This window comes from Pseudomonas migulae NBRC 103157, from assembly GCF_002091715.1.
Taxonomy (GTDB): domain Bacteria; phylum Pseudomonadota; class Gammaproteobacteria; order Pseudomonadales; family Pseudomonadaceae; genus Aquipseudomonas; species Aquipseudomonas migulae_A.
Map to the genome: position 1 here is coordinate 1 of NZ_BDAG01000006.1, position 115,343 is coordinate 115,343.

Below are 115,343 nucleotides of genomic sequence, written 5' to 3' on the forward strand. Positions count from 1 at the left end.
TCTACGGCTTTTACGCCACGGCCATCGCCAAAACCTTCTTCCCTGCCGACAGCGCTTTCGCTTCGTTGATGCTATCGCTGGCCACGTTTGGTGCCGGGTTCCTCATGCGTCCGCTGGGTGCGATTTTCCTCGGCGCCTACATCGACCGTCATGGTCGTCGCAAAGGGCTGATCATCACCCTCGCGATGATGGCTGCCGGTACGGTGTTGATTGCCTGTGTGCCGGGTTACGCCACGCTGGGCGTGGCCGCGCCGCTAATCGTGCTGTTCGGCCGACTGTTGCAAGGTTTCTCGGCCGGCGTGGAGCTTGGCGGTGTATCGGTGTATCTCGCGGAGATTTCCACACCGGGTCGCAAAGGCTTCTTCGTCAGCTGGCAGTCCGCCAGCCAGCAAGCGGCGGTGGTTTTCGCCGGCCTGCTGGGGGTTGCCTTGAATCACTGGCTCAGCCCGGAAGAAATGGGTGACTGGGGCTGGCGCGTACCCTTCCTGATCGGATGCATGATCGTGCCGGTGATCTTCGTGATTCGTCGTTCGCTGGAAGAAACGCCTGAGTTCCAGGCGCGTAAACACCGCCCTACCCTGCGGGAAATCGTCCGCTCGATCGGTCAGAACTTTGGCATTGTCATCGCCGGTATGGCGCTGGTGGTGATGACGACCGTTTCGTTTTACCTGATCACCGCCTACACCCCGACCTTTGGCAAAGCCGAACTGCATTTGTCGGATCTGGATGCGTTGCTGGTGACGGTGTGTATCGGTCTGTCGAACTTCTTCTGGTTGCCAGTGATGGGCGCTGTGTCCGACAAGATCGGGCGAAAACCCCTGCTTCTCGCTGCGACCATTCTGGCGATTCTCACCGCCTACCCTGCCCTGTCGTGGCTGGTGGCGAACCCGAGTTTCAGCCATTTGCTGATTGTCGAATTGTGGCTGTCGTTCCTGTATGGCTCATACAACGGTGCCATGGTCGTGGCGCTGACCGAGATCATGCCGGTGGAAGTTCGCACGACCGGCTTCTCTTTGGCCTACAGCCTGGCGACGGCGACCTTCGGTGGATTTACACCGGCAGCCTGTACGTACCTGATTCATGTGCTGGACAACAAGGCTGCGCCGGGGATCTGGCTCAGTGGTGCAGCAGTGCTGGGGTTGATTGCGACGCTGGTGCTGTTCAAAGGCAATCGGCATGAACTGAGGACGGCGCAAGCAGCCGTTGTCGGCGGCGCCTGACAGATCGCTTTCGCGAGCGACCCCGCTCCACAGGGTTCTTTGGTGCTCACACCATTGTGATCACGCAGAGGCCCACTGTGTGCGGGCTTACTCGCGAAGAGGCCAGCACAAGCAACACATCTGCAACTGACTAAACCCGCACAAACAAAAACGCCCCGACCAAAGTCGGGGCGTTTTCATTGTCAGCTAAGGCTTAGCGCGGGAACGCTGGCGGGTTTACACCGGCCATGTCTTCCATCACGCGAACCACCTGGCAGCTGTAACCGAACTCGTTGTCGTACCAAACGTACAGAACAACGCGGTTGTCTTGGGTGATGGTTGCTTCAGCATCCACAACACCTGCGTGGCGCGAGCCAACGAAGTCGGTGGAAACCACTTCCTGCGAATTGACGAAGTCGATTTGCTTGTGCAGATCGGAGTGCAGCGCCATGTAACGCAGGTAGTCGTTCATCTCTTCGCGGGTTGCGGCTTTCTCAAGGTTCAGATTGAGAATGGCCATCGACACGTTTGGCGTCGGAACACGGATCGCGTTACCGGTCAGCTTGCCGGCCAGCTCAGGCAGGGCCTTGGCAGCAGCGGTGGCAGCACCGGTCTCGGTGATCACCATGTTCAGCGCGGCGCTACGGCCACGGCGATCGCCCTTGTGGAAGTTGTCGATCAGGTTCTGGTCGTTGGTGTACGAGTGAACGGTTTCGACGTGACCGTTGATGATGCCGAACTTGTCATTCACAGCCTTGAGCACCGGCACGATGGCGTTGGTGGTGCAGGAGGCGGCGGACACGATCTTGTCTTCAGCGGTGATTTCACCGTGGTTGATGCCGTGAACGATGTTCTTCAGTTTGCCTTTGCCAGGCGCGGTCAGAACAACGCGGTCGATACCCGGGCACGCCAGGTGCTGACCCAGGCCATCGGCGTCACGCCATACACCGGTGTTGTCCACCAGCAGCGCGTCTTTGATGCCGTACTGGGTGTAATCCACCTCGGTCGGGTTCTTCGCGTAGATCACCTGGATCAGGTTACCGTTGGCGGTAATGGTGTTGTTTTCTTCGTCGATGACGATGGTGCCGTTGAACGGACCGTGTACCGAATCGCGACGCAACAGGCTGGCGCGCTTGACCAGGTCGTTCTCGGCGCCTTTACGCACCACGATGGCACGCAGGCGCAGGCCGTCGCCGCCACCGGTTTTTTCGATCAGGATGCGCGCCAGCAGACGGCCGATACGACCGAAGCCGTACAAGACAACGTCGGTGCCTTTGCGAGCGGAGGCGTTTTGCTGGCCAACTACGTCCGCCAGTTCTTCACGGACAAACTGCTCGGCAGTGCGGCCATTGCCTTCGACGCGGAATTTGAACGCCAACTTGCCCAGGTCTACCGAAGCCGCGCCGAGCTTGAGCTCGCTCATGGCTTTAAGCAGAGGGAATGTTTCGTGGACGGAGAGTTCGCTATCGTCGGAAGAACGATGGCGAGCAAAGCGGTGAGCTTTGAGAATCGCGATGACAGACTGGTTGATCAGGCTGCGGCCATAGATCGAGCTCACCACGTTATTATTGCGGTAGAGCTGACCGATAAGCGGAATCATCGCTTCTGCGAGTGCTTCACGGTCGATCCATTCACCAAGACACTGGTCGGGCTTCTGAGTCACGGGAACCTTCCACATGTAGGGGCAGAAAAAAGGGGCTACATTATGCCGCCGAGTGCTCCCCGTAGCAATGCGCGCCTGTCGTGCGAGCCGTAACAAATTTCCGTTCAAAAAAATCACGCGCCGCTAAAGCCCAGTAAAACCGCGGCTTTCAGCGCAGTCAATTTTTTGGAGACAGCGCCGTCTTATCCGTAACCCTCCGTAACACTCGACCGTTTTGCCACTACATAATCAGTGATTCCCAGTAAAAAACTGCCCGGATTTTGTCTTTACCACTACATTTCGCCGAACCTGCGTAATAGACACAGTCAGCAACTGACAGGCGGCACTCGGGGCCGCTACAATTACCGACTTTGTCGCAACGCTTGGAGCTCAACCTTCCGTGCCCGTTCTGCGTCTACCGCTTCTCCCTGCCGCGGCAGGTAAACAGCACTGGGGCAACCTGCCCGGTGCCGCCCTGAGCCTGGCTATCGCCGAGGCTGCCAGCGCTGCCAAGCGCTTTACCCTGCTGCTGACCGCCGACAGCCAAAGTGCCGAACGGCTGGAACAGGAGCTGAGTTTCTTCGCCCCGGATTTGCCGGTGCTGCATTTCCCGGACTGGGAAACCCTGCCCTACGATCTGTTCTCGCCGCACCAGGACATCATTTCCCAGCGCATCGCTGCCCTTTACCGGTTGCCGGAGCTGAGCCATGGCGTGCTGGTGGTGCCGATCACCACAGCCCTGCATCGCCTGGCACCGACCAAGTTCCTGCTCGGCAGCAGCCTTGTGCTGGACGTCGGCCAGAAGCTCGATGTCGAGCAGATGCGCACCCGGCTCGAGGCCAGCGGTTATCGCTACGTCGACACCGTGTACGAGCACGGCGAATTCACCGTCCGCGGCTCATTGATCGATCTGTTCCCGATGGGCAGCAAACTGCCCTTCCGGATCGACCTGTTCGACGACGAAATCGAAACGTTGCGTACATTCGATCCGGAAAACCAGCGCTCCATCGACAAGGTGGACACGGTTCGTCTGTTGCCGGCTCGCGAGTTTCCACTGCAAAAAGACGCGGTCACCCGTTTCAAGGCACGCTTTCGCGAGCGCTTCGATGTCGACTTCCGTCGCTGCCCGATCTTCCAGGATCTGAGCAGCGGGATTACGCCGGCGGGTATCGAGTACTACCTGCCGCTGTTCTTCGACGAAACCTCGACGCTGTTCGATTACCTGCCCCAGGACACGCAGGTGTTTTCCCTGCCGGGCATCGAGCAGGCGGCGGAGAATTTCTGGAACGACGTGCGCAATCGGTATGAAGAGCGCCGCGTCGATCCCTCTCGTCCTTTATTACCACCGGCCGAGTTATTCCTGCCGGTGGAAGATTGCTTTGCCCGCCTGAAGAACTGGCCGCGTGTGGTGGCCAGTCAGCAGGATGTTGAAACCGGTGTCGGCCGCGAGCGCTTCCCGGCGCGGGAGCTGCCGAACCTGGCCATCGAGGCCAAGGCAACGCAACCACTGGCGGCGCTGGCGGGTTTCCTCGACGAGTTCCCCGGTCGCGTGCTGTTCACCGCCGAGTCCGCGGGCCGTCGTGAAGTGCTGCTGGAACTGCTGGAGCGCCTGAAGCTGCGACCGAAAACCGTCGACAGCTGGCCGGACTTCGTCGCGAGCAAGGAACGCCTGGCGATTACCATTGCGCCGCTCGACGAAGGCTTGGTGCTTGACGATCCGGCCTTGGCGCTGGTGGCTGAAAGCCCGCTGTTCGGTCAGCGCGTCATGCAGCGCCGTCGCCGCGAAAAACGCGCCGACGCCAACAACGACGCCGTGATCAAAAACCTCACCGAGCTGCGTGAAGGCGCGCCGGTGGTACACATCGATCACGGCGTCGGCCGCTACCTCGGGTTGGCGACGCTGGAAATCGACGATCAGGCCGCTGAGTTCCTGACCCTGCAATACGCCGAAGGCGCCAAGCTTTACGTGCCGGTCGCCAACCTGCATCTGATCGCCCGGTATACCGGCAGCGACGATGCCTTGGCTCCGCTGCACCGTCTCGGCTCGGAAACCTGGCAAAAAGCCAAACGCAAGGCCGCCGAACAGGTGCGCGACGTGGCGGCCGAATTGCTCGACATTTATGCCCGCCGCGCCGCTCGCGAAGGTTATGCCTTCGAAGATCCGAAAGCCGATTACGCCACCTTCAGCGCCGGTTTCCCGTTCGAAGAAACCCCGGACCAGCAAACCACCATCGACGCAGTGCGCGCCGACATGCTCGCGCCGAAACCGATGGACCGACTGGTCTGCGGCGACGTCGGTTTCGGCAAGACCGAAGTGGCGATGCGCGCAGCGTTCATTGCCGTGCACGGCGGTCGCCAAGTGGCGATCCTGGTGCCGACCACCCTGCTCGCCCAGCAGCACTACAACAGTTTCCGCGACCGCTTCGCCGACTGGCCGGTGACCGTGGAAGTGATGAGCCGTTTCAAGTCGACCAAGGAAGTGAACGCCGCCGTGGCGGACCTCGCCGAAGGCAAGATCGACATCGTCATCGGCACGCACAAACTGCTGCAAGATGATGTGAAGATCAAAAACCTCGGGCTGGTGATCATCGACGAAGAGCACCGCTTCGGCGTCCGTCAGAAAGAACAGCTCAAGGCGCTGCGCAGCGAAGTCGACATCCTCACCCTGACCGCCACGCCGATTCCGCGCACGCTGAACATGGCGGTGTCGGGCATGCGCGACCTGTCGATCATCGCCACGCCGCCGGCCCGTCGCCTGTCGGTGCGGACCTTCGTCATGGAGCAGAACAAGAGCACGGTCAAAGAGGCCCTGCTGCGTGAACTGCTGCGTGGCGGTCAGGTTTACTACCTGCACAATGACGTGAAAACCATCGAGAAATGCGCCGCCGACCTCGCCGAACTGGTGCCGGAAGCACGGATCGGCATCGGCCACGGGCAAATGCGCGAACGCGAACTCGAACAAGTGATGAGCGACTTCTACCACAAGCGCTTCAACGTGCTGATCGCCTCGACCATCATCGAGACCGGCATCGACGTGCCGAGTGCCAACACCATCATCATCGAGCGTGCCGACAAATTCGGCCTGGCGCAGCTGCACCAGTTGCGCGGCCGCGTCGGTCGCAGTCACCACCAGGCTTACGCGTACCTGCTGACACCGCCGCGTCAGCAAATCACTCCGGATGCAGAAAAGCGCCTGGAAGCAATTGCCAATACCCAGGACCTCGGCGCGGGCTTCGTGCTCGCCACCAACGACCTGGAAATCCGTGGCGCCGGCGAACTGCTCGGCGACGGTCAGAGCGGGCAGATCCAGGCCGTCGGTTTCACCCTGTACATGGAGATGCTCGAGCGCGCGGTGAAGTCGATCCGCAAGGGTGAACAGCCGAATCTCGATCAACCGCTGGGCGGGGGTCCGGAAGTCAATTTGCGCGTACCGGCGCTGATTCCCGAAAGCTACTTGCCGGACGTGCATGCCCGACTGATTCTGTACAAACGCATTGCCTCGGCCACTGATGAGGAAGGCCTCAAGGACTTGCAAGTCGAGATGATCGATCGTTTCGGTCTGCTGCCGGAGCCGACCAAGAACCTGATGCGCATCACGGCGCTAAAGTTGCAGGCCGAAGTGCTGGGCATCAAGAAAGTCGACGGCGGCCCGCAAGGTGGTCGAATCGAGTTCGCGGCGCAGACACCGGTCGATCCGCTGACACTGATCAAACTGATTCAGGGCCAGCCTAAACGCTACAAATTCGAGGGCGCCACGATGTTTAAATTCATGGTCCCGATGGAGCGCCCGGAAGAGCGCTTTAATACTGTAGAGGCACTGCTTGAATGCCTCATTCCGAAAACTGCTTGAAGGACGCCGCATGCGCCTGTTTCGCTCACTGACTTTGCTGATGACCCTGGCCGTCCCCACGGCGTTTGCCGATGACCTGTATCAGATTGAAATGATTCTGGTCCGGCAGAACGCTGTGCCCGCCATTGTCAGCAAAGCCGCGCCGGAAGACTGGGCTGCCGGTGCCCAACCCATCAGCAAGGACAGCCTGCGCACGCCGAGCCTGAATAGCGAAGTGGAAAAACTCACCGCCAGCAACGAATACACGGTGTTGCTGCACAAAGCCTGGCAACAGAACCTCGGCGAAGAAGCCAGTAAGATTGCAATCAGCGATGGCAAGGAACAGTTCGGCCAGTTCCCGATCGAGGGCACGCTGAATCTGAAACTGGGGCGCTTCACCGACGTTGACGCCGACTTCTGGGTCAACCAGATCGACGCCAACGGCATGGTCACCGCCAGCGAACGCCTCAAACAGGAAAGCCACACCAAGAACGGCCAGTTGAACTTCCTCGACAACGGTCACCTCGGCCTGCTGATCAAGATCACCTCGCTCACCGCCCCTGCGCCTCGGCCAGTCCCCGATGAAATACCGGACTGATTGAAGTCCTTATGCCTGCGACCCTGAGCAAACCCCTGGCACCTTCATGGGTCAGCCGATTCAAGGAACAAAGCCTGGAGCGTGGCCGCCGCTACGCCCTGGAAAACCGCGTCAGGATCGTCGAGGTCGGCGACGCCACGATCACAGCAGCTTGCGAAGGCTCTGGCGGTAACGTTTACCGTCAGACCATTCGCCTGCGAGAGTCGGCTAAATCCACTTTGCTGATGGTCGATGCCACGTGTACCTGCCCGGTCCACAGCAACTGCAAACATTGCGCAGCGGTGCTGCTGAAGGTGCAGGAAACCCTCGCCTACCCCGCCGCCGCGCAAGACGCCGAACTGCTGGAAAAACTGCAGGCGGTACTGGAAAACCGCAGCCCGAAAGCGCCGCCGCAAGTGCTGGTGGACAATGTGCAGCCGGTGCCGCGCCTGTGGCTGGCGAGCATCGAGTTCAGCGCCTTCGAACCGCGTAACGGCAAAATGCAGCGCTACATCCAGCATCGTGCGGCGCTGTCCTTCAGTTATCTCGATGAATACGTTTCCGGGCAGAAGAACGCCGACGTCCTGATTCGTCAGGAGACGCAGACATTACGGATTAAACGCCACCCGGAAGTCGAACAGGCCTACAGGGAACAACTGCGAATCCTCGGCTTCAAGGTCGCCACTCGTCAAAGTAAAGCCCTGCCGGAAAGTGCCGGTGAACTCTACGAGATGGTCAACGACAGCGCCTGGCTGACCTTCACCCTCAATGAGCTGCCGAAGCTGCGCACTCAAGGCTGGGAACTGCAGATCGACGAAGATTTCGGCTTCGACCTGACCGCCGTGGACGACTGGTACGCCACCGTCGAGCAGGCGCCGGAGCGCGACTGGTTCGATCTGGAGCTGGGAATCATCGTCAACGGCGAGCGCCTGAGCCTGCTGCCCATCCTGCTGAACCTGATGCGCTCCCACACCGAAATCCTCAACCCGGAACGCCTCGCCCGACGTCGCGACGACGAATTGATTTTGGTGAACATCCCCAACCGCCCGAACTCCGAGCATGGGCCGTTGCAAGTCGCCCTGCCGTTTGGCCGCTTGAAACCGGTACTGGCGACCCTCGGCGAGTTCTACCTGCAAGAACCCGGCGAGACTACACTGCGCCTGAGCAAGGCCGACGCCACGCGCCTGAATCCGCTGGAAGACCTGCCGTTGCTCTGGGAAGGTGGCGAGCAGATCCGCACGTTTGCCCAGCGCCTGCGGGACATCAAGGATTACACCGCGACCGCACCGGAAGGCTTGAACGCTACATTGCGCCCGTATCAGCTGGAAGGTTTGAGCTGGATGCAATCGCTGCGGCAACTCGAAGTCGGCGGGATTCTCGCGGACGACATGGGGCTGGGCAAAACCCTACAGACCCTGGCGCACGTTCTCAGCGAGAAAAACGCTGGTCGCCTTGATCGACCTTGCATGGTGGTGATGCCCACCAGCCTGATCCCGAACTGGCTCGACGAAGCAGCTCACTTCACGCCACAACTCAAAGTGCTGGCACTGTATGGCGCCAGTCGAAAGAAACATTTCGACACGCTGACCGATTACGACCTGATCCTGACCACCTATGCACTGCTGCCCAAAGACGTCGATCGCCTGGCCGCACAGCCGTTGCACGTCCTGGTGCTGGACGAAGCGCAGTACATAAAAAACCCCAACAGCAAGGCCGCCCAGGCTGCGCGCGAGCTGAATGCGCGCCAGCGCCTTTGCCTGAGTGGCACGCCGCTGGAAAACCACCTGGGCGAACTGTGGTCGCTGTTTCACTTCCTGCTGCCCGGCTGGCTCGGCGATGTGAAGAGCTTCAACCGCGATTACCGCGTGCCGATTGAAAAGCGCGCCAGCGAGGTGCGACTTCAGCACTTGAATGGTCGGATCAAACCGTTTCTGTTGCGCAGGACCAAAGAGCAGGTGGCGACGGAGTTGCCGCCGAAGACCGAGATCATCCACTGGGTCGAGCTTAACGAAGCCCAACGCGATGTGTACGAGACCATGCGCCTGGCCATGGACAAGAAGGTGCGCGACGAAATCACCCGCAAGGGCGTGGCGCGCAGCCAGATCATCATTCTTGAGGCGCTGCTGAAGCTGCGTCAGGTGTGCTGCGATTTGCGCCTGGTCAACGACGCCGCGCTGCCGGCTCGCGGAAGCACCTCGGGCAAGCTCGATAGCCTCATGGAAATGCTGGAGGAGTTGTTCGAGGAAGGTCGACGGATTCTGCTGTTTTCGCAGTTCACTTCGATGCTGGCGTTAATCGAGGTCGAGTTGAAAAAACGCGGTGTTGAATATGCGTTGTTGACTGGGCAAACCCGTGACCGACGTTCTCCGGTGAAAGAATTCCAGAGCGGAAAGCGTCAGATCTTTCTGATCAGTTTGAAGGCAGGTGGTGTTGGCCTGAACCTGACCGAGGCGGACACGGTGATCCACTACGACCCGTGGTGGAACCCGGCGACGGAAAACCAGGCAACTGACCGTGCGTACCGCATTGGCCAGGAGAAACCGGTGTTCGTCTACAAGATGATTGCCCGAGGCACGGTGGAAGAGAAAATTCAGCACCTGCAGAAGGAAAAATCCGACCTGGCGGCAGGCGTGCTGGATGGGCGCAAGACCGGGGACTGGAAGTTGCAGAGTGACGATATTGAGGCGTTGTTTGCGCCGCTGCCGGAAAAGCTTGAGAAACGTTGAGATCCTCGGTGCCTGATCGGCCGCTTTCGCGAGCAAGCCCTCTCCCATATTAGATTTATGTTGTTCCCTTTAACGTGGGAAAACACAGATCCAATGTGGGAGCGGGCTTGCTCGCGAAGGGGTCAACCCGATGCAACTGATGTTCAGCCCTTCAACACCCGCGCCAACGTCGACTTGACCTTCCCCATCCCGTCATGCAAAGCCTGCTCGATCTCAGCCATGGTGATTACCGCCGTCGACTTGCCCGCCGCCGGGTTCACCACTAGCGCCAGGCAGGCATAATCCAGCTCCAGCTCACGCGCCAATGCTGCCTCCGGCATGCCGGTCATGCCGACGATGTCGCAGCCGTCACGCTCCAGGCGCGCAATCTCCGCCACCGTTTCCAGTCGTGGCCCCTGCGTGCAGGCATACACGCCATGACTGCTGTAGCCAACGCCTTCAGCCGCCAGCGCCGCGATCAATTGCTGGCGCAGCGCTTCGCTGTAGGGATAGCTGAAGTCGATGTGGGTGACGTGCTCCAGGTCATCGGCAAAATAGGTGTGTTCGCGGCCGCTGGTGTAGTCGATCAGCTGATGGGGCACGCAAAAATGTCCGGTGCCCATGGCGGCATGAATCCCGCCTACCGCATTGACCGCCAGGATCGCTTCGGCCCCGGCCTGTTTCAACGCCCAGAGGTTGGCGCGGTAGTTCACCTGATGCGGCGGAAAACGGTGCGGGTGCCCGTGACGTGCGAGGAACAACACTTCCTTGCCGGCGTATTCACCGATCTGCACGTCGGCCGAAGGTGCGCCATAAGGAGTGTCCACCGCCAATGATTGACGAATGCTCAGGCCTTCGAGTTGAGTCAGGCCGGTGCCACCAATAATCGCGTAAACCGTCATAACGTGAAGTCCTTATTCAATCAGTTGAGCGTCTTTGAGCGCGCCAATGGCTGTCAGCCAGCGCGGATCCTGGCGGTATTCAGTGCTGGCGTACGACTGGCCGCGCATGCGCGCAATGCGCTCGGACGGCTTGACCTTCAGACGCTGGGCGGCACTCAAGGCGAGTTCCGCAGCGGCGCGGTCGTTGCACACCAGCCCCATGTCACACCCGGCAGACAACGCGGCTTCGATACGGCTGGCGGCATCACCGACCACATGGGCGCCGGCCATCGACAGGTCGTCGCTGAAGATGACGCCATCGAACTGCAATTCGCCGCGCAGAATGTCCTGCAACCAGCGACGGGAGAAGCCGGCGGGCTGGGAGTCGACTTGCGGGTAAATGACGTGGGCCGGCATGACAGCGGCCAATTGCTTGCTCAAGCGGGCGAACGGCACCAGATCGTTGGCGCGGATCTCGTCGAGGCTGCGTTCGTCATTCGGGATCGCGACGTGGGAATCCGCCTCGGCCCAGCCGTGGCCGGGGAAATGCTTGCCGGTGGCAGCCATTCCCGCGCTGTTCATCCCACGGATAAATGCACCCGCCAGCAGCGCCGCGCGTTCCGGATCACCCTCGAACGAACGGGTGCCGACCACCGCGCTGCGCTGGTAATCCAGGTCCAGTACCGGGGCAAAGCTCAGGTCGAGACCGACGGCCAACACTTCGGTGGCCATGATCCAGCCGCACTGTTCGGCAAGGTATTCGGCATTCGGATTGTCAGCGATGGCACGCATGGCCGGCAGCCGTACAAAACCCTGACGCAAGCGCTGCACGCGACCGCCCTCCTGATCCACTGCCAGCAGCAGATCGGGGCGAATGGCGCGAATCGAGGCACTCAGTTCGCGCACCTGACGCGGGTGCTCGATGTTACGGGCAAAAATGATCAGGCCGCCCACTTCGGGCTGGCGCAACAATTGGCGATCCTCGGCCGTCAGCCAGGTACCGGCGACGTCCACCATCAACGAGCCTTGCAGGCCAGCAGTCATAGAGATTCCTTGATAACGATAAACCCGGCTCGCACGCATTCGCCGCCCTGGGCTGTGCCCGGCAGGTCGGCGATAAATATGGGGAGCGGGTTCAGAACGAGAGTCGGCATGGGCGGCTAGCTTAGCGGATGTCAGCTGCCGCGCCCACCCGTGTGCGGCTAAACCTTGGCGGCAACCTGTGTCGACTTGCTGCGCGGACGCAACTGCGCGGTGGCCATGGCCGTGTCGGTCACGCCGGTTTCGGCACGCATGCCAGCCGCCAGGAACGGCACCATCAGGCGCATTACTTGCTCGATGGAGGTGTTGACGCCGAAATCGGTTTCGGCAATCGCGCGCAAAGCCTTGATACCGGACATGCTGAACGCCGCAGCACCCAGCATGAAGTGCACACGCCAGAACAGCTCGATCGGCGGAATGCGCGGCGCGGCTTCGTTGACCAGCATCATGTAGCGGCGGAATACCTTGCCGTACATGTCTTCGAGATACCGACGCAGGTGACCCTGGCTCTGGCTGAATGCCAGCCCCAGTAATCGCATGAAGATGGAGAGATCGTTGCCGCTGCGTGGCTGCACCACGAGGGCCTGTTCGACGAGGATTTCCAGCAGCTCTTCAAGTGTCGGCTTGTTCTCGGGCTTGGCCTGGCGCCGCTCCAGCTCTTTATCGAGGCTCAGGCAGAACGGTCCGAGAAAACGCGAGAAGACGGCTTGAATCAGCGCCTTCTTCGAGCCGAAGTGATAGTTCACAGCCGCCAGGTTGACCCCGGCTTTGCTGGTAATCAAACGCAGTGAGGTTTCAGCAAAACCTTTTTCCGCGAACAACTGCTCTGCAGCATCGAGAATGCGTTCAACGGTTTCCGACTGGGCCATGGCTACTCCGCCTGACAAACACTTGTTTGAAACATACGTTTCAACCTTGGCCTTGTCAAGCCTGCCGGTTCGTTTCGGGAATGGTCAGTCAGCTATTTAACCATACATCTGCGCGGTGTTAATCAGCACGCGGATTGACCGTCCGGCGGCCGGTAAAAAAAGGGGCATTGCCAAGACGCTTTCACTGTATATAATCCCAGTCACTGTATAAAAAGACAGAGCGATCAATATGCTAAAGCTGACGCCACGCCAAGCCGAGATTCTGGCCTTCATCAAACGCTGCCTGGAAGATAACGGCTACCCGCCGACCCGCGCGGAAATCGCTCAGGAACTGGGTTTCAAGTCGCCCAACGCGGCAGAAGAGCATCTCAAGGCGCTGGCCCGCAAAGGCGCGATCGAGATGACGCCAGGCGCCTCCCGGGGCATCCGCATCCCTGGCTTCGAAGCCAAGGCAGACGAGTCCACCCTGCCAATCATTGGCCGGGTCGCTGCCGGTGCGCCAATCCTTGCCCAGCAGCACATCGAAGAGTCCTGCAACATCAATCCTGCGTTCTTCCACCCTCGCGCCGACTATTTACTGCGCGTTCACGGCATGAGCATGAAGGATGTCGGGATTTTCGATGGCGACCTGCTGGCCGTCCATACCACCCGCGAAGCCCGCAACGGCCAGATCGTGGTGGCGCGTATTGGCGACGAAGTGACAGTCAAACGCTTCAAGCGTGACGGCAGCAAAGTCTGGCTGATTGCCGAAAACCCTGAATTCGCCCCTATCGAAGTGAACCTGAAAGATCAGGAACTGGTGATCGAAGGCTTGAGTGTCGGCGTCATTCGCCGCTAAAGGAGGCTTTATGCAGTTCCCACACACATCACAGCAAGCCCAACTGCCGTTGTTCGAAGCTTTCATGGTGCAGCCGATGGCACCGATTCTGAAAGACGTGGTCGAGTCGCCCTGGAGCGCCGAACCTGAAGTTTTCAGCGAACTGTCACTGCGTGGTGCGGCCGGGAATTGCCTGAGTCTTCTGGCACCGATCCTCAGGGAGTTGAGCGAGGATCAGGATGCGCGCTGGCTGACACTGATCGCCCCGCCCGCCAGCCTGACACAAACCTGGCTGCGAGAAGCAGGCCTGAATCGTGAACGTATTCTGCTGCTGCAACCACGCGGCACCCAGAGTGCACAACAGCTGACTTGCGAAGCCTTGCGCCTGGGCCGTAGCCACACTGTAGTCAGCTGGCTCAACCCATTGAACACCGCTTCACGGCAACAGTTGATCAGCGCCGCCCGGACCGGGGATGCGCAAAGCCTGAATATTCGACTGGGCTGAACGAGGAGCGCGCTGAGCAACGCGGGGCTTCTCCAGGGATAGAGAAGCCGATCAAAAGCGGTATCCGCTAAATGCGACGAACGGGGATCAATGAAGGACCCGAGCACTCTCATCGGTATTGAAATCGCCCTCAACCAGGCGACCGGCCATCTGAACACCCACGCTCAACATCGCCTTGGCGACTTCCACGTGCTGGCCTTGCAGGAACACCTTGGCATCCTCGGAGAAATCCAAAGTAACCAGAGAACCCTCGTCCTCAGCCCTGCGCAGCTCGATTCGGCCGTCTGGTAACTCGACAATTTCTAGAAAGGACGTTGGCATAAAGGTCTGTTCTCCACGAAAGGCGGGGATTATATAGGCATCGGCCTGGCTTCGCTCGGGATCTTGACCAGATGCCACTACGAAGAGAAATTTCTGACAGCATGCTGATCCCGGAACGAACAGTCTCACGACCGTCCGTCGGACACTCAATACTTCAGCACTCGTTCAAGCCTTCGCGAAACCGAATCGCCAGACCTTTGAGGTTCTGACGCCAACTCTCCAGTTCTTCCCGGCTCAACTCTTCGGGCGCGTCTTCTTCATCCAGGTTAACGGCCTGGATCAACGGCTGTGTTACGTCGCCCTTGGGTTTGTGCGGTGCGCGAGGCGGCTGAAACAGCGCCGCATGCGCTGACAATAGCTTGGCCAGCCAGGTTTCGGGGTTCTGTGCCAGCTCGACCATCTCGGCCATTTCAGGAATGGCGATGGCCTCAAGCACTTCCCGGGTCAGCAGCATTTCCGCGCGAGGTGCGTTGGCCTGCGGCAAGCGATAGAAACCAGCGATTTCGTGGCACAGCCCCAGCAACGCACCGTACAGGTGAAACAACGCTGATTCACGCCCGGCTTGAATCAGCGCGAGGGAATTCATCGCCCGCCCCTCTTCGGCCTTCGCGAGCGCCTCAAGCGACAGGCCGGCGAAATAAATCTTCTGGTTGGTACGGGTATAGAGTTCGTGGGCCATGACGGCAGCCTCCACAACGAAATAATTGCTTCACGCAGGTCAGACAGTGTCGTGGATCACCTGAGCTCACCGCAAGCCCAAAACAAAAAGGCCGCATGAAAACCCGAGGGTTGTCATGCGGCCTTTGAGTGTCAGCGCCTTTTAAGCCTTGGCTGCCGGACGCTTGTCTTCAACTGTCCACTTGCCACCGTCGTAGTACGCCTTCCACCCGGTCGGCTTACCATCGACTTCGGTCTGAACGTACTGCTCTTTGGTTTTTCGGCTGTAACGGATCACCGCCGGGAGGCCGTCCGGGTCTTTCTTCGGCGCTTCACAGAGGAAATGATACTTCGGATCGATCTCATCCTTGTGCGGCACGATTTCCATGACCAGCGGAGCGCGTGTCTCGCGGTTTTTCGGGAACTGGCTCGCCGCCAGGAACAGGCCGGAAGCACCATCGCGCAGGATGTAGGTGTCGTTGACCTTTTCGCATTTCAGCTCAGGCATCTTCACCGGGTCCATCTTCGGTGGCGCCGCGTCACCGCTCTTCAGCAGTTTGCGGGTGTTCTTGCACGTCGCGTTGGTGCAACCGAAGAACTTGCCGAAACGGCCAGTCTTGAGTTGCATCTCGCTGCCACACTTGTCGCATTCCAGGCTCGGACCTTCATAGCCCTTGATGCGATAGGTGCCCTCTTCGATTTCGTAGCCATTGCAATCCGGGTTGTTGCCGCAGATGTGCAACTTGCGCTTCTCGTCGAGCAGGTAAGCGTCCATCGCGGTGTTGCAGATCGGGCAACGATGCTTGCCGCGCAGAACCAGCGACTCCGACTCACCCTCGTCGTCCGCCGCGATTTCATCGCCCGGCACCAGGTTGACGGTGGCCTTGCAGCGCTCTTTTGGCGGCAGGCTGTAACCCGAGCAACCGAGGAATACGCCGGTCGATGCAGTACGAATCTGCATCGGGCGGCCGCACGTGGTGCATGGAATGTCCGTCATGACCGGCTGATTGGCACGCATGCCACTTTCCGGGCTTTCGGCTACTTCGAGCTTCTTCTTGAAGTCGCCGTAGAACTCGTCCAGCACGTTTTTCCAGTCGCGTTCGCCCTGAGCCACATCATCGAGGTTCTCTTCCATGCCGGCGGTGAAGCCATAGTCCATGAGATTGGAGAAGCTCTCGGACAGACGCTCGGTGACGATGTCACCCATCTTTTCCGAATAGAAGCGACGGTTGTGCAGCGCCACGTAGCCGCGGTCCTGGATGGTCGAAATGATCGCAGCGTAGGTCGAAGGACGACCGATACCGCGTTTTTCCATTTCCTTGACCAGGCTCGCTTCCGAATAACGCGCCGGCGGCTTGGTGAAGTGCTGGGTCGGATCAAGCTTGATCAGCTTCATCGCGTCGCCCTGGGCCATGTCCGGCAGTACGTCGTCATCGCCTGGCTTGGTGATTTGCGGCATGACGCGGGTGTAGCCGTCGAACTTCAGGATGCGGCCCTTGGCGCGCAGCTCGAAATCGCCGGCACCGACGGTGACCGTGGTCGACAGGTATTGGGCCGGCAGCATCTGGCAAGCGAGGAACTGGCGCCAGATCAGCTCGTAGAGCCGCTCTGCATCACGCTCCATGCCCGACAGCTTGCTTGGCTCGGTGTTGGCGTCGGACGGACGAATCGCTTCGTGAGCCTCTTGTGCGCCTTCCTTGCTGCTGTAGACGTTCGGGGTTTCCGGCAGGTACTTCTTGCCGAATTCGCCTTCAATATAAGTACGCGCCATCGTCACGGCATCGGCCGAGAGGTTGGTGGAGTCGGTACGCATATAAGTGATGTAGCCGGCTTCGTACAAACGCTGGGCCATCATCATGGTTTTCTTCACACCGAAGCCCAGGCGGTTGCTCGCAGCCTGTTGCAGGGTGGATGTGATGAACGGCGCCGACGGTTTGCTGCTGGTCGGCTTGTCTTCGCGCTTGACGATGCTGTAGCTGGAAGCCTTGAGCTTCTCCAGCGCAGCCATGGCCTGGGCTTCGTTCAGCGGCTTGAAGGCCTCGCCCTTCTCGCGAGCCACGTCGAAGCGCACGGTGGCGCCCTTCGCGGTGCCGAGGTCAGCGTGGACTTCCCAGTACTCTTCCGGGTTGAACGCACGGATTTCGCGTTCACGCTCGACCACCAGCTTCACGGCAACCGATTGCACACGACCGGCGGACAGACCACGGGCGATCTTGGCCCACAGCAGCGGCGAAACCATGTAACCCACCACGCGGTCGAGGAAACGACGCGCCTGTTGAGCGTTGACGCGATCGATGTCCAGCTCGCCCGGCTTGGAGAAGGCTTCCTGAATCGCCTTCTTGGTGATTTCGTTGAACACCACGCGCTTGTAGCGGCTGTCGTCACCACCGATGGCTTCGCGCAGGTGCCAGGCAATGGCTTCCCCCTCGCGATCCAAGTCGGTTGCGAGATAGATGGTGTCAGCATCCTTGGCGAGCCGGCGCAGCTCTTCGATGACCTTTTCCTTGCCCGGGAGGATCTCGTACTTGGCTTTCCAGCCATGATCGGGATCGACACCCATGCGCGAGACCAGCTGCTTGCGCGCTTTCTCTTTTGGCGTGAGCACCGGACCTTCACCCGCGGCGGCCTTGCCGCGCTTGGCGGCTGGCTCTTTGCTGGCGCTAGCCGAACCGCTGGTGGGCAGGTCTCGGATATGGCCGATACTCGACTTCACCACGTATTGGTTACCCAGATACTTGTTGATGGTCTTGGCCTTAGCCGGGGATTCCACAATGACCAGCGATTTGCCCATGGATCAGAAAATTCCTGAATTCTAGAAGTGAAAGGCGGTTGGCGCCTGACGCGGCACCGCTATATATAGTGGCTACAAGGTGAGGTCAAGCGCAGGGTTTTGCGCGCACTCAGCTTATGGCTTCGAAAAAAGGCTCGGTTCGGCCTGCACCAAAGCAAAGCGTGGCACCTGTTCGCCGTCAACCTCGACCGACTCCAGGAACATGCTCAAGGGACGCACCCAAAAGCCGTAATCGCCATACAGGGCTTGGTAGAAGACTACTTCTTCTTCGGTTTCCGAATGCCGCGCAATACTGAAAACGCGGTACTGCGGACCTTTGTAATGTTGGTAGAGCCCAGGTTGTATCGGCATGGTTTGGCCCTCACTCAAATCTTTTCAAAATAAAAACAAAAATAAATCCGGAAAAACAAAAACCGGGGCACTTGGCCCCGGCTTCCATCAACGAAACGCTTAGACGCGTTCGAAGACGGTGGAGATGCCTTGGCCGAGACCAATGCACATGGTGGCTACCCCGAAGGTGCCGCCATTTTGCTTCATCACGTTCAGCAGGGTGCCGGAGATACGCGCACCGGAGCAACCGAACGGGTGACCCAAGGCAATCGCGCCGCCGTGCAGGTTAACCTTCTCGTTCATCTTGTCGAGCACTTTCAGATCTTTCAGCACTGGCAGGGCCTGTGCGGCGAAAGCTTCGTTGAGCTCGAAGAAGTCGATATCGTTAATGCCAAGGCCCGCGCGCTTCAGTGCTTTCTGTGTTGCCGGTACTGGACCATAGCCCATGATCGCCGGATCCACACCTGCCACTGCCATCGAGCGAATCACCGCCAGAGGCTGAATACCCAGATCTTGTGCACGCTGCGCCGACATCACGATCATGCACGAAGCACCATCAGTGATCTGCGACGAAGTACCGGCTGTCACGGTGCCGCCCTTCGGGTTGAACGCTGGCTTCAATGCCGCCAGGCTTTCCAGGGTGGTTTCCGGACGAATGGTTTCGTCGTAGTCGAACAGTTTCAGGAAACCGTTCTCGTCGTAACCCTGCATCGGGATGATTTCGCCCTTGAACTTGCCTTCCACGGTCGCCTTGTGGGCGAGTTGGTGGGAGCGCACGCCGAAAGCGTCCTGTTGTTCGCGAGTGATGCCGTGCATTTTGCCCAGCATTTCAGCAGTCAGGCCCATCATGCCCGAGGCTTTCGCCGCGTACAGCGACATGTGCGGGTTCGGATCGACACCGTGCATCATGCTCACGTGGCCCATGTGCTCGACGCCACCCACCACGAACACGTCACCGTTACCGGTCATGATCGCTTGCGCAGCCGTGTGCAGTGCACTCATCGACGAGCCGCACAGACGGCTGACAGTCTGACCGGCAGCGGTGTGCGGGATCTGAGTCATCAGCGACGCCATGCGGGCGATGTTCCAGCCCTGCTCCAGGGTCTGGTTCACACAGCCCCAGATCACGTCTTCGACTTCGTTCGGGTCGACCTTGACGTTGCGTTCCAGCAATTTGCTGATCAGGTGCGCCGACATGTCTTCGGCGCGGGTGTTGCGGTGCATGCCGCCCTTGGAGCGGCCCATCGGAGTACGACCGAAGTCGACAATCACGACGTCTCTAGGATTCAAGCTCATATATTCACTCTCACTCTAGTTGGGGGCGCTTAACCGAAGAAGCTCTGGCCGTTTTTGGCCATTTCACGCAGCTTCGCGGTCGGGTGGTACAGCGCGCCCAAATCAGCGTACTGGTCAGCCAGGGCAACGAACTCTGCCACACCGATCGAATCGATGTAACGCAGCGCACCGCCACGGAATGGAGGGAAACCAATACCGTAGACCAGACCCATGTCGGCTTCGGCAGCGGTTTCGACGATGCCGTCTTCCAGGCAGCGCACGGTTTCCAGGCACAGCGGGATCATCATCCAGTTGATGATGTCTTCGTCAGTGACTTCACGCTGTTCGAAAACGATCGGCTTGAGCACTTCCAGCACCGACGGATCGGCGACTTTCTTCTGCTTGCCCTTCTTGTCGGTCTCGTAGGCGTAGAAGCCCTTGCCATTCTTCTGGCCCAGGCGCTTGGCTTCGTAGAGCACATCGACAGCCGAACGACGGTCGTCTTTCATGCGGTCCGGGAAGCCTTCAGCCATCACGTCACGACCGTGGTGGCCGGTGTCGATGCCGACCACGTCCATCAGGTACGCCGGGCCCATCGGCCAGCCGAATTTCTCCATGACCTTGTCGATACGGACGAAGTCCACACCGGCGCTGACCAGCTTGGCGAAACCGCCGAAGTACGGGAACAGTACGCGGTTGACCAGGAAGCCCGGGCAGTCGTTGACGACGATCGGGTTCTTGCCCATTTTCTTGGCGTAGGCAACGGTGGTGGCAACGGCCAGCTCGCTGGACTTCTCGCCACGAATCACTTCCACCAGCGGCATCATGTGCACCGGGTTGAAGAAGTGCATGCCGACGAAATTTTCCGGACGCTTGAGGGCCTTGGCCAGCAAGGTGATGGAAATGGTCGAGGTGTTGGACGCGAGGATGGTGTCCTCTTTGACCTTGTCTTCGACTTCGGCCAGAACAGCTTGCTTGACCTTCGGGTTCTCGACGACTGCTTCAACCACCAGATCCACGTGACCGAAGTCGCCGTAGGACAGGGTTGGACGAATGCCATTGAGCACTTCAGCCATTTTCGCCGCGGTCATGCGACCTTTGTCAACGCGACCGACCAGCAGCTTGGCGGCTTCAGCCAGGCCTTGCTCGATGCCGTGCTCGTTGATGTCCTTCATCAGGATCGGCGTACCTTTGGAGGCCGACTGATAGGCGATACCGCCACCCATGATGCCGGCGCCCAATACGGCAGCCTGCTTCACGTCCTTGGCGATTTCGTCGTAGGCCTTGGCCTTTTTCTTCAGTTCCTGATCGTTCAGGAACAGACCGATCAAGCTCTGCGCGGCAGAGGTCTTGGCCAGTTTGACGAAACCGGCGGCTTCGACTTCCAGCGCTTTGTCGCGACCGAAGTTCGCGGCTTTCTGGATGGTCTTGATCGCTTCAACCGGTGCCGGGTAGTTCGGCCCGGCCTGACCGGCCACGAAACCTTTGGCGGTTTCGAAAGCCATCATTTGTTCGATGGCGTTCAGTTTCAGCTTTTCCAGCTTCGGCTGACGCTTGGCCTTGTAATCAAACTCGCCGGAAATGGCGCGTTTGAGCAGTTCCAGAGCGGCTTCCTGCAGTTTCTCAGGAGCAACCACCGCATCGACGGCGCCCACTTTCAGCGCGTCTTCAGGACGGTTTTCCTTACCGGCGGCAATCCACTCGATCGCGTTGTCGGCACCGATGAGGCGCGGCAGGCGCACGGTACCGCCGAAGCCCGGGTAGATGCCCAGCTTGACTTCCGGCAGACCGATCTTGGCCTTGGTGGACATGACGCGGTAGTCCGCCGCCAGGCACATTTCCAGACCGCCACCCAGGGCGATGCCGTTGATCGCGGCGACAGTCGGGACGTTGAGGTCTTCGAAATCGCTGAAAATCCTGTTGGCTTCGAGGTTGCCTGCAACAAGCTCTGCATCCGGCAGCTTGAAGTTCTCGACAAATTCGGTGATGTCGGCACCGACGATGAACACGTCCTTGCCGCTGCTGACGATCACACCCTTGATCGAAGCATCTGCCTTGATGGTGTCTACGGCCTGACGCAGTTCGTTCAGGGTTAGACGGTTGAACTTGTTGACGGACTCACCCTTGAGGTCGAATTTCAATTCGACGATGCCACTTTCAAGAGCCTTAACCGTGATGGCTTTACCTTCGTAAATCATCAACTGATCTCCACGATATGGAAGCTGAACAGTACACGTCGGACGCAGGCGAATGGCTCGGCAGGGACGTTTATCGTCGATGCTACGCCAATCCACCCGGCACACCCGCCAACGCGATAGTCGGGATTCTGTAGGAGCGATCTGAAATACAAACGCTCAATTCATACGCCCGTTTGATTTGGGTACGCCACCTTCACGGAATTTCCGGCAATTGTCAATCGCCCAAAATAGGGGTTGAAACGCGACTTTCCGGTCATTTCCGTACCACGAGTCCCTGCAACACACAGATGCATGTGAGGTCATTCATAGAATCAATAGTTAGAAAAGTCGCCCTAATTCGCGGCAGCCTTTGTTTAACGGGCTACGCTGGGCGGGTGAATGAGGAAAAAATTTGAACGCGTCGGCGAATGCCCGGCGTAAGATCAGCCCACAACGAATTACCGGCCTGCCTGGCCAACTCCAGCCCGATGATGAATGTCGGGCTTTTTATTGCCTGCGAATCGACCAACGTCCTGTATGAGCCGGCTTGCTGGCGATGAACGACACGCGGTTTACCTCGTTAACCGCGTGCCTGGATCGCCAGCAAGCCGGCTCCTGCAGGATCGGGTTCAAGCGAGTGCTTTGAGGGTGGCATCGATTTGTTGCAAAACCGTCGCTTCGCCCTTCTCGCCCCAATACAACGTGATCATCTGCTTGTCCGCTTCGACCTTGTAGACGTTGGCCGGCAATTTTTCGAAATGATTGAGCAGCGTTTGATCCTCGCAGACCTCCTGCCACTGATTCACCCACACACCTGGCGACTTCTGCCAATAACTCCAGCACGCCGGCTGATTGCCGCGACGTGGTCGATGGTATTGCGCGCAGGGGCTCGGTGGCTCCTGGCTGAGCCAGTGCGGCCACTCCTGAGGCGCCAGTTGCATGGCCAGCCCGATACGCCGCGCCTCCATGCGCAGGGCCATGCGCCCACTCTGACCACGGGACGGTCGCAGCCATGCCAGCGGGCTCAGCACCACCAACAGGATTGACACCACTATCCAGACCGTCATATCTGTACTCCCGATTCTTGATGAGCGCTTTGGGTCACTTTGAAAACAATGCGCTTGAAACCAGCCATACTTACCAATATTGCATCCTCAGGAGGAGCACCTCATGCCCTACAACCACATTCTGGTCGCTGTAGACCTGACCGAAGAGTGCGACCCTGTCATCCACCGTGCTCGCGAGTTGTCAGTGAGCAATGGCGCGAAGTTGTCCCTGGTGCACATTGTCGAGCCCATGGCCATGGCTTTCGGCGGCGACGTTCCGATGGACCTGTCACAACTGCAACAACAGCAGTTCGATCAGGCCAAGGAGCGACTGGACCGATTGATCGTGAAATACCCCGAGCTCTCCAAGGAATACAGCCACCTGACCTACGGCCAGCCGCGCCAGGAGATTCATCACCTGGCCAAAGAGCAGACCTGCGACCTGATCGTGGTGGGCAGCCATGGCCGGCATGGCCTGGCATTGCTGCTGGGCTCCACCGCTAATGACGTACTGCACGGCGCACCTTGCGACGTACTTGCCGTGCGCCTGCAAAACAAAAGCTGATAACCGATCCTTGTAGGAGTCGGCTTGCTGGCGATCACGGTGCATCAGTCGACATCAATGCCAGCTGACAAACCGCGATCGCCAGCAAGCCGGCTCCTACAAGGGATCGCATACGAAAAGCCCGGCGCTCATCACTGAGCGCCGGGCTTTTTTATTGCAGGATCAATCAGGCATCCAGCTCCGCCCAACGCTCGACCATGACGTCGAGCTCAGCCTGCAACTGCTCCAACTGAGCGATCACCGCAGCGGTCTCGGCGGCTGGACGCTGATAGAAGCCGGCATCGGCCATCTGGGCCTCAACGACTGCAATCTGCTGTTCCATGGCCTCGATCTGAGCCGGCAACATTTCCAGCTCACGCTGCAATTTGTAGCTGAGTTTTTTCTTCGCCACCGGCGCTTCGACCACTGCCGCCACTGCCGCTACGGGCGCAGCCTCAGCCGTCACGACCGCCGACGTCAGGTCGGCCTTGCCGGACTTGCTCTCGGTCACGCCCAGCAGGCGCGGCGAGCCGCCTTGACGCAGCCAGTCCTGGTAACCACCGACGTATTCGCGAACCTTGCCTTCACCTTCGAAAACCAGGGTGCTGGTCACCACGTTGTCGAGGAATGCCCGGTCGTGGCTGACCATCAGCACGGTGCCGTTGAAGGTCAGCAGGACCTCTTCCAGCAGCTCGAGTGTTTCCACGTCGAGGTCGTTGGTCGGTTCGTCGAGGACCAGCAGGTTCGCGGGTTTGCTGAACAGTTTCGCCAGCAACAGACGCGCACGCTCACCACCCGACAGCGCCTTGACCGGCGTGCGGGCACGCTGCGGGCTGAACAGGAAGTCGCCGAGATAGCTCAGCACGTGACGGCTCTGACCGTCGATATCGATGAAGTCGCGACCTTCGGCCACGTTGTCGATCACGGTCTTTTCCAGGTCCAGCTGATGGCGCAACTGGTCGAAGTACGCCACGTCGATGCGTGTGCCCTCTTCCACTTTGCCGCTGGTAGGTTGCAGGCCGCTCAGCATCAGTTTCAGCAGCGTAGTCTTGCCGGTACCGTTGGCGCCGAGCAGACCGATGCGGTCGCCACGCGTCAGGACCATCGAGAAATCCTTGATCAGGAACGGACCGCCCGGGTGAGCGAAACTCACGTTCTCGAGGACCATCACCTGCTTGCCGGACTTGTCAGCGGTGTCCAGCTGAATGTTGGCCTTGCCGGTGCGCTCACGACGTTCGCTGCGCTCGACGCGCAACGCTTTCAAGGCACGCACGCGACCTTCGTTACGGGTCCGACGGGCTTTGATGCCCTGACGGATCCAGACTTCTTCCTGGGCCAGTTTTTTGTCGAACAGCGCGTTGGCGGTTTCTTCAGCGGCCAGCGAGGCTTCCTTGTGCACGAGGAAACTGGCGTAGTCGCCATTCCAGTCGATCAGGCCGCCGCGATCCAGTTCGAGGATGCGGGTCGCGAGGTTCTGCAGGAAGGAACGGTCGTGCGTGATGAACAGCACGGCGCCCTGGAAATCCTTCAGCGCTTCTTCGAGCCAGGCAATGGCGCCGATGTCCAGGTGGTTGGTCGGTTCGTCGAGCAGCAGCAGATCCGGTTCGGACACCAGCGCCTGCGCCAGCAGGACGCGGCGACGCCAGCCGCCGGACAATTCGGCGAGGGTCTTGTCGGCCGGCAACTGCAGGCGGCTCAACGTGCTGTCGACCAGTTGCTGCAAGCGCCAGCCGTCACGGGCTTCGAGGTCGTGCTGGACGTGCATCAGTTTGTCCAGGTCGGCATCGGTGACGATGTTCTGGCTCAGGTGGTGATACTGCGCGAGCAGCTCGCCGACACCGTCCAGGCCCTCAGCCACCACGTCGAACACGGTCCGCTCGTCGGCTACCGGCAATTCTTGCGGCAATTCGCCAATTTTGAGGCCGGGGGCGCGCCAAACGGAGCCCTCATCGGGCTTCTGGTCGCCCTTGACGAGCTTCATCATGCTGGACTTGCCAGTGCCGTTGCGGCCGATGATGCACACCCGCTCACCACGGGCGATCTGCCAGGACACCTTGTCCAACAACGGCATAGCGCCGAAAGCAAGGGACACATCGCTGAATTTGAGCAGGGTCATGAGCTTCTCCAAAAACCGGGCGCGCATTCTACCTGACTTGAGGCTTCAGAAGGCCGGCAATTTCACCTTCGTGGCACTCTGCATGACAAATGTTGCGAACTGATGCTGACAGCCCCGCAAAGCTTTCACCCGCTGCTGGCAAAAGGCTAAGCTACAATTAATTCTGTGTTGGCATCGTCAACGCTTGTCATGATTTCTCTGTTCGGACGTCTCATGCGCAGTCGCCTTTTTGGTCTTTTATCCTGTTTTCTTCTTACTGCCACAGCCATCCAAACAGCACAGGCGGTAGACCTGTCTACCCAGCGTCAATACTACGATGAAGCCAAGCGTGCCTTGGCCAAGGGTGATACGGGTCCTTACTTCCGTTACAGCCAGGCCCTTAGTGATTACCCGTTGGAGCCTTATCTTGCGTATGACGAACTGACCGCACGTCTTAAAACCGCTAGCAATGCCGAAATCGAGAAATTCCTCGCCGAACACGGTGACCTGCCGCAAGCCAACTGGATGAAGCTTCGCTGGTTGCGCTGGCTGGCCGATCGCGGCGACTGGGCGACCTTCGTCAAGTACTACGACCCCAAGCTCAATTTCACCGAACTGGACTGCCTGAACGCGCAGAATCAGATCGCGCGCAACCAGAAGACCGAAGGTTATGCCAACGCCGAAAAACTCTGGCTAACGGGTAAATCGCTTCCAGGGGCGTGTGATGGCTTGTTCGGGATCTGGGCCGCCGAAGGTCAACTGACCGAACAGAAACGCTGGGAGCGCGCGAAACTTGCCGCCCAGTCGCGCAACTATCCGTTGGCCAACAGCCTGGTCAACGGCCTCACCACCCTCGCCCCGCGCGGTCGCTTGTTGGTGGATGTGGCGCAGAAGCCAGAACTGCTCAATCAGCCATCGCGCTTCACCCCGGCCGATGAGCCGATGTCCGACATCGTCAGCCTCGGTTTGCGCCGCCTGGCCAAGCAAGACCCGGACAAGGCGATGGAATTGCTCGACGGTTATGCCAGCAGCATGCATTTCTCCCGAGATGAAAAAGTCGCGATCGCCCGGGAAATCGGTCTGACCCTCGCTCGCCGCTTTGATAGCCGGGCGCTGGACGTGATGACCAAGTACGACCCGGAATTGCGCGACAACACCGTGTCCGAATGGCGCTTGCGCCTGCTGTTGCGCCTGGCCCGCTGGGACGATGCCTATCAGTTGACCCGCCGCCTGCCTCAGGACCTGGCGACCACCAACCGCTGGCGCTACTGGCAGGCCCGTAGCCTGGAACTGGCGCAGCCACAGAACCCCGAGGCGCAGACGCTTTACAAAGGCCTCGCCCGTGAGCGTGATTTCTACGGTTTCCTCGCCGCCGACCGTTCGCAGCTGCCCTACTCGCTGAACAATAAACCGCTGGTGCTCAGCCAGGCGCTGATCAACAAGGTTCGCAACACACCAGGCGTGCGTCGCGCCCTGGAATTCCACGCACGCGGGCAGATCGTTGATGGTCGTCGCGAGTGGTATCACGTCAGCCGCCATTTCAACCGTGACGAAATGGTCGCCCAGGCAAAACTGGCTTATGACCTGAAATGGTATTTCCCGGCGATCCGCACCATCAGCCAGGCTCAGTACTGGGACGACCTCGACATCCGCTTCCCGATGGCTCACCGCGAAACCCTCGTGCGTGAAGCCAAGACCCGTGGCTTGCATTCGAGCTGGGTGTTTGCCATCACCCGCCAGGAAAGCGCGTTCATGGCCGACGCCCGCTCCGGAGTGGGCGCCAGCGGCCTGATGCAACTGATGCCGGGCACCGCCAAGGAAACCGCACGCAAGTTCAGCATTCCATTGGCCTCGCCACAGCAAGTGTTCGATCCGGACAAGAATATCCAGCTCGGCGCCGCGTACCTCAGCCAGGTACACAGCCAGTTCAACGGCAACCGCGTTCTCGCCTCCGCCGCCTACAACGCCGGCCCGGGACGCGTGCGTCAGTGGCTGCGCGGCGCAGATCACCTGAGCTTCGACGTCTGGGTGGAAAGCATCCCGTTCGACGAAACCCGCCAGTACGTGCAGAACGTATTGTCGTACTCGGTGATCTACGGCCAGAAACTCAACTCGCCACAGCCGTTGGTGGATTGGCATGAGCGGTATTTTGATGATCAATAAGCCTGTCTGAGGCGAAAACGAAAATGCCCGCATTGAGAAATGCGGGCATTTTTTTTGGGGGCCACTTCATTTTCAGCGTCGACACGACCCACTGTAGGAGCCGGCTTGCTGGCGATCGCGGTGCATCAGTCGACCCAATGCCAACTGACAATCCGCGATCGCCAGCAAGCCGGCTCCTACAGGTTCGGTGCGATCTCACCGACTGGGGCATCGTGCCCATCATTGAACTGCAACGCCGCCAGCCGCGCGTACAGCGCATTGCTCGCAATCAACTCCTGATGCGTGCCCACCGCCACCAGTTTCCCCTGATCCATCACCGCAATCCGGTCGGCGTTTTTCACCGTGGCCAGCCGGTGAGCGATGACCAGGGTGGTGCGGTTTTTCATCAGGCTGGGCAGGGCTTGCTGGATCAGGTGTTCGCTTTGGGCATCGAGGGCGCTGGTGGCTTCGTCGAGCAGCAGGATGGGTGCGTCCACCAGCAGCGCACGGGCGATGGCCAGGCGTTGGCGCTGGCCACCGGACAAACCGAGGCCTGCGTCCCCCAGATGAGTCTGATAACCGTGGGGCATCGCCTCGATAAAGTCGTGGGCGTAGGCGATTTTCGCCGCTTCCTGAACCTGTTCCAGCGTCGCCGTCGGGTTGCCGTAGCGGATGTTCTCTTCGATGCTGCCGAAGAACAGCGCCGGGGTTTGGGAGACCAGGGCGAAACAGCGGCGCAAGTCCAATGGATCGAGCTGAGTCAGCGGCACACCGTCGAGCAGAATGCGGCCTTCGGCCGGGTCGTAAAAACGCAGCAACAAGTCATATACCGTCGACTTGCCCGCACCGGAAGGCCCGACCAGCGCCAGGGTTTCGCCGGCCTTGATGGTCAGATTCAAGCCATCGATGGCATAGCTTTCAGGACGCGACGGGTAGGAAAAACGTACGTCTTGCAGCACCAGGTTCCCCGCCACCCGCTCCGGCAATGTCACCAGCCCCGTCGTCGGTGACTGGATGATGTTTTCCGAGCGCAGTAACTCGGCAATCCGCTCGGCGGCCCCCGCAGCGCGTTGCAACTCGCCGATCACTTCGCTCAACGTGCCGAACGCGCTGCCGACGATCAGGCTGTAGAACACAAACGCGGCCAGTTCCCCTGCGGATATCCGTCCGGCCATCACATCCATGCCGCCGACCCACAGCATCACGCCGACCGCGCCCAGCACCAGCACGATCACCAGGGTAATCAGCCAGGCACGCTGGAAAATCCGTTTACGGGCGGTGTTGAACGCCTGCTCCACGGTCACGGCAAATCGCTGTTCATCCTGGACCTGATGGTTATAGGCCTGCACGGTTTTGATCTGGCCGAGGGTTTCCGACACGTAGCTGCCGATATCGGCAATCCGGTCCTGGCTCAGGCGCGACAGGCTGCGCACCCGCCGGCCGAAAATCAGGATCGGTGCAATCACCAGCGGCAATGCCACAACGACGATGCTGGTGAGTTTGGGATTGGTGATAAACAGCAACACAATCCCGCCGATCACCATCAGCAGATTGCGCAGAAACAGCGACAGCGACGAGCCGATCACCGATTGCAACAAGGTGGTGTCGGCGGTCAGGCGCGACTGGATTTCGGAGCTGCGGTTGTCTTCGTAAAACCCCGGATGCAGGTAAACCAGATGGTTGAACACCTGGCGGCGGATGTCGGCCACCACCCGCTCGCCGATCCACGACACCAGGTAAAAACGCGCAAACGTGCCGAGCGCCAGGCCCAGCACCAACAGCATGAACAGACCGATAGTCTGGTTGAGCAAGTGCGGTGACTGGGTCATGAACCCTTGATCCACCAACAGCCGAATCCCCTGCCCCATGGACAAGGTGATGCCCGCTGTGACAATCAGTGCGAGCAACGCACCCAAGGCCTGCCAGCGATAGGGCACGAGAAAACGACTGGCCAGGCGAATCGCACGACGGTGACGGGCAGATAGCATCGGGGGTTTCCAATTCACGTTAAGGGACCGGCTATACCGCTCAATGGGGGGGAACTCTGTAAATCACAATGAGTCAGGTTAATTATGTCCGCAACGTCCAGCCCCTAGACGCTATTGGTCTAAAGTCCGGGTGGCAACGTTACGGTATTTCTGGTGGACTGGTGTTGCCGCTTTGAAAAGATCGCAGGGAGTTGTCACAGCCCGGTCACCTGGCGGTTCTACAGTAAGCACACAACCTGATGAGGAGACAGGCCATGTCCTTGCAACACAGCAGCGATGACAAGATTCAAGTGATCCGTACACAGCCAGATCAGTCTCTGGGTTGCTCAATCATTGACGAAAAAGGCCGCGAAGTACCGATCACTGAAAACATGATCCAGGACGCCTGCCGCGAACTGGAGAAGCGATTGGTCAAGCCTGCCAAACAAGATTGATATAGCCACCGTCTTCTTGACCCGGCCCCTGATGGCCGGGTTTTTTGTGGGTGCTGATCCAGAATTGTGGTGCGGCGATTCGCGGGCAAGCCCGCTCCCACATTGGATCTCCGGTGAATACAGTTGCTGTTTCCAACGGAGATCTAACGTGGGAGCGGGCTTGCTCGCGATTGGGCCAACCGGTTTTTCAGACAGCCGAAGCGCCCAACGCCGCCACGATCTTCAGCAACTCAGGCGAATCCCCCTCGACCCGCACCTGCAGCCCATCAATCTCCCGCCGCGATGGATAGTGCTTACGCAGCGCATCAAACGCCGCACGCTGTTCACTCACACTGCCTACAAGACTGCGACGGAAATCCGCGTCGTCTCGGCGCGGGTCGTACACGCCCCGGCACAGCATCGCCAACGCCCAGGCCGGATCGCTGTCAGCGTGCAAGGTCACTTGCGACAACCAGGGCGCCGGCAGCAAGTCACTCAGACTGATCTGCGCCGGTTGCCCGAGAAAATCGCAATACGCCTGATAGATCTGCGCCGTTCCACGCTGTTTGCCGTCGAGGCTGTAACCGGCAATATGCGGTGTCGCCAGCACGCAGAGTTCGGCCAGTGCCACGTCGACTTCGGGCTCGCCTTCCCAGACATCCAGCACCGCTTGCAGGTCTTCGCGTTGCAGCAGCACTTCGCACAGGGCGGCGTTATCCACAACAGGGCCACGGCTGGCATTGATCACCCAGGTGCCAGGCTTGAGCTGGTTCAAACGGTTTTTGTCGAACAGATGCCAGGTCGTTCCGGCGCCGTGTTTCTTCAGCGGTGTGTGCAGGCTGATGACATCACACTGCTCGATGATCTGCTCGAGGCTGACGAAATCCCCGCCTTCGGCGGCTTGCCGAGGCGGATCGCAGACCAGCACGTTCCAGCCCAGCCCTTGCAGGACCTTGACCAGTCGACCGCCCACTTCCCCTGCCCCCACCACGCCGTAAGTGCGCCGGGTGAGGTCGGCGCCTTCAATTTCGGCGAGGGTCAGCAAACTGCCCAGCACATAATCGACCACGCCACGGGCATTGCAGCCGGGGGCGCTGGACCAGGTGATACCGGCCTGCTGGAAGTAATCGAGGTCCAGGTGATCCGTGCCGATGGTGCAGGTGCCGACGAACCGCACCTTGCTGCCTTCGAGCAGCGAGCGATTGACGTTGGTCACCGAACGCACCAGCAGCACATCGGCCTGTTCGACGGTGGCGCGGTCGATGGAACGTCCCGGTACCCGGCGGATTTCGCCGAAACCTTCGAAGAAGGCATCGAGCAGCGGAATATTTTCGTCGGCAACAATCAGCATGGGCAGGCTCCTTTGGCGGATCGGCAGTGTAGGCGGAGATGACGTCCAGCGCCTAGCATCTATCCCGCGTAGGAGCTGCCGAAGGCTGCGATCCTTTGACTTTGTTTTAAAAGCAAAGTCAAAGGACCGCAGCCTTCGGCAGCTCCTGCACGGTAACTGTGGATTTGAGCTTACAAAACGCTAACACAGGACTTTTCCTGACCACTGCGTCAAGGCGTAGAATGCGCCGCCTCGCGCCTCAAAATCTCTGGACGTTTCGCCCTTGAATTCCGTAACTGACCGCCCCGCCGCCATTTCCCTCAACCGCCCGGCCCGGGTTCGCCTGGAGCTGAAAAACCTGCTCGGTCTGGCGCTGCCGATCATGATCGCGCAGCTTGCCACCACCGCAATGGGCTTCGTCGATGCGGTGATGGCCGGCCGCGTCGGGCCACGGGATCTGGCGGCGGTGGCATTGGGCAACTCGATCTGGGTCCCGGTGTTCCTGCTGATGACCGGCACCCTGCTGGCCACCACGCCAAAAGTCGCCCAGCGCTTTGGTGCCGGCACGCACAGCGAGATCGGCCCGATTGTCCGTCAGGCGCTGTGGCTGGCGTTGGTGGTGGGTTTGATGGCGACGGGCATGCTGTTCAGCGCCGAGCCGATCTTGCACATCATGAAGGTCGACCCCGAACTGATCGGCCCGTGCATGCAGTACCTGCACGGGATCGCCAGCGGCTTGCCCGCCGTCGCGCTCTACCATGTGCTGCGCTGTTTCAGTGATGGACTGGGGCGCACACGCCCGGCCATGGTGCTGGGGCTGTGCGGTCTGGCGCTGAACATTCCACTCAACTACGTCTTCATTTATGGCCACTTCGGTGTGCCGGCCATGGGCGGTGTCGGTTGCGGCTGGGCCACGGCGATTGTGATGTGGGTGATGGCGCTGGGCATGGCCGGCTGGGAACGCTGGGCGCCGGCGTATCAGTCGAGCCAGTTGTTCAGCCGTTTCGACTGGCCGCAATGGTCGGTGATCAAACGCCTGCTGGGCATTGGCCTGCCGATCGGCATCGCAGTGTTCGCCGAGTCGAGCATCTTTGCTGTGATCGCTTTGCTGATCGGGAGCCTCGGCGCCACGGTGGTGGCCGGGCATCAGATCGCACTGAATTTCAGCTCGCTGGTGTTCATGATCCCCTACTCCCTGGGCATGGCCGTGACGGTGCGCGTCGGTCAGGCGCTCGGTCGTCAGGAACCCCGTGAAGCACGCTTCGCCGCCGGTGTCGGCATGGGCACGGCGCTGGCTTATGCGTGTATTTCGGCGAGCATGATGTTGTTGCTGCGCGAGCCCATCGCAACGATCTACACCGCTGATCCGACGGTCATTCGCGTAGCCGCGATGCTGATCGTGTACTCGGCGCTGTTCCAGTTTTCCGACGCGATCCAGGTCACCGCGGCCGGCGCGTTGCGTGGCTATCAGGACACGCGGGTGACGATGATCCTGACGCTCTTCGCGTACTGGGGCATTGGTTTGCCGGTGGGTTACGCGCTGGGCCTGACCGACTTGTTCGGCGCACCGAGCGGCCCGAGCGGGTTGTGGCAAGGTTTGATCGTGGGCCTGAGTTGCGCCGCGCTGATGCTGTCGATCCGCCTGACGCGCAGTGCACGCAAGCGGATCCGCAACGGGCTGAGTTAACCCTGTGGGAGCCAGCCTGCTGGCTACCACAGTGGTTTTTTGGGTCAATCGGACTTCTTGCGGATCCAGTAGAGGTAGGTGCCTGCCTCTTCGTGCTGCGCGACCAGTTCGTGGTCAAGGAACACACAGAACTTGGGAATGTCACGACGGGTCGACGGATCGGTGGCAATCACCTTGAGCAGGCCGCCGGGCGTCAGGTCACGGATGTGCTGGTGCAACATCATCACTGGTTCCGGGCAGTTGAGGCCGGTGGCGTCGAGGGTGCCGTCTACCGGCGTATCAAGCATTTCACTCATGATTCACTCCTGAAACTGGCCGGCATTGTCGCGCATTGCCGGGTGAACAGTCATCTGTGGCATCACGCAATCCCTGTAGGAGCCGGCTTGCTGGCGATCCAGACGTCGCGGTGATTCAGATACACCGCGTAACGCGCTATCGCCAGCAAGCCGGCTCCTACAAAATTGCGGGGCGTCAGCGGGATTTCGGTTTCTTCACATCGAGACGGCGCAGGTGGCACGTCACTTCTTCCCGGTCGTGATACAGCTGCTTGCAGCCAATCTCGACCCGGATCCCGCGCTCCTTGAAACCCTCGGCAATGCGCTCCAGCAAGCGCTTCACTTCAGCGTAACGCTGTTTCATCGGCAGTTTGAGGTTGACCACCGCTTCGCGGCAATGGCCCTCGCCGATCCACTCTTCGAGCATCGCGGCGTTGCGCGCCGGCTTCTCGACGATGTCGCAGACCATCCAGTCCACCGGCTGGCGGGGCTTGTAGGTGAAACCGTCGGCCATCAAATGCTGCACCAGGCCAGTGTCCATCAGGCTTTCCGCCATCGGGCCGTTGTCGATGGCGGTCACCAGCATGCCGCGATTGACCAGTTGCCAGGTCCAGCCGCCAGGTGCCGCGCCGAGGTCGACGCCAGTCATGTCGCTGTGCAGGCGCTCGTCCCACTGGTCGCGCGGGATGAAGTGGTGCCACGCCTCTTCCAGTTTCAGGGTCGAACGGCTCGGTGCCTCGCGGGGAAACTTCAGGCGCGGAATACCCATCGGCCACATGGCCGAGTTGTTCGACTCGGCCAGGCCCATGAACACTTCGCGACCGCTTTTGAACGTCAGCAACAGGCGCGGCTTGTTCGCGTCTTCCACCAGTTTGCCGGCCGCCATCAGTGCCTTGCGCAGGTGCACTTCGAACTTCTTGCAGAAGTTCGACAGTTCCTTGCCATCATTGGTATCGACCATTTCCAGCCACAGGCTGCCGCACAGCGGGAAGTCCACCATGTGCGCGAGGATCACGCTGATACGGTCGGTTTCCGGCAGGTCGATGAAAATTCCTCGCGCCCACTGACGCGGAAAGATCAGATCGGCAAAACGCTGACCGCGCATCAGGCGCTCGGCACCGTCTTCTTCGGTGCAGATGAATTCGGCGCAGGCGCTGGCGGTTTTGGCCTTGGCATAACCGGCAACGTTCAGCCGCGCAGCGTGTTCGGAAATCTCGGAACAAACTTCGCCTTCGAAGCCCGGCCGGCAATGCATAAAGAGGGTGTTCATTCTTACTCCTGGGCAGTTGGCGAAGAATTCAGCCACTGCGCGATGCCCAGGCTTGCGATGAAGCAAAGCCTGTCACGAAAACCGGCGCATGATAGCCGAGTTCGGAACCCTGGACCTTGCCATAGAGTCCAGTTATTAGCTTTAACGTTCAAACGGGGCTAGGTTGAAAGCTCTGTCCGTCCCCTCAGTCCGTAGCCGTGCGGACTCAAAGGAGTGATCGCAATGCCGTCCCTCGATAGCCTGAAAACCCTTAAAACCCTGCAAGTCGACGACAAGACCTACCATTATTTCAGTCTGCCCGACGCCGCCCAAAGCCTCGGTGATCTCGACCAACTGCCGATGTCATTGAAAGTGCTGCTGGAAAACCTGCTGCGCTGGGAAGACGAAAAAACCGTCACCGGCGCCGACCTCAGGGCGATTGCCGCCTGGCTCAAGGAGCGCCGCTCCGATCGCGAAATCCAGTACCGCCCTGCCCGGGTATTGATGCAAGACTTTACCGGCGTGCCCGCCGTGGTCGACCTGGCCGCCATGCGCGCCGCCATGGCCAAGGCTGGCGGCGACCCGCAGCGGATCAATCCGCTGTCGCCGGTGGATCTGGTGATCGATCACTCGGTGATGGTCGACAAGTTCGGCAGCGCAAGCGCCTTCGGACAAAACGTCGACATCGAAATGCAGCGCAACGGCGAACGTTATGCCTTTCTGCGCTGGGGCCAGAGTGCCTTCGACAACTTCAGCGTCGTGCCCCCGGGCACCGGGATTTGCCACCAGGTCAACCTCGAATACCTCGGCCGCACCGTCTGGACCAAAGATGAAGACGGCCGCACATACGCCTTCCCCGACACGCTGGTCGGCACCGATTCCCACACCACCATGATCAACGGCCTCGGCGTGCTCGGCTGGGGCGTCGGCGGGATCGAAGCGGAAGCGGCGATGCTCGGCCAACCGGTGTCGATGCTGATTCCGGAGGTGATCGGCTTCAAACTCACCGGCAAGTTGAAAGAAGGCATCACTGCCACCGACCTGGTGCTGACCGTCACACAGATGCTGCGCAAGAAAGGCGTGGTCGGCAAATTCGTCGAGTTCTATGGCGACGGTCTTGCCGACCTGCCGCTGGCTGACCGCGCGACCATCGCCAACATGGCCCCGGAATATGGCGCCACCTGCGGCTTCTTCCCTGTGGATGACGTGACGCTGGAATACCTGCGCCTGTCCGGCCGGCCGCTGGAAACCGTGAAACTGGTCGAGGCCTACAGCAAGGCGCAAGGTCTGTGGCGTCTGCCGGGCAAGGAGCCGGTGTTCACCGACAGCCTGGCGTTGGACATGGGCAGCGTCGAAGCCAGCCTCGCCGGACCGAAGCGCCCACAGGACCGGGTGTCGCTACCCAATGTCGCGCAAGCGTTCAGTGATTTCCTCGGACTGCAGTTCAAGCCCACCAGCAAGGAAGAAGGTCGCCTGGAAAGTGAGGGCGGTGGCGGCGTCGCGGTGGGTAACGCGGATTTGGTCGGTGAAACGGACTACGAGTACGACGGCCAGACCTATCGCTTGAAAAATGGCGCGGTGGTGATCGCCGCCATCACCTCGTGCACCAACACCTCCAACCCGAGCGTGATGATGGCCGCAGGGCTGGTGGCGAAGAAAGCCGTGGAGAAAGGCCTCACGCGCAAACCATGGGTCAAGAGTTCGCTGGCCCCAGGCTCGAAAGTGGTCACCGACTACTACAAGGCCGCAGGTCTGACTCAGTATCTGGATCAACTCGGTTTCGACCTTGTCGGTTATGGCTGCACCACCTGCATCGGCAACTCAGGGCCATTGCCGGAGCCGATCGAAAAAGCCATCCAGAAAGCCGACCTGACGGTGGCCTCGGTACTGTCGGGCAATCGCAACTTCGAAGGTCGTGTACATCCGCTGGTGAAAACCAACTGGCTGGCATCACCACCGCTGGTGGTCGCTTATGCATTGGCCGGGACTGTGCGCATTGATATCAGCAGCGAACCGCTGGGTAACGACAAGGACGGCAATCCGGTTTATCTCCGGGACATCTGGCCAAGCACCCAAGAAATCGCCGATGCGGTGAATCAGGTCAACACTGCGATGTTCCACAAGGAATACGCCGAAGTGTTTGCCGGCGACGAGCAATGGCAGGCAATTGAAGTGCCGCAAGCGGCGACGTATGTCTGGCAAGACGATTCGACTTACATCCAGCATCCGCCGTTTTTCGACGACATCGACGGCCCGCCGCCCGAAGTCAAGGATGTCGCGGGTGCCCGGGTCCTCGCGCTGCTCGGCGACTCGGTGACCACTGACCATATCTCCCCGGCCGGCAACATCAAGTCCGACAGCCCGGCGGGCAATTACCTGCGCGAGAAAGGCGTGGAACCCCGGGACTTCAACTCCTACGGCTCCCGTCGCGGCAACCATGAGGTGATGATGCGCGGCACCTTCGCCAACATCCGCATACGTAACGAAATGCTCGGCGGCGAGGAAGGCGGGAATACGATTTACATTCCCACCGGTGAAAGAATGGCGATCTACGATGCGGCCATGCGTTATCAAGCGTCGGGCACGCCGCTGGTGGTAATCGCCGGGCAGGAATACGGCACCGGTTCGAGCCGTGACTGGGCCGCCAAGGGCACCAATCTCTTGGGTGTGAAAGCGGTCATCGCCGAAAGCTTCGAGCGGATTCACCGTTCCAACCTGGTGGGCATGGGCGTGTTGCCGCTGCAGTTCAAACTGGATCAAAACCGCAAGAGCCTGAACCTGACGGGCAAGGAAACGCTGGATATTCTGGGTTTGACGGGTGTGGCGTTGACGCCGCGGATGAACCTGACGCTCATCATCACCCGCGAGAACGGCAGCCGCGAGAAAGTCGAGGTGTTGTGCCGGATCGATACGCTCAATGAAGTGGAGTACTTCAAGTCGGGAGGGATTTTGCATTACGTGTTGCGGCAGTTGATTGCGTCGTGACTGCCTGCTGACAAAAGACACCGCCTTCGGGCGGTGTTTTTGTTTGTGGGGTGTTCGTCTCTATAATCGCCGCGCTTTAAATCCCTTGCAGGAGCAAGCTTGCTCGCGATGAGGCCGACATCTCCAACATAAATGTTGCCAGACACTCCGCTATCGCGAGCAAGCCCGCTCCCACATAGACCGAGCAACTCGCAAAATCCGACTCAAGGACTTCAGATGCTTGCTTTGCCATGGACCTTGCTGGTCCTGCTCTCTCTCGGTTACGGCCTGGCATTGACCTACGGCCGCCTCGGCTGGCTGGCGCTGATCTCGGTCGCATTGCTATTGACCGCCGGTTTCGCCGCACGCCAACAGCACATCCGCATCGGCCGCTACCTCGGCCACGCGCTGTTCATTTTCATGGCCCTCGCACTGGCCATGCACTGGCTCCCCGGTTTCTACAACGGCCGCGGCATCAATCCGCAACGCTTCACCGACGATGCCGTGATGTTTTCCATGTACCTGAATCTGGACAAACCGCTGATCGGCTTCTGGCTATTGCTGTTCTGCCCGTGGATTGTCGGCCGACGTTCGCTGCGGCTTGGCATTTATGCCACCGCGCAGGGGCTGACACTGAGCAGCGTGTTGGCATTGGGCGGCGCGCTGTTGTTGGGCGTGATCGTTTGGGCCCCCAAATGGCCTGATCAGGCCTGGTTGTGGCTATTCAACAACCTGTTACTGGTGACCCTCGTGGAAGAAGCGCTGTTTCGCGGCTACATCCAGGGCGGTCTGAGCCGACACTTCAAACACCTGCCTTATGGCGAAAACCTCGCACTGCTGCTCGCCTCGCTGTTGTTTGGACTGGTGCATCTGGGTGCCGGCTGGCAATGGGTGTTGCTGGCGAGCCTGGCGGGTGTCGGCTATGGACTTGCCTACCGTTTCGGCGGGTTGGGGGCGGCCATCGCCACGCATTTCGGCTTGAACCTGCTGCATTTTGGACTGTTCACGTATCCAATGCTGGCGGGCTGACGCAACGGTCATTTTGCGACACACCGCCGATTATTGAAAAATAATTTCAATAAATTCCTGACAGTGCCGACAACCTCTCAAAGCCTTGCGGATTGAAAAAGCCATGCGTAACAACCAGCCTATTACACAACGCGAACGGACCTTCCCGGCTCAGCAACGGTTGATTTCCACCACCGATGCCAAGGGCGTGATCACTTACTGCAACGACGCGTTCGTCGACATCAGTGGGTATTCCCGCGAGGAACTGATCCGTGCACCGCACAACCTGGTCCGTCACCCCGACGTACCGGCCGCGGTGTTCGCGCACATGTGGGGCACACTGAAACAAGGCTTGCCATGGATGGGCATTGTCAAGAATCGCTGCAAGACCGGTGACCACTACTGGGTCAACGCCTACGTCACACCGGTTTTCGAAGGCAACCAGGTCGTCGGTTACGAGTCGGTGCGGGTCAAGCCCACCGCCGAACAGATCCAGCGTGCCGAAGCGCTCTATCAACGCATCAACCAGGGCAAGTCAGCGATTCCTTCCTCCGATAAATGGCTGCCGGTGCTTCAGGACTGGCTGCCGTTCATCCTGGTCAGCCAGCTGAGCTTCATGATCGGTGCCACGCTCAACTCTCAGTGGGGCTTCGCCCTGGCCGCGGGCCTTTCGGTGCCGTTGGGCCTGCTGGGGTTGAGCTGGCAACAGCGCGGTCTCAAGCGCTTGCTGCGCCTGGCCGAGCAGACCACGTCCGACCCTCTGATCGCGCAGATGTATACCGACAGCCGTGGCGCTCAAGCACGTCTGGAGATGTCGATCCTCAGTCAGGAAGCTCGTCTGAAAACCTGCCTGACCCGTCTGCAGGATACCGCCGAACATTTGAGCGACCAGGCGAAACAGTCCGACACCCTGGCTCACAGCAGCTCCACCGGCCTGGAACGCCAACGCGTCGAAACCGAACAAGTGGCCACCGCCGTCAACCAGATGGCCGCTACCACACAGGAAGTTGCCAGCCACGTACAACGCACCGCTGACGCGACTCAGGAAGCCAATCGCCTGACCGGTCGCGGTCGTGACATCGCCGGGGAAACCCGCGAAGCCATCCAGCGTTTGTCGGAGGTGGTCGGTGAAACCGGGCTGACCGTGACCCAACTGGCCAAGGACAGCGACGAAATCGGCGGCGTGGTCGACGTGATCAAAGGCATCGCCGACCAGACCAACCTGCTGGCGTTGAACGCGGCCATCGAAGCGGCCCGCGCCGGTGAGATGGGTCGTGGTTTTGCGGTGGTGGCGGACGAAGTTCGTCAACTGGCGCAACGCACCAGCGAATCCACCGGGCAGATTCACGCCCTGATCGCCAAGCTCCAGCAAACCGCGAGCACGGCGGTGCAAACCATGGAAGCCGGGCATCGCCAGGCCGAAGAAGGTGTGGCGCGGGTCCTGGAAGCGGATCAGGCGTTGGTGGGGATCAGCGAAGCGGTGGCCAACATCACCGACATGACCACCCAGATCGCGGCCGCGACCGAAGAGCAAAGCTCGGTGGCCGAAGAAATCAGCCGCAACATCAGCAACATCTCGCAACTGGCTGACCAGACGTCGGAACAGGCACAGCACTCGGCGTTGTTGAGTGAAGAGCTGACGAAGACGGCGAATACTCAGTATTCGCTGGTGGAGCGGTTTAATCGCTGATTGATGCTGGAAAGACAAAAAACCCGGACGGCGAAAGCTTCCGGGTTTTTTATTGCCAATCTGAAAGTGATGGTATCTGGCAGACCGTTATCGCGAGCAAGCCCGCTCCCACACTTGATCGTTGTCGGACACAAAACGTGTGTCCACTGAAGATTTAATGTAGGAGCGGGCTTGCTCGCGAAGAGGCCCTGACTGCCACCACACATCTCACTGAAGAAACGCAGCAACCTTCCCCGCCGCAGCCGCCAAATGCTGCTCATGCGTAAACCCCGAAGCCTTCAACGGCTTCAAATCATGATCCCCCGCCGCCAGCCAAAACACCTCAATGTTCGCTGACAACGTGTAAGCCTCGACCGCCTCACGATTCCCCAGCGCGTCCCGCTCGCCTTGCACAATCAGCGTCCGCGTTTTCAACCCGGCCAGATGCTCGACCCGAGGCTTTTCCGGTTTACCCACGGCGTAAAACGGATACCCCAGACACACCAATGCATCCGCCCCCAACTCATCAGCCAGCAAACTCGCCATCCGCCCACCCATGGACTTGCCGCCAATAGCCAAACGCCCAGTGACATGGCGTCGCACCAAGGCATACACCTCACGCCAGCATTCCAGCAGTTTCGGCGCCGGGTTCGGGGGACGCTTGCCACCATCGACACGCCGTTGCGCCATGTACGGAAACTCGAAGCGCAACACGTTGACGCCCAGCGCAGCAAGGCGCGCGGCCATGTCGTTCATCCAGGCGCTGTCCATCGGCGCCCCGGCGCCATGGGCAAGGATCAACGTCGCCGATGCTGGCCCTGCAGCGGCATTCCACATCCATCCATGATCCTGCACACACCGCGCCCATTGATCCCCGTCAATACTGGCCTTGTGCTCTTTGTCCATGCTTGCCTCGCTTTTAGTCTGCCTATAACTCCAGGCGAAGGGAGCGCCAGTCTTTCGCGGCTAACTCGCAAAGACGGGCCTTCACTTCGGCTGAACCGTGGATGGGGAACCATGAACACTTCTATCAGTACCGCCTACAACTACAAGGTGGTCCGCCAATTCGCCATTATGACGGTGGTGTGGGGCATCGTCGGCATGGGGCTCGGGGTTTTTCTCGCGGCCCAATTGGTCTGGCCTGAACTCAACTTCGATTTGCCGTGGACCAGTTTCGGCCGGTTGCGCCCACTGCACACCAACGCGGTGATCTTCGCGTTCGGCGGTTGCGCCCTGTTCGCCAGTTCGTTCTATTCGGTGCAACGCACCTGCCAGACACAGCTGTTTGCGCCGAAAATCGCCGCGTTCTGCTTCTGGGGCTGGCAACTGGTGATCCTGTTGGCGGCGATCAGCCTGCCGCTGGGTTACACCAGCTCCAAGGAATACGCCGAACTGGAATGGCCGATCGATATCCTGATCACCATCGTCTGGGTCGCCTACGCCGTGGTGTTCTTCGGCACGATCATGCAACGCAAGACCAAGCACATCTACGTCGGCAACTGGTTCTTCGGTGCGTTCATTATCACCGTGGCAATCCTGCACATCGTCAACAACCTTGAACTGCCGGTGAGTTTCACCAAGTCCTACTCGGTGTACGCCGGTGCGACCGATGCCATGGTTCAGTGGTGGTACGGGCACAACGCCGTAGGCTTTTTCCTCACCGCCGGTTTCCTCGGGATGATGTACTACTTCGTGCCGAAACAGGCCGAGCGCCCGGTGTATTCCTATCGCTTGTCGATCGTGCACTTCTGGGCGCTGATCACCCTGTACATCTGGGCCGGCCCGCACCACTTGCACTACACCGCGCTGCCGGACTGGGCGCAGTCGCTGGGCATGGTGATGTCGCTGATCCTGCTGGCGCCAAGCTGGGGCGGGATGATCAACGGCATGATGACGCTCTCGGGCGCCTGGCATAAGTTGCGCAGCGACCCGATCCTGCGCTTCCTCGTGGTCTCCCTGGCCTTCTACGGCATGTCGACTTTCGAAGGTCCGATGATGGCGATCAAGACCGTCAACGCCCTCTCCCACTACACCGACTGGACCATCGGCCACGTACACGCCGGCGCTCTGGGCTGGGTGGCGATGATTTCCATCGGCGCGCTGTACCACATGATCCCGAAAATCTTCGGTCGTGCGCAGATGCACAGCATCGGCCTGATCAACGCGCACTTCTGGCTCGCGACCATTGGCACCGTGTTGTACATCGCGTCGATGTGGGTCAACGGCATCGCCCAGGGCCTCATGTGGCGTGCAGTCAACGAAGACGGCACGCTGACCTACTCCTTCGTCGAAACCCTGGTGGCCAGCCACCCAGGCTTCGTCGTGCGACTGGTGGGCGGTGCGATCTTCCTCAGCGGCATGTTCCTGATGGCTTACAACACCTGGCGCACCGTGCGGGCCTCGCAGCCTGCCGAAGTCGCCGCTGCCGCGCAGATCGCCTGAGGAGTCCGCCATGAAACACGAAACAATCGAAAAAAACGTCGGCCTGCTGATGCTGCTGATGGTTCTGGCCGTGAGCATCGGTGGCCTGACCCAGATCGTCCCGCTGTTCTTCCAGGACGTGACCAATAAACCGGTGGAAGGCATGAAGCCCTACACCGCGCTGCAACTGGAAGGTCGCGACATTTACATCCGCGAAGGCTGCGTTGGCTGTCACTCGCAGATGATCCGTCCGTTTCGCGCCGAGACCGAGCGTTACGGTCACTACTCGGTGGCCGGGGAAAGTGTCTGGGATCACCCGTTCCTGTGGGGCTCGAAACGTACCGGGCCGGACCTGGCCCGTGTCGGCGGCCGCTACTCCGAAGACTGGCACCGCGCGCACTTGTACAACCCGCGCAACGTGGTGCCGGAATCGAAGATGCCGGCCTATCCATGGCTGGTGGCCAATCAGCTCGACAGCAGCCACACCGAAACCAAGATCAAGGCGATGCGCACCCTCGGCGTGCCGTACACCGATGCCGACATCGCCGGCTCGGTCGAATCGCTCAAGGGCAAGACCGAAATGGACGCGCTGGTCGCCTACCTGCAAGTGCTCGGCACTGCCATCAAGAGCAAGAGGTGAGCCATGCCCTTTGAAATAATGAGCGTAATGAGCAGTGGATTGATTCGCGGCCTGGGCACGGTCGTGGTGTTCGTGGCCTTCGTCGGCCTGACGCTGTGGGTGTTCAACGGCAAGCGCAATCCGGAATTTGCCGAAGCGCGCCTGCTGCCGTTCGCCGATGAGCCACAACCCGATAGCACCCAAGAATCTGAAGCAAGGAGTACCCGGTCATGACCACTTTCTGGAGTACGTGGATCTGCGTACTGACCATCGGCAGCCTGATCGGCCTGACCTGGCTGCTGATCGGCACCCGCAAGGGCGAAACCAAGGGCAGCGTCGACCAGACCATGGGCCACAGCTTCGACGGCATCGAGGAGTACGACAATCCGCTGCCACAGTGGTGGTTCATGCTGTTCGCCGGCACGCTGGTGTTTGCCGTGGGTTACCTGATTCTCTATCCGGGCCTGGGCAACTGGAAAGGCGTCCTGCCGGGGTACGAGGACGGCTGGACCGGCGTTCACGAATGGGAAAAGGAGATGAACAAGGCTGACGCGAAGTTCGGACCGATCTTCGCCAAATTCGCCGCCATGCCGGTGGAAGAAGTGGCCAAGGACCCGCAAGCGCTGAAAATGGGCGGTCGCCTGTTCGCCTCCAACTGCTCGGTGTGCCACGGCTCGGATGCCAAGGGCGCTTTCGGCTTCCCGAACCTGGCCGACAGCAACTGGCGCTGGGGCGGCGACGCCGAGATGATCAAGACCACGATCATGGGTGGACGCATGGCGGCGATGCCGGCCTGGGGTGAAATCCTCGGTGAAGCCGGCGTGAAAAACGTTGCAGCGTTTGTGCGTCATGAACTGGCCGGCCTGCCATTGCCGGCTGGCGACACCGCCGACCTGCAAGCCGGACAGCAAGCGTTCAGCACCACTTGCGTAGCCTGTCATGGGGCAAACGGCAAGGGCACTGAAGCCATGGGTGCGCCGAATCTGACGCAACCGGCCGGGTTCATTTACGGTACAAGCCTGGCGCAACTGCAACAAACCATTCGTCATGGCCGCCAGGGCCATATGCCGGCGCAGAATGAACTGCTCGGCAACGATAAGGTGCAACTGCTGGCCGCTTATGTGTACAGCTTGTCTCACGGTGTGAATACAGAGCGTTTGCAGGCGCAAGGCAAAAGCGAATAGTTCTTGACCCCTCTACTGCCGCATTCTCCCCGGATGCGGCAGTTCCCTACCCCTTTGCGACCCATTGTCGCACCCTCCGTTAGTCCTCCTTTCGATTCCCCGGATTCGGGTCTAAGCTTGCTCCGATGCGGACTGGCATGAGCCGGTTCCAGGTCGACCCAACCCGATGTGTTCGACGAATCTGCTCGATGACAAGCCGCAAAGGCTGGTAGATACCGGCTGTCGTGCCAATTGCCATCGGTCACCCGCTCGTTGCGTTTGAACACACCCCGTTACATCTGACCTGACCCTCTCACCATTTTCGTTCACTGCGACATTTTGTCCGAGGGCGATTTTGTCCTTACGCGGCGCATGGAAAGGCCGCAGAATCAGCTTTTGAAAGCATTGACCCAGGTCATGGCGCGTTGCAATGACCCCCTGCTTTCTCCATACTTGCGGCCGATTTTTACTCCTAATAAAACACCCAAACCGTGGAACCTTAGAATGAGCACAGCAATCAGTCCGACTGCTTATAACTATAAGGTAGTCCGCCAGTTCGCCATCATGACGGTGGTCTGGGGGATCCTTGGCATGGGGCTCGGTGTCTTCATCGCCTCGCAACTGGTCTGGCCGGAGTTGAACTTCGGCCTGCCGTGGACGAGCTTTGGACGCCTGCGCCCGCTGCACACAAACCTGGTGATTTTCGCCTTCGGTGGTTGTGCACTGTTTGCCACTTCTTATTATGTCGTGCAGCGAACCTGCCAAACGCGACTGATTTCCGACAGCCTCGCGGCCTTCACCTTCTGGGGTTGGCAAGCGGTAATCGTCGGCGCCATCGTTACCTTGCCGCTGGGTTACACCACCACCAAGGAATACGCTGAGCTGGAATGGCCCCTGGCTATTCTGCTGGCCATCGTCTGGGTTACTTACGGTCTGGTGTTCTTCGGCACCATCACCAAGCGCAAAACCAAGCATATCTATGTGGGTAACTGGTTCTACGGTGCCTTCATCGTTGTGACTGCGATGCTGCACATCGTCAACCACGCCTCCCTGCCAGTCAGCTTCTTCAAGTCCTACTCGGCCTACTCGGGTGCGACGGACGCGATGATCCAGTGGTGGTACGGCCACAACGCGGTCGGTTTCTTCCTGACCACCGGTTTCCTGGGGATGATGTACTACTTCGTTCCGAAGCAGGCCGAGCGTCCGATCTACTCCTATCGCCTGTCGATCGTGCACTTCTGGGCGCTGATCACCCTGTACATCTGGGCCGGTCCGCACCACTTGCACTACACCGCACTGCCGGACTGGGCTCAGTCCCTGGGCATGGCGATGTCGATCATCCTGCTGGCTCCGAGCTGGGGCGGCATGATCAACGGCATGATGACCCTGTCGGGCGCCTGGCATAAGCTGCGCACCGACCCGATCCTGCGCTTCCTGGTGGTATCGCTGGCGTTCTACGGCATGTCGACCTTTGAAGGTCCGATGATGGCGATCAAGACCGTCAACTCGCTGTCGCACTACACCGACTGGACCATCGGCCACGTACACGCCGGCGCTCTCGGCTGGGTAGCAATGATCTCGATCGGCGCGATCTACCACATGATCCCGAAACTGTTCGGTCGCGCGCAGATGCACAGCATCGGCCTGATCAACGCGCACTTCTGGCTCGCGACCATAGGTACCGTTCTGTACATCGCTTCGATGTGGGTCAACGGCATCACCCAGGGTCTGATGTGGCGTGCAATCAACGACGACGGCACCCTCACCTACTCGTTCGTTGAAGCGCTGCAAGCCAGCCACCCTGGTTTCATCGTTCGCGCCCTGGGCGGTGCGTTCTTCGCCAGCGGCATGCTGTTCATGGCCTACAACGTATGGCGTACCGTACGTGCCTCGAACCCGGCTGAAGCCAAAGCTGCTGAACAGATCGCTGTAGTTGGAGCTCACTGATGAAGCATGAAGCAGTCGAGAAGAATATTGGCCTGCTGGCCTTCTTCATGGTTATCGCCGTCAGCGTCGGCGGCCTGACCCAGATCGTTCCGCTGTTTTTCCAGGACGTCACCAACAAGCCGGTGGAAGGCATGAAGCCGCGCACCGCCCTTGAACTGGAAGGCCGCGACATCTACATCGCCAACGGTTGTGTCGGCTGCCACTCGCAGATGATCCGCCCGTTCCGTGCTGAAACCGAACGTTACGGCCACTACTCGGTCGCCGGTGAAAGCGTCTGGGACCACCCGTTCCTGTGGGGTTCCAAGCGTACCGGTCCGGACCTGGCCCGTGTCGGCGGTCGTTACTCCGATGACTGGCAGCGTGCGCATTTGTACAACCCGCGCAACGTCGTGCCCGAGTCGAAAATGCCGGCCTACCCGTTCCTCGTGGAAAACAAGCTCGACGGCAAAGACACCGCCAAGAAAATGGAAGTCTTGCGCACGCTCGGCGTCCCTTACACCGACGAAGACATCGCCGGCGCCAAGGATGCTGTGAAGGGCAAAACCGAAATGGACGCGCTGGTGGCCTATCTGCAAGGCCTGGGCACCATCATCAAAAGCAAACGGTGATTTAGATGGATATCGGGATGATTCGTGGCCTGGGCACCGTTGTCGTGATGGTGGCCTTCATCGGTCTTGCTTTGTGGGTATTCAGCCCCAAGCGCAAGTCGGAGTTTGAAGACGCGACCTTGCTGCCTTTCGCGGATGATCCCGAAGCCATCAAGCACGTCGAGCAAGCTTCTAGGAGTAACAAAGAATGACTACGTTCTGGAGTCTGTACGTCACAGTCCTCAGTCTCGGCACCATCTTCGCCCTGACCTGGCTGCTGCTGTCCACCCGCAAGGGCCAGCGCAGCGAAGCCACCGAAGAGACGGTTGGCCACTCCTTCGACGGGATCGAGGAGTACGACAACCCACTGCCGAAATGGTGGTTCATGTTGTTCGTGGGCACCATCATCTTCGCCCTGGGCTACCTGGTGCTGTACCCGGGCCTGGGCAACTGGAAAGGCCTGCTGCCAGGTTACAACTACCTGGATAACGAGAAGCAGACCGCGTTCGCCAACGGCCAGAGCGGCTGGACCGGCGTTCACGAATGGGAAAAGGAAATGGCCAAGTCGGACGCCAAGTTCGGTCCGATCTTTGCCAAGTTCGCTTCCATGCCGATTGAAGAAGTCGCCAAGGACCCGCAAGCCCTGAAGATGGGTGGCCGCCTGTTCGCCTCCAACTGCTCGGTCTGCCACGGCTCCGACGCCAAGGGCGCTTATGGCTTCCCTAACCTGACCGACGCCGACTGGCGCTGGGGCGGCGAAGCGGAAACCATCAAGACCACCATCATGGGTGGCCGTCATGCGGTCATGCCGGCGTGGGCTGAAGTGATCGGCGAGCAAGGCGTGGCGGACGTTGCTGCGTTCGTCCTGACCAACCTCGATGGCCGCAAGCTGCCGGAAGGCACCAAAGCCGACCCGGCTGCCGGGCAGAAACTGTTCGCTGCCAACTGCGTGGCCTGCCACGGTCCGGCCGGCAAAGGGACGCCAGCAATGGGCGCACCTGACCTGACCCACCCGGCGGCGTTCATCTACGGTTCGAGCTTCGCTCAACTGCAGCAGACCATCCGTTACGGCCGTCAGGGCCAGATGCCTGCGCAAGAGCAGCTGCAAGGCAACGACAAGGTTCACCTGCTGGCCGCTTACGTCTACAGCCTGTCTCACGGTGAGAAAGCTCCGGCGCAAGATGCTCAGTAAGCTGATCGCCTGATACAAAAAACGGCCCCGCCAATGAGAATTGGCGGGGCTTTTTTTATGGTTTTTTCCTATAGGAGCCGGCTTGCTGCGGACGGCGTTCCGACGATGGATTTAAACGCGCCGCGTTAATCCAGACAGCACGCGTAATCGTTAACGTCCATCGCCAGCAAGCCGGCTCCTACAGTTTCGAATTGGGTGAACCCGATCCCATGTAGGAGCCGGCTTGCTGGCGATGGCGGTGGGTCAGGCAACGATGTGTTGACGGGACGGACGCTATCGCCAGCAAGCCGGCTCCTACACGGGGTCGGTGGACAAATCCGGAATGAGGTAACGGGGTCACCTAAGAGCCAGGTGCTTTAAGGCCGCCTCGGCGGCTCTGGCTGTGGTCGCCCCCTCGAGAGGCCGAGTGGAGGTTCTGCTCAGTGGGCAACCCGGCATGGATGGCCGATGGCGGCGGGCCCACGGAGCAGGACCGGAGCGAGGCACCGAACGAAAGGGGCAAAAGCGCTTGGTTACTTGGCGCTTCTCCAAGTAACTCGCCGTAAGGGCGAAACCGTCAGCAGCCGTTGCCGCAGAAACGGATAAATACACGCCAAACATAAGGTCGCCATTGCCGGAACGCCGTCCACAGCAGGCCGATTCCTACGGGTTACTGAGCTACCTTTGTTTACCGGAACTCCTTGAAGAATCTTTTTTATCGTTGCCCCGAAACGCGGCAGGCACAAGGTTGGGGAGGTAAATTTTTCACATAGGACTTAATCATGAATGACGCTCCAGATACGCCCCCAAAAAATGCCCCACCAAAAGAACATAATCCTGGCTACAACAACGAATCCAGCATTGTTGAACGTCTACGGATGCCTGAAGACAGCATCGACTTCAACCCTGAGCGAGCAGTCATCATCAGCAGGCCATCGGAGATTGACTCCGCCCACACCTGAAAAACCGTCCATAATTTCACCAGTCAATTGATTCAAGTCATTACACCGTCGATTGATTTCCACCAACGTGACCAAAGGTCGCACCCGTTCGCTGCCGCTACCGGCGTATCATTGCGCCACTGCAACACCCTTTTTGACCGCGGTCGGCATGTACTGACCGAGGCATTTTTCCACTGCCGTGGGATGCAACCGATGAGCAACCAGATTCCGGTACACGACGTTACCCCGCCAGCCAAAAACGCGAACAACAGCGTCGACCTCTACGCCTCTCGAGAAAAGATCTACACCCGCGCCTTCACCGGCCTGTTCCGCAACCTGCGGATGATGGGTGGTGCCTTTTTGTTTCTGTTGTATTTCGGCACGGTGTGGCTGAACTGGGGTGGTCATCAAGCCGTCTGGTGGAACCTGCCGGAGCGTAAATTCTTCATCTTTGGCGCCACCTTCTGGCCCCAGGACTTCATCCTGCTTTCGGGCATTCTGATCGTCAGCGCCTTCGGCCTGTTTTTCATTACCGTGTACGCCGGTCGCATCTGGTGTGGCTATACCTGCCCGCAGAGCGTGTGGACGTGGATTTTCATGTGGTGCGAAAAGGTCACCGAAGGCGACCGCAACCAACGCATCAAGCTGGACAAGGCGCCGATGAGTGCCAACAAGTTCCTGCGCAAATTCAGCAAGCACGCGATGTGGCTGTTGATCGGCTTCGTCACCGGCATGACATTCGTTGGCTACTTCTCACCGATCCGCGAACTGACCCTCGACTTCTTCACCGGCGAGGCCGATGGCTGGTCGTATTTCTGGGTCGGTTTCTTCACCCTTGCCACCTACGGCAACGCCGGCTGGTTGCGCGAACAAGTGTGCATTTACATGTGCCCGTATGCGCGTTTCCAGAGCGTGATGTTCGACAAGGACACGCTGATCGTTTCCTACGACCCGCGTCGCGGTGAAAGCCGCGGCCCGCGCAAGAAAGGCATCGACTACAAGGCCCAGGGCCTGGGCGATTGCATCGACTGCACCATGTGCGTCCAGGTCTGCCCGACCGGTATCGACATCCGCGACGGCCTGCAAATCGAGTGCATCGGCTGCGCCGCGTGCATTGATGCCTGCGACAGCATCATGGACAAGATGGATTACCCGCGCGGCCTGATCAGCTACACCACCGAGCACAACCTGTCCGGGCAAAAAACCCATAAACTGCGCCCGCGCCTGATCGGCTACGCCGCTGTATTGCTGGCGATGATGGCGTTGCTGGCGACGGCGTTCTTCATGCGTTCGCTGGTCGGTTTCGACGTCAGCAAAGACCGCGTGCTGTACCGCGAGAACGCCGAAGGCCGGATTGAAAACGTCTACAGCCTGAAGATCATGAACAAGGATCAGCGCGACCACACCTACGTGCTGGAAGCCGCCGGCCTGCCGGATCTCAAGCTGCAAGGCAAACGCGAGATCAAGGTCGCCGCCGGAGAGATTTTCAGCCAGCCGGTGGAACTGTCCATCGCCCCGGAAAAACTGCCATCGAGCACCAACGAGGTGAAATTCATCCTCAAGGATGCCGATGACGAAAGTATCCACGTTGAAGCCAAGAGCCGGTTCATCGGCCCACAAATTCGTTGAGAGAAGTGATCATGCCCGCAGCAAACGCCGCAAGTCCCTGGTACAAGCACCTTTGGCCGTGGATCATCATCGCCATCCTCGCCTGCTCGGTGACGCTGACCTTGTCCATGGTGACGATCGCGGTGAACAATCCGGACAACCTGGTCAACGACAACTACTACGAGGCTGGCAAAGGCATCAACCGTTCGCTCGACCGCGAGCTGCTGGCACAGACCCTGCTCCTGCGTGCCAGCGTGCACCTGGATGACGTGACGGGTGAAGTCGACCTGCGCCTGAGCGGGAACAGCCAGCCGCAAACCCTGGAGCTGAACCTGATCTCGCCAACGCAGCCCGAGAAGGATCGCAAGATCACCCTCGCCCGCAGTGAAACCGAACAGGGTCGCTATATCGGCCAGTTGAGCGACAAGGTCGATGGCCGTCGCTTCGTCGAACTGCTGGGCACTCAGGACGACCACATCTGGCGCATGTTCGAAGAAGAACTGGTCAGCCATGACAAGGATCTGCTGCTGGGTGACGAACCGCTGCAGGGCGCCGAACACTTGTAGGAGCTGTCGAGTACAACGAGGCTGCGATCTTTTGATCTTGCTCTTCAAAAACAACATCAAAAGATCGCAGCCTCGTTTCACTCGTCAGCTCCTACAGGTATGAGCCCTTCCCAGACGATAAGACTCCACCTTATGACCGCCCAACTGCCCTGCTACCACTGCGCCCTGCCCGTCCCGGCGGGCAGCCGCTTTACCGCTGCCGTCCTCGGTGAAACCCGCGAGTTCTGCTGCCCGGGTTGCCAGGCTGTGGCCGAAGCGATTGTCGCGGGTGGGCTGGAAAGCTATTACCAGCATCGCAGCGAAGCCTCGGCCAACCCCGAAACGTTGCCGGTGCAGTTGGTGGACGAGCTGGCGCTGTATGACCGCGCCGACGTGCAAAAGCCTTTCGTGCACCACGACGGCGAGCTCGCCGAAGCCACCCTGTTGATGGAAGGCATCAGCTGCGCGGCGTGCGGCTGGCTGATCGAGAAGCACCTGCGCGGCTTGCCGGCGGTGGCGGAAGCGCGGCTGAACCTGTCCAACCATCGCCTGCACGTGCGCTGGGCCGATGCGCAATTGCCGCTCAGCCAAGTGCTCAGCGAACTACGCCACATCGGCTACGCCGCTCACCCCTATCAGGCAGACCGCGCCAGCGAACAACTGGCCAGCGAAAACCGCCTGGCCCTGCGCCAGCTCGGCGTCGCCGGGCTGCTGTGGTTCCAGGCGATGATGGCGACCATGGCCACCTGGCCGGAATTCAACATCGACCTCAGCCCCGAGCTGCACACCATCCTGCGCTGGGTCGCGCTGTTCCTCACCACGCCGATCGTGTTCTACAGCTGCGCACCGTTCTTCAAAGGCGCAATGCGCGACCTGCGCACCCGTCACCTGACCATGGACGTTTCGGTGTCGCTGGCGATTGGCAGTGCCTACATCGCCGGGATCTGGACTTCGATCACCGGGGTTGGCGAACTGTATTTCGATGCCGTCGGCATGTTTGCGCTGTTCCTGCTCGCCGGGCGTTATCTGGAGCGACGCGCCCGGGAACGCACCGCCGCCGCCACGGCACAACTCGTCAATTTGCTGCCGGCCTCGTGCCTGCGCCTGCGCAATGACGGCCAGAGCGAGCGCATCCTGCTCAGCGAACTGCGCGTCGGCGATCATGTGCTGGTGCATCCCGGCGCGATCCTCCCGGCCGACGGCAAGATCCTTGACGGCCAGTCGAGCATCGACGAATCCCTGCTGACCGGCGAGTACCTGCCGCAACCGCGAACGCTCGGTGATGCTGTCACCGCTGGCACCCTGAACGTCGAAGGCGCGCTGACTGTGGAAGTCCTCGCCCTCGGCCAGGACACCCGACTGTCCGCCATCGTCCGCCTGCTGGACCGCGCTCAGGCCGAGAAGCCCCGACTGGCAGAGATCGCCGACCGCGCCGCGCAATGGTTCCTGCTGCTGACGCTCATCGCATCTGCCTGCATTGGCCTGCTTTGGTGGGAGCTGGACTCATCGCGCGCTTTCTGGATTGTCCTGGCGATGCTCGTCGCGACCTGCCCGTGCGCCTTGTCCCTCGCTACGCCGACTGCCCTCACCGCCGCGACCGGCACGCTACATAAACTGGGGCTTTTGTTGACACGCGGTCATGTGCTGGAAGGCCTGAACCAGATCGACACGGTGATCTTCGACAAAACCGGCACCCTTACCGAAGGGCGCCTGGCGTTGCGTTCGATCCGCCCCCTCGGCGCACTCGACAGCGATCAGTGCCTGAGCCTCGCTGCCGCCCTCGAAAACCGTTCCGAACACCCGATCGCCCGTGCATTTGGCCGCGCGCCGCTGGCCGCCGAGGAAGTCCACAGCACACCGGGGCTGGGCCTGGAAGGTGTGGTCGGCGAGCAACGCCTGCGGATCGGCCAACCGGGTTTTGTCTGTGAACTCAGTGACGCCGCCGTACCGTTGATGCCCGATGAGGCCGGTCAGTGGCTGTTGCTCGGCGACAGTCAGGGGCCGCTGGCGTGGTTCGTCCTCGACGACCGTTTGCGCGTCGATGCGCCCGCATTATTGAAAGCCTGCAAGGCGCGTGGCTGGCGCACGTTGCTACTGTCCGGCGACAGCTCGCCGATGGTCGCCAGCGTCGCCGCGGAACTGGGCATCGACGAGGCCCGCGGCGGTTTGCGTCCGGACGACAAATTGCAGGTCCTGCAACAGTTGCACAAGGAAGGTCGCAAGGTGTTGATGCTCGGCGACGGAGTCAACGATGTTCCGGTGCTGGCGGCCGCCGACATCAGCGTCGCCATGGGTTCGGCCACCGATCTGGCGAAAACCAGTGCCGACGCCGTGCTGCTGTCCAACCGACTCGACGCGCTGGTGCAAGCTTTCAGCCTCGCCCGGCGCACCCGTCGGGTAATCATCGAGAACCTGCTGTGGGCCGGGCTGTACAATGGCCTCATGTTGCCGTTCGCCGCCCTCGGCTGGATCACGCCGGTGTGGGCCGCGGTCGGCATGTCGATCAGTTCGTTGACCGTGGTGCTGAACGCCCTGCGCCTGACTCGCCTGCCGAGCGCGCCGGCCGCCAGCGCCACGCCAGAAACCCGCCCGCTGCCGGCTTGAGCCGCGCGGGCATGGAGCCTTCCCATGCCAGCTCTCTACGTGATGATCCCGGCCGCGCTGCTGATCGTGGCCATCGCGGTCTACATCTTCTTCTGGGCAGTCGACAGCGGTCAGTACGACGACCTCGACGGCCCGGCCCACAGCATCCTGTTCGACGACCAGGATCCGAAACACACCGCTGCGGTCGACGAAGCCAGCGGCCATCCGGTCAAACCGGACGACAAGGCGCCCCCGCATGTTTGAGTTGGCGCCACTGCTGGTGTCTGCGGTGATCCTCGGCCTGCTCGGCGGCGGTCATTGCCTGGGCATGTGCGGCGGCTTGATGGGCGCGTTGACCCTGGCGATTCCCAAGGAACAGCGCAGCCGACGCTTTCGATTGCTGCTGGCCTACAACCTCGGGCGAATTCTCAGCTACGCCACTGCCGGCCTGCTGATCGGCCTGGCGGGTTGGGCGGTGGCGAACAGCCCTGCGGCGATGTTCATGCGCATCCTCGCCGGGTTACTGCTGATTGCCATGGGGCTTTATCTCGCGGGCTGGTGGAGCGGGCTGACCCGCATCGAAAGCGTCGGGCGCGGTCTGTGGCGGCATATCCAGCCCGTCGCGACCAAACTGCTGCCCGTGTCGAGCGTTCCCCGCGCATTGTTGCTCGGCGCGCTCTGGGGCTGGCTGCCCTGCGGGCTGGTTTACAGCACGCTGCTGTGGTCGGCGAGCCAGGGCAATGCGCTGGACAGTGCATTGCTGATGCTCGCGTTCGGCCTTGGCACCTGGCCGGTGTTGCTCGCCACCGGGCTGGCGGCCGAGCGTGTCACGGCGCTGTTGCGCAAACGTAGCGTGCGGATGGCCGGAGGACTGCTGGTCATGCTGTTCGGCATCTGGACCTTGCCGGGGCCGCATCAGCACTGGCTCATGGGGCACTAGATCGGCGGCGCCCCCTTCGCGAGCAAGCCCGCTCCCACATTCGACCGAGTTTCTTCAGGGGGAATGCAATTAAATGTGGGAGCGGGCTTGCTCGCGAAGAGGCCCGCACCGCCAACACAAATCCTGACCTTTGATGCAAATCAAGAGGCCCCAACGCCGCACCCCATAGACTTGCCGACACTGCCAGCCTATCCGGGGGAATGCCCGCATGATGCTCGACGCCATTCGTTGGGACACTGATCTGATCCGCCGTTATGACCTGGCGGGACCGCGCTACACCTCCTACCCGACCGCCGTTCAGTTCGACGGTCATGTCGGCACCTTCGACCTGTTCCATGCGCTGCGCGAAAGCCGCAAGGCCCTGCGCCCGTTGTCGCTGTATGTGCACGTGCCGTTCTGCGCGAACATTTGCTACTACTGCGCCTGCAACAAAGTCATCACCAAGGATCGCGGGCGTGCCCTGCCCTACCTGCAACGCCTGGAGCAGGAAATCCAGCTGATCGCCTGCCACCTCGACCCGGCGCAGAAGGTCGAGCAGCTGCACTTCGGCGGCGGCACGCCAACCTTTCTCAGCCATGACGAATTGCGCCAGCTGATGGCCCAGTTGCGCAAAAGCTTCAACCTGCTGGACGACGACACCGGCGATTACGGCATCGAAATCGACCCGCGGGAAGCCGACTGGTCGACCATGGGCCTGCTCCGTGAACTGGGTTTCAATCGGGTCAGCATCGGTTTGCAAGACCTCGACCCGGCGGTACAACGGGCGGTGAATCGCCTGCAAAGCCTGGAAGAAACCCGGGCGGTGATCGACGCGGCGCGGACGTTGCAATTCCGCTCGATCAACATTGACCTGATCTACGGCTTACCCAGACAGACACCCGACAATTTCGCCCGCACCGTCGACGAAGTGATCAACCTGCAACCGGACCGGTTGTCGGTGTTCAACTACGCGCACTTGCCGGAGCGCTTCATGCCGCAACGGCGAATCAACAGCGACGAGTTGCCGACCCCGGCGCAGAAACTGGAGATGCTCCAGCGCACCATCGAACAACTGACCGCCGCCGGCTATCGCTACATCGGCATGGACCACTTCGCCCTGCCCGACGATGAACTGGCGATTGCCCAGGAAGAATCGACCCTGCAGCGCAATTTCCAGGGCTACACCACCCACGGTCATTGCGATCTGATCGGCTTGGGCGTCTCGGCCATCAGCCAGATCGGCGACCTGTACTGCCAGAACAGCAGCGACCTGAACCAGTACCAGAACGCCCTGGCCTCCACGCAACTGGCGACCAACCGCGGCCTGCTGTGCAACGCCGATGACCGCGTCCGGCGGGCGGTGATTCAGCAGTTGATTTGCAGTTTCAACGTGGAATTCGCCGAGATCGAGCAGGCCTTCAACATCGATTTTCGCGGATACTTCGGCGAGTTGTGGCCACAGCTGCAAGGCATGGCCGAGGATGGGCTGATCGAACTGAACAATGAACGGATCAACGTACTGCCCGCCGGACGATTGCTGGTGCGTTCGGTGTGCATGGTGTTCGATGCCTACCTGGAACAACAGAACCGCCAGCGGTTTTCGCGAGTGATCTAACGTTTCATCGCCCCTTCGCCGCGCTGTGACAAAATGGCACAGCGCTGGCCTGATTGTCTCGCCGTGGGTTACCCTTACGTCTTATGTGTGTTTTCTCACAAGGATTTAAGAAATGTCCGAGCCAGTAAAGCTGCGCGCTAATAGTCAGGCCCATTGCAAGGATTGCAGCCTGGCTCCCCTCTGCCTGCCACTTTCTCTGAATCTGGAAGACATGGATGCGCTGGACGACATCGTTAAACGTGGCCGCCCATTGAAAAAAGGCGAATTCCTGTTCCGCCAGGGCGACGTTTTCGATTCCGTTTATGCAGTACGCTCTGGCGCCCTGAAAACCTTCAGCCTCAGCGATGGCGGTGAAGAACAGCTCACCGGCTTCCATCTGCCGAGCGAACTGGTCGGGCTGTCGGGCATGGACACGGAAAAGCATCCGGTCTCGGCGCAGGCACTGGAAACCACCTCGGTCTGCGAAATTCCGTTCGAACGCCTCGACGAACTGGCGCTGCAACTGCCGCAATTGCGCCGTCAGCTGATGCGCGTGATGAGCCGCGAAATCCGCGACGATCAACAAATGATGTTGCTGTTGTCGAAAAAAACCGCCGACGAGCGCATTGCCACGTTCCTGGTCAACCTGTCGGCACGCTTCCGCGCTCGCGGCTTCTCGGCCAATCAGTTCCGCCTGAGCATGTCGCGCAACGAAATCGGCAATTACCTGGGCCTGGCGGTGGAAACCGTGTCACGGGTGTTCACGCGCTTCCAGCAGAACGAACTGATCGCCGCTGAAGGCAAGGAAATCCATATCCTTGACCCGATCCAGCTCTGCGCCCTGGCCGGCGGCTCGATCGAAGGCTGAATCCGGCGATCGCGGCTGAGCGAAACGGTTCAGCCGCCGTTATACTGCGACGTTTGCAGCCTGCCAGGACAACTCGACGATGGTCTTCGACTCCTTCGACATCAAATCCCTGATCCGCCCTGTGATCGACTTCCCGAAACCGGGCGTCATCTTTCGCGACATCACCCCGCTGTTCCAGTCGCCCACCGCCCTGCGCCTGGTGATGGACAGCTTTGCCCACCGTTACCTCGAGGCTGATTTCACCCACATCGGTGCCATGGATGCCCGTGGTTTCCTGATCGGCTCGGTGCTGGCCTATCAGTTGAACAAGCCGCTGGTGCTGTTCCGCAAACAAGGCAAACTGCCGGCCGACGTGCTGGCCGAGGGTTATGCGACCGAGTACGGCGAAGCCTTCCTTGAAGTGCACGCCGACAGCCTTTGCGAAGGCGATTCGGTGGTGATGTTCGATGATTTGATCGCCACCGGCGGCACGCTGATCGCGGCGGCCAACCTGATTCGACGCATGGGTGCGCGGGTGCATGAAGCGGCGGCGATCATTGATTTGCCGGAGTTGGGTGGGTCGCAGCGGCTGGAAGATATGGGGATTCCTACTTTCTGCCTGACGCAGTTTGCGCTTAGCGATAAGTAAGGGGTGCCTTCACGGGCCTCTTCGCGAGCAAGCCCGCTCCCACATTTAATCTCCTGCGCACACAAAATTTGTGTTCGACAGCAATCAAATGTGCGGGCTTGCTCGCGATGAGGCCAGCAGCCACACCACCAACTAAAGCCCCATCTGCTTGCTGATAATCTCGTTCATCACTTCCCGCGTCCCGCCACCAATCGACAAGATGCGATTGTCCCGATAAAGCCGCTCCACCAGACTTTCGCGCATATACCCCAAGCCCCCCAGAATCTGCACCGCATCGCTGGTAATCCGATCCGCCGTGTCCGTCGCGAAATTCTTGGCCATGGAAATCTCCTTGATCACACTCTGCCCGGCAGCCATTTTTGCCGCCTGCCGATAGGTGAATTCCCGTGAGACCTCCAGTGCCGTAGCCATTTCCGCAAGGCGATGCTTGAGCACCTGAAACTTGCCGATCGGTTTCCCGAACGCCTCGCGCTGACGCGCCCACTTCAGGCTTTCTTCCAGCGCCAGTTGCGCGGTCATGTTGGCCATCAGCGCCAAGGCCAGGCGTTCACTCTGGAAGTTGCCCATGATGCAGGCGAAGCCCATGTTTTCGGCGCCGATCAGATTGCCTGCAGGTACGCGGCAATCGTCGAAGAACAACTCGGCTGTGTCCGACGCCCACCACCCCATTTTCTTCAATTGGCGGCCCACGGTGAAACCCGGCGTGCCCTTCTCGATCAGCAACAGACTGATGCCGCCGAATCCGGGCGCGCCGGTACGCACCGCGACGGTGTAGTAATCCGCGCGCACGCCGCTGGTAATAAAGGTTTTGCTGCCGCTGACCCGGTAAAAGTCGCCGTCGCGCACGGCGCGGGTTTGCAGGTTGGCCACATCGGAGCCGCCACTGGGCTCGGTGACGGCCAGTGCGCTGATCTTCTCGCCGGCCAGTACCGACGGCACCACGCGATCCCGGACCTCGGGCCTGGCCCATTTGAGGATCGGCGGCAAGCCGATGTCCAGCGAGCCTAACCCGGCGACCAATCCGCCGGAGCCGCAGCGCATCAACTCTTCGCTGGCGGCGATTTTGGCGAACAGATCACCTTCGTGACTGCCGCCCAGGGCTTCGGGGTAACCGATCCCCAGAATCCCTGCCGCACCGGCCTTGAGGTAAAGCTCCCGGGGAAAGCTTTCGGCCTCCTCCCACTGTTCGATGTCCGGAAGAATCTCGCGCTCGACGAAACGTCTGACGCTGTCACGGACCAATTGGTGGTTGGGGTCGAAGTATTCCTGAAAGGCAGGCATCGGCGAACTCCACTGAGGGGTTCAGCGAAGTTAACCGAGCGCTTGCTTGGTTTTCAACAGGATTGTGTGAATCAGGTGGACCGAGGTGCCTGGATCGCCGGCAAGCCGGCTCCTACAAGGACGCGTGATATCTCTGTAGGAGCCGGCTTGCTGCGGGCGGCGTTCCGACGATGGCGTCGGTTCGAACACTACAAAGCGATCGGCTTACGCCCCGCAAACGAATGCGCCAACGTCCCGCCGTCCACCAATTCCAGCTCGCCACCCAACGGCACGCCGTGGGCGATACGCGAGGCGATCAGGCCTTTGTTGTTGAGCAACTGGGCGATGTAGTGCGCCGTAGCTTCACCTTCGACCGTCGGGTTGGTCGCGAGAATGACTTCGGTGAAGGTACCCGCCTCTTCGATCCGTGCCAGCAACTGCGGAATCCCGATGGCTTCCGGCCCGAGCCCGTCGAGCGGTGACAGATGGCCCTTGAGCACGAAATAGCGTCCACGGAAACCGGTCTGCTCCACCGCGTAGACATCCATCGGTCCTTCCACCACGCACAGCAAGGTGTCGTCGCGACGGGTATCGGCACATTGCGGGCACAGGTCGTCTTCGGTCAGCGTGCGGCACAAACGGCAGTGCCCCACGCCTTCCATGGCCTGGCTCAACGCCGACGCCAGGCGCGAGCCACCGCTGCGATCACGTTCGAGCAGCTGCAAGGCCATGCGCTGGGCAGTTTTCTGACCCACGCCTGGCAAAATTCGCAGGGCATCGATCAGTTGGCGAATCAAAGGGCTGAAGCTCATGGGGGAAACGTCCGACAAAACAACGAGACGCGGTTTATACCCGCGCCTCGAATGAGCGTCAATTATTCAGTCCTGAGCGACCCGCACCACCAGTTTGCCGAAGTTGCGTCCTTCCAGCAGACCGATGAACGCCTCGGGTGCATTTTCGAGACCATCGACCACGTCTTCACGGAATTTCACCTTGCCGTCGCGCACCCACGGCGCCATGGCGCTGATAAATTCCGGCTGGCGATCACCATAGTCATCAAACACGATGAAACCCTGGATGCGCACACGTTTGGTCAACAACGTGCGCTGCAATTGCGGCAGGCGATCCGGGCCGGTCGGGGCCTCGTGGGCATTGTACGACGCGATCAAACCGCAAAGTGGAATGCGAGCCTTGGGGTTGAGCAACGGCACCACCGCGTCGAAAACCTTGCCACCGACGTTCTCGTAATAGATGTCGATGCCCTGGGGACATGCCAGCGCCAGCTCATGGGCGAAGTCGGGGCTCTTGTGATCGATGCAGGCATCGAAGCCCAGCTCATCTACCACATAACGGCACTTGTCCGCGCCACCCGCCACACCGACCACACGCAGGCCCTTGATCTTCGCCACCTGGCCGACCACCGAACCCACGGCACCGGACGCCGCAGCGACCACCAGGGTTTCGCCGGATTGGGGTTGGCCGATGTCCATCAACCCCATGTAAGCGGTCATCCCAGGCATGCCGAGCACGCCCAGCGCCATCGACGGGCTCGGCAGCCCGGACGGCACGGGAGTGATGTTGCGACCGTCGCTGATGCTGTGGCTCTGCCACCCGGTAGCGCCGACGACCAGATCACCTTCGTGAAACCTGGGATTCATCGAACGCTCGACCCGGCTGACAGCCCCGCCAGTCATCACCTCGCCGATTTCTACCGGCGCCGCGTAGGAAGGCGCGTCACTCATGCGTCCGCGCATGTAGGGGTCCAGTGAAAGAAAAAGGGTCTTGAGCAGCACCTGACCGTCGGCCAGGTCCGGCAGCGCTTCCCTTTCCAGGCGAAAATTCTCTGGCGTCGGTGCGCCAACCGGGCGGGACGCCAGGACGATACGTTGGTTGAGGGTCAATGCTTCTGGCATGTGAGCGTCTCCTTTGATCGATGAATTCGGCGGTATAGGGGAGCAGACCTTTGTGGCGGTGGGGCGTTCGATGTTTTTGTCCGGGACCGAGTCGACCTCTTCGCGAGCAAGCCCGCTCCCACATTGGAACGCGGTCACCTGTGGGAGCGGGCTTGCTCGCGAAGGCGGCCTCACAGGCATCACTATTCCAACAGACAGAAACAAAAATGCCAGGCGCAATGCCTGGCATTTTTTTTTAGCTCATCCGACGCGCTTTGGCGAATCAGAATGGCAGTTTCATGCCGGGTGGCAATTGCATGCCAGCGGTCATGCCGGACATCTTGTCCTGGCTGTTGGCTTCGATCTTGCGCACGGCGTCGTTGACGGCGGCGGCGAACACAGCCTCCAGCATTTCCTTGTCGTCTTCGCTCAGGCCTTCGACCAGGCTTGGGTCGATGGTCACGCGCTTGACGTCGTGACGACCGGTCATCACCACGGTGACCATATCGCCACCGGCTTTACCGGTGACTTCGGCGTTGGCCAGTTCTTCCTGCATCTTGGCCATTTTTTCCTGCATCTGCTGCGCCTGCTTCATCAGGCCGGCCATGCCACCTTTCATCATGGGAATCACCTCAAAGTACTTGGATAAAAACAGCGCCCGGCCCATGCGGCCGAACGCCTTCAGTTATTAGCCCTGACTGGCCAGGGCTTCGACAGGTTCAATAGTATCGTTACGGACCACCGCACCGAACTGCTGCATCATTTGCTGGATGAACGGATCACCGTGGATCGATTCCTCGGCCTCGCGCTGGCGGTTTGCACGGCGCCGGGAGGCGGCCTGTGCCGGGGTTTCCTGCTCGGGCTTGATCAGCTCCATGCTCAGGGTCAGCGTGCGCCCGTGAAACTGGTTCAACGCATCATTGAGACGACGCTGCTGGGTCGCATTGAACAAGGCGCTGTGGGCCGGGTCCAGGTGCATCAGCCAATGATCGCCCTCCACGGAGATCAGCGTGCAGTTGGCGGCGATGCTGCCGGTCATGCCGGAAATCGGCAATTTCGGGAACAGCTCCAGCCATTGCAGGGCCAGACCGGTGGCGGGCATCGCGGCCGGTTCAGGCTCGGGCTCCGGCGCTGGCTCGGCGGTATGTTCGCTGGCCAGTTCGTCGAGGTAGCTGTAAGCCGAATCCATGTCCGGCTCGATGTAATCCTCATCCAGCGGCGGCTCGTCGTCGGGGTCGATACCCGGTGTAGCGGCGTCGACGTCGGCCACGGACGGCTCGGGGATTGGCGCAGCGGCCCACTCCGGCGCGTCCGGCACAACGCTATCAGGCGTCGGCAACGGCATCGGGGGCAATTCGGGTTGCTCGCCAGCTGTTTCCAGCACCGGCTCGACGGCTGGCTGCTGAACGATTTCGGGCTCTACCGGGTCGTTCCATGGCAGATCGACGACGGCTTCAACCGCGGCTGGCTCGGGCACGACAACCGGTTCAGGCACGACAACGGGCGCGACCGGCTCAGGCTCTGGTGCGGGAACTGGAGCAACAACCGCAGCGACCGGTGCAACTGCCGCAGCGACCACCGGCGCAACAACCGGCGCGGCAGCCACTGAGTTTGCGGAATCAACTGTGGCCTGGCTGATCCCCACTGGCTTTAGCGGTTGCCTCGGTGCGTCTTCGGTGTCTGCGGGCCGGAACGCCAGCATTCGCAGCAAGACCATTTCAAAACCACCACGCGGGTCAGGCGCCAGCGGCAAATCGCGGCGGCCGATCAGGCCCATCTGGTAGTAGAACTGCACGTCTTCGGCCGGCAAGGCCTGGGCCAGCGCCAACACCCGATCACGGTCGCCGTGACCATTGTCGACACCTTCAGGCAAGGCCTGGGCGATGGCGACACGGTGCAGCACGTTAAGAATTTCCGAAAGCACGCCGTTCCAGTCCGGGCCTTGTTCGGCCAGATGACGGACGGCCTCGAGCAACGCCTTGGCGTCGCCTTCGATCAGCGCATGCAGTACGTCGTAAACCTGACCGTGATCGAGCGTCCCGAGCATTGCCCGCACGTCGGCGGCCATGACTTTGCCCTCACCGAAGGCAATCGCCTGGTCGGTCAGGCTCATGGCGTCGCGCATCGAACCATCGGCGGCGCGGCCCAGCAGCCACAGTGCATCGTCTTCGAACGGCACATTCTCGACGCCCAGCACGTGGGTCAAATGCTCGACCACGCGTTCCGGGGTCATGTTTTTCAGGGAGAACTGCAGGCATCGCGACAAAATCGTTGCAGGAAGTTTCTGCGGATCAGTCGTCGCCAGAATGAATTTGACGTAGGGCGGTGGCTCTTCGAGGGTTTTCAGCAGCGCATTGAAGGAATGGCTGGAGAGCATGTGCACTTCGTCGATCAGGTAGACCTTGAAGCGACCGCGACTCGGGGCGTACTGCACGTTGTCGAGCAGCTCGCGGGTGTCCTCGACCTTGGTCCGGCTCGCGGCGTCGATCTCGATCAGGTCGACGAAGCGGCCTTCATCGATCTCGCGACACACCGAGCACTCGCCACAGGGCGTCGAAGTGATACCTGTTTCACAGTTCAGGCATTTGGCGATGATCCGCGCGATGGTGGTCTTGCCGACCCCGCGCGTTCCGGTAAACAGGTAAGCGTGGTGCAGCCGTTGGCTGTCCAAGGCATTGATCAGAGCCTTGAGCACATGGGTCTGGCCGACCATTTCGCGGAACGAGCGCGGACGCCATTTACGTGCAAGAACCTGATAACTCATCGAAAACCGTCGCAACGAAGGAACAGAAGCGGCTAATGCTAGCGGAGCAAGGCCAAAATTGCATCCGGCGCGCTCGTCTAATCTGGCTAAGATGCTCTTTGGGGGTATTTATCGGAGTGTTTATGCGGCTGGCCTTGGGGGCACTGCTGTTGATCAGCCTGAACAGCGCTGCCACCGACGTGCCGTTGCGTTTCGTGGTGCCCGACAGCTGGGCGATGCCGATGGTGCAACTGGAGCGCGGCCGACCGACCCAGGGCATCCTGCATGACGTAATGGTCAGCCTCGCCACCCAGGTCGGCGTTCCGGCCGAGTTTCACGTGCTGCCCCGGGCGCGGGTGCAAGGCGCGATGGAACACGGCGAGGTCGATGTCCGCTGCTATGCCGCGCAGTCGTGGCTGCCGAATCCCGAGGACTACCTCTGGAGCATTCCCCTCTGGAATCAGCCCGACATGCTGATCAGCCGGCAACAACCGGAGATCGCGGTGACTCCGGCAAACTTGCCGCGACAAGCCATCGGTACGGTTTTGGGTTACAGCTACCCGGCCCTGCAGCCACTGTTCGATGCCGGCCGCCTGATTCGCGAAGACGCGCGCAACCAGGATCAAGTGCTGGACAAGCTTCTGGCCGGACGTTATCGCTATGCCGTGAGCAACCAGTGGACGCTCGACTGGTTCAATCAACGCTTGCTGCCTGACGGGCAACTGCAAGGCGTGGCGGTGCTGCAGGAGCAGAGTGTCGGTTGCTACGTGCGCAATGATCCGAAAGTGCCGGCGCAGCGCATTCTGCGCACCTTGCTGAGGATGAAAATGTCCGGGGAGATCGATGACATCATCCGGCTTTACGTCGGCAAACCGTAAAAACCTGTGGGAGCGAGCTTGCTCGCTCCTACATTTGATCTTCATATGCCCGACAAACGAGGTCAGGCTGTTTGATCCAGCCCCCGCCATTGCAGCGGTGCAACAAACCCCTCGACCCAGCCCGGCACCTCCGCCGCCGGCATCGGTCGAGCGATGAAGTAACCCTGGGCAACGTCGCACCCCAGCTGCAACAACAGCTCACCATGCTCAATGCTTTCCAGCCCCTCGGCGACCACCTGTCGGCCAAACGCCCGGGCCAGGCCAATGACCGCCGTGGTCAGGGCCAAGTCATCGTGATCATGCAGAATGTCGCGGATAAACGACTTGTCGATCTTGATGGTCTGGGTGCGCAAGCGCTTGAGGTAGCTCAACGATGAATACCCGGTGCCAAAGTCGCCCAATGAAAACTGTACACCGAGCGCCTGACAGGCCTGCAGACAAGCGCTGACATGCTGGATGTTTTCGATGGCCACCGACTCGACGATTTCCAGGTCGAGCATCTGCGGCGCGACCCGGTCATGCCGGGCAAGCACCTGCCTGAGGCGGTCGACGAAGTCCGCCCGCTGAAAATGCCGGGCGGCAATGTTGACGCTGATCGGCCAGCCCTGCCCCGCTTGCTGCCAACGGTCCAACTGCAACAACACCTGATCCATCACCCACTCACCGATATCGATGATCAGGTCCGTTTCCTCCACCAGCGGCAGGAACTCCTTGGCCGGCACCGTGCCGTCTCGCGGGTGCTCCCAGCGCAACAGCGCCTCGAAGCCGACGACAACGCCGTGTCGCATATTGACCTTGGGCTGGAAATACAGGCGCAGTTCACCGGCAGCCAGCGCCTGGCGTACCCGTTCGACAGTCTGGTGAGTGGCCTTGACCTCTTGATCCCGGAACACATCGAACAAATGGAAACGATTGCGCCCGCTCTGCTTGGCCACATACATGGCCTGATCGGCGTGACGCAGCAGGGTTTCGGCGTCTTCGTTGTCGTGGGGAAACAGGGTGACGCCGATGCTGGCATAGACATTCAAGGCCTTGCCCTGCAGCGCGTACGGTGCGGAGATCGCCCCCAGCACTCGGTTCAGCGCCGCGCGCAACTCCGACACATCACGCACATAACGCAACACCAGCACGAACTCGTCGCCGGCCAGTCGCGCCACCACATCCTCGCCGCGAACAATGTCGCGCAGACGCTTGGCCACCTCCACCAGCAACAGGTCGCCACTGGCATGCCCGTAGCCATCGTTGACCGCCTTGAAGCCATCGAGGTCGAGCATGCACACCGCCAGCGGAATGTTTTCCTCGCGGGAGAAGGCCAGCGCCTGATCCAGTAAATCCGAGAGAAACGCGCGGTTGGGCAGCCCGGTCAACACGTCATGGCCGACCCGCCATTGCAGGGAATGCAGCAATTGGCGTTTTTCGCTGATGTCGAAACGAATCGCCAGGTAACGGTGAATCCGCCCGGTGGCGTCATCCAGCACCGGCACCAGGGTGCTTTCGACCCAATACAGACGGCCATCCTTGGCGCGATTGCAGATCTCGCCCTTCCAGACATTGCCCAATGCGATGGTGCGCCACATCCCGGCAAAAAAATCAGCGGAATGCAGGCCGGAGTTGAGCAGGCGATGGTTCTGCCCGAGCAGTTCATCCCGGCTATAGCCAGATATGGCGCAAAACTGATCATTGACGTAGGTAATCCGGCCGGTCAGATCGGTCTCGGAAAAAATGGCGGCGGCATCAACGGCCCTGCGGTATTTCTCATCCATGAGTCACGCTCACTGTCGCTAGCGGTGGTACCGCTCGACCAGCGCACAATGCCCGGAAGAGATGTTTTGAATCGTACTGCGCAGAGCCACGTGATCACTCCATTTACAGCGATTGATGGCCCATTGGCAGCCGAAGATCAACTAGTCTCAAAGACCCTGATAAAGAGCAGCAACCACGATTTCGGTAACATTTTGCAAGGCCTCAGGTCGCGTCAGCGCTTCACATACCGCTCGCACGAGCGCAATGCTGGCTCTTCCATATCAGCCGAACTTCCGAAAACAGATCACCGAATACCCCTCTGGATCGGCGATTCTACGAAATGCATCACATTTTGCAAAGCAAGGTGATGAATCATGCGGTTGTCTAATGCGAAAATCTATCGTTAAGTTCTTGATTCTAAATGGGAATTGAGCGATGCAAATTTCAAGTTTGGGTCCAGCCATCCGGCGTTACCGCAAGGTCGCGGGGCTTACTCAGGCTGAACTCGGCGAAAAAACCGGTTTTGACCCCAAAACCATCAGCCGCTTCGAAACCGGCACCTACACTCCCAGCGTGGAAGCCCTGTTCCTGCTTGCCGACGTGCTGGACGTGAAGCTGAAAGCCTTTTTCGCAGATTTGGGCGACGAAGACGAACAGCGGGCGTACCTGTTCGCAGTCATACATAAAGCCACCCCGAAGGATCTGGGAAAGCTGATTGCAGCGGTTGACCAGGCCTTGTCCAAGCCTTAGTGACAGAAATGAAAAAAGGAGGCCGACCTGTCGTGGTTTGACAGGTCAACCTCCTTTTTTTGCGCCGTTTTCAAAAACCCAAACGACGAAAATCCGCCCTGGACGAGAACCATGGCAGAACAATAAAACGGTATTTTTTGATGGATAACGCGAGAGAGGGCTCGCGGTGCGTTATGGAGGCAACCCCACCAGCCACACCCCGGCACACAATGTTCCCGCTGTGGCTGCTTCCTTCCGGATCTGACCAGGTTCACGGGTAATCGTTGCGGGGGGACCGATGGGGTCACCATAACGACGCTCACCTGACGGCGAGCCGCGCCATTGTACCTGTCTGAGACGAAGTTACAACCGTTGGGTGTAGATAAAAAACATGAGCGGGTTCAAGGACATGCGGCGCGCTTGAAAAGGTCGCAGCCTTCGGCAGCGCCTACAGGTGTACGCCCATTCATGTAGAAGCTGCCGAAGGCTGCGATCTTTTGATCTCATTGCGCCAACACCTCATCCGCCCTGCCGCCCTCCTGCTGGATCACCAGGTGAATAAAGTGCAACTTGGCGATCACCGCCGGCGACAGGACGAACGGGTAGAAATCCGGTTGGCCCATGCTGCGCGATAGCTCGTTGAGCATGCCAGCCAGTTCGATCCAGGCATTGACGAAGGACAGGAACGCCATACCCCCGGGATGCTGCGGATCGTAGAGGGTTGTGGACGGAAATGGCTGGTAGTCGAAATCCATTTCCCGCGCGCTCATGCCGAAACCGAGTGCAGTGTCCACCGCATCCATCATGTGCAGGTAGTGCGCCCAGGTTTCCGCCCAGTCTTCCCATGGATGCATAGTGGCGTAGGCGCTGACGAACTGCTGCTGCCAGTCGAGCGGCGCGCCTTGCTGGTAATGGCGATCAAGGGCATCGGCGTAACTCGCGCGCTCGTCACCGAACAGGTTGCGAAACGGCTCCAGCCAAGGGCTGCCGGCGATCAGCCGATCCCAATAATAGTGTCCGACCTCATGACGAAAGTGCCCGAGCAGCGTGCGATAGGGTTCGTGCATTTGCACCCGGACTTGCTCACGGTGGGCGTCGTCGGCTTCCTTGATGTCGAGGGTGATCAGGCCGTTGGCATGGCCAGTCGTCGGCGGTTTGCCTTCGAGGTCGACGCCAATGAAATCGAAGGCCAGGCCGGTCTCTTCGTCCGCGGTTTTGGGAATGACCTGCAAACCCAGGCTGATCAACTGTGCAACCAGACGACGCTTGGCGGTTTCGACCTTGCGCCAGCGTTCGTGATTCTCAGGAATCGACAAATCAGGAATGGTGCGATTCAGGCTACAGGCGATACATAACGCATCGTGGTCGTTGGCAGGCAATAGCCAGTTGCACGCGGCAGGGGAATCGAGATTGGCGCAGCGGCGGAACATACCGGCGTCGGGATCGGCGTCGAGAATCCAGGTATCCGCCTGCTGGCCGGGTTGCAGCGACGACAAACGACTGTGCTCAGGCTGATAACCCAGCGCCGCCGAACAGGCCAGGCACTGGCTGTTGCGAAAGAACAGCGACTGCCCGCAGCGGCAATGCCAGACCTTGCTGTTGCGCGAACGCTCGCCGGTGAAGGGCGCGGCAATGCGCGAGCTGAGCTGTTCGAAGAAGCGGTGCATGGCGATCTCTCCCTGGGGCTTGCCAAGACTAGATCATTGCCGCGCGAAGATCGTTCCCGCATTTTATGTGAGGAAAATCAAAAGATCGCAGCCTTCGGCAGCTCCTACCTTGATGAGCGTACACCCTGTAGGAGCTGCCGAAGGCTGCGATCTTTTGATCTTGCACTTCCCGGTGTCAGATCGGGATGCCGTGTTTCTTCAGGAAATCGACAAACGCTTCTTCATCGAGAACCTTCAACCCGAGCTCATTGGCCTTGGCCAACTTGGAGCCCGCACCCGGCCCCGCCACCACGCAATGGGTCTTGGCCGACACCGAGCCGGCCACCTTGGCGCCCAGGCTTTCCAGCTTGTCCTTGGCGACGTCACGGCTCATCAATTCCAGCGAACCGGTCAGCACCCAGGTCTGTCCGGCCAGCGGCAGTCCCTCGACGACCTTCTTCTCGCTCTGCCAGTGCATGCCGAAATCGCGCAACTGCTTTTCAGCGGCTTCAGCGATCTGGCGATTGTCCGCCACGGCAAAAAACTCGCGAACCGAATTGGCCTGTTTCTCTGGCAGCGCCTGACGCATGTCCAGCCAGTCAGCGCCGAACACGCCTTCCAGCGAACCAAACTTGTCCGCCAGTTTCTGCGCCCCGCCCGGCCCGACCGAAGGAATGTGCAACTTGTCGAGGAAACCGCCCAGCGTGGTGCTCGCTGCAAACTCGGCGCCCAGGTCGCCCTGATCCTGAATCTGCAGGCCATGCCTGAGCAGATCCGCGATTACCTGCCGGTTATGCGCATCTTCAAAGAAGCTGTGGATCTCGTGAGCCACTTCCAGGCCGACATCCGGCAAATACGTGAGCACGTGCGGCAATGCTTGCTGAACCCGCTCCAGCGAACCGAGAGAGCGCGCCAGCACCTTGGCCGTCTCCTCGCCGACATCGGGAATCCCCAGGGCGTAGATAAACCGCGCAAGGCTCGGTTTTTTACTGTCTTCGATGGCGCTGAGCAGCTTCTTGCTCGACAGCTCCGCAAACCCTTCCAGATCGACAATGTCGTCAAACTTCAACGCATAAAGGTCGGCCGGAGAACTCACCAGGCCTTCATCGACCAGTTGCTCGACGCTTTTATCGCCCAGCCCTTCAATGTCCATCGCGCGACGCGAGACAAAGTGAATGATCGCCTGCTTGAGCTGCGCACCACAGGCCAGTCGACCGACGCAGCGATACACCGCGCCCTCACTGACGGTCTCGCGACCCTTGCTGCGCTTGACCAGTTGCGTGCGTTCGACATGGGAACCGCAAACCGGGCACTTCTGCGGGATCTGTACCGGACGCGCATTGTCCGGACGGCGCTCCATGACCACTTGCACCACTTGCGGAATCACATCGCCCGCACGACGGATGATCACGGTGTCGCCGATCATCAGGCCCAGACGCGCGACTTCGTCCATGTTGTGCAACGTCGCATTGGCCACGGTGACGCCCGCCACCTTGACCGGTTTCAAGCGCGCCACCGGTGTGACTGCACCGGTACGACCGACCTGGAATTCCACGTCGAGCAATTCGGTGAGTTCTTCCATGGCCGGAAATTTGTGGGCAATCGCCCAGCGCGGCTCGCGAGCGCGGAAACCCAGCTCACGCTGGGAGGCGATGCTGTTGACCTTGAACACCACGCCGTCGATTTCATAGGCCAGGCTGTTACGGCGCTCACCGATGTCGCGGTAGTAATCCAGGCACTCATCGATACCGTGGGCCAGTTTCAACTCGCGACTGATGGGCATGCCCCACGCCTGAAGCTGCTTCAGATTGCCGATGTGCGTGTCGGCAATGTCCGCTGAAACCTGGCCGATGCCGTAGCAGCAGAATTCCAACGGACGGTTGGCGGTGATCTTCGAATCCAGCTGACGCAAACTGCCCGCCGCCGCATTGCGCGGGTTGGCGAAGGTCTTGCCGCCGACTTCCAGTTGCGTTGCGTTGAGCCGTTCGAAACCGGCTTTGGACATGAACACTTCGCCGCGCACTTCGAGGGTCGCCGGCCAGCCCGTGCCTTGCAGTTTGAGCGGGATGTTGCGCACGGTGCGCACGTTGACACTGATGTCTTCGCCGGTGGTACCGTCGCCGCGGGTCGCACCACGCACCAGCACACCGTCCTGATAAAGCAGGCTGACCGCCAGGCCATCGAGCTTCGGTTCACAGCTGTATTCCACCGCCGCACCACCGCCAAACAAGTCGCCGACCGGCAGATCAAGCCCTTCCGTCACACGGCGATCGAACTCGCGCATGTCGTTTTCTTCAAAGGCATTGCCGAGGCTGAGCATCGGCACTTCGTGACGCACTTGAGTGAACGCTGACAGCGCCGCGCTGCCGACGCGCTGGGTCGGCGAGTCGCTGGTGATGAGGTCAGGGTTGGCCGCTTCAAGGGCCTTGAGTTCATGGAACAACCGGTCGTATTCAGCGTCCGGAATGCTCGGCTCGTCCATCACGTGGTAGCGATAATTGTGCTGATCCAGCTCAGCGCGCAGTTCTAGAATGCGGGTTTTGGCGGCGGTCATGGGTGTTCTCTCATAAAGCAAAAGAGCAGCCGAGGCTGCTCAATCTGTAAACGCGGTTTAATCATTGCAGGAGCCGGCTTGCTGGCGATGCCGGTTCGAGGACGCCATCGCCAGCAAGCCGGCTCCTGCAAGGCACGGGTTATTACGACTTCCCGCACGTTGCCAATTTCAGCGCTTCTGGGTCAGCGCGCGACGTTCGAATTCTACGATGCGCTGACGGTAATGCTCGATCGTCTGGGCGGTCAGTACGCTGCGCTGGTCATCCTTCAGTTCGCCATTCAGCTCCTGGGACAACTTGCGTGCTGCAGCCACCATCACATCAAAAGCCTGCTTCGGATGACGCGGGCCTGGCAGGCCGAGGAAGAAACTCACCGCCGGTGTGCTGAAGTGATCGATGTCGTCCAGATCGAAGATGCCCGGCTTGACCGCATTGGCCATGGAGAACAGGACTTCGCCATTGCCGGCCATGCTTTCGTGGCGGTGGAAGATGTCCATTTCGCCGAAACGCAGACCGCTTTCCAGAATGTTCTGCAACAGCGCCGGGCCCTTGAAGCCGGCGGCGTCGCGGCAGATCACGCTGATCACCAGCACTTCTTCGGCTTGCGGTTGTTCCTTGTCGCTGACCGATGGCGAGGCCTTGGTGTCATCCGGGAAATCGTCGTCACGGCTGCTGAAGCTCGGGCCGCCGTCCAGATCCAGGCTGAGGTTCATGTCGCCTTGCGACGGTTCACCATGGCCACGCTTGCCGCGCTTGGAACCCGACTCGCGCGGTTCACGGGCAGGCATGCTCACCGACGGCAGGTCGTGCTCGTCCAGTTGCGGTTCTTTGTGGGTATCCAGGACGCGGGGCGGGCCCAACAGCTCGGCGCTGGTGTCCTCGTCCGGCAAATTGGACAGACTCCGGTCAAGACGGAATTTCAGTTTTCCCTTGCCGCCGCGCATGCGACGCCAGCCATCGAAAAGAATACCGGCAATGACAATAATGCCGATGACGATCAGCCACTCGCGCAGACCGATTTCCATGTAATCCCGTGCCTCTATAAAAAATGCTGAAAAATAAGGGGTTTACAACTCGCAAACCGCTTTAAAACGTGGCGCCAACTCTATGTTCTGACAGGCGTTTTGCCCACGTATACGAAAAATTGACATTAAACTAGCACGACCCAAGGCAACTTTACACCGTCTGTCACAATGGCTTGCGCGAATATGTCGATTGGCCAGCAAGTAGAGGGAGGTAAAAAAGTCCTACAAACTAAAAATACCCACCTTACGTGCGCTGACTCAGGCCTCCACCATCGCCATCGCCTCCTCGACATCCACGGCCACCAGACGCGAGCATCCCGGTTCGTGCATCGTCACCCCCATCAATTGTTCGGCCATTTCCATGGCGATCTTGTTGTGGGTGATATAGATGAACTGCACCGTCTGCGACATCTCTTTGACCAACCGTGCGTAGCGTCCAACGTTAGCGTCATCCAGTGGTGCATCAACTTCATCGAGCATGCAGAACGGCGCCGGATTCAACTTGAAGATCGCAAAAACCAGGGCCAATGCGGTCAGGGCTTTTTCGCCGCCGGAGAGCAAATGGATGGTGCTGTTCTTCTTTCCGGGCGGCTGCGCCATGATCGTCACCCCTGTATCGAGTAGATCTTCGCCCGTCAGTTCCAAATACGCGCGGCCTCCACCGAAAACTTTTGGGAAAAGCGCCTGTAAACCGCCATTGATCTGATCAAAGGTATCTTTGAAACGATTGCGGGTTTCCTTGTCGATCTTGCGAATCACGTTCTCGAGGGTGTCCAGTGCTTCCACCAGATCGTCGTTTTGCGCATCCAGATAACGTTTACGCTCTGATTGTTGCTGATATTCGTCGATGGCCGCGAGGTTGATCGCACCGAGACGCTGAATGCGTGCGGCAATGCGCTCGAGTTCTTCTTCGGCGTCCTTCTCGCTGGCTTCGGTGGTCAGCGTGGCGAGCACCCCGTGCAGGTCGTAGCCGTCTTCCAGCAACTGATCTTCCAGGGTCTTGCGGCGCACGGTCAGGGCTTGCCATTCCATGCGTTGCGTTTCCATCTGGCCACGAATCAACTGCGATTGCTGTTCGGCCTGGTGGCGGCGCTTCTCGGCGTCTCGCAGTTCACGGTCGGCGTCTTCGAGGGCGATCTGCGCGGTCTTGAGTTCTTCATCGACGGTCATGCGCTTGTCGAGCAACTCTTCGAGCTTCAGGCGCAGCTCTTCCAGCGGCGCCTCGCCCTCCTCCAGATTGAGGCTCAGTTGTTCGCGTTTTTCTGTCAGGCGCTCGGACTGCATTTCCAGCCGCTCCAGCGCCTGACGCGTCGAGTCGTGTTGCGCCCTGAGCGACCCCAGACGCACCGCCAGTTGATGCGCGTGATCCTTATGCTGACGAGCCTCCTGACGCACGCGATCAAGCCGCTCGCGCAGGCTGTCGCGCTGGGCCAGCAGCAGCTCACGCTGCTCGGTGTCCAGTGCCATGGCATCGAGGGCCTCCTGCAATTGCAGGCGCGCTTCACCGATGTTTTCGTGCTCCAGAGCGCGCTGTTCGGCCAGCTCGGTGAGTTCTTCATCAAGCCGGGTACGGCGCAAGGTCAGTTGTTCGACCTTGGCTTTTCCAGCGGACAATTGGGCTTTCAATTCGCCTTGCTGACGCGCTTCGTCCTGCAGCAAACGACGCAAATGTTCGCGACCGTTTTCCTGCTGACGCTGCTGCGCCCTGAGATTTTGCAGTTGGGTTTCCAGGGTTTCGACCGTGGCCTCGCGCTCTTCACGTTCGCTGCTCAGTTGCTGGATTTCCTGTCCGCGAGCCAGCACACCGCTTTCCGCTTCGCTGGCGCGGCGCACCCGCAAAAAGTGCCGACCGACCCAATAACCGTCACGACTGATCAGGCTCTGGCCGGCACTCAACTGACTGCGCAGGGCCAAGGCCTGTTCGAGGCTTTCCACCGGTTTGACCTGACCCAGCCATGGCGACAGATCGACCTGCGCCTCGACCTTGTCGAGCAAGCTGCCGGGAACGCGCACGCCATCGCTGGCGGGGCTGAGCAAACGCAAATCGCCCTGGGCAAAACCGGCCAGATCGAAATCGCCGAAATCATCCACCAGCACCGCTTGCAGATCGGCACCCAGCACGGTTTCCACCGCCAGCTCCCAACCGGCTTCTACGTTCAGGCCTTCGGCCAGTCGCGGGCGGTCCGCCAGGTGCTGCTCACGCAACCATTCAGCGGTGCCGGTGCCCGGATCGAGCGCGGCTTGCTGCAAGGCTTCAAGCGAAGCGAGACGCCCGTTGAGGCGCTGCAAATCACCCTGTGCCTGTTGTTGGGCCGACAGCGCTTGCTGCAACTCCTGACGCAGCTGCTCAAGGCGTTCGACCTGCGCTTCTTCACTGGCCTGCAAATCTTCCAGTGTCGCTTCGCTGGCGGCGAGTTGCTCGCTGAGTTCCATGATCGCTGCGTCTTCCGGGTCCGCCGAGAGCAACGCGCGCTCTTCGCCGAGACGCTTCTGACGATCCGCCAGGCGTTCCAGGCTGGTTTCCAGCTGCTGGATCCGCGACTGCTGGACTTCCGATTGGCGACGCGGCTCGGCGGCGGTCAGGTTGAACGTGTCCCACTGCTCCTGCCAGCCGTGCATGGTGGTTTCGGATTCTTCCAGCGCGGCGGCGGCTTCTTCGGCGGCGGCGCTGGTGACTTCCTGCTCCGGCGTGAGCATGTCCAGCTCTTCGCCGAGGGTCAGCAGCAATGTGCGGTCGTGGCCCAAATGCGATTCGGTTTCCAGACGCGCGCGCTCGGCTTCTTTCAGATCGTCCTGCAACTGACGCAAACGTTGCTGACCGTGCTGGATACTCTGCTCGACCCGGGCAATGTCGCCACCGACCGAATAGAAACGGCCCTGCACCAGATTGAAGCGTTCGGACAGGTCATGGTGCCCGTCACGCAAGCGTTCGATGCTCGCATCGGCGTTGCGTTGCTCGGCCACCAGCGCTTCGAAGGTGACTTCCTGGGTGCCGATGATCGCTTCGCGCTGCCCCACCTGTTCGTTCAGCGCCTGCCAGCGCAATGCTGACAGTTGCGCCTTGAGCTGACGCTCCTCGCCCTTGTATTCCTGATACTTCTTGGCGGCCTCGGCCTGGCGGTGCAGGCGTTCGAGCTGACGCGTAAGCTCTTCGCGCAGGTCCGTCAGGCGCTCCAGGTTTTCGTGGGTGCGACGAATGCGGTTTTCAGTCTCGCGCCGGCGCTCCTTGTACTTGGAGATGCCCGCCGCTTCTTCAATGAAGTTGCGCAAGTCTTCGGGCTTGGATTCGATCAGCTTGGAGATCATTCCCTGCTCGATGATCGAGTAACTGCGCGGGCCCAGGCCGGTACCGAGGAAGATGTCGGTGATATCGCGGCGGCGGCATTTGGTGCCGTTGAGGTAATAGGTGGTCTGGCTGTCGCGGGTCACTTTGCGGCGAATGGAGATTTCCGCGTAAGCCGCGTATTCGCCGAGCAGCGTGCCGTCGGAGTTGTCGAACACCAGCTCGATACTCGCCTGGCTCACCGGTTTGCGGCTGGTCGAACCGTTGAAGATGACGTCGGTCATCGACTCGCCACGCAGGTTCTTGGCCGAGCTCTCGCCCATCACCCAGCGTACGGCGTCGATGATGTTCGACTTGCCGCAACCATTGGGCCCGACCACCGCCGCCATGTTACTGGGGAAGTTCACCGTGGTCGGATCGACGAAGGATTTGAACCCCGCCAGTTTGATGCACTTGAGCCGCACGCTTAAGCGTCCGTCAGGGCAGAGATCACCAGATCGCAACTGCGCTGGCAATACGCGGTCAGCACGGTGCGAATCAGCGCATAGTCACGGGCGATCACGGCCGCGAGCAAGCGTTCGAACAGTTCCAGATACTCGCTCATCGAGGCCTTGCGCTGCTCCAGGGCGAGGAAATACGCACGGCTCATGGCCGGTTGCAGATTCTCGACGGTTTCCTGCAAGTACGGGTTGTTGGCAAACCCGTACGTGGCGCGCATCACATTGAAACTGTCGTCGACGAAGGCATGGATGTCCTGGCGCTCGTAGCTCGCGGTCAGGCGCTGCTGAATCTGCAAGAACGGCGCCAGGTCGGCCTGGACTTTCCAGCCAGTCGCCACGGCATTGGCGAGCAGGATGTACATCTCGCCCATCAGCGTGCACAGGCTCTGCACCTTGTGCGCGGTGAGTTCGGTCACATGCGCGCCGCGTCGCGGCAGGATCGCGATCAGGTGGCGACGCTCGAGGATCAGCAAGGCTTCGCGGACCGAGCCGCGGCTGACATTGAGGGCCAGCGTGACCTTCTGTTCCTGGATGCGCTCCCCGGGCTTCATTTCGCCACGAATGATGCGTTCGGCGAGGTGGTGAGCGATTTGCTCGGCGAGGCTGTCCGGCGCCTTGAACGTCATGGTTGTCCCTTCAAACTCTTCGATCTGCACAAGCGGCGCAGTGTAGCGCACATGAAGGGTCATGGCGGAGTGCCCACTCGGCGGTTTTTGGCACGAATCCAGCAAAAAGCAGGCTATCCCGCGAGGGTCAATAATGAAGGAACAGGTTGTTGATCGACAAAATGCCATTTCCTGACCTTTAAGTCAGAAAATCATTGACCCAAAAGTCAGACCTGATAAATTCGGTCCAAGTCGGTTAACAACAATAATGAGTCTGCGAGGCCTTCCGTGATCCAGTTTTTACTAAACCAGGAACTCCGTAGCGAGCACGCCCTGGACCCGAACCTGACCGTGCTCAATTATCTGCGCGACCATGTGGGCAAACCCGGCACCAAAGAAGGCTGCGCCAGCGGTGACTGCGGCGCGTGCACCGTGGTGGTCGGCGAGCTGCAAACGGATGACGATGGCCGCGAACACATTCGCTATCGCAGCCTCAACTCGTGCCTGACGTTCGTTTCGTCGCTGCACGGCAAACAACTGATCAGCGTCGAAGACCTCAAGCACCAAGGCGAACTGCACAGCGTGCAGAAAGCCATGGTCGAGTGCCACGGCTCGCAGTGCGGTTTCTGCACCCCCGGATTCGTGATGTCGCTGTTCGCGCTGCAAAAAAACAGCGATCAGCCGGACTCGCATAAAGCGCACGAAGCGCTGGCCGGCAACCTCTGCCGCTGCACCGGCTATCGACCGATTCTGGAAGCTGCCGAACAGTCCTGCTGTGGCAAACAGCCGGACCAGTTCGATGCTCGCGAAGCCGATACCATCGCCCGCCTGAAAGCCATCGCCCCCACCGACATCGGTGAACTCAACAGTGGCGACAAGCGCTGTCTGGTGCCGCTGACCGTGGCCGATCTGGCCGACCTCTACGACGCTTATCCACAAGCCCGGCTGCTGGCCGGCGGTACGGACCTGGCGCTGGAAGTCACCCAGTTCCACCGCACCCTGCCCGTGATGATCTACGTCGGTAACGTCGCCGAAATGAAGCGCATCGACCGCTTTGATGATCGCCTGGAAATCGGCGCCGCCACCGCCCTCTCCGATTGCTACGAAGCCTTGAAAGCCGAGTACCCGGACTTCGGCGAACTGCTGCAACGTTTCGCGTCCCTGCAGATTCGCAACCAGGGCACCCTCGGCGGCAACATCGGCAACGCCTCGCCGATTGGTGACTCGCCACCGCTGCTGATTGCCTTGGGCGCACAGATCGTTCTGTGCAAGGGCGACACCCGTCGCACCATGGCGCTGGAAGACTACTTCATCGACTACCGCGTCACCGCGCGCCAGGAAAGCGAGTTCATCGAAAAGATCATCGTGCCCCGTGCCAGTGCCGAACAGCTGTTCCGTGCCTACAAGGTTTCCAAGCGCCTGGACGATGACATTTCCGCCGTTTGCGCCGCCTTCAATCTGCGCCTTGAAAACGGTGTGATTGCCGATGCCCGCGTGGCGTTTGGTGGCATGGCTGCCATCCCGAAACGCGCCGCCCACTGCGAAGCCGTGTTACTCGGTTCACCCTTCAACCACGCCACCGTCGAACGCGCCTGCGCCGCATTGGCCGAAGATTTCACGCCGCTCTCGGACTTCCGGGCCAGCAAGGAATACCGCCTGCTCAGCGCGCAAAACCTGCTGCGCAAATACTTCATCGAACTGCAAACGCCGCACATCGAGACTCGGGTGACCGCTTATGTCTAACCATCACGCCGTAGAGAAGACCCAGGCCGAACTGGCTGAACTGTTCGCCAAGGACCTGACCACCGGTGTCGGCCGCAGCGTCAAGCACGACAGCGCCGCCAAGCATGTGTCCGGTGAAGCGCAGTACATCGACGACCGTCTGGAATTTCCGAACCAGCTGCACGTTTACGCCCGGCTGTCGGACCGTGCCCACGCGAAAATCATCAGCATCGACACCAAGCCCTGCTACGCCTTCGAAGGCGTGCGCATCGCCATCACCCATGAAGACGTGCCCGGTCTGAAAGACATCGGGCCGTTGCTGCCGGGTGATCCATTGTTGGCGATTGATGATGTGCAATTCGTCGGTCAACCGGTGCTTGCCGTTGCAGCGAAAGATCTGGAAACCGCGCGCAAAGCCGCGATGGCCGCGATCATTGAATACGAAGATCTCGAGCCGGTGCTGGACGTGGTCGAAGCCTTGCGCAAACGCCACTTTGTACTCGACAGCCACACGCATCAGCGTGGTGATTCGGCCGGAGCCTTGGCCACCGCTGAGCATCGCATCCAGGGCACGCTGCACATCGGCGGCCAGGAACACTTCTACCTCGAAACCCAGATCTCTTCGGTGATGCCAACTGAAGATGGCGGGATGATCGTCTACTGCTCGACCCAGAACCCCACCGAAGTGCAGAAACTGGTGGCCGAGGTTCTGGACGTTTCGATGAACAAAATCGTGGTCGACATGCGCCGCATGGGCGGTGGTTTCGGCGGCAAGGAAACTCAGGCGGCGAGCCCGGCATGTTTGTGCGCCGTCATCGCGCACCTCACCGGCCAGCCGACCAAAATGCGCTTGCCGCGCGTTGAAGACATGCTGATGACCGGCAAGCGTCACCCGTTCTACGTCGAGTATGACGTCGGTTTCGACAGCACCGGCCGACTGCACGGCATCGCCCTGGAACTGGCCGGCAACTGCGGTTGCTCGCCGGACTTGTCGGCCTCGATTGTCGACCGTGCAATGTTCCACGCCGACAACTCCTATTACTTGGGCGATGCGACGATCAACGGACACCGCTGCAAGACCAACACCGCGTCGAACACCGCTTACCGCGGTTTCGGCGGCCCGCAAGGGATGGTCGCCATCGAAGAAGTGATGGACGCGATTGCCCGCCATCTGGGCCTCGATCCGCTGGCCGTGCGCAAGGCCAATTACTACGGCAAGACCGAGCGCAACGTCACCCATTACTACCAGACCGTCGAGCACAACATGCTCGAGGAAATGACCGCCGAACTGGAAGAAAGCAGCCAGTACGCCGAGCGCCGCGAAGCGATTCGTCGCTACAACGCCAACAGCCCGATCCTGAAAAAAGGCCTGGCGCTGACGCCGGTTAAATTCGGTATTTCCTTCACTGCCAGTTTCCTCAACCAGGCCGGTGCGCTGGTCCACGTCTACACCGACGGCAGCATCCACTTGAACCATGGCGGCACGGAGATGGGCCAGGGTCTGAACACCAAAGTCGCGCAGGTCGTGGCCGAAGTGTTCCAGGTGGAAATGGACCGCGTGCAAATCACCGCGACCAACACCGACAAAGTGCCGAACACCTCGCCGACCGCCGCGTCCAGCGGCGCCGACCTGAACGGTAAAGCTGCACAGAACGCCGCGGAAATCATCAAGAAACGCCTCGTGGAATTTGCCGCGCGGCAGTACAAGGTCAGCGAAGAAGACGTGGAGTTCCACAACGGTCACGTGCGGGTTCGCGATCACATCCTGACCTTCGAAGCGTTGATCCAGCAGGCCTATTTCGCTCAGGTGTCGCTGTCGAGCACCGGGTTCTACAAGACCCCGAAAATCTTCTACGACCGCAGTCAGGCGCGAGGTCGGCCGTTCTACTACTACGCGTTCGGTGCGGCGTGCTGCGAAGTGATCATCGACACCCTGACCGGCGAGTACAAAATGCTGCGCACCGACATCCTCCATGACGTTGGCGCCTCGCTGAACCCGGCCATCGACATCGGTCAGGTCGAGGGCGGTTTCATCCAGGGCATGGGGTGGCTGACGATGGAAGAGCTGGTCTGGAATGCCAAGGGCAAACTGATGACCAACGGCCCGGCGAGCTACAAGATCCCGGCCGTGGCGGACATGCCGCTGGACCTGCGGGTGAAGCTGGTGGAGAACCGCAAGAACCCGGAAGACACGGTGTTCCACTCCAAGGCGGTGGGCGAGCCGCCGTTCATGCTCGGCATCGCGGCGTGGTGCGCGATCAAGGACGCTGTGGCGAGTCTGGGCGATTACAAACATCAACCGAAAATCGATGCGCCGGCGACGCCGGAGCGGGTGTTGTGGGGCTGTGAGCAGATGCGGCAGTTGAAGGCGGCGAAGACTGTTGCGATCGAAACCGAGTTGGCTTCGCTGTAAGGACCGCGGCGCCTGGATCGCCAGCAAGCCGGCTCCTACAAGGATTGTGCTGAACCTGTAGGAGCCGGCGTGCTGACTCCTACAAGTATTGTGCTGAACCTGTAGGAGCCGGCTTGCTGGCGATGAGGCCCGAACAGACAACAAAGATGTCGAGGTGAAACATGTACAACTGGATCGACGCCCTCGCCGACCTGCAAAACCGGGGTGAACCCTGCGTGTTGGTGACCATCATCGAAGAGCTCGGCTCGACGCCGCGCAACGCCGGTTCGAAAATGGTCATCAGCGCCAGCCAGACCTTCGACACCATCGGTGGCGGGCATCTGGAATACAAGGCCATGCAGATCGGCCGCGAAATGCTCGCCAGTGGCAAGCAGGACACGCACCTGGAGCGCTTCAGCCTCGGCGCCAGCCTGGGCCAGTGCTGCGGCGGCGTGACCGTGTTGCTGTTCGAGCCGATGGGCCAGGTCCAGGCACAGATCGCCGTGTTCGGTGCCGGCCATGTCGGTCGCGCACTGGTGCCGCTGCTCGCCAGCCTGCCCTGCCGGGTGCGCTGGATCGATTCGCGGGAAGATGAATTCCCTGAACAGCTCCCCCATGGCGTACACAAAATTGTCAGTGACGACCCGGTGGATGAAATCGACGACCTGCCCATCGGCAGCTACTGCATCGTCATGACTCACAACCACCAACTCGACCTTGAACTCACCGCTGCGATCCTCAAGCGCAACGACTTCGCCTACTTCGGCCTGATCGGTTCGAAAACCAAACGGGTGAAGTTCGAACATCGCCTGCGCGACCGTGGTTTCGACAGCGCCGTGCTGCAACGCATGCGCTGCCCGATGGGTCTCGGCGAAGTCAAAGGCAAATTGCCTGTGGAAATCGCCATCTCCATCGCCGGCGAAATCATCGCCACCTATAACGCGAATTTCGGCCAGCACACCGCCAGCACCGGATCATCGATTGCCAAACTGCTGCCTGCTTCACGCCGCAGCCACGCTTCGAATTAAAGAGCCACTAACTGAGAACGACAATGCCTCTGACTCGTAAAGCCTACCGCGCCGCCATCCTGCACAGCATCGCCGACCCCGCCCAAGTGGGCATCGAAGCCTCATACGAGTATTTCGAAGACGGCTTGCTGGTGGTCGATAACGGCCAGATCAGCGCCCTCGGTCACGCCAGCGAACTGCTGCCGACCCTGCCCGCCGACATCGAGATCACTCATTATCAGGACGCACTGATCACCCCCGGCTTCATCGACACCCACATCCACCTGCCGCAAACCGGCATGGTCGGCGCCTACGGCGAGCAGTTGCTGGATTGGCTCAACACTTATACGTTCCCGTGCGAAAGCCAGTTCGCCGACAAGGCTCACGCCGACGAAGTCGCGGGCATTTTCATCAAGGAACTGCTGCGCAACGGCACCACCACCGCGCTGGTGTTCGGCAGCGTGCACCCGCAATCGGTGAACTCGTTCTTCGAGGCTGCCGAACAGCTGGACCTGCGGATGATCGCCGGCAAGGTGATGATGGACCGCAACGCGCCGGACTACCTGACCGATACCGCCGAATCCAGCTACGTCGAAAGCAAGGCGTTGATCGAGCGCTGGCACGGCAAGGGTCGCCTGCACTATGCCGTCACTCCACGCTTCGCCCCGACCAGCACCCCGGAACAACTGACCCTCGCCGGCCAGTTGCTGAGCGAGTATCCGGACCTGTACATGCAGACCCACATCAGTGAAAACCTCAAGGAAGTCGAGTGGGTCAAGGCGCTGTTCCCGGAGCGCAAGGGTTACCTCGACGTTTACGATCACTATCAACTGCTGGGCGAGCGCTCGGTGTTCGCCCACGGCGTGCACCTGTGCGATGACGAATGTGCGCGCCTGGCAGAAACCGGCTCGGCGATCGCCTTCTGCCCGACCTCGAACTTCTTCCTCGGCAGCGGCCTGTTCAATTTGCCGATGGCCGAGAAGCACAAGCTGAATGTCGGTTTGGGCACGGACGTTGGCGGTGGCACCAGTTTCTCGCTGCTGCAAACGTTGAACGAGGCGTACAAGGTCATGCAGATGCAAGGTGCGCGACTGAGCCCGTTCAAATCGCTGTACCTGGCGACCCTCGGCGGTGCGCGGGCGCTGCGTCTGGAAGACAGGATCGGCACGTTGCTGCCGGGCACTGATGCGGACTTCCTGGTGCTCGATTACAACGCTACGCCGTTGCTGAGCTATCGCTTGAAGCAGGCGAACAACATTGCCGAGACGTTGTTTGTGTTGATGACGCTGGGGGATGACCGGACTGTTCTGCAGACGTATGCGGCGGGGAATCAGGTGCATCAGCGCTAAGGTTTTTCGGGCGTAAAAAAAATCCCCCGCAATCGTTGGTTGCGGGGGATTTTTTGTGACCTTGAGATTGCCATCGCGAGCAAGCCCGCTCCCACATTGAATCTATGTCGTACTCGAATATCGTGTTCGCTGGAGATCAAATGTGGGAGCGGGCTTGCTCGCGATGGGCGCGACTCGGTCTCAATCAGAGTTTGGCGGTCGGCCGCCCTGGCTTCTTGGTCTGCAACAAATGCGAGAACACCGCATGCAAATCATCCGACGCACTTTCCTCGTCGAGGTTGAGTTTGCTGTCGATGTGATCCATGTGATGCATCATCAGGTTCACCGCCAATTCACCGTTACGCGCTTCAATGGCATCGATCAGTTGGGTGTGTTCGTCGTAGGAACAGTGCGAACGGTTGCCGCTTTCATACTGGGCGATGATCAATGAAGTCTGCGAAACCAGGCTGCGCTGGAAGCTGATCAGCGGTGCATTCTTCGCCGCTTCGGCCAGTTTCAGGTGAAACTCGCCTGACAGACGGATACCGGCACCGCGATCGCCACGGGAGAAGCTGTCGCGTTCGTCGTTGACCATCTGGCGCAATTCGGCGATTTGCTCGGCAGTGGCGTGTTGCACCGCCAGTTCAGTGATCGCCCGCTCGACCAGACGCCGGGCGAGGAACACCTGACGCGCTTCTTCGACACTCGGGCTGGCAACCACGGCGCCACGGTTGGGCCGCAGCAGCACGACGCCTTCATGGGCCAGGCGCGACAGCGCGCGGCGAATGATGGTGCGACTGACCCCGAAAATTTCCCCCAGCGCTTCTTCGCTCAACTTGGTGCCGGGCGCCAGGCGCTGTTCGAGGATGGCCTCGAAGATATGCGCGTAGACAATATCGTCCTGGGTCCCGCTGCGGCCGGCTTTGCCTGCTCGCGGTTGTTTCTTGAGGGGTTGCAACTGTTCGTTCATGGGCACTCGAGTCGGGAGAACTGCGGCGAATTGACCGTGACTGTAATACGGCACAGTGGGTCGCTGGCAAGTATCGCGTAAAAAACACCGCGATTGTACACAATGGATGGTGGCAACACGACTGTACGGCTGTTTGTCGCCTTTGCTGTATTGCAACGATTGCTTACGTTTGAGTTTAGGCTTATCCGCAGAATCCGCAGCGCGATCTCCTGTAGGAGCCGGCTTGCTGGCGATGGTGAATCAGTCGACATACATGTAGCTGACCCACCATCGCCAGCAAGCCAGCTCCCACAAGGGTTTTGCGTCGTTTTGGATGTTTTCGTACGTATTAAGGAACACCGCTGTCATGAACGACGCAACGCACACGCAACTCCGCCCATTGGCGGACACCTCACCCTCGGCCATCGTCGCCGGTTTTATCGCCATGATGACCGGCTACACCAGTTCCCTGGTGCTGATGTTCCAGGCAGGGCAAGCGGCCGGCTTGACCAGCGGGCAGATTTCGTCGTGGATCTGGGCAATTTCCATCGGCATGGCGGTGTGCTCGATCGGCTTGTCCCTGCGTTATCGCACGCCGATCACCATTGCCTGGTCGACACCCGGCGCGGCGTTGCTGATCACCAGCCTGGGCGGCGTGAGCTACGGCGAAGCCATTGGCGCCTACATTACCTGTGCGGTGCTGGTGACCGTTTGTGGTTTGACCGGCAGCTTCGAACGCTTGGTGAAGAAGATTCCGGCGTCATTGGCCGCGGCGTTGCTGGCGGGGATTCTGTTCAAGATCGGCAGCGAAATTTTCGTCGCGGCCCAGCATCGCACCGCGCTGGTACTGGGAATGTTCTTCACGTACCTGGTGGTCAAGCGCCTGTCGCCCCGCTACGCCGTACTGGCAGCATTGCTCATCGGCACAGCGTTGTCAGGGTTCATGGGGCTGCTGGATTTCAGCGGGTTTCACCTGGAAGTGGCCACGCCGGTCTGGACCACGCCGCACTTCTCCCTGGCCGCGACCATCAGCATCGGCATTCCGCTGTTCGTCGTGGCGATGACCTCGCAGAACATGCCGGGCATCGCCGTGCTGCGTGCCGACGGTTACACGGTACCGGCCTCGCCGCTGATCACCACGACGGGCATCGCCTCTCTGCTGTTGGCGCCATTCGGCTCCCACGGGATCAACCTGGCCGCCATCAGCGCGGCGATCTGCACCGGGCCGCATGCCCACGAAGACCGCAACAAGCGTTACACGGCCGCCGTGTGGTGCGGGGTTTTCTACGGGATTGCCGGGGTTTTCGGCGCGACGCTGGCGGCGTTGTTTGCCGCGCTACCGAAAGAACTGGTGCTATCGATTGCGGCGTTGGCGCTGTTCGGTTCGATCATCAATGGCCTGAGCATTGCCATGGCGCAAGTGAAAGAACGTGAGGCGGCGCTGATCACCTTCATGGTCACGGCGTCGGGGCTGACGCTGTTTTCCATCGGGTCGGCGTTCTGGGGGATTGTGGCGGGTGTGTTGACCTTGCTGATCCTGAATTGGCGTAAAGCCTGAAGATCAAAAGATCTTCACCAAAAAAAACGGCGACCCTCGGGTCGCCGCTTCTTTTATGACATCAAGCTACCGGATTGATCGGCTTTTCCGGGTACCAGACGTCGATCAGCGGGCTGACGGTGGCTTCAGTCAGTTCGCTGCGGCCTTTGAGCCAGGCTTCAACAGCAGCGCGCTGCTCTTCGGACACCGAGCCACGCTTCTGCAGGCAAACCAGACCGAAGTCGTCGCCGCCAACATAGCCCAGACCGTTGGCTTCCATGGCTTCTTTCAGGAACGCGTCGAGGAAAGCATCAATGGCTTCATCAGCCAAATCTTCTTTGAAATCCAGGTTCAGTTCGAAACCCAGCTCTTGAAATTCATCGACGCACAGTTTTTTGCGCAGACGCTGGGAACGGTTAGTCGCCATTGGAACAATCCTCATAAGTAATAACGGGCGCCACTTTAGCAGTTTAAGCCGCCAATTGCCCGATTCTCTGGGCCCAACCCGTAACCGTCGGTAAAAAAATAGCGGATTAGGTGACCGGGGCACGGCACAAGCCGCTACACCTTGGGGCATAATGCCGACACTTTCATGACCACTGAGGGAATTTATCTTCATGCCCTCGTCTTTTTCCCCTCGGCTGTAGGGTTTTATTTCACATGATCAAATCTTTGCGTCCACTGTTGCTGGCCAGTCTTCTTATCCCCCTGGCCCTCCCCGTTTCCGCCGCCACCATCAACACCGGGCTGTCGCCCAACGTCGAAAAGGCCCTGAAGGCCAGCAAGTTGCAAGACAACGCCCTGTCGCTGGTGATGATCCCGCTCAACGGTCCTGGCACGCCGACCATTTTCAACGCTGACGTCTCGGTCAACCCGGCCTCGACCATGAAACTCGTCACCACTTACGCCGCGCTGGAAATGCTCGGCCCGAACCACCAGTGGAAAACCGAGTTCTACACCGACGGCACGCTCAGCGGCGGCATTCTCAACGGCAACCTCTACCTCAAGGGTGGCGGCGACCCGAAACTGAACATGGAAAAACTCTGGCTGCTGATGCGCGACCTGCGCGCCAACGGCGTGACCCAAGTCACCGGCGACCTGGTGCTGGACCGTGGTTTCTTCGTGCAACCGCAATTGCCCGAGTTCAACGATGACGGCAATGACGAGAACAAACCGTTCCTGGTCAAACCCGATTCGCTGCTGGTCAACCTCAAGGCCTTGCGCTTCGTGGCGCGCAACGACAACGGTCGGGTGCTGATTTCGGTCGAGCCGCCAATCTCCAGCATCCGCATCGAAAACCAGGTCAAGGCCGTCAACTCCAAGCAATGCACGGGTGGCGTGCGTTACAACCCGGTAACCCAGGCCGATGGCACCGTGAACGTGACCGTCGGCGGTCAGTTGGGCGATGGCTGCAGTTCCCAGACTTACCTGTCGCTGCTCGACCATGCGACTTATACCGCTGGCGCGGTCCGGGCAATCTGGAAAGAGCTGGGTGGCAGCATTCAGGGCAAGGACGTTCTGGCACCGACGCCAAAAGACGCCAAGGTGCTGGCTCGCGCCTTCTCGCCGGACCTGGCGGAAATCATCCGCGACATCAACAAATACAGTAACAACACCATGGCTCAGCAGTTGTTCCTGAGCCTGGGCCAGAAATTCCGCACCGACGCCGACGGCGACGACGCCAAAGCGGCCCAGCGCGTGGTGCGTCAGTGGCTGGCGAAAAAAGGCATCACCGCGCCGCACCTGGTAATGGAGAACGGTTCAGGCCTGTCCCGTGCAGAACGCGTCAGCGCGCGTGAAATGGCCGCGATGCTGCAAGCCGCCTGGCACAGCCCGTACGCCGCCGAGTTCATCAGCTCGATGCCGATTGCCGGCACCGACGGCACCATGCGCAAACGCCTGAAGACTACGGCGATGCGCGGTGAAGCCCACGTCAAGACCGGCACCCTGAACACCGTGCGCGCGATCTCCGGCTTCAGCCGTGACGTCAATGGCAACACCTGGGCGGTGGTGGCGATCCTCAACGACAAGGCGCCGTTTGGTGCGTCATCGGTGCTGGATCAGGTGCTGCTGGACTTGTATCGCCAGCCGAAACAGCCTGATACGGCTTCGGTGTTGTAAACGATCGTCCAGACACAGGAGATCCAATGTGGGAGCGGGCTTGCTCGCGATAGCGGTGTATCAGTCGACACTTGTATTGACTGATACACCGCTATCGCGAGCAAGCCCGCTCCCACTGGGGTCCGCATGCAGCCCTAATTCATCTCGCCCTGAACCCGATCCCGTCCCGCCTGTTTCGCCGCATAAACCCCCGAGTCCGCCCGCAGCAGCAGCGCATCCGCGCCCTCACCCACGCGCCAACTGGCGATCCCGAAACTCGCAGTGACGATCCCGACATCGTCGATCGGCGAACTGCGCAAGCCTTGCCACAACTCCAGCGCCAACCCATACGCCTGCTCGCTGTCGATATCCGGGCAAAGCACCATGAATTCCTCGCCGCCCAGGCGACAGAACACGTCGGTGCGCCGCAGTCGATGGCCGATACGCTCGCACACCGCTTGCAACACCCGATCGCCCACCGCATGACCGTGCTGGTCATTGATGCGTTTGAAGTGGTCGATGTCGAGCATGATCACCGACAACTCGCCGCCACCGCGCTCGACACGAGCCATTTCGGTGGTCAGGCGCTCCTGGAAATAGCGACGGTTGTGGATCCCGGTCAGTGAGTCGGTAATCGACAGCGCCCGCAGCTCTTCTTCCACCCGCTTCAAGTCAGAGATATCCGAGACATAGCCATGCCAGAGCACCCCGCCACCGGGCAGTTCTTCCGGGGTCGCTTCACCCCGGACCCAGCGCAAGCCACGTACCGGCAGCACCACGCGGTATTCCTCGCGCCACGGGCTAAGCGTGTCCGCCGACGCGCGGATGGAGGCGCGAACCCGGGTAGTGTCCTGGGGATGAATCCGGGTGAAAATCGCTTCAGCGTTGAGCAGCATGACGTCCGGTTCGAGCTCATAGATATCGCGGATGCCATCGCTGGCATAGATCACGCTGAAGCGTCCGTCGAATTCCATCTTGAACTGGTAAATCCCGCCGGGCACATGGGCGCTGAGTTTCTTCAACAGCAAATCCCGTGCGGCGAGCGCCTCATACACCCGCTTGCGCTCGGTGACGTCGATGCAGATTGCCAGGTGCCCGACCCACAGCCCTTGCTCGTCGAGCACCGGAGTCGCCAGCATATTCACCGTCAAATGGCTGCCGTCGCCGCGAATCAGGGTCCACTCTCGCGCTTCGTGACCGCCCTCCTCGCCGCCCTCGACCAGCATCGCCTGGCAGGTCGGAATCGGCTTGCCGTAGCGCGCGCTCAATTCCGCCGAGCGCGCCGCCAGCTCCCGGGGCAGGTGCAGGTTTTCCAGGGTCATGTGGCCCACCACGTCCAGGCTGGAATAGCCGAGCATCTGCTCCGCTCCGGCGTTGAACGTGCTGATGACGCCGCGCAGGTCGGTGGCGATGATCGCCACCTGAGTGGCGGCGTTCAGCACGCCACGCAACTGACCATGGGTACCGCGCAGTTCCTGCTCTCGGGCGCGCAACTCCTGGGTTCGCTGCTCGACCATTCTCAACGCCCGTTGACGTTGACTGACCAGCACATAAAGCAGTGCGCTGAGCAGCAGACTGAGCATGCCACCCAGCACCACCACGCTGGTGACCGAAGAATGGTTGGCTTGCAGGAAGGCTTCGCTGGGCTGGATATCCACTTGATAATCGTGATCGGCAAGCCGCAGCAACCGGGTCGCGGACAACTCACTGACGGCAGGCCCATTGGGCGATTCATAGAGCACTTCGTGCTGATCGTCGATGGACAGGTCGAGGATGCGCACCGACAGGTAATCGCGACCCACCTCCGGCAACCCGTCGGCCAGCAATTGACGCATGCTGATCACCGCCATCACGTAACCGTAGGGTTTGGTCGCCGGACTGTTGCGGGACAGGACCGGCGCAACCAGCAGCACACCCCGGGCATAGGCCGGCTCGATACTGACCAGGTGCATCGGCTGCGACACCGCCATGCGGGCATTCTGGTCCGCCCGCTCGAGGGTGGAACGGCGCAGGGGTTGCGCCAGCAAGTCGTAACCCAACGGCGCGCCGAGCCGGCTTTGCGTCTGGCTGTACAGCACCACCACGTATTCATCCCGTTCGGCCGCCAGTTGCAGTTGGCCTTCGGCGTTGAGCTCACGAACGCTGAAATCGGATAAACCTTCCTCTCGCACCTGGCGCTCAAATTCCGCGCGCTCGGCACCGCTGACCCGCCGGGCAAACGAATACGCCTGGGTTCGGTGCAGCAGAGGTTGGGTGTAACCGTTGAATTCCTCGCGGTCGACCGCATCGGAATTGGTGAAGAACCGGCGCAGGCCGTCGAGGCGCTGCTCCTGATCCTCAAAACGCTCTTCGATACGGCTGTAACGTTCGCTGGCCATCAGCTGGAAACGTTGCCGCAATTGCTGGTGAAACAGATTCAGGGTCGACCAGGCCAACAGCCCCGTGAGCACTCCGCCGATGAACAATACCAGCAGCGCGACCAGCCAGGCCGAAACATCTTCACTGATAAAACCCAGGATCTTGGGGCGCACGGCGTACAACGACATAGAGGCAACTCAAAACGCCAGGTGCCGGAAAAGCCCATTGGCCGTGCGTTGAGTTATAGCTATTAGCCATCAATTTGACCAGCACTGAAAGAAGTCTGTAGGAGCAGCCGGTCGACGTTCGATTGCTCCTACAGTAAATCTACTGTGTCAACGCGCAGTGATTTTCCAGGCCCGGTGGATCTTCCCGTTGCGGGCAAAATCCGGATCAATGGTCTGGGCCGTGATCTCCTCGACCGCGTAACGCTCGGTGAGATTCTCCTCAAGGGTGAACTTGCGGAAGTTGTTGGAGAAGTACAACACGCCCCCCGGCGCCAGTCGTGCCATGGCCAGGTCGATCAATTGCACCTGGTCACGCTGCACGTCGAAGATCCCTTCCATGCGCTTGGAGTTGGAGAACGTAGGCGGGTCGATGAAGATCAGGTCGTACTCGTCACGGCAGGCATCGAGCCAGGCCATCACGTCGCCCTGCTCCAGACGGTTCTTGTCGGAGAAGCCGTTCAGCGACAGGTTGCGACGCGCCCAGTCGAGGTAGGTTTTCGACAGATCGACGCTGGTGGTGCTGCGCGCGCCACCCTTGGCGGCGTGGACGCTGGCGGTCGCGGTGTAGCAATACAGGTTGAGGAAGCGCTTGCCAGCCGCCTCTTTCTGGATGCGCATACGCATTGGCCGGTGGTCGAGGAAAAGCCCGGTGTCGAGGTAGTCGGTGAGGTTCACCAGCAGCTTCACGCCACCTTCGTTGACCTCGACGAACTTGCCCTGCGCCGCTTGGCGTTCGTACTGTTTGGTGCCGCTTTGACGCTCGCGGCGCTTGACCACCACGCGGCTCTTGTCGATGTTCAACGCCTGCGGAATAGCAGCCAGGGCATCGAACATGCGCGCCGAGGCTTTTTCCGGGTCGATGGATTTCGGCGCGGCGTATTCCTGGACGTGGACCCAATCCTGATACAGATCGATAGCCATCGAATATTCCGGCATGTCGGCATCGTAAACGCGGTAGCAGTCGATGCCTTCCCGCTTGACCCACTTGCCCAGCGCCTTGAGATTTTTTTGCAGGCGATTGGCAAACATTTGCCCGCCTTCGCTCAAGCGCGGCTGCTCGATCACCACCGGGGCCGGTTTGATCGGGTTGCCGTTCTTGTTGTACTTCTCGTACTTGCCCGGCGCCACATCGTTGTCGGCGACTTCGACTTCAGCTTGCTCGCGCTCGACCTGACGCTGTTCCGGGGTGCGACGCTCGCCGGTGACGAACTGGTCCGGGGTGACCTTGATCAGCAGCAGCTTGCACGGCAATGCGCCGTTCCAGAACGAATACTGTTTGTGGCTGCGGATGCCCATGCGCTTGCCGAGATCCGGGGCGCCGGTGAACACCGCCGCTTCCCAGTTCAGGCAAGCCTGACGCAGGCGTTCGCCAAGATTCTGGTAGAGGTAGAGCAAGCTCGCCTCGTCGCCCAGACGCTCGCCGTACGGCGGGTTGCAGATCACCAGGCCTTTCTGGTTCTGGTCCGGACGCGGTTCGAAGGTGCCGACTTCGCCCTGGTAGATCTTGATCCACTCGCTCAGGCCGGCACGTTCGACGTTGTTGCGGCCCGGCTGAATCAGGCGCGGGTCAGCTTCGTAACCACGAATCCACAGCGGTGGCTTGGCCAGGCCGGCCGCGGCGCGTTCGGTGGCTTCTTCGTGGAGCTTTTTCCACAGCGCCGGCACATGACCGAGCCAGGCGGTGAAACCCCACTGCTCACGACGCAGGTTCGGCGCCATGTCGGCGGCGATCATCGCGGCCTCGACCAGGAACGTACCGACACCGCACATCGGGTCAGCCAGTGCGCCGCCGTCGGCCGCAATGCGTGGCCAGCCGGAACGGATCAGGATGGCGGCCGCGAGGTTTTCCTTCAGCGGCGCCGCGCCCTGCTGCAAGCGATAGCCGCGCTGGTGCAGGCTGTGGCCGGAGAGGTCGAGGGAGAGGATGGCTTCGCCACGGTCCAGACGCAGGTGAATGCGCAGGTCCGGGTTGAGTTTGTCGATGGATGGACGGTCGCCCTGCGGGGTGCGCAGTTTGTCGACGATGGCATCTTTGACTTTCAAGGCGCCGAAGTGGGTGTTGTCGATGCCCGAGCCGTGACCGCTGAACTCGACGGCCAGGGTGCCGTCATTGAGCATGTGGTCTTGCCACTCGATATCGAGCACGCCGTGGTACAGGTCTTCGGCGTCCTTCATCGGGAAACGCTTGAGCACCAGCAGCACCCGGTTCGCGAGACGCGACCACAGGCACAGGCGGTAAGCGGTTTCCATGGTCGCCATGCCGCGCACGGCAGAGGTGTGCTCACGCGCTTCTTCAAGGCCAAGCCCGACGGCTTCCTCGATCAGCAGGCCTTCAAGGCCTTTGGGGCAAGTGAGGAAGAGTTCGAAACGATCGGACATGGTAGTTCCAGAGCCTTTGGCTAAGTGGACCGGCAACGCATTGCCGGCCCGGTTTTCAATCAGGCGCTTTTCTAAAAGAGCGCCCGCGTGGCACGAAGGTGTGCCGTCCCACCCGTGCTGCTCAGGTTAGAAGAGCTTAGATGCACGGGCAGATAAAAAAGTTGATGCAATAAAATGTCATAAGTCGACCCTTCGTCGAAAAATGCTCGACGCAACACGAGACATTCTCACTAAAGGATTAACCCCATCATTCTGCGGGGGGCCGATCATACAGGGCTTTGGCCAATAAATACGGGTCAAACATCGTGTTACTTATGGCCATAGCATCTTTATGGTTACGTTCTTATGACAAAACGATCATTCCCTCGATGTGACGCATTGGTTAGAACTCACTACAGGTTGGCGCCACAACGGACGTCAACACCTTGGCTCGCCACGCCGGCAGCGAGCCCCCCAACGGCAGACATTTCTGCCAGACCTCAATTGAGGTCAACGCGATAAATACAGTCAACAAGTGAGGGCAACACCCTATGAGAAGACTTAAGCGTGATCCGTTGGAAAGAGCATTTTTGCGCGGATATCAATATGGCGTTGGTGGTAAATCCCGTGAGCTTTGCCCATTTACTCTACCGTCGGTGCGCCAAGCCTGGATTAACGGCTGGCGAGAAGGACGCGGCGACAACTGGGACGGTATGACCGGCACTGCGGGAATCCACAGACTCAACGAACTTCACGCCGTCGGCTAACACAGGGCACACACTCCGACACGACAACCTGATTACGTAACGACTTACCACGCACGCCCCATCCGGGCGGCGGGCTCCGGCCCAGGGGCTCCTTCGAGGAGCCCTTTTTTATGCCAGCTCCAAAATTCAGTGATGAACCCCTGTGGCGAGGGGGATTGCCCCCGTTCGGCGGCGAAGCCGTCGCAAGACCTATGCACTAGGTATTACTGAAGAAATGCATGGGGCCGCTTCGCGACCCAACGGGGGCAAGCCCCCTCGCCACAAAGGCTCGATCCCATAATAGGGGGTTAGCGCAAGGCCGCGATGGCGTCGACGGATTCACGAATCAACGCCGGGCCTTTGTAGATGAAGCCGGAATAGATCTGCACCAGGCTCGCACCGGCGGCGATTTTCTCGGCTGCGTGCCGGCCTTCGGTGATGCCGCCCACGGCGATGATCGGCAAGCGACCGGCCAACTCCGACGCCAGCACCTTCACAGTGTGGGTGCTCTTGTCGCGAACCGGTGCGCCAGACAAACCGCCCGCCTCGTCACCGTGCTCCATGCCTTCAACACCGACGCGGCTCAGGGTGGTGTTGGTGGCGATCACCGCATCCATCCCGGTTTCGATCAGCGCTTGAGCGACTTGCGCGGTTTCTTCGTCAGTCATGTCTGGTGCGATCTTGATTGCCAGTGGCACGTGCTTGCCGTGGCGCAAAGCCAGCTCCGCGCGACGGGTCGCCAGATCGGCCAGCAACTGCTTGAGCGAATCACCGAATTGCAGGCTGCGCAGGCCTGGCGTGTTTGGAGAGCTGACGTTGACCGTCACGTAGCTGGCGTGGGCATAGACCTTGTCCAGGCAGATCAGGTAGTCATCGACCGCACGCTCGACCGGCGTATCGAAGTTCTTGCCGATGTTGATGCCCAACACGCCCTTGTACTTGGCCGCTGCGACACGGGCCAGCAGGTGATCGACGCCAAGGTTGTTGAAGCCCATGCGATTGATGATCGCCTCGGCTTCCGGCAGGCGAAAAATCCGTGGTTTGGGATTGCCCGGCTGCGGACGCGGGGTGATGGTGCCGATTTCGACAAAACCGAAACCCATCTGGGCAAAACCGTCGATGGCCGCCCCGTTCTTGTCCAGACCCGCCGCCAGACCTACCGGGTTCGGAAAATCGAGGCCCATGACGCTCACCGGCATTTTTGCCGGAGCCTTGCACAGCAAGCCGTTGAGGCCCAAACGCCCGCCCGCGCCGATCAGGTCCAGGGACAGATCGTGGGAGGTTTCCGGGGAAAGTTTGAACAACAGCTGACGGGCCAAGGTGTACATGGGCGGGTTTGACTCTGGGCAATGAAAAGTGGCGCGATTATAGCTGGGTGGAGGGTCAGCGGCGAGAACCAAGGGTTTTAATCCCTTGGTCGGTGATGATGCCTGACGGAGCGTTTTTTGATAGTTGCCGCTGCTGGGCGGATGAATGATCGATTCGACTGCACTATCGCAGAGCCTCATGGAAGAAAATGAAATGCAGGTTTCCTCATCACCGACATCCGGCCTCCGAGTCCATGGAAATACCGCCAGTTCGGCTCCTGCCCGTCCAGATCACACAACCGTGGAAATGGGAGGTTGCGCATCTATCGCAGTGGAGCTCACTCAATGCGGACACGACGAACACGCCTCTGAGCTTCATCCAGATGACACGAGAATGATGTTTGAGGGTGTAGATCAGGAACTGAAAGCTGTCGTTACTACAGAGACCCGTGGCAATGCAACTGCAGACGAGATTGCACTGACCGTCAAGCACCTGATTCAAGGCGATTTCGACGCTGCAAGAGCCGCTGCAACGCCTGGCTCTCCGGCGGAATACGTTGTGCTGAACATGCCAACGGAATTACCTGAAAACACAGATTCTTCACCCTCCGCAACAATGCAACGCGCCCAGACAGTCATTGACTCACTCGGCGAACTCCTGGCCAAGTTAGGACGCAACGAATTCGAAGGTGATCTCGGACGATGGGCCAGTAACCTGACGATTTCCGGCGTACGCACAGGCCTGGTCATCGGCACTCTTACAGCCGTCAGGCAACTGATTGGCTTCGCTCTGGAAAAATCCCTGTTTACCAATGCCGCCGCGCCACTGACGCGCAATGTGCTGAGCGCAATCGCCCTGTCAATCGGCCCCGCGCTGAACATCCTTGGTGCAATAAGAGATGAGTGCAACGGTACCGCGAATCAGCAAACGCGCCTGGCCCGTGTCGCCACACTTACCTTGTCGATGGCTGCCTTGGCATTGACGGCGTCAGCGCCGGCGGCGGCGATGCCAGCATTAGCGGCCTACGGTACGCAAATGGCGTTCTACAGCTTCGCCAATGATCTGGTTAACCTGTTCTTGCCGATAACTGACAACTCGAAAGCCAACCTTGGCGGCACTGCCGCCAGCGGAGTGCTGAACGGTGCTCTCCAGTTTCTGGCCTTTACAGGCATGAACTACACCGCGCCCCATTCCGGTCCGGGCTATGTCATGTCTCAGGGTAAAGAGCCTCCACCGAGCGAGCCTCAGACGTTCGCCGCTCAGCTATCAGTGTGGTTGGCACAAAATACCGACACGGCCTCCGATCCAAATCCAGCGGTCCAGAGTCGGGCCAACGAGATTGTCGAATCCCTCGCTCTGGTGGTTGGACATGATTTTCTACGTGGCGCCTACAACGCCGGAGCCGATGTTGCCAGCCAAGTGATTGGCGGTGAACTGATGCACACCCTTCAAGGTGAAAATACGGGCAAAGGACTTCGAATCAACCTGTCTGCACGGGTACCTACAGCCGAACAAGTCGCCAACCAATTCTTGTCCACCAATGCCATTCGGACCTCGGTGAGCGAAACAATCATCGCCGTTGTCATCTCCGCTACCCGGTACTTCTCGACCCTGCCGATTTCCAACGCCGAAGTAGACCATATCGTCAACACGCTGGTTGCCGCAGTGGTTTTCGCGGGACGTTTTGGCGGTGTGTACGTCAACGAGCGAACGACGCCTGCATGAGTTCACTCGGCCTGGTACGCCAAGCTGTTTGTAGCTTGGCGTTCCCCGGCATCACCACTCACTCTTCTCCCAACTATCGTCACCCATCGGCTGAAACACATCGCGCATAAAACTTGAGATGTATAACTCGATGCTGAAAGCCCGGGCACTGGCGCCCATGACTTCTTTATAGATCAACGTTTTTTCCAGATTCTCGTCTTTCAAGCGGAGCCCCACCTTATGGGTGATGGCGAGAATTGCCTTGAGGTTTGGGTACACGGGGGTGCCGTCGGGTTTCAATTGTGACTTGAGGAAAAGAAAAATAGCCTTCTCGCCCAGCCCCTCCATCGCCAACAGCTGTTGATACAGCGCATCGAATTCGGGGTCCGGGCGCTTGCTGCCGTTGACATCCGCCGCATTGCCGGACGCCTGCAACACGCGTGACTCAAGGGTCTCGACCGCAGACCTCTGATCAAACCGGTTAACGCTCATCATCGGTTCAATCTTCATGCTGCACCTCCATTTGCCGGAACAGGGGCCACGCCGAAACCCGAACACAGCTCACCCAATAGTTTCTTCGAGGCCTGGTCCAGGTATCGAACCGACTCGGGCAGACTCCCCAGCCGGGCCAATAACTGTGGCTCCAATCGTTGGCAGACCGATTCGATATCAAATTCGAGCAATTGGTCGGCCAGACGAAATACGTAGCGCTCCTCGGGTTGATAGTCGAGCACCAGCGCGCCGGGCCAGAGCCGCTGCAATCGTTGCCTTAGCGCTTGCCCATGAGCTCTGCAACGCGAAGGCAGCACCACCTGCAACAGCGCCTCGGTGTCGGGCTGCTCCGCGAGCCAACGTTCGAGCATTTCATCCAGCCATTCAACGCGAGCCAGCAGTTCGCGCAGCAACTGGCCTGCGGCTTGCGCCAGATCCTTGCGCAACTGTCGCCCGAGTGCCTGAGACTCGAACAAGCCGTTCGCCAGGTTTTCGGCAGCACGCAAGATGCCGCTTGCATAACCTTCTTGAAATGCCTGAGCACGAATGGCCTCGGCTTCAGATTGCGCCTGCTCGACACATTCACGGGCCCGGCGTTGCGCCTGTTGTTGTAATGAACGCCGCTGGCGTGCCGCGATGAGGTCTGCGCGAGCCACGTGCGCATCACTCGATGCCGGCACGTCAGTCAGGGTTCGGATGGAGTCGAGCATGCTGCACCGCCAAAATGAAAAGAGCCGTATCAGGTTCTGCCACCGGCCACTGAGCGTGCAGGCCGATAACATGGGGAGAAAATTGCAAAGACAGCCGTTCAAACAGCGGCAGTGGCAGGCGCCCGGAAAAGCTCGACAGTAAATTGAAACCGGCGGCTTCAACCTGTTGCAGCGGCACCGATGACGGCCCGAGTGGCATGCTGGTGCGAGGCCCCGGTCTGCAGCTGGCGAATTGACGTAACGGCATCGGCAACTGCAGTAATGCGCCGCCTCGCGCCAGCTGTGGAAACAGTCGCCACGCGCCCATCAGGCTCGCGATGTAAGGCAACTGCTGCCATTGCCGGATCCACTGTTGTGCGACGGCAGTCATGGCCGTCGGGGGCCATGGCCCTTGTTGGTCAAGCCCTTCCAGAAGCATTTGATTGAGTACGCGCCGCGCATCGGGACTGTCAAACCCCGTCGGAATGCTCAACCGCTGAGGGTGCACGTAGTCCAGCGGCTCCGCGAGAATCCACCGCAGGCGTTCAGCGCACGATGTCACGCGGCGCCCCTTTCAACAGTCGATAACCCAACACTGCGCAACCCGCCAACAGCACGGCCGCCATCGACGCCAGAAGCCACACCGAGCGCGAATCACTTTGCGTTACCGACACCGACGGCGCGACGTGTTGCGTGAGCGAGCGCTGCGACAGCACCACCGAGATATTGTCGTACTCGACGGCGGCGAAACTGTTTTTGAGAAAGCGCTTGATATCGGTGATCAGCAGCTGCGGCTCAATGTCTCGCTCATGAACAGCCACGGCCGCCAGGTGAATGGGCGCGGCTTTGCGGCCGCCTTCACCGGCATCCAGGTCATAACTGACATGCACCCGCGCCGACACTACACCTTCGAGCAGACGCAGGGACTGTTCGATTCGCTGTTCCAGCGCCGAGTAGAGTCGAGCCTTTTCCGCCCTGGGGGATGCGACCAGCGAATCACTGGGAAACATCTCCGCCACTTCCAGTCGTGGCCTGGACGGCAACGAGTAAAGGTTGAGCAAATCGACAGCGGCGGAGAAATCGACCGGGTTGATTTTCACCGCGTACCCGGTTTTACCGGCGTCGACTTTCGTCGCCGCGATGTTGTTGCGCTGCAATACCGAAAGCACTTCGTTGGCCTGCTGCTGGTCCAGCCCCTCCAGCAGGCTCGGCTGGCGACAACCGAACAACGCCAGACACAGAAACATCAGCAACGCACCCGACTTCATGATGCGCGCAACAACGTTTCGGCAGTGCTCACAGCCTTACGGACCAACACGTTGAGCAAATTGATGTCGACGTTGTATTGGCCCATCTGCTCCTGCAGTTGCGCCAGTACTTCGGGGCTGGTGATATCCGGGCGCTGCATCAGTTGATTGATCGCAGAAACGTCCTGGCCGCTGGTGACCGCTCCACCTGCGAATGCTTCGATCAATCGGCTCTCAAGGGAAACGATCGGGCCTTCCTGCGGGCTGCGCAGTTCAGTGACGGTCGTGGGTTCAATGAACGAACGGGAGATGCTTTGAATAGACATGCAATGCACTCAAGAAAAAGGCCATCGCCCGACAGCAATGGCCAGTCAAAAGGAATGAAATCAGCGAGCAGCCTGGATGATCGCCATGTCGATGTCCTTGAAGCCCTTGATCGTGTTGGTCTGGGCGTTACGGAATACGGTGTAGGAGGAGAATGCAGTCTGGTAGGCCGCTAGCTTCCCGGGGTCCGAAGCATCATCCTTGAGATCCTCCAGAGCCTTATCCAAAGCAGTTTTGAGATCTTTAGCCCCTTTTTCGAACGCTTCGGCCTGACGTCCGAGAAAATCATCGGGAAAGTCGATTGGGAAATCGATACCAGCCATGTGTCACCTACTAGATTTGCTTGGGAAAATGCCAAGACGACGACGTCATCTTGATGTAGCCCTGGGGGCCGGTTTGAAACGACTTGCCCTTGAGCGAGTCATCCTTGAGCGCGACAGCGAAGTTCACGTAGCGATCACCCCACTGCCGATAGAAGCCGTCGACGTATTGGCGAACGGCCGCCAACTCGGAATCCTGCAAATCGCCTTCGATGGCGAAGGTGACACTGTCGTCGTGCCCGACCCGGTCGAACGCCAGTGAAAGGCGACGCAACCCTTGTTCGGCCAGGTCTGCCAGCAGGTTGTCATCCTGTATTTGCACCGCCACTTCCCGGGCATAGGGGGCGGCCTTGAGCAAGACGTCGAGCAGTTGCGCCTGCATCGGCGGCGTGAGCAGATTGCGCTGGGCACTGAGCAGCAGTCGTGGCACCGCGGGGTCCTTGAGATCCAGCGAGTGCCAGGCCAGTTGCGGGTCGTGGTCAACCAACAGTTTCTCCAGCCGACGACGTTCCTGATCGGTCACCAACACCTTGCCGGACACCCCGTTGCTGCGCATCAAGGCCTGCCGACTCCAACCGGCGTCTCGCTCGGAAGCGACAAACACGTAAACCATCTTGTCCCGCCCCTGCACCACAGCGACCTCGGCGCTGGCACCACCGACCAGGCTGCGAACATCGGTTTCGGGCGCCGACTCGGGAGCGGACCAGAGGCCTGTCAAGGCAACCAACAGCGCGAGGGCCAGTCCTGCGCCACCCCATTTGATGAGGGTTGGCTGCGGCCAGTGGCGAGCAGTCGTTTCGACCAGGGAAAGGGGCTGATTGCCGAGAAGCTCAGGGGCCCAACATTGGTCTTCACCACGCAAGGCAATCTGCAAGCCATCAATCTGCTCCAGACACTGGAATTCGCAGTGCCGGGTTTCTCCGTACTCGTTGAGCAAGCGCACCGTCACACCGTCCTGCCCGCCATCTGCCAGCAGTACCTCGAAATTGCAGCCGTCCGCGTCCAGTGGAATGAAAATGGCATCCTCGGGAACGCTGACTGAATGAACTTCCCGGCCCAACAGATCGAGCGGCGCAACGATGAATAACGTTCGCGGCTCAACGAGCGGGAATTCGCATCCCTGAAGCGGTCCGTTGAGGATCCGCAGAACACAGGGCTGTAGAGGGGGGACTGACAGGTCTGTCACCGATCACGCTCCAGGCAGTGGATGAAAACCCATGCTAGGAGCGTTGCCCGGGAAGTTCCTGATCGAATTCTGCCGATCAGACCCGACCAGCATCAGAATCCCCCCGAATGGACCAACGTTAACGCCGCGAGAATTTCTGGTGTTTATCCAACGGCTGCGCGAGCTCGGGGGGCGTCAAGGTTTGATAGCGTTGCCAGACCTTGTGTGCGTAACGCAGACGGGCCGCCTGCCGCCCCGGAGCGTTGCCGGCGTTGTAGGCCCCCACAGCCGTCCAGTTGTAGCCATAAAGTGATACAAAACCGGCCAGCACCGACGCCCCGACTTCGACCGACAGACAAGGCTCATCCAACAGACGCTGCTCGGTAATGCCCTGTGCGCTGAGTCGGGGCAGATGACTGCTGTTGATCTGCATCAGCCCGATATCGCGGGTGCCATTCTTGTTGTAATTCATCGCGTGCGCCATCTGCCCGGACTCCACGTCGGCAATGGCCTGAAGCAGCACAGGCTCGATGGCATGTTGCTGCCCCGCCGAGACCCAACAATAGGCATGCGCCGGAACCGCCCCCAGAGACATCAGCATCAGAAGGCCGCCAGTGCCCCAGCTCATGCCAACCTCCTGCCGCTGTCAAACGACGCGGCTTGCCGGTTGCCTTGCATTGCGCGGTGCATCATCACGGCTTCCCGGGGATCACCGACAAGCGCGATACGTACCCGCAAAATCTGCGCCCGCACGCAATTCGCGTCGTGGCGCAGACACTTGTCGATGCTCTGACTCGCCAGATCATTGCGCTGCCAATACCAGTGATGCCAGGCGTGAAAATAATGAACATCCGCCTGATCGACGCTCGACAGGCAGCGCTGGAAAAGCACCTGCGCAGCCTCTTCGCAACCGCGAAGGCTGGTCAGCAGGGCGAGCCGCGCAATGGTTTGCGTACTTCCCGGGTCCAGCGGCAATGCCCTGGAAATCGCCGAATGCGCTTCATCCAGTGCATGCCCCTGCTCACACAACCCCAGCATCGCTTTTCCCAGCCAGACATCGGCCAGGCCACACCAGACAGGGGCATAACGATCATCCAGTTGCAGGCTGTATCGAAACTGCACCAGCGCATCGCGCAGGCTTTGCGGCGTGTGTCGCTCGACACAGCACAAACCGTTGAGATAGGCGACCAGGGCCGGATAGGAAGCGCAGCCCATTTCAGAAGGACGCAGTCCCGGAAGGCGCTGGGCAACAAGACAGGTCAATTCTCCGAGCGCCTCCCCCAAGCCCCCACCAGCCATGCTTTGTCCATGAAGCAGCACATGATCGCGACTACGGATCAATTCGATCGACCATTGCGACGGGTCATCCCGGAGCGTGCAACGACCACTGAGGTAAAAGTCAGGCTTCAAACGCTCGACCAAATAGCGCGTGTCGGTCAACTGACCATAAGCCGCCATCAAACCCGAGGGGACGACACTCAGCGCCTCACCGAATGCCATGGACAACTGGCGGGTCATTGCGTCCTGCAAATCCAGTGCGGCTGACTCATGCAGATTGCGAAAAGGCAAAACGGCCAGCGAGGGTGCTGCCGCCCTCGCCTGGCCCGGCGCGTCCAGCCCGACGACCGTACAGGTAAATCGATAGCCCTGACCGTACACCGTGGCAATAAAATCCTTGTTCTCCTTGAGCAGCTTGCGCAAGGCGTAAATGCAGCGAGTCAACGATTCCTCGGTGGCATCGGCATCGGGCCATACCGCGTCGAGCAAATGATCCTTGCTGATCACCGTGCCGGCCGAACCGAGCAACAGGCGCAGCACGTTCAGCTCTTTGGGGGGGACGTGAACTCCATGTCCGTCTCGCATCAGCGTTCCATCGCTTTGCAAAAGCCAACGGTCGAAAACGAACGACCGAATGGGCGGTTGATCAGTGTCACTGTCCATATTCTGAAAATTTCTCTATAGAAAGGTACTGAAGCGCGATTAAGCCTTTGGTTGAAAAAGCTCAAAGATGACAAGCAGCGGGACTATAGGAAGTTGAGCAAGGCTATTCCGTCAGAGATTTACCATAAACACCTGAAGAAATCACAACAGGAGTCGTAGGAATACTCCTCGGTTAGTATTTTTTGCAGCAGTGCTTTCTGGACATCTTGCATTTAACGATTTTAAACATATAGAAGAAAAACAAGCATCCACCCCATCAACATGTCAAGACCATGCGGCCTTGACATGCAGTTATTTCTATCTACCGACTGTATAGTTCTACATTCAATTGGACTAATGCATTGGACCCAACGCGGGTCGACTTAAGATCATCGTACGAGTCCTTACTACGATACTCCAACATCTCATCCCCGTTATATACACCTATGGAAGCAAGCATAATTTCGTGATAGGAGTGGTGATCTTTTGGCGCTATCAAGTTAGCCAGCATAACCAACCTCGCCTCTTTTAACGACGGGAGATCCCGCGCACTCGAATTAGACAATTGAAGCATCTCACTACACATTGCATAGTGATTCAGGTATCGCAAAGTATGTCCACTAGGCCCAGAAGTAACAGGTTTATTATTTACGACAGCTTCAAAAACCCACTTATTAACATTTGGGTCATTTTTATCTGAAACCCTGACAACATTTGATCTGGCACCGGTTGTGTGTTGGCGAAATTCAGAACCTAAAGGGTTGCTATCTCTGGAGTTATTTTCATCTGCGACGAATTCCGACGTACTCCAACTGATTCTCAAAGCCTCCTTCAAAAGCTTTTTTCTGTCTGATTCGCTGGCACCCTGAATAATATCCATAATCCCAACACGTAGATCGATAGGTGAAATACCTAACTCGCCATACAGATAATCTTCTAAATTGACTTCCCTCTTCAGGAGATCACTCCACCTATCTGAAATCAAATTTCGCATTTGCTCGGTAAACTGGATGGGATTTTTTACCTCAAAAATCTCCATATCGAAAGAATGATCATTCCAAGGGTATATCGGATTATCAGGAGAGCGCACATGATTAAACATACACTGCCTGCGCTCCCTATCGTTTACATTATACTCCTTACCTTCAGCCTTTATTAAAGTTGCGAGAACATGAGCATCCAAGGAGTCGACGTCATTCATCAGCTCTTTTGCACCGCCAATAAATCCACTTTCATTTTTTATTTTCTGTTGTTGCTCAGGAGAAAAATCCTTAAACAGCATTGGACTCCCGGTAACTTCCCGAATTTTTTTAGCCATGCTCACCAGTTCTTTATTGCAGCTCAAGCTTTCCCCGAGTCTCGCCTCAAATTTTTTATTTTGGCATGCCACTTCTTTGTAGGGGCTTTGATCAAACAGGTTAAGTTTTTTTTCTTGTTCCAAAACTTTGATTTCCACATGAGACCTTGTTGGCAAAATCGTGGAATTTGAACGTTCCCTTGGCACTCCAGCCTCATTGGAAATCGAGCCTTGATGACTGCTCAAAAATTGAATGATCTTTCCTGCCAATGCATGATCCGCCCCTGTTATGGCGGTGCATTTATGAAAAGGGCTCGACTCAACCCTCGAAGGTAAATCATTAAAACTGCTCACCCGAGAAATTGTAATGCTTTGAGTTTTCAACATACCCATAGATCCTTTTATTAACTACCCGACAACTCTATAAATTTGATCAATTCCTTATAGCCACTCAGCAATGCATCCACTGACTTACCCAAAAACTCATCATCAATAACATCCCTCCCTACGAAATTGAAATAAACAAGTCCAACACCTTCAAAAAACACAACACTCCCATTCAAATTTATCTCTGAGAACCCCAGCGACTCATTGATATCCAGAAGTTCATGCTCAGTTAAAGAGCAAGCCCCATCCAACAAAAAAAATAGTGTTACTTTCTGTGCACACGGCTCTAGTTTAAAGTAAAAAAGATCACCGCCGGCCAAACGAAACCCAACAACACTCAAATCCTCAAAATATCCAACCCCAACATAATAATCACTCACGAACTTGTCCAAAAATTTGCCAACCTGGAACTCTGCACCCATCTTCATAAATAATCTACCAACACGTTAGTGCACTCCCGAGCGATCAATCAAAATTCAATCCTGCTGCGCGCAATCAACAAACAAATATCCTGCACCGTCCTCCACGCCGCCACGCCTTCGCTAGGCAGTTCGATTTCATACACTTCGTTAATCAACAGGACTATCTCTATTACACTCATCGAATCAACATACAAATCCTCCACTAACCGTGAACTGATTTCGATGTCGCAGCAATCCAGCGAGAGACAGTCCGACAGTAACTTTATCACCTGATGTTCAACTTCAACACCATCAGCCTGCATACTTATCACCCCCTTCAATCCAACTCGCACTCAAACAGCCGAAACTTCGAATCAAAAGAACCAAAGTTACGACTGACTGTTACGCTAAAAAAATACTGGTTTTACACCCCCATCAAAAATTCAACATCGCTTTAAGCATGTCCGCATACTGACTAAGGTGCGCAGACAATGTCTTGTTGAAGTTGTCATGATAAGAATTGGCGTTGGAGTATTTCTGCGTGAAGGATTGCAGCATGTTTTTCATGCGTTCTTCCTGGGCATTGAAGCCGGTTTGCCAGGCCTGGAATCCGGCGGTATCCCAGGTGACCCAACCTCCGCTGGATGGCAGCCCGTCCTTCATGATTTTCAGCGGCCCAAGGTCCATGACCACGCTGTACGAACCGTCATTGTTCCTGTGGAGGCAGGAGTCCGGCAGGCCTAACGCCTTAAGCCATTTTTCTGCTTCCGCCTTTGTAGCTTTGCCCATGCCTGGGGCTGGAAACAATACTGCTGCCGCATTCGGAGGTGAGTACTTGTTGATCAGCGCTTGCAAAGCGAGCCTTATCGCGCCCGCGTTTAATTTGACTTCTTTACCTTCATTCGCGCCTTCAATCCACTCTTTCATCTTTGCGGTAATTTCTTTGTTGAAATCAGCAAAAAAGTCCGAGTAAGCCGCAATGATATGTTCATAGCCGGCCAGATAGCCGTTCTTGATCAGGTTGATCAATTCGAGCAGTTTGTCGAAGAAGTCATTCGATGATTTGACGCCGACGTCGAATTCATCAACGAAATCGGGCGGTATGTGCATCTCTTTGAGGCTGCACAACATACGGCCTTGCTCGTCATAAAGCCGCTGACGCTGTTCCATGGGCAGTGTTTCCATGGAATGAGTCATCACCGCACTGCATTGCTTGAACTTCTGAGCCCACAACTGTGAGCGGTTGCGCTTGGCTTCGAGCTGTTCGACAAACTCTGCAATCAAATTTTGCGCCGAACTATCAACGATCAAGCCTTCTGCCAGCCTGGAGGACGCGGGCTGACATTTGAGCATGAGTGCGCAGTTGCGATTCAACGCACTTATCGATCGGTCGAGCAACTGCGCCAAGGCCGATACGGCATGCACATCAAGTGGTATTTCAGCAGGCACCGATGCATCAGTGTCCACGTTAAAATCTGCCGCTGGTTTAACCATCGACGGCGACGATTGGGTAATGATCATGCTGTTCCCCTACTCAAACCATCTTGCCAATGACTTCAATCCGCGATTGAAAGACCTGCATCACGATATCCATGAGTTTTTGCAAGAGCGCCGCATCCGCCGAGTCTTTCTGCCCAATTTCATCGCTCAAGCTCTTCTGCGTATTTTGCGCACTCTGTTGCAATACCTCTTTCTCCCGCGCCGCATGCTCGGTGATGCGAACCATACTGGAGACCATCTGGCTCATGCTCACCGACATCGCGTTGAGCGCACGACCGATTTCAAGTTTTTTCTCAATGCCTTTGCTGGCCATCTGGCTGTGCCAGTCCGACATGCGGCCAACCTTTTTTGCCTTGAGAATTTCAACGTCGAACAATGCCTGCTCCTTGGCCGTCAGGGTTGAGCCCTGAGGTTTGAAATCCACTGATTTCGTCCGGCCGAAATCATCGAACACCGTTATCTTGTAGGTAGTTTCCGGGGTCCAGTCATCGCGGCTGCGATCACGTTTAAGGTCCCGTTGGATGTTGCCGGCGTCCAGAGAGTTGCGCTTGTGCACGTCGATATCTGCATGTTTGAGCCTTTGCCCTTGAAAGGTCTTGACCATGGCGAACCCGGCGATTGCGCCGGAGACCACCGCGGTCGTAATGGCGCTGTACATGGCCGCCTTGCCGGACTCCATGATGGCAGCGCCCTGGGACTTGGCGGCATCAGCAGCCATCACACTGAAATGCCCACGCAGTTGAGCATTGGCGACTCGCGCGACGTTCAACGCGATGATCGCCGCGACCAGTACGTTGGCGTGTTTTTCCCAGGCACCCGGGTCGAAGATCAGCTCTTTATGCACTTCATCGCTGACCGTCAGCGTGGCGGCCGTGAAGTCTTGCCAGTCGGCTTCGGTAGGCCGATAGGCGTTGATGGCACTGTCGAGCTCTGCTGCCGACGGGCCTGTGACAGCACTGTTTTTCAGAACCTGGTCGTTTCCGGTCGTGCCCTTGAATGCTGATTTTTCGGATGGGGCAAGCGAATGCCCGGCCGCGGCTGTCGCTTGCGTATGGATGAACGAACGGAAAGACAAAACACCGCTTGTGATCATGAGAAATCCCTTTTACGAGTGAATTCAGACGTGTCGAACCATCTGCAGGCTGACGGAATGACTGCGTTGCATATCGGTAAAAACATGTTCGATCTGCCGGGCCCGGTCTTGCATCGCCTTGCCGTAGTCTTCGACCAGTCGAGTGAGGTAGGAGGTGATTTCTTCGCTGATTGCCATGCGCACTTTCACGTCCGCCAGGTGTTCGGCCGCCTGGGCCTGATGCACGCCGCTTCGGACTCCAAGCACACCTTGCGCCGTCACACCGCCGAACTCGGCGAGGGCTTGAGCGATTTCGAGATTGGCGGTGTAACGGGCCAGGGACACGGGATCAGCGCCGTTGGTAATGAGGCTGCGCAACTGAGTCAGCATCCGGGTCAGCGTGTTGCCGACCGAGGAAGCCATCTGTTTCATGGCCTGCACCGCTGCAGGTGCAGCCTGCGACACCACGGTGGCCAGTTTCGATGCGACGGCGCCGATCATCGGCCCAATCACCTGAGCCCCGACGATGGCCGCCAATGCAATGGCCGCAATAGTGACGGCGATGCCCGCGATCATGCCGGCGATTTGCGCGATTTCCTTCGCCGTTTCGGGATCGACACCCACCGCTATCAGCACCTTGGTGTAGAGATCGGTAAAGAAACTGATGACTTCCTGCAAGACTTTCATCAGCGGTTCCATGATCTTGGCCATGAGCTTGTCGCCCGCGAACGTCAGTGCCATGCCAACTCCCCCCATCACAATCAGGAATGGATTGAGGGTAAAAATGCCAGCCAGGATGCTTCCCAAGGACAACAGGGCACCAACGATCTTGCCGATGCAGCCCATCGTCCTCTGCAACTCTTCGGCCTTGCGCACCTCTTCCAGATACTTTTCAGACTCGGCCTGCATTTTTTCCTGCAGCTTGGCCTGCAGCTCCAGAAACAGCTCCTGATTGAGCTCTTCCTTGTTCTGCGCCGCCTCGCCCAGCAACTCGATGATCTTCAAGCGGTTCAGCAGGGCCAGTGCACTGCTGCTCAGCGCTTTTTCATCCGATTGTTTAACCTGAGGTCCGCCGACACCTGCCTCGAGGACTTTTCCGGTCACGACCGCCAGGGCCTTAGCGGCAACATTGGCGACTTCGATCAGTTTCAGATGGGCATCGGTGGCTTTTTGAAAGGTCTGGGTATGGACCGCCAACTCGCCTTTAAGCTGGTCACGACGCGCCAATTCACTCGCATATTCGGGTGATTCGGGGTCCAGCTTCGCCAGACGCGCCTCGCTTTCGTCCAGCAAGCCCTGGAAATGCTGGACTCTCTCGCGCAGCTTCTCCAGATTTTGCTGGCTACCGCCAACAGCCCCCTCAGCGTCCTCCAGTGCAGCGACGGCCTCAGCGTATTCAGCCGAGAGTTTTTCATGCCCCTGCTGCTTGGCTCCGGCCATGCTTTGCAACATCGCCAAGCGGTTTTTCAACTTGTTGACATCCACCTCGCCGATCAGCTCGCTGATCATCGCCATCAACAGCGTGAACAGATCACCTTCCGGCTCCTTGCCGTTGTTGCGTGCCAGTGGCTGATGCAATTGCGGCCGTCCCGGGGTGGCCGCCGATTTACCGTGTTCAGCGCCGTAATTCACCGACATCAGACCGGCCAGCGCTTCCTGGCCAGCCTTCTGAAAATCCACCGTTCTGGCCGCTTGGCTTGCAGATTTTCCGTAGATTTCAAAGGCCTCGGAACGGCTGATCCCACCCGAACGAGTCGGGTTGAATGTACTTCTGATTTCACTCATGTTCTGTCCTCCGAACAGTCCTTTTCAATGTGTGCCAAGGTGTCGAGATACACCTGAGCCTGTGTGCGCAGTTCCTCTTCCGTGGCCTGCTCAATTACGTATTCGAAACACAATCGGGCCTTGCCGATCCTGCCCAGAGCGAGCTGGCACTGACCGCTGTAGAACATCGGTCGGTAGTCGTTCTTGCCCTGGGCGAAGGCGATGGCATACAGGTCAATCGCTTTCTGATGGTTTTGCTTGAGCTGGTGTACCGCCGCCAGTCCCATCCAGTACTGGCTGTTGTAAAAGTCGTAGATGCACAGGAAGTGGAAGAACTTCTCGGCATCGTCCAGCCGGCCTTGTTCATAAAACTGGTAAGCGAAGGCATAGAGGCCGTCCATGTGCTCGTCGCTGAGGCCCTGCACGTCCTTTAACGGCGCCCCCGCGAGCACGGCATCCACGATGTCCAGGGCGATTTGCTGGTCTTGTTGGTTGTTGCGACTCATCGGCCACACTCCTGAAAAATCGTCAGCGCCGCTGACGAATGCATTGAGCCAAAGCGCTGACAGTCACGCTGCCAAATTGCGCTCATGCCAACGACGAGATGGTTAAAAAAGGGGATCAAGCCTGAGAACTTGTAGGAGCGAGCTTGCTCGCGATGAACTTCAGGACAACGCGTGTATCCAGAGAAAACGCGTTATCGTTGGCGTCCATCGCGAGCAAGCTCGCCCCTACAAGAACGATCGGCATCAGGGATGATCAGGCCTGCTCGACCTGCTCGAGCCAGATCAAAAGACGCAGGACTTCCTCGACTTCCTGCACCTGAAGGAAGCTGTAGCGCTGATGGGTCTTGAAGATCCGCCGGGCCAGGGCGATGTCGTTGATCACGGGCACGCCGACCTCTTTGGCATACGCCCGAACGGCCAGGGCTCGCTGGTTGGTTTCCATCAACGAGATGAACGGCAGCACGGTGATTTCCGGGCGGAAATACACCCCGATGGCAATGTGGGTCGGGTTGGCGATGATCATCCGCGAGCTGCGCACGTCGGACTTGACCTGCTCCGACAGCAGCTCCCGATGCAAGTCGCGTCGGCGGCCCTTGATTTCGGGATTGCCGTCCTGCTCCTTGTGTTCACGCTTGACCGAGTCCTTGTCCATCATCTGGTCTTTCATGAACAGCCAGTATTCGCTGAGCGCATCGAGCACCACGATCAGCAGCACGCAGCCTAGAAACGCCAACACCAGCACCAGCAGCAAGTGCCCCCAGATCGCGAACAGATCCGGTGCCTGGGCAAACAATTGAGCAAACAGCAGTTGCCGCTGCGTGATCCAGACAATCCACAGCGCCATGGCAAAACTGCCCAGGTACAACAGCGCTTTGACCGTGTCCTTGACCGTGCGCAGGCTGAACAGTTTTTTGAAGCCATTGATCGGGTTCAACGCCCCGAGGTTCAGCTTCAGGGCTTCGCTGGCCAGGGCAAAACCGCTTTGCAGCAACGCCGGCAATGCACTGGTCAAGACGCACACCAATAGCAACGGCAACAACGCCTTGAGCCCGACGACCACCAGAATCGCCGAGTACTTTTGCAGGTCGGCGTCAAAATCGCTGGCGATGATGCGCCGGTAGACCTCCATGACCTCCAGCAGCGAACTGTTGAACACCATGTAGGTGATACCGCACAGGGTCAGGCAGGTGACCACCAGATCCTTGGCCTTGAATGTCTGCCCTTTGCGTGACGCATCCCGCAGTTTCTTTGGGGTGGGCTTCTCAGTCTTCGACGCGCTGGACGACATCGCCACCCTCCCCGTCGCTCACCAGATAGTGCTCCAGTGCTTCGGATTTGCTGCCCATGCGCAGGACTTCATCGGGCAGGTGCACGCCGAAATACAACATCAGCACCACCAATGCCACCAGGCTCTTGACCGTCAGCGACACCGAGAACGCGTTCATTTGCGGTGCGTACCGCGAGAGCAGGCCCAGCAGTGCTTCGCTGACTAACAGCGTCGCCACCACCGGTGCGCTGATCACCAGGGTTTTACTGACCAGTGCATCCAGCAAGCTGAACACCGCTTGCAGGTGTATCTCGCAACCCGTGACCGGTGCGCAAATGCGGTAACTGTGGCCAACGGTTTCGAGCATCAGCAGCATGCCGCCGCCTTCGAGATAAACCGCAGCGGCGAACAATTGGAGGAAATTCGCCAGCTCCGATGTATCGACGCCGTTGGCCGGGTCCACCGTACTGCTGAGCATCGCGCCGCGCTGGTTGTCGATCAGGTTGCCCATGGCGTGCAACACCCAGAACGGCCAACACAGCAGGCAGCCCAGCAGGACGCCAATGCCGGCCTCTCGCAGCAACAAGCCAAAGAATGCCAAGCCGTCGAGGCGCGGCAGCGGCTCGCCGACATAGCTCCAGAACCCCAACGCCACCAGCACGATGACGGCCTGACGCGCAGGCCCGGTCAGCACGCCGCTGTTGAGAAACGGCAACATGAAAAAAATCGGTGCCAGCCGTGCAAACCCAAGGATCGCGGCAGCGAACAGCGCGTACAGATCGAAAAACAGCGTCACCGACATCGGTCTAGCCCAATGCCAGACGGATGACTTCACGACTGAAATCGAGCAGGGTTTCGCCGTACCAACCCGAAAGTAGAAACAGGCACGCCGCCACCGACAGCAACTTGAATCCGAATGGCAGTGTCTGCTCCTGCAACTGGGTCACCGTCTGAATCAACCCGACCACCAGGCCCACCACCGTGGCAACAATGATCGGCCAAGCGACCATCAACAGAATCAGGTACAGGGTTTTATTGCCGGCGTAGACCAGATCGTTCATGTCGACGCCCCTATGCCAGCAAAGTCAGGTACTGCTTGACCAGACCGGTCGACAGCAGCGCCCAGCCATCCAGCGCGACAAACAACACCAGTTTGATCGGCACCGAAATGATCACCGGGCTCATCATCATCATGCCCAGCGCCAGCAGGATGCTGGAGATCACCAGATCGACGATCACGAACGGCAAGTACAGATAAAAGCCGATCTTGAACGCGCTTTTGATTTCACTCAGCGCATAGGCCGGCAACAGCGAAAACAAGGAGGGCGTGAGTTGTTCATCGGCCGGCAGGCTTTCCTCGGAATCACTCTGAACCGCTTGCGCACGCTCGAAGAACAGGGCCAGTTCGGGGTCGGTGTACTTGCGCAGGTAATCCTTGTACCCACCCAGGCCGTTCTCGGCAAAGTTCACCACCGACTCGATATCGGTGAAGGCCACCGCTTCTTCCTTGTAGTAGCCGTAACCCTGCTTCATGACCGGCGTCATCACGAAAATCGCCAGCATCAAAGCGATCGCGTTAAGCGTCATGTTCGACGGCACCTGCTGCAATCCCAGCGCGTTGCGCACGATGACAAACACGATGGAAAACTTGATGTAACAGGTTCCGGCGGCCACCAGGAAAGGCAGGAGTGACGCGAACGCCAGCAGCGCAATCAGCGAGACGTCATTCATCGCAGCTGTTCCGATAAGGGGTTGCGATAGACCTCGAGCAATTCCACCCCCAACTGATCGTCCAACTGCACCAGTTCCCCGCGGGCCACGCGCTTGCCATTCGCGCGAACCTCGATGTGCCGGGCGGCATCGGTCGCCAGCGGAATGAGTTGACCATCGATGATCTGTGACAGCGTGCCCAGGTCGATCTCATGAGTGGCGAGCAAAAACTCCAGGCGCAAGGGCAAAGCACCGAGTTCGACGTCCGAGTCGGCCTGCTCACCAGCCTGTTGATTTGAATCGGCAACCGTCGATTGCATGTGTAACCCCTCTTCAGTGAACGTGAATACGCCGATGCATTGATCGGCCAACAGACACCGGTCTGTCCGGTGGGTGATGCGCAGGACGTCGCCCTGCCCCAGCTGCACTTGATGCAGATGGCTGAAGCCCAGCATCAGCTCCAGGCACAGCGGTAAATCGCTCAGCCAGGATCCGGGTTGCAAGGGGCTCTTTGCGGGGCGTGGCGGTGGCAACTGCGTCAACCACACTCGCCCGTGAGCCGTGTCGAGCCAGGGCAAATCGTGCGTCGGCAGTTCGGTCGGCTCGATCAATTCGATGTCGGCCAACGATTGATAAGGCAGCTCGTCAATCAGCGGAAAAGGTCGCGCAACTGCCCGGAACAATTCGACGATGCTCGTCAACGGGCACTCGACGATCAGCAACGAGCGCAACTGCGGTAACGCGTGTTCCAGCCAGTCGCGAGCCAGGATCAGCCCCCGCCACTCTCCTTCATCGCTACGCGCGCAAAACCGCAAGTAGCCGGACCGCCGGTCCGGCCTGCCCACGCCTGCACCCTCACCGGCGCGGCGCCAGCGTTGAACCGCTTGCGTGCGGGCGTGCGCCGAAGCGTCGACGCGGCGCAACGTCAGCGCTCTCATGCTGGTAGTTCCTGCTGTTCGGTCTGCTCTTCATCCGGCTGCTGCTGCGAACCCTGATGTTGCTGCTCGCCCCCCGTATCGGTCAGCCGCCAACCGGGATCCCGGGCCAGTTCAAAAGGTGCCTTGAGTTGTTCGAAGACCAAGCTGTTGCTCGGGCTGAGTTGCAGGTTTTGAACGGGTTCGTCGGGCCCTCGGGTGATTGTCACTTGCCCGCTGGCGGTGCCTTTGTTGAAGGGAACCTGCAGCAGGCCGCGGCTTGAGCCGGGCAGCGTTTCGATCATCACGTCGAGAGCTGGCTTGGGTATTGGCATCGGGGGCAAGGGGATGGAAACCGGTGCCGCCGCAGGTGCATGGCGCACGGTATGAAGGTTCATCAACGCTTCGGGCAATGGTGTCTCGGCGGCGAAGGTTATCGGAGGGCTGACGTTGGCTGCGCGCTCGACGGGCAGCGGTTCAGGCGTGGTTGAAGGCGCTTCGGTGGGGCCTCGCGGTGAAGCCTGGGGATTGATCGGTGCCTGTGCGGCCACTTTCGCGAGCAACTCCGCTCCCACATTGGAATGCGTTTCTCTGCGGGAGCGCGCCTGTGCTTCCAAATTGGAATGCGTTTCCCTGTGAGATGGACGGTGCGACGATTCGACCTGCTCGCGATGGCGTTCGACCAGACCGCAACGACCTGAAACTTGAACGCCCACAGGGACCAACGCCTCGAATCGCTGACGCACAATCAACGTCGCTAGCAAATCCAGCACACCTTGCGGCAGTTCATCTTCTTGTGCCGGTACAAGTGCATCGCGCAGTTCATCCGCAGAATCCTCGGTAGCAGGTTCCAGCGTTAGAGCCGGTCCCGGTGAAATCGTAGAAACCCCCTTCATCGCCGTACTCCAGTCATCTCTTCTATCTCCCTTTCTTCCCGGCGCACTTGCTCAAGTCGTTGCGCGCGCAACAGGTGCTGCACCGACCGTTGGTATTTGTCGTGTTTGCGCTGCAGACAACGCAGTTGCTCGCGTTGTGCTTGCAACGAGTGCTCAAGCTGCCTGCACTGCTCCTCTACGCGGTCGCGCTCAAGGCGCACCAGATCAATCTGCCGCCGGATGACCGCCTGGGTTCGCAGCAGCGCCAACAACTGCCCGTGATCCAGAACGAAATCGATGGCGCGATGGCTGGCCAGCAGGCTCTGCAGCGATGCCTCTTGCCCCTCGAAACCGGCGAGTTCCCCCCGCAGCGGCTGCAACTGTTGTTGTGCGCGCAGAACAGCCTGCTCACCGCGTTGCTGACGGAACTGGCTGAACGCCAACAGGCGTAGCCGGTCAGGCAATGAGTTCATTCAGGCTCCGCAGCGTTTCGTCAGGTTCGCTGCATTCGTCCGTCGGCTGACGCAGCCAGTGGTTCAAGGCTTCGCGGCGCTGCAGGGCCTGGTCGTTGGCGGCATCGGCGCCCTGGGTGTATTCGCCCATGTCGAGAAAAATCTGCAACTGCTCCAGCCGTGTCAGCGTTTCCCGGGTCGACGCGGCCAGTTGCTGCACCTGCGCGCTGGTGACTTGCGTCGCCACGCGACTGATGCTGCGCAAGACATCGATCGCCGGGTAATGACCTTTGGCCGCCAGGGCCCGACTGAGGTAAACATGGCCGTCGAGAATGGAGCGAATCTCCTCGGCGATCGGGTCCGGCTCGTCGTCACTCTCCAGCAGGACCGTGTACCAGGCCGTAATGCTCCCGGAAGCCGTCACACCAGGTCGCTCCAGCAAACGCGGCAAAGCATCGAACACCGACGCCGGATAGCCGCGCCGCGCCGGCGCTTCACCCGCGGCCAGGGCCAGGTCGCGACGAGCGCGGGCGTAACGGGTCAACGAGTCCAGCAACAGCACGACACGCTGGCCCTGGTCGCGAAAATACTCGGCGATGGCTGTCGCCTGCAGGGCCGAATTGCAGCGATCCACGGAGGAAAAATCCGACGTGGCAAACACCACCACGCAACGTGATCGCTTTGTTGAGTGGCGCAGATGTTCAATGAACTCCGTTACTTCACGCCCGCGCTCGCCGATCAGGCCAATGACGAATACGTCCGCATCGGTGTGGCTGATCAGCATATTGATCAACGTTGTCTTGCCGGACCCGGCCGCGGCGAAAATGCC

At 59.5% G+C, this 115,343-nt stretch carries 97 protein-coding genes and 1 other RNA gene (1 of these 98 running past the window's edge); 40 read left to right on the plus strand and 58 right to left on the minus strand.

Annotation, left to right across the window (positions count from 1 at the left end):
- A partial coding sequence (locus PMI01S_RS06525; RefSeq protein ID WP_084318572.1) for an MFS transporter occupies positions 1 to 1,220 on the plus strand: 1,220 nt, incomplete at its 5' end.
- Positions 1,221 to 1,413: 193 nt separating this feature from the next.
- On the opposite strand, the gene PMI01S_RS06530 is transcribed toward PMI01S_RS06525, so the two are convergent.
- Positions 1,414 to 2,877 carry a glyceraldehyde-3-phosphate dehydrogenase gene (locus tag PMI01S_RS06530; protein ID WP_084318574.1) on the minus strand — a complete coding sequence of 488 codons (1,464 nt, stop codon included), beginning with the start codon at positions 2,875 to 2,877 and terminating at the stop codon, positions 1,414 to 1,416.
- A 364-nt stretch (positions 2,878 to 3,241) separates the two neighbouring features.
- Between PMI01S_RS06530 and mfd the strand changes: the two genes are divergently transcribed.
- From mfd to PMI01S_RS06545, 3 genes are read left to right on the plus strand one after another with little or no spacing between them, the layout of a single operon-like run.
- Positions 3,242 to 6,691: a transcription-repair coupling factor gene (gene mfd / locus PMI01S_RS06535; RefSeq protein ID WP_084318576.1), complete on the plus strand. Its 3,450-nt coding sequence runs from the start codon at positions 3,242 to 3,244 to the stop codon at positions 6,689 to 6,691.
- Positions 6,692 to 6,701: 10 nt separating this feature from the next.
- Positions 6,702 to 7,268, plus strand: a complete 567-nt coding sequence (locus PMI01S_RS06540) for a CsiV family protein (RefSeq protein ID WP_084318578.1) — start codon at positions 6,702 to 6,704, stop codon at positions 7,266 to 7,268.
- Positions 7,269 to 7,279: 11 nt separating this feature from the next.
- A complete protein-coding gene (locus tag PMI01S_RS06545; RefSeq protein WP_084318580.1) occupies positions 7,280 to 9,973 on the plus strand; it encodes a DEAD/DEAH box helicase in 2,694 nt (897 codons plus the stop codon).
- A 143-nt stretch (positions 9,974 to 10,116) separates the two neighbouring features.
- Here the strand turns inward: PMI01S_RS06545 and PMI01S_RS06550 are convergent, their stop codons facing one another.
- From PMI01S_RS06550 to PMI01S_RS06560, 3 genes are all read right to left on the minus strand, one after another.
- Entirely contained in the window at positions 10,117 to 10,854 is a 738-nt protein-coding gene (locus PMI01S_RS06550; RefSeq protein ID WP_084318582.1) for an S-methyl-5'-thioinosine phosphorylase, read from the minus strand.
- A gap of 12 nt (positions 10,855 to 10,866) precedes the next feature.
- Entirely contained in the window at positions 10,867 to 11,865 is a 999-nt protein-coding gene (nagZ, locus tag PMI01S_RS06555) for a beta-N-acetylhexosaminidase (protein ID WP_174602651.1), read from the minus strand.
- 170 nt (positions 11,866 to 12,035) lie between these two features.
- Positions 12,036 to 12,743, minus strand: a complete 708-nt coding sequence (locus PMI01S_RS06560; RefSeq protein WP_008028474.1) for a TetR/AcrR family transcriptional regulator — start codon at positions 12,741 to 12,743, stop codon at positions 12,036 to 12,038.
- Between the two features lie 229 nt (positions 12,744 to 12,972).
- Between PMI01S_RS06560 and lexA the strand changes: the two genes are divergently transcribed.
- Both lexA and sulA read left to right on the plus strand, forming a co-directional pair.
- Positions 12,973 to 13,581, plus strand: coding sequence for a transcriptional repressor LexA (lexA, locus tag PMI01S_RS06565; RefSeq protein WP_007944149.1), 609 nt, complete (start codon positions 12,973 to 12,975; stop codon positions 13,579 to 13,581).
- A 10-nt stretch (positions 13,582 to 13,591) separates the two neighbouring features.
- Positions 13,592 to 14,065 (plus strand): SOS-induced cell division inhibitor SulA, encoded by a 474-nt coding sequence (sulA, locus tag PMI01S_RS06570; protein ID WP_084318584.1) that lies wholly within the window; start codon positions 13,592 to 13,594, stop codon positions 14,063 to 14,065.
- An 87-nt stretch (positions 14,066 to 14,152) separates the two neighbouring features.
- On the opposite strand, the gene PMI01S_RS06575 is transcribed toward sulA, so the two are convergent.
- The 7 genes from PMI01S_RS06575 to PMI01S_RS06605 form a co-directional block, all read right to left on the minus strand.
- Positions 14,153 to 14,386 carry a hypothetical protein gene (locus tag PMI01S_RS06575; protein ID WP_084318586.1) on the minus strand — a complete coding sequence of 78 codons (234 nt, stop codon included), beginning with the start codon at positions 14,384 to 14,386 and terminating at the stop codon, positions 14,153 to 14,155.
- A gap of 154 nt (positions 14,387 to 14,540) precedes the next feature.
- Complete coding sequence (locus tag PMI01S_RS06580; RefSeq protein ID WP_084318588.1) at positions 14,541 to 15,065, minus strand: DUF6586 family protein; 525 nt, start codon at positions 15,063 to 15,065, stop codon at positions 14,541 to 14,543.
- Positions 15,066 to 15,206: 141 nt separating this feature from the next.
- Positions 15,207 to 17,834, minus strand: a complete 2,628-nt coding sequence (topA, locus tag PMI01S_RS06585) for a type I DNA topoisomerase (protein WP_084318589.1) — start codon at positions 17,832 to 17,834, stop codon at positions 15,207 to 15,209.
- 114 nt (positions 17,835 to 17,948) lie between these two features.
- The gene (locus tag PMI01S_RS06590) at positions 17,949 to 18,185 is read right to left on the minus strand and encodes a DUF1653 domain-containing protein (RefSeq protein ID WP_046047845.1); all 237 of its coding nucleotides are present in this window, start codon (positions 18,183 to 18,185) and stop codon (positions 17,949 to 17,951) included.
- 99 nt (positions 18,186 to 18,284) lie between these two features.
- On the minus strand, positions 18,285 to 19,460 hold the full coding sequence (gene fadA / locus PMI01S_RS06595) for an acetyl-CoA C-acyltransferase FadA (protein WP_084318591.1): 1,176 nt from the start codon (positions 19,458 to 19,460) through the stop codon (positions 18,285 to 18,287).
- A gap of 29 nt (positions 19,461 to 19,489) precedes the next feature.
- Complete coding sequence (gene fadB / locus PMI01S_RS06600) at positions 19,490 to 21,637, minus strand: fatty acid oxidation complex subunit alpha FadB (RefSeq protein ID WP_084318593.1); 2,148 nt, start codon at positions 21,635 to 21,637, stop codon at positions 19,490 to 19,492.
- Positions 21,638 to 22,245: 608 nt separating this feature from the next.
- Complete coding sequence (locus tag PMI01S_RS06605) at positions 22,246 to 22,683, minus strand: hypothetical protein (protein WP_017337555.1); 438 nt, start codon at positions 22,681 to 22,683, stop codon at positions 22,246 to 22,248.
- 103 nt (positions 22,684 to 22,786) lie between these two features.
- On the opposite strand from PMI01S_RS06605, the gene PMI01S_RS06610 reads away from it, so the two are divergent.
- Positions 22,787 to 23,227 (plus strand): universal stress protein, encoded by a 441-nt coding sequence (locus tag PMI01S_RS06610; protein ID WP_008028495.1) that lies wholly within the window; start codon positions 22,787 to 22,789, stop codon positions 23,225 to 23,227.
- 166 nt (positions 23,228 to 23,393) lie between these two features.
- Here the strand turns inward: PMI01S_RS06610 and PMI01S_RS06615 are convergent, their stop codons facing one another.
- Positions 23,394 to 25,322 carry an ATP-binding cassette domain-containing protein gene (locus tag PMI01S_RS06615; protein ID WP_084318595.1) on the minus strand — a complete coding sequence of 643 codons (1,929 nt, stop codon included), beginning with the start codon at positions 25,320 to 25,322 and terminating at the stop codon, positions 23,394 to 23,396.
- Between the two features lie 213 nt (positions 25,323 to 25,535).
- Here PMI01S_RS06615 and PMI01S_RS06620 point away from each other — a divergent pair, with 213 nt between their 5' ends.
- Positions 25,536 to 27,464, plus strand: a complete 1,929-nt coding sequence (locus tag PMI01S_RS06620) for a transglycosylase SLT domain-containing protein (protein ID WP_084318596.1) — start codon at positions 25,536 to 25,538, stop codon at positions 27,462 to 27,464.
- Between the two features lie 176 nt (positions 27,465 to 27,640).
- Here the strand turns inward: PMI01S_RS06620 and PMI01S_RS06625 are convergent, their stop codons facing one another.
- The gene (locus PMI01S_RS06625) at positions 27,641 to 29,431 is read right to left on the minus strand and encodes an ABC transporter transmembrane domain-containing protein (RefSeq protein WP_084318598.1); all 1,791 of its coding nucleotides are present in this window, start codon (positions 29,429 to 29,431) and stop codon (positions 27,641 to 27,643) included.
- A 254-nt stretch (positions 29,432 to 29,685) separates the two neighbouring features.
- Between PMI01S_RS06625 and PMI01S_RS06630 the strand changes: the two genes are divergently transcribed.
- Positions 29,686 to 29,865, plus strand: coding sequence for a PA1571 family protein (locus tag PMI01S_RS06630; RefSeq protein ID WP_017337549.1), 180 nt, complete (start codon positions 29,686 to 29,688; stop codon positions 29,863 to 29,865).
- 187 nt (positions 29,866 to 30,052) lie between these two features.
- Here PMI01S_RS06630 and pdxB read toward each other — a convergent pair whose 3' ends face one another.
- Positions 30,053 to 31,195, minus strand: a complete 1,143-nt coding sequence (pdxB, locus tag PMI01S_RS06635) for a 4-phosphoerythronate dehydrogenase PdxB (RefSeq protein WP_084318600.1) — start codon at positions 31,193 to 31,195, stop codon at positions 30,053 to 30,055.
- A gap of 262 nt (positions 31,196 to 31,457) precedes the next feature.
- Here pdxB and PMI01S_RS06640 point away from each other — a divergent pair, with 262 nt between their 5' ends.
- Positions 31,458 to 32,861 (plus strand): MATE family efflux transporter, encoded by a 1,404-nt coding sequence (locus PMI01S_RS06640; RefSeq protein WP_084318602.1) that lies wholly within the window; start codon positions 31,458 to 31,460, stop codon positions 32,859 to 32,861.
- Between the two features lie 44 nt (positions 32,862 to 32,905).
- On the opposite strand, the gene tusA is transcribed toward PMI01S_RS06640, so the two are convergent.
- Both tusA and rlmM read right to left on the minus strand, forming a co-directional pair.
- On the minus strand, positions 32,906 to 33,157 hold the full coding sequence (gene tusA, locus PMI01S_RS06645) for a sulfurtransferase TusA (RefSeq protein ID WP_084318604.1): 252 nt from the start codon (positions 33,155 to 33,157) through the stop codon (positions 32,906 to 32,908).
- 175 nt (positions 33,158 to 33,332) lie between these two features.
- Entirely contained in the window at positions 33,333 to 34,406 is a 1,074-nt protein-coding gene (gene rlmM, locus PMI01S_RS06650; protein WP_084318606.1) for a 23S rRNA (cytidine(2498)-2'-O)-methyltransferase RlmM, read from the minus strand.
- Between the two features lie 222 nt (positions 34,407 to 34,628).
- Here rlmM and acnA point away from each other — a divergent pair, with 222 nt between their 5' ends.
- From acnA to PMI01S_RS06665, 3 genes are all read left to right on the plus strand, one after another.
- A complete protein-coding gene (acnA, locus tag PMI01S_RS06655) occupies positions 34,629 to 37,370 on the plus strand; it encodes an aconitate hydratase AcnA (protein WP_084318608.1) in 2,742 nt (913 codons plus the stop codon).
- A 216-nt stretch (positions 37,371 to 37,586) separates the two neighbouring features.
- Positions 37,587 to 38,378: a CPBP family intramembrane glutamic endopeptidase gene (locus tag PMI01S_RS06660; protein ID WP_084318610.1), complete on the plus strand. Its 792-nt coding sequence runs from the start codon at positions 37,587 to 37,589 to the stop codon at positions 38,376 to 38,378.
- A 103-nt stretch (positions 38,379 to 38,481) separates the two neighbouring features.
- Positions 38,482 to 40,047, plus strand: coding sequence for a methyl-accepting chemotaxis protein (locus tag PMI01S_RS06665; RefSeq protein WP_084318612.1), 1,566 nt, complete (start codon positions 38,482 to 38,484; stop codon positions 40,045 to 40,047).
- A gap of 207 nt (positions 40,048 to 40,254) precedes the next feature.
- Here PMI01S_RS06665 and PMI01S_RS06670 read toward each other — a convergent pair whose 3' ends face one another.
- A complete protein-coding gene (locus PMI01S_RS06670; RefSeq protein ID WP_084318614.1) occupies positions 40,255 to 40,932 on the minus strand; it encodes an alpha/beta family hydrolase in 678 nt (225 codons plus the stop codon).
- Positions 40,933 to 41,043: 111 nt separating this feature from the next.
- Between PMI01S_RS06670 and ccoN (PMI01S_RS06675) the strand changes: the two genes are divergently transcribed.
- From ccoN (PMI01S_RS06675) to PMI01S_RS06750, 17 genes are all read left to right on the plus strand, one after another.
- A complete protein-coding gene (gene ccoN, locus PMI01S_RS06675) occupies positions 41,044 to 42,468 on the plus strand; it encodes a cytochrome-c oxidase, cbb3-type subunit I (RefSeq protein ID WP_084318615.1) in 1,425 nt (474 codons plus the stop codon).
- A gap of 10 nt (positions 42,469 to 42,478) precedes the next feature.
- Complete coding sequence (gene ccoO / locus PMI01S_RS06680; RefSeq protein ID WP_008028522.1) at positions 42,479 to 43,087, plus strand: cytochrome-c oxidase, cbb3-type subunit II; 609 nt, start codon at positions 42,479 to 42,481, stop codon at positions 43,085 to 43,087.
- 3 nt (positions 43,088 to 43,090) lie between these two features.
- Entirely contained in the window at positions 43,091 to 43,300 is a 210-nt protein-coding gene (locus PMI01S_RS06685) for a cbb3-type cytochrome oxidase subunit 3 (RefSeq protein ID WP_084318617.1), read from the plus strand.
- On the plus strand, positions 43,297 to 44,250 hold the full coding sequence (gene ccoP, locus PMI01S_RS06690; protein WP_084318618.1) for a cytochrome-c oxidase, cbb3-type subunit III: 954 nt from the start codon (positions 43,297 to 43,299) through the stop codon (positions 44,248 to 44,250). Before PMI01S_RS06685 ends, ccoP (PMI01S_RS06690) begins: the two co-directional genes overlap by 4 nt.
- Positions 44,251 to 44,733: 483 nt before the next feature.
- A complete protein-coding gene (gene ccoN, locus PMI01S_RS06695; RefSeq protein WP_084318620.1) occupies positions 44,734 to 46,176 on the plus strand; it encodes a cytochrome-c oxidase, cbb3-type subunit I in 1,443 nt (480 codons plus the stop codon).
- Positions 46,176 to 46,784: a cytochrome-c oxidase, cbb3-type subunit II gene (gene ccoO, locus PMI01S_RS06700; RefSeq protein WP_010456412.1), complete on the plus strand. Its 609-nt coding sequence runs from the start codon at positions 46,176 to 46,178 to the stop codon at positions 46,782 to 46,784. The genes ccoN (PMI01S_RS06695) and ccoO (PMI01S_RS06700) overlap by 1 nt, the downstream gene beginning before the upstream one ends.
- 5 nt (positions 46,785 to 46,789) lie before the next feature.
- Positions 46,790 to 46,975 (plus strand): CcoQ/FixQ family Cbb3-type cytochrome c oxidase assembly chaperone, encoded by a 186-nt coding sequence (locus PMI01S_RS06705; protein ID WP_003175465.1) that lies wholly within the window; start codon positions 46,790 to 46,792, stop codon positions 46,973 to 46,975.
- Positions 46,972 to 47,955: a cytochrome-c oxidase, cbb3-type subunit III gene (gene ccoP / locus PMI01S_RS06710; protein ID WP_084318622.1), complete on the plus strand. Its 984-nt coding sequence runs from the start codon at positions 46,972 to 46,974 to the stop codon at positions 47,953 to 47,955. Before PMI01S_RS06705 ends, ccoP (PMI01S_RS06710) begins: the two co-directional genes overlap by 4 nt.
- Before the next feature lie 761 nt (positions 47,956 to 48,716).
- Entirely contained in the window at positions 48,717 to 48,896 is a 180-nt protein-coding gene (locus tag PMI01S_RS30940; RefSeq protein ID WP_139273000.1) for a hypothetical protein, read from the plus strand.
- A gap of 192 nt (positions 48,897 to 49,088) precedes the next feature.
- Positions 49,089 to 50,504, plus strand: coding sequence for a cytochrome c oxidase accessory protein CcoG (gene ccoG / locus PMI01S_RS06715; RefSeq protein ID WP_084318624.1), 1,416 nt, complete (start codon positions 49,089 to 49,091; stop codon positions 50,502 to 50,504).
- A gap of 11 nt (positions 50,505 to 50,515) precedes the next feature.
- A complete protein-coding gene (locus tag PMI01S_RS06720) occupies positions 50,516 to 51,049 on the plus strand; it encodes a FixH family protein (protein ID WP_084318625.1) in 534 nt (177 codons plus the stop codon).
- 132 nt (positions 51,050 to 51,181) lie between these two features.
- Positions 51,182 to 53,632 (plus strand): heavy metal translocating P-type ATPase, encoded by a 2,451-nt coding sequence (locus PMI01S_RS06725; protein ID WP_084318627.1) that lies wholly within the window; start codon positions 51,182 to 51,184, stop codon positions 53,630 to 53,632.
- A 24-nt stretch (positions 53,633 to 53,656) separates the two neighbouring features.
- Complete coding sequence (gene ccoS / locus PMI01S_RS06730) at positions 53,657 to 53,875, plus strand: cbb3-type cytochrome oxidase assembly protein CcoS (protein ID WP_084318629.1); 219 nt, start codon at positions 53,657 to 53,659, stop codon at positions 53,873 to 53,875.
- Positions 53,868 to 54,551: a sulfite exporter TauE/SafE family protein gene (locus PMI01S_RS06735; RefSeq protein ID WP_084318631.1), complete on the plus strand. Its 684-nt coding sequence runs from the start codon at positions 53,868 to 53,870 to the stop codon at positions 54,549 to 54,551. The genes ccoS and PMI01S_RS06735 overlap by 8 nt, the downstream gene beginning before the upstream one ends.
- A 211-nt stretch (positions 54,552 to 54,762) precedes the next feature.
- Entirely contained in the window at positions 54,763 to 56,145 is a 1,383-nt protein-coding gene (gene hemN, locus PMI01S_RS06740; protein ID WP_084318826.1) for an oxygen-independent coproporphyrinogen III oxidase, read from the plus strand.
- 112 nt (positions 56,146 to 56,257) lie between these two features.
- Positions 56,258 to 56,992 (plus strand): fumarate/nitrate reduction transcriptional regulator Fnr, encoded by a 735-nt coding sequence (gene fnr / locus PMI01S_RS06745; RefSeq protein WP_084318633.1) that lies wholly within the window; start codon positions 56,258 to 56,260, stop codon positions 56,990 to 56,992.
- Positions 56,993 to 57,071: 79 nt separating this feature from the next.
- Positions 57,072 to 57,620, plus strand: a complete 549-nt coding sequence (locus PMI01S_RS06750) for an adenine phosphoribosyltransferase (RefSeq protein WP_084318635.1) — start codon at positions 57,072 to 57,074, stop codon at positions 57,618 to 57,620.
- Between the two features lie 132 nt (positions 57,621 to 57,752).
- On the opposite strand, the gene PMI01S_RS06755 is transcribed toward PMI01S_RS06750, so the two are convergent.
- The 5 genes from PMI01S_RS06755 to dnaX all read right to left on the minus strand — a co-directional run bounded on the left by PMI01S_RS06755 (position 57,753) and on the right by dnaX (position 63,536).
- Positions 57,753 to 58,901, minus strand: a complete 1,149-nt coding sequence (locus PMI01S_RS06755) for an acyl-CoA dehydrogenase family protein (RefSeq protein WP_084318637.1) — start codon at positions 58,899 to 58,901, stop codon at positions 57,753 to 57,755.
- A 188-nt stretch (positions 58,902 to 59,089) separates the two neighbouring features.
- Positions 59,090 to 59,692 (minus strand): recombination mediator RecR, encoded by a 603-nt coding sequence (recR, locus tag PMI01S_RS06760; RefSeq protein ID WP_017337523.1) that lies wholly within the window; start codon positions 59,690 to 59,692, stop codon positions 59,090 to 59,092.
- Positions 59,693 to 59,758: 66 nt separating this feature from the next.
- Entirely contained in the window at positions 59,759 to 60,793 is a 1,035-nt protein-coding gene (curA, locus tag PMI01S_RS06765) for an NADPH-dependent curcumin/dihydrocurcumin reductase (protein ID WP_084318639.1), read from the minus strand.
- A 262-nt stretch (positions 60,794 to 61,055) separates the two neighbouring features.
- Complete coding sequence (locus PMI01S_RS06770) at positions 61,056 to 61,394, minus strand: YbaB/EbfC family nucleoid-associated protein (protein WP_008028561.1); 339 nt, start codon at positions 61,392 to 61,394, stop codon at positions 61,056 to 61,058.
- Positions 61,395 to 61,460: 66 nt separating this feature from the next.
- Positions 61,461 to 63,536, minus strand: coding sequence for a DNA polymerase III subunit gamma/tau (dnaX, locus tag PMI01S_RS06775; protein ID WP_084318640.1), 2,076 nt, complete (start codon positions 63,534 to 63,536; stop codon positions 61,461 to 61,463).
- A 122-nt stretch (positions 63,537 to 63,658) separates the two neighbouring features.
- Between dnaX and PMI01S_RS06780 the strand changes: the two genes are divergently transcribed.
- The gene (locus PMI01S_RS06780; RefSeq protein ID WP_084318642.1) at positions 63,659 to 64,393 is read left to right on the plus strand and encodes a substrate-binding periplasmic protein; all 735 of its coding nucleotides are present in this window, start codon (positions 63,659 to 63,661) and stop codon (positions 64,391 to 64,393) included.
- Between the two features lie 62 nt (positions 64,394 to 64,455).
- On the opposite strand, the gene PMI01S_RS06785 is transcribed toward PMI01S_RS06780, so the two are convergent.
- Positions 64,456 to 66,156: a putative bifunctional diguanylate cyclase/phosphodiesterase gene (locus PMI01S_RS06785; RefSeq protein ID WP_084318643.1), complete on the minus strand. Its 1,701-nt coding sequence runs from the start codon at positions 66,154 to 66,156 to the stop codon at positions 64,456 to 64,458.
- A gap of 415 nt (positions 66,157 to 66,571) precedes the next feature.
- On the opposite strand from PMI01S_RS06785, the gene PMI01S_RS06790 reads away from it, so the two are divergent.
- A complete protein-coding gene (locus PMI01S_RS06790; protein ID WP_084318645.1) occupies positions 66,572 to 66,886 on the plus strand; it encodes a helix-turn-helix domain-containing protein in 315 nt (104 codons plus the stop codon).
- Between the two features lie 183 nt (positions 66,887 to 67,069).
- Here the strand turns inward: PMI01S_RS06790 and ffs are convergent.
- The 6 genes from ffs to PMI01S_RS06820 all read right to left on the minus strand — a co-directional run bounded on the left by ffs (position 67,070) and on the right by PMI01S_RS06820 (position 76,497).
- An RNA gene (gene ffs / locus PMI01S_RS06795) (signal recognition particle sRNA small type) lies at positions 67,070 to 67,166 on the minus strand.
- Between the two features lie 202 nt (positions 67,167 to 67,368).
- Positions 67,369 to 68,532, minus strand: coding sequence for a zinc-binding metallopeptidase family protein (locus PMI01S_RS06800; RefSeq protein ID WP_084318647.1), 1,164 nt, complete (start codon positions 68,530 to 68,532; stop codon positions 67,369 to 67,371).
- 175 nt (positions 68,533 to 68,707) lie between these two features.
- Positions 68,708 to 71,065, minus strand: a complete 2,358-nt coding sequence (gene ligA, locus PMI01S_RS06805; RefSeq protein ID WP_084318649.1) for an NAD-dependent DNA ligase LigA — start codon at positions 71,063 to 71,065, stop codon at positions 68,708 to 68,710.
- 168 nt (positions 71,066 to 71,233) lie between these two features.
- Positions 71,234 to 72,088, minus strand: coding sequence for a cell division protein ZipA (zipA, locus tag PMI01S_RS06810; protein WP_017337515.1), 855 nt, complete (start codon positions 72,086 to 72,088; stop codon positions 71,234 to 71,236).
- 258 nt (positions 72,089 to 72,346) lie between these two features.
- Entirely contained in the window at positions 72,347 to 75,835 is a 3,489-nt protein-coding gene (smc, locus tag PMI01S_RS06815; RefSeq protein ID WP_084318651.1) for a chromosome segregation protein SMC, read from the minus strand.
- A gap of 2 nt (positions 75,836 to 75,837) precedes the next feature.
- Positions 75,838 to 76,497, minus strand: a complete 660-nt coding sequence (locus tag PMI01S_RS06820; RefSeq protein WP_084318828.1) for a GntR family transcriptional regulator — start codon at positions 76,495 to 76,497, stop codon at positions 75,838 to 75,840.
- A 267-nt stretch (positions 76,498 to 76,764) separates the two neighbouring features.
- Between PMI01S_RS06820 and xdhA the strand changes: the two genes are divergently transcribed.
- From xdhA to guaD, 4 genes are all read left to right on the plus strand, one after another.
- The gene (xdhA, locus tag PMI01S_RS06825; RefSeq protein WP_084318653.1) at positions 76,765 to 78,219 is read left to right on the plus strand and encodes a xanthine dehydrogenase small subunit; all 1,455 of its coding nucleotides are present in this window, start codon (positions 76,765 to 76,767) and stop codon (positions 78,217 to 78,219) included.
- Positions 78,212 to 80,611 (plus strand): xanthine dehydrogenase molybdopterin binding subunit, encoded by a 2,400-nt coding sequence (gene xdhB / locus PMI01S_RS06830; RefSeq protein ID WP_084318655.1) that lies wholly within the window; start codon positions 78,212 to 78,214, stop codon positions 80,609 to 80,611. The genes xdhA and xdhB overlap by 8 nt, the downstream gene beginning before the upstream one ends.
- 161 nt (positions 80,612 to 80,772) lie before the next feature.
- Positions 80,773 to 81,618, plus strand: coding sequence for a xanthine dehydrogenase accessory protein XdhC (gene xdhC, locus PMI01S_RS06835; RefSeq protein ID WP_084318657.1), 846 nt, complete (start codon positions 80,773 to 80,775; stop codon positions 81,616 to 81,618).
- Between the two features lie 23 nt (positions 81,619 to 81,641).
- The gene (gene guaD / locus PMI01S_RS06840; protein WP_084318659.1) at positions 81,642 to 82,946 is read left to right on the plus strand and encodes a guanine deaminase; all 1,305 of its coding nucleotides are present in this window, start codon (positions 81,642 to 81,644) and stop codon (positions 82,944 to 82,946) included.
- 184 nt (positions 82,947 to 83,130) lie between these two features.
- Here the strand turns inward: guaD and PMI01S_RS06845 are convergent, their stop codons facing one another.
- Positions 83,131 to 83,895 carry a GntR family transcriptional regulator gene (locus PMI01S_RS06845; protein WP_084318661.1) on the minus strand — a complete coding sequence of 255 codons (765 nt, stop codon included), beginning with the start codon at positions 83,893 to 83,895 and terminating at the stop codon, positions 83,131 to 83,133.
- Positions 83,896 to 84,241: 346 nt separating this feature from the next.
- On the opposite strand from PMI01S_RS06845, the gene PMI01S_RS06850 reads away from it, so the two are divergent.
- Positions 84,242 to 85,432, plus strand: a complete 1,191-nt coding sequence (locus tag PMI01S_RS06850) for a benzoate/H(+) symporter BenE family transporter (RefSeq protein ID WP_084318663.1) — start codon at positions 84,242 to 84,244, stop codon at positions 85,430 to 85,432.
- A gap of 61 nt (positions 85,433 to 85,493) precedes the next feature.
- Here PMI01S_RS06850 and PMI01S_RS06855 read toward each other — a convergent pair whose 3' ends face one another.
- Positions 85,494 to 85,838, minus strand: a complete 345-nt coding sequence (locus tag PMI01S_RS06855; RefSeq protein ID WP_007896965.1) for a YggL family protein — start codon at positions 85,836 to 85,838, stop codon at positions 85,494 to 85,496.
- A 233-nt stretch (positions 85,839 to 86,071) separates the two neighbouring features.
- Between PMI01S_RS06855 and dacB the strand changes: the two genes are divergently transcribed.
- Complete coding sequence (gene dacB, locus PMI01S_RS06860) at positions 86,072 to 87,532, plus strand: D-alanyl-D-alanine carboxypeptidase/D-alanyl-D-alanine endopeptidase (protein WP_084318665.1); 1,461 nt, start codon at positions 86,072 to 86,074, stop codon at positions 87,530 to 87,532.
- A gap of 134 nt (positions 87,533 to 87,666) precedes the next feature.
- Here the strand turns inward: dacB and PMI01S_RS06865 are convergent, their stop codons facing one another.
- Together PMI01S_RS06865 and rlmKL are read right to left on the minus strand one after the other, a co-directional pair.
- Positions 87,667 to 90,057: a sensor domain-containing diguanylate cyclase gene (locus tag PMI01S_RS06865; protein ID WP_084318667.1), complete on the minus strand. Its 2,391-nt coding sequence runs from the start codon at positions 90,055 to 90,057 to the stop codon at positions 87,667 to 87,669.
- 147 nt (positions 90,058 to 90,204) lie between these two features.
- Positions 90,205 to 92,475 (minus strand): bifunctional 23S rRNA (guanine(2069)-N(7))-methyltransferase RlmK/23S rRNA (guanine(2445)-N(2))-methyltransferase RlmL, encoded by a 2,271-nt coding sequence (gene rlmKL, locus PMI01S_RS06870; protein WP_084318668.1) that lies wholly within the window; start codon positions 92,473 to 92,475, stop codon positions 90,205 to 90,207.
- Positions 92,476 to 93,005: 530 nt separating this feature from the next.
- On the opposite strand from rlmKL, the gene rmf reads away from it, so the two are divergent.
- Positions 93,006 to 93,221, plus strand: coding sequence for a ribosome modulation factor (gene rmf / locus PMI01S_RS06875; RefSeq protein WP_003223300.1), 216 nt, complete (start codon positions 93,006 to 93,008; stop codon positions 93,219 to 93,221).
- 287 nt (positions 93,222 to 93,508) lie between these two features.
- Here the strand turns inward: rmf and PMI01S_RS06880 are convergent, their stop codons facing one another.
- Positions 93,509 to 94,528 (minus strand): quinone-dependent dihydroorotate dehydrogenase, encoded by a 1,020-nt coding sequence (locus PMI01S_RS06880; protein WP_084318670.1) that lies wholly within the window; start codon positions 94,526 to 94,528, stop codon positions 93,509 to 93,511.
- 145 nt (positions 94,529 to 94,673) lie between these two features.
- Here PMI01S_RS06880 and PMI01S_RS06885 point away from each other — a divergent pair, with 145 nt between their 5' ends.
- Positions 94,674 to 96,233, plus strand: coding sequence for a hypothetical protein (locus tag PMI01S_RS06885; RefSeq protein WP_139272998.1), 1,560 nt, complete (start codon positions 94,674 to 94,676; stop codon positions 96,231 to 96,233).
- Between the two features lie 51 nt (positions 96,234 to 96,284).
- Here PMI01S_RS06885 and PMI01S_RS06890 read toward each other — a convergent pair whose 3' ends face one another.
- The 24 genes from PMI01S_RS06890 to sctN form a co-directional block, all read right to left on the minus strand.
- Entirely contained in the window at positions 96,285 to 96,722 is a 438-nt protein-coding gene (locus PMI01S_RS06890; protein WP_090473890.1) for a hypothetical protein, read from the minus strand.
- Positions 96,719 to 97,414, minus strand: coding sequence for an oxygen-regulated invasion protein OrgB (locus PMI01S_RS06895; RefSeq protein ID WP_084318672.1), 696 nt, complete (start codon positions 97,412 to 97,414; stop codon positions 96,719 to 96,721). The genes PMI01S_RS06890 and PMI01S_RS06895 overlap by 4 nt, the downstream gene beginning before the upstream one ends.
- Entirely contained in the window at positions 97,386 to 97,886 is a 501-nt protein-coding gene (locus PMI01S_RS06900) for an OrgA/MxiK family T3SS sorting platform protein (protein ID WP_255326101.1), read from the minus strand. Before PMI01S_RS06900 ends, PMI01S_RS06895 begins: the two co-directional genes overlap by 29 nt.
- Before the next feature lie 52 nt (positions 97,887 to 97,938).
- Positions 97,939 to 98,661 (minus strand): EscJ/YscJ/HrcJ family type III secretion inner membrane ring protein, encoded by a 723-nt coding sequence (locus PMI01S_RS06905; RefSeq protein ID WP_084318676.1) that lies wholly within the window; start codon positions 98,659 to 98,661, stop codon positions 97,939 to 97,941.
- Positions 98,658 to 98,966 carry a type III secretion system inner rod subunit SctI gene (sctI, locus tag PMI01S_RS06910; protein WP_084318678.1) on the minus strand — a complete coding sequence of 103 codons (309 nt, stop codon included), beginning with the start codon at positions 98,964 to 98,966 and terminating at the stop codon, positions 98,658 to 98,660. The genes PMI01S_RS06905 and sctI overlap by 4 nt, the downstream gene beginning before the upstream one ends.
- Positions 98,967 to 99,026: 60 nt before the next feature.
- Positions 99,027 to 99,287: a type III secretion system needle filament subunit SctF gene (gene sctF, locus PMI01S_RS06915; RefSeq protein WP_084318680.1), complete on the minus strand. Its 261-nt coding sequence runs from the start codon at positions 99,285 to 99,287 to the stop codon at positions 99,027 to 99,029.
- 10 nt (positions 99,288 to 99,297) lie between these two features.
- Positions 99,298 to 100,470, minus strand: coding sequence for a PrgH/EprH family type III secretion apparatus protein (locus PMI01S_RS06920; protein ID WP_084318682.1), 1,173 nt, complete (start codon positions 100,468 to 100,470; stop codon positions 99,298 to 99,300).
- A gap of 118 nt (positions 100,471 to 100,588) precedes the next feature.
- On the minus strand, positions 100,589 to 101,077 hold the full coding sequence (locus tag PMI01S_RS06925) for a transglycosylase SLT domain-containing protein (protein ID WP_084318684.1): 489 nt from the start codon (positions 101,075 to 101,077) through the stop codon (positions 100,589 to 100,591).
- Positions 101,074 to 102,312, minus strand: coding sequence for a winged helix-turn-helix domain-containing protein (locus PMI01S_RS06930; RefSeq protein WP_235864406.1), 1,239 nt, complete (start codon positions 102,310 to 102,312; stop codon positions 101,074 to 101,076). Before PMI01S_RS06930 ends, PMI01S_RS06925 begins: the two co-directional genes overlap by 4 nt.
- Positions 102,313 to 102,691: 379 nt before the next feature.
- Positions 102,692 to 104,053, minus strand: a complete 1,362-nt coding sequence (locus PMI01S_RS06935; protein ID WP_235864405.1) for a hypothetical protein — start codon at positions 104,051 to 104,053, stop codon at positions 102,692 to 102,694.
- Between the two features lie 17 nt (positions 104,054 to 104,070).
- Positions 104,071 to 104,433 (minus strand): hypothetical protein, encoded by a 363-nt coding sequence (locus PMI01S_RS06940; protein ID WP_139272996.1) that lies wholly within the window; start codon positions 104,431 to 104,433, stop codon positions 104,071 to 104,073.
- Between the two features lie 89 nt (positions 104,434 to 104,522).
- Entirely contained in the window at positions 104,523 to 104,777 is a 255-nt protein-coding gene (locus PMI01S_RS06945; RefSeq protein WP_084318690.1) for a phosphopantetheine-binding protein, read from the minus strand.
- A gap of 112 nt (positions 104,778 to 104,889) precedes the next feature.
- Positions 104,890 to 105,975 (minus strand): IpaD/SipD/SspD family type III secretion system needle tip protein, encoded by a 1,086-nt coding sequence (locus PMI01S_RS06950; protein WP_084318692.1) that lies wholly within the window; start codon positions 105,973 to 105,975, stop codon positions 104,890 to 104,892.
- Positions 105,976 to 105,988: 13 nt separating this feature from the next.
- Positions 105,989 to 107,047, minus strand: coding sequence for an IpaC/SipC family type III secretion system effector (locus tag PMI01S_RS06955; protein ID WP_084318694.1), 1,059 nt, complete (start codon positions 107,045 to 107,047; stop codon positions 105,989 to 105,991).
- 24 nt (positions 107,048 to 107,071) lie between these two features.
- A complete protein-coding gene (sctE, locus tag PMI01S_RS06960) occupies positions 107,072 to 108,811 on the minus strand; it encodes a type III secretion system translocon subunit SseC family protein (RefSeq protein WP_084318696.1) in 1,740 nt (579 codons plus the stop codon).
- A complete protein-coding gene (sicA, locus tag PMI01S_RS06965) occupies positions 108,808 to 109,296 on the minus strand; it encodes a type III secretion system translocator chaperone SicA (protein WP_084318698.1) in 489 nt (162 codons plus the stop codon). The genes sctE and sicA overlap by 4 nt, the downstream gene beginning before the upstream one ends.
- A gap of 253 nt (positions 109,297 to 109,549) precedes the next feature.
- Entirely contained in the window at positions 109,550 to 110,584 is a 1,035-nt protein-coding gene (locus PMI01S_RS06970; RefSeq protein ID WP_084318700.1) for an EscU/YscU/HrcU family type III secretion system export apparatus switch protein, read from the minus strand.
- Positions 110,559 to 111,365, minus strand: a complete 807-nt coding sequence (gene sctT, locus PMI01S_RS06975) for a type III secretion system export apparatus subunit SctT (protein ID WP_084318701.1) — start codon at positions 111,363 to 111,365, stop codon at positions 110,559 to 110,561. Before sctT ends, PMI01S_RS06970 begins: the two co-directional genes overlap by 26 nt.
- 4 nt (positions 111,366 to 111,369) lie before the next feature.
- Positions 111,370 to 111,624, minus strand: a complete 255-nt coding sequence (locus PMI01S_RS06980) for an EscS/YscS/HrcS family type III secretion system export apparatus protein (RefSeq protein ID WP_084318703.1) — start codon at positions 111,622 to 111,624, stop codon at positions 111,370 to 111,372.
- A 10-nt stretch (positions 111,625 to 111,634) separates the two neighbouring features.
- Entirely contained in the window at positions 111,635 to 112,294 is a 660-nt protein-coding gene (locus PMI01S_RS06985) for an EscR/YscR/HrcR family type III secretion system export apparatus protein (protein WP_084318705.1), read from the minus strand.
- The gene (locus tag PMI01S_RS06990; RefSeq protein WP_084318707.1) at positions 112,291 to 113,211 is read right to left on the minus strand and encodes a FliM/FliN family flagellar motor switch protein; all 921 of its coding nucleotides are present in this window, start codon (positions 113,209 to 113,211) and stop codon (positions 112,291 to 112,293) included. Before PMI01S_RS06990 ends, PMI01S_RS06985 begins: the two co-directional genes overlap by 4 nt.
- The gene (locus PMI01S_RS06995; RefSeq protein ID WP_084318708.1) at positions 113,208 to 114,083 is read right to left on the minus strand and encodes a SpaN/EivJ family type III secretion system needle length determinant; all 876 of its coding nucleotides are present in this window, start codon (positions 114,081 to 114,083) and stop codon (positions 113,208 to 113,210) included. The genes PMI01S_RS06990 and PMI01S_RS06995 overlap by 4 nt, the downstream gene beginning before the upstream one ends.
- On the minus strand, positions 114,080 to 114,535 hold the full coding sequence (locus PMI01S_RS07000) for a SpaM family type III secretion system protein (protein ID WP_084318710.1): 456 nt from the start codon (positions 114,533 to 114,535) through the stop codon (positions 114,080 to 114,082). Before PMI01S_RS07000 ends, PMI01S_RS06995 begins: the two co-directional genes overlap by 4 nt.
- Positions 114,519 to 115,343, minus strand: the 3' portion of a protein-coding gene (gene sctN, locus PMI01S_RS07005; RefSeq protein WP_084318712.1) for a type III secretion system ATPase SctN. 462 nt of this gene lie beyond the right edge of the window; only the last 825 of its 1,287 coding nucleotides appear in the window; its start codon lies off the right edge, out of view; its stop codon occupies positions 114,519 to 114,521. The genes PMI01S_RS07000 and sctN overlap by 17 nt, the downstream gene beginning before the upstream one ends.

Excerpts from the sequence above, each read along its gene's own strand:
- PMI01S_RS06530 (WP_084318574.1), bottom strand. The coding sequence starts at position 2,877 with ATGTGGAAGGTTCCCGTGACTCAGAAGCCCGACCAGTGTCTTGGTGAA.
- PMI01S_RS06540 (WP_084318578.1), top strand. The coding sequence starts at position 6,702 with ATGCGCCTGTTTCGCTCACTGACTTTGCTGATGACCCTGGCCGTCCCC.
- PMI01S_RS06545 (WP_084318580.1), top strand. The coding sequence starts at position 7,280 with ATGCCTGCGACCCTGAGCAAACCCCTGGCACCTTCATGGGTCAGCCGA.
- PMI01S_RS06550 (WP_084318582.1), bottom strand. The coding sequence starts at position 10,854 with ATGACGGTTTACGCGATTATTGGTGGCACCGGCCTGACTCAACTCGAA.
- PMI01S_RS06560 (WP_008028474.1), bottom strand. The coding sequence starts at position 12,743 with ATGGCCCAGTCGGAAACCGTTGAACGCATTCTCGATGCTGCAGAGCAG.
- lexA (WP_007944149.1), top strand. The coding sequence starts at position 12,973 with ATGCTAAAGCTGACGCCACGCCAAGCCGAGATTCTGGCCTTCATCAAA.
- sulA (WP_084318584.1), top strand. The coding sequence starts at position 13,592 with ATGCAGTTCCCACACACATCACAGCAAGCCCAACTGCCGTTGTTCGAA.
- PMI01S_RS06575 (WP_084318586.1), bottom strand. The coding sequence starts at position 14,386 with ATGCCAACGTCCTTTCTAGAAATTGTCGAGTTACCAGACGGCCGAATC.
- PMI01S_RS06580 (WP_084318588.1), bottom strand. The coding sequence starts at position 15,065 with ATGGCCCACGAACTCTATACCCGTACCAACCAGAAGATTTATTTCGCC.
- topA (WP_084318589.1), bottom strand. The coding sequence starts at position 17,834 with ATGGGCAAATCGCTGGTCATTGTGGAATCCCCGGCTAAGGCCAAGACC.
- PMI01S_RS06590 (WP_046047845.1), bottom strand. The coding sequence starts at position 18,185 with ATGCCGATACAACCTGGGCTCTACCAACATTACAAAGGTCCGCAGTAC.
- fadA (WP_084318591.1), bottom strand. The coding sequence starts at position 19,460 with ATGAGCTTGAATCCTAGAGACGTCGTGATTGTCGACTTCGGTCGTACT.
- fadB (WP_084318593.1), bottom strand. The coding sequence starts at position 21,637 with ATGATTTACGAAGGTAAAGCCATCACGGTTAAGGCTCTTGAAAGTGGC.
- PMI01S_RS06605 (WP_017337555.1), bottom strand. The coding sequence starts at position 22,683 with ATGACGGTCTGGATAGTGGTGTCAATCCTGTTGGTGGTGCTGAGCCCG.
- PMI01S_RS06610 (WP_008028495.1), top strand. The coding sequence starts at position 22,787 with ATGCCCTACAACCACATTCTGGTCGCTGTAGACCTGACCGAAGAGTGC.
- PMI01S_RS06615 (WP_084318595.1), bottom strand. The coding sequence starts at position 25,322 with ATGACCCTGCTCAAATTCAGCGATGTGTCCCTTGCTTTCGGCGCTATG.
- PMI01S_RS06620 (WP_084318596.1), top strand. The coding sequence starts at position 25,536 with ATGCGCAGTCGCCTTTTTGGTCTTTTATCCTGTTTTCTTCTTACTGCC.
- PMI01S_RS06625 (WP_084318598.1), bottom strand. The coding sequence starts at position 29,431 with ATGCTATCTGCCCGTCACCGTCGTGCGATTCGCCTGGCCAGTCGTTTT.
- PMI01S_RS06630 (WP_017337549.1), top strand. The coding sequence starts at position 29,686 with ATGTCCTTGCAACACAGCAGCGATGACAAGATTCAAGTGATCCGTACA.
- pdxB (WP_084318600.1), bottom strand. The coding sequence starts at position 31,195 with ATGCTGATTGTTGCCGACGAAAATATTCCGCTGCTCGATGCCTTCTTC.
- tusA (WP_084318604.1), bottom strand. The coding sequence starts at position 33,157 with ATGAGTGAAATGCTTGATACGCCGGTAGACGGCACCCTCGACGCCACC.
- rlmM (WP_084318606.1), bottom strand. The coding sequence starts at position 34,406 with ATGAACACCCTCTTTATGCATTGCCGGCCGGGCTTCGAAGGCGAAGTT.
- acnA (WP_084318608.1), top strand. The coding sequence starts at position 34,629 with ATGCCGTCCCTCGATAGCCTGAAAACCCTTAAAACCCTGCAAGTCGAC.
- PMI01S_RS06660 (WP_084318610.1), top strand. The coding sequence starts at position 37,587 with ATGCTTGCTTTGCCATGGACCTTGCTGGTCCTGCTCTCTCTCGGTTAC.
- PMI01S_RS06665 (WP_084318612.1), top strand. The coding sequence starts at position 38,482 with ATGCGTAACAACCAGCCTATTACACAACGCGAACGGACCTTCCCGGCT.
- PMI01S_RS06670 (WP_084318614.1), bottom strand. The coding sequence starts at position 40,932 with ATGGACAAAGAGCACAAGGCCAGTATTGACGGGGATCAATGGGCGCGG.
- ccoN (WP_084318615.1), top strand. The coding sequence starts at position 41,044 with ATGAACACTTCTATCAGTACCGCCTACAACTACAAGGTGGTCCGCCAA.
- ccoO (WP_008028522.1), top strand. The coding sequence starts at position 42,479 with ATGAAACACGAAACAATCGAAAAAAACGTCGGCCTGCTGATGCTGCTG.
- PMI01S_RS06685 (WP_084318617.1), top strand. The coding sequence starts at position 43,091 with ATGCCCTTTGAAATAATGAGCGTAATGAGCAGTGGATTGATTCGCGGC.
- ccoP (WP_084318618.1), top strand. The coding sequence starts at position 43,297 with ATGACCACTTTCTGGAGTACGTGGATCTGCGTACTGACCATCGGCAGC.
- ccoN (WP_084318620.1), top strand. The coding sequence starts at position 44,734 with ATGAGCACAGCAATCAGTCCGACTGCTTATAACTATAAGGTAGTCCGC.
- ccoO (WP_010456412.1), top strand. The coding sequence starts at position 46,176 with ATGAAGCATGAAGCAGTCGAGAAGAATATTGGCCTGCTGGCCTTCTTC.
- PMI01S_RS06705 (WP_003175465.1), top strand. The coding sequence starts at position 46,790 with ATGGATATCGGGATGATTCGTGGCCTGGGCACCGTTGTCGTGATGGTG.
- ccoP (WP_084318622.1), top strand. The coding sequence starts at position 46,972 with ATGACTACGTTCTGGAGTCTGTACGTCACAGTCCTCAGTCTCGGCACC.
- PMI01S_RS30940 (WP_139273000.1), top strand. The coding sequence starts at position 48,717 with ATGAATGACGCTCCAGATACGCCCCCAAAAAATGCCCCACCAAAAGAA.
- ccoG (WP_084318624.1), top strand. The coding sequence starts at position 49,089 with ATGAGCAACCAGATTCCGGTACACGACGTTACCCCGCCAGCCAAAAAC.
- PMI01S_RS06720 (WP_084318625.1), top strand. The coding sequence starts at position 50,516 with ATGCCCGCAGCAAACGCCGCAAGTCCCTGGTACAAGCACCTTTGGCCG.
- PMI01S_RS06725 (WP_084318627.1), top strand. The coding sequence starts at position 51,182 with ATGACCGCCCAACTGCCCTGCTACCACTGCGCCCTGCCCGTCCCGGCG.
- ccoS (WP_084318629.1), top strand. The coding sequence starts at position 53,657 with ATGCCAGCTCTCTACGTGATGATCCCGGCCGCGCTGCTGATCGTGGCC.
- PMI01S_RS06735 (WP_084318631.1), top strand. The coding sequence starts at position 53,868 with ATGTTTGAGTTGGCGCCACTGCTGGTGTCTGCGGTGATCCTCGGCCTG.
- hemN (WP_084318826.1), top strand. The coding sequence starts at position 54,763 with ATGCTCGACGCCATTCGTTGGGACACTGATCTGATCCGCCGTTATGAC.
- fnr (WP_084318633.1), top strand. The coding sequence starts at position 56,258 with ATGTCCGAGCCAGTAAAGCTGCGCGCTAATAGTCAGGCCCATTGCAAG.
- PMI01S_RS06750 (WP_084318635.1), top strand. The coding sequence starts at position 57,072 with ATGGTCTTCGACTCCTTCGACATCAAATCCCTGATCCGCCCTGTGATC.
- PMI01S_RS06755 (WP_084318637.1), bottom strand. The coding sequence starts at position 58,901 with ATGCCTGCCTTTCAGGAATACTTCGACCCCAACCACCAATTGGTCCGT.
- recR (WP_017337523.1), bottom strand. The coding sequence starts at position 59,692 with ATGAGCTTCAGCCCTTTGATTCGCCAACTGATCGATGCCCTGCGAATT.
- curA (WP_084318639.1), bottom strand. The coding sequence starts at position 60,793 with ATGCCAGAAGCATTGACCCTCAACCAACGTATCGTCCTGGCGTCCCGC.
- PMI01S_RS06770 (WP_008028561.1), bottom strand. The coding sequence starts at position 61,394 with ATGATGAAAGGTGGCATGGCCGGCCTGATGAAGCAGGCGCAGCAGATG.
- dnaX (WP_084318640.1), bottom strand. The coding sequence starts at position 63,536 with ATGAGTTATCAGGTTCTTGCACGTAAATGGCGTCCGCGCTCGTTCCGC.
- PMI01S_RS06780 (WP_084318642.1), top strand. The coding sequence starts at position 63,659 with ATGCGGCTGGCCTTGGGGGCACTGCTGTTGATCAGCCTGAACAGCGCT.
- PMI01S_RS06785 (WP_084318643.1), bottom strand. The coding sequence starts at position 66,156 with ATGGATGAGAAATACCGCAGGGCCGTTGATGCCGCCGCCATTTTTTCC.
- PMI01S_RS06790 (WP_084318645.1), top strand. The coding sequence starts at position 66,572 with ATGCAAATTTCAAGTTTGGGTCCAGCCATCCGGCGTTACCGCAAGGTC.
- PMI01S_RS06800 (WP_084318647.1), bottom strand. The coding sequence starts at position 68,532 with ATGCACCGCTTCTTCGAACAGCTCAGCTCGCGCATTGCCGCGCCCTTC.
- ligA (WP_084318649.1), bottom strand. The coding sequence starts at position 71,065 with ATGACCGCCGCCAAAACCCGCATTCTAGAACTGCGCGCTGAGCTGGAT.
- zipA (WP_017337515.1), bottom strand. The coding sequence starts at position 72,088 with ATGGAAATCGGTCTGCGCGAGTGGCTGATCGTCATCGGCATTATTGTC.
- PMI01S_RS06820 (WP_084318828.1), bottom strand. The coding sequence starts at position 76,497 with ATGACGTTCAAGGCGCCGGACAGCCTCGCCGAGCAAATCGCTCACCAC.
- xdhB (WP_084318655.1), top strand. The coding sequence starts at position 78,212 with ATGTCTAACCATCACGCCGTAGAGAAGACCCAGGCCGAACTGGCTGAA.
- xdhC (WP_084318657.1), top strand. The coding sequence starts at position 80,773 with ATGTACAACTGGATCGACGCCCTCGCCGACCTGCAAAACCGGGGTGAA.
- guaD (WP_084318659.1), top strand. The coding sequence starts at position 81,642 with ATGCCTCTGACTCGTAAAGCCTACCGCGCCGCCATCCTGCACAGCATC.
- PMI01S_RS06845 (WP_084318661.1), bottom strand. The coding sequence starts at position 83,895 with ATGAACGAACAGTTGCAACCCCTCAAGAAACAACCGCGAGCAGGCAAA.
- PMI01S_RS06850 (WP_084318663.1), top strand. The coding sequence starts at position 84,242 with ATGAACGACGCAACGCACACGCAACTCCGCCCATTGGCGGACACCTCA.
- PMI01S_RS06855 (WP_007896965.1), bottom strand. The coding sequence starts at position 85,838 with ATGGCGACTAACCGTTCCCAGCGTCTGCGCAAAAAACTGTGCGTCGAT.
- dacB (WP_084318665.1), top strand. The coding sequence starts at position 86,072 with ATGATCAAATCTTTGCGTCCACTGTTGCTGGCCAGTCTTCTTATCCCC.
- PMI01S_RS06865 (WP_084318667.1), bottom strand. The coding sequence starts at position 90,057 with ATGTCGTTGTACGCCGTGCGCCCCAAGATCCTGGGTTTTATCAGTGAA.
- rlmKL (WP_084318668.1), bottom strand. The coding sequence starts at position 92,475 with ATGTCCGATCGTTTCGAACTCTTCCTCACTTGCCCCAAAGGCCTTGAA.
- rmf (WP_003223300.1), top strand. The coding sequence starts at position 93,006 with ATGAGAAGACTTAAGCGTGATCCGTTGGAAAGAGCATTTTTGCGCGGA.
- PMI01S_RS06880 (WP_084318670.1), bottom strand. The coding sequence starts at position 94,528 with ATGTACACCTTGGCCCGTCAGCTGTTGTTCAAACTTTCCCCGGAAACC.
- PMI01S_RS06885 (WP_139272998.1), top strand. The coding sequence starts at position 94,674 with ATGATCGATTCGACTGCACTATCGCAGAGCCTCATGGAAGAAAATGAA.
- PMI01S_RS06890 (WP_090473890.1), bottom strand. The coding sequence starts at position 96,722 with ATGAAGATTGAACCGATGATGAGCGTTAACCGGTTTGATCAGAGGTCT.
- PMI01S_RS06895 (WP_084318672.1), bottom strand. The coding sequence starts at position 97,414 with ATGCTCGACTCCATCCGAACCCTGACTGACGTGCCGGCATCGAGTGAT.
- PMI01S_RS06905 (WP_084318676.1), bottom strand. The coding sequence starts at position 98,661 with ATGAAGTCGGGTGCGTTGCTGATGTTTCTGTGTCTGGCGTTGTTCGGT.
- sctI (WP_084318678.1), bottom strand. The coding sequence starts at position 98,966 with ATGTCTATTCAAAGCATCTCCCGTTCGTTCATTGAACCCACGACCGTC.
- sctF (WP_084318680.1), bottom strand. The coding sequence starts at position 99,287 with ATGGCTGGTATCGATTTCCCAATCGACTTTCCCGATGATTTTCTCGGA.
- PMI01S_RS06925 (WP_084318684.1), bottom strand. The coding sequence starts at position 101,077 with ATGAGCTGGGGCACTGGCGGCCTTCTGATGCTGATGTCTCTGGGGGCG.
- PMI01S_RS06930 (WP_235864406.1), bottom strand. The coding sequence starts at position 102,312 with ATGCGAGACGGACATGGAGTTCACGTCCCCCCCAAAGAGCTGAACGTG.
- PMI01S_RS06935 (WP_235864405.1), bottom strand. The coding sequence starts at position 104,053 with ATGTTGAAAACTCAAAGCATTACAATTTCTCGGGTGAGCAGTTTTAAT.
- PMI01S_RS06945 (WP_084318690.1), bottom strand. The coding sequence starts at position 104,777 with ATGCAGGCTGATGGTGTTGAAGTTGAACATCAGGTGATAAAGTTACTG.
- PMI01S_RS06950 (WP_084318692.1), bottom strand. The coding sequence starts at position 105,975 with ATGATCATTACCCAATCGTCGCCGTCGATGGTTAAACCAGCGGCAGAT.
- PMI01S_RS06955 (WP_084318694.1), bottom strand. The coding sequence starts at position 107,047 with ATGATCACAAGCGGTGTTTTGTCTTTCCGTTCGTTCATCCATACGCAA.
- sctE (WP_084318696.1), bottom strand. The coding sequence starts at position 108,811 with ATGAGTGAAATCAGAAGTACATTCAACCCGACTCGTTCGGGTGGGATC.
- sicA (WP_084318698.1), bottom strand. The coding sequence starts at position 109,296 with ATGAGTCGCAACAACCAACAAGACCAGCAAATCGCCCTGGACATCGTG.
- PMI01S_RS06970 (WP_084318700.1), bottom strand. The coding sequence starts at position 110,584 with ATGTCGTCCAGCGCGTCGAAGACTGAGAAGCCCACCCCAAAGAAACTG.
- sctT (WP_084318701.1), bottom strand. The coding sequence starts at position 111,365 with ATGTCGGTGACGCTGTTTTTCGATCTGTACGCGCTGTTCGCTGCCGCG.
- PMI01S_RS06980 (WP_084318703.1), bottom strand. The coding sequence starts at position 111,624 with ATGAACGATCTGGTCTACGCCGGCAATAAAACCCTGTACCTGATTCTG.
- PMI01S_RS06985 (WP_084318705.1), bottom strand. The coding sequence starts at position 112,294 with ATGAATGACGTCTCGCTGATTGCGCTGCTGGCGTTCGCGTCACTCCTG.
- PMI01S_RS06990 (WP_084318707.1), bottom strand. The coding sequence starts at position 113,211 with ATGAGAGCGCTGACGTTGCGCCGCGTCGACGCTTCGGCGCACGCCCGC.
- PMI01S_RS06995 (WP_084318708.1), bottom strand. The coding sequence starts at position 114,083 with ATGAAGGGGGTTTCTACGATTTCACCGGGACCGGCTCTAACGCTGGAA.
- PMI01S_RS07000 (WP_084318710.1), bottom strand. The coding sequence starts at position 114,535 with ATGAACTCATTGCCTGACCGGCTACGCCTGTTGGCGTTCAGCCAGTTC.